This window comes from Paenibacillus sp. NPDC058177 (genome assembly GCF_042883835.1).
Taxonomy (GTDB): domain Bacteria; phylum Bacillota; class Bacilli; order Paenibacillales; family Paenibacillaceae; genus Paenibacillus_AQ; species Paenibacillus_AQ agri.
Map to the genome: position 1 here is coordinate 156,646 of NZ_JBHVVB010000004.1, position 115,343 is coordinate 271,988.

102 protein-coding genes and 2 riboswitches (1 of these 104 running past the window's edge) are annotated in these 115,343 nt (G+C 49.2%); of the genes, 62 read left to right on the forward strand and 40 right to left on the reverse strand.

Annotated features, from left to right (window positions below; translation table 11 throughout):
• Positions 1-45: 45 nt before the first annotated feature.
• Positions 46-1,518, reverse strand: a complete 1,473-nt coding sequence (locus ACFVU8_RS17910) for a Na+/H+ antiporter NhaC family protein (RefSeq protein ID WP_387428996.1) — start codon at positions 1,516-1,518, stop codon at positions 46-48.
• On the reverse strand, positions 1,511-2,743 hold the full coding sequence (locus tag ACFVU8_RS17915) for a pyridoxal phosphate-dependent aminotransferase (protein WP_379466618.1): 1,233 nt from the start codon (positions 2,741-2,743) through the stop codon (positions 1,511-1,513). Before ACFVU8_RS17915 ends, ACFVU8_RS17910 begins: the two co-directional genes overlap by 8 nt.
• 178 nt (positions 2,744-2,921) lie before the next feature.
• Between ACFVU8_RS17915 and ACFVU8_RS17920 the strand changes: the two genes are divergently transcribed.
• Genes ACFVU8_RS17920 through ACFVU8_RS17935 form a run of 4 tightly spaced genes read left to right on the forward strand, consistent with a single transcriptional unit; the run spans position 2,922 to position 5,381 of the window.
• Positions 2,922-3,305, forward strand: a complete 384-nt coding sequence (locus tag ACFVU8_RS17920) for a YybH family protein (RefSeq protein ID WP_379466617.1) — start codon at positions 2,922-2,924, stop codon at positions 3,303-3,305.
• A 46-nt stretch (positions 3,306-3,351) separates the two neighbouring features.
• On the forward strand, positions 3,352-3,999 hold the full coding sequence (locus ACFVU8_RS17925) for a helix-turn-helix transcriptional regulator (protein WP_066378122.1): 648 nt from the start codon (positions 3,352-3,354) through the stop codon (positions 3,997-3,999).
• 31 nt (positions 4,000-4,030) lie between these two features.
• Positions 4,031-4,447 (forward strand): RidA family protein, encoded by a 417-nt coding sequence (locus tag ACFVU8_RS17930; protein ID WP_387428999.1) that lies wholly within the window; start codon positions 4,031-4,033, stop codon positions 4,445-4,447.
• A gap of 1 nt (position 4,448) precedes the next feature.
• Positions 4,449-5,381, forward strand: coding sequence for a DsbA family protein (locus tag ACFVU8_RS17935; protein ID WP_379466615.1), 933 nt, complete (start codon positions 4,449-4,451; stop codon positions 5,379-5,381).
• A gap of 123 nt (positions 5,382-5,504) precedes the next feature.
• Here the strand turns inward: ACFVU8_RS17935 and ACFVU8_RS17940 are convergent, their stop codons facing one another.
• Positions 5,505-6,086 (reverse strand): TetR/AcrR family transcriptional regulator, encoded by a 582-nt coding sequence (locus tag ACFVU8_RS17940; protein ID WP_387429002.1) that lies wholly within the window; start codon positions 6,084-6,086, stop codon positions 5,505-5,507.
• A 336-nt stretch (positions 6,087-6,422) separates the two neighbouring features.
• Between ACFVU8_RS17940 and ACFVU8_RS17945 the strand changes: the two genes are divergently transcribed.
• Complete coding sequence (locus ACFVU8_RS17945) at positions 6,423-7,484, forward strand: LLM class flavin-dependent oxidoreductase (RefSeq protein ID WP_175373427.1); 1,062 nt, start codon at positions 6,423-6,425, stop codon at positions 7,482-7,484.
• A 22-nt stretch (positions 7,485-7,506) separates the two neighbouring features.
• The gene (locus tag ACFVU8_RS17950) at positions 7,507-8,445 is read left to right on the forward strand and encodes an alpha/beta hydrolase (protein ID WP_387429005.1); all 939 of its coding nucleotides are present in this window, start codon (positions 7,507-7,509) and stop codon (positions 8,443-8,445) included.
• Between the two features lie 191 nt (positions 8,446-8,636).
• Here the strand turns inward: ACFVU8_RS17950 and infC are convergent, their stop codons facing one another.
• Complete coding sequence (infC, locus tag ACFVU8_RS17955; protein ID WP_387429007.1) at positions 8,637-9,155, reverse strand: translation initiation factor IF-3; 519 nt, start codon at positions 9,153-9,155, stop codon at positions 8,637-8,639.
• 55 nt (positions 9,156-9,210) lie between these two features.
• Positions 9,211-12,330, reverse strand: coding sequence for a hybrid sensor histidine kinase/response regulator (locus ACFVU8_RS17960; protein ID WP_387429009.1), 3,120 nt, complete (start codon positions 12,328-12,330; stop codon positions 9,211-9,213).
• A 175-nt stretch (positions 12,331-12,505) separates the two neighbouring features.
• On the opposite strand from ACFVU8_RS17960, the gene ACFVU8_RS17965 reads away from it, so the two are divergent.
• Positions 12,506-13,654 (forward strand): SMI1/KNR4 family protein, encoded by a 1,149-nt coding sequence (locus ACFVU8_RS17965; protein ID WP_387429011.1) that lies wholly within the window; start codon positions 12,506-12,508, stop codon positions 13,652-13,654.
• 150 nt (positions 13,655-13,804) lie between these two features.
• Here ACFVU8_RS17965 and ACFVU8_RS17970 read toward each other — a convergent pair whose 3' ends face one another.
• Complete coding sequence (locus tag ACFVU8_RS17970) at positions 13,805-14,272, reverse strand: VOC family protein (protein ID WP_387429013.1); 468 nt, start codon at positions 14,270-14,272, stop codon at positions 13,805-13,807.
• 159 nt (positions 14,273-14,431) lie between these two features.
• On the opposite strand from ACFVU8_RS17970, the gene ACFVU8_RS17975 reads away from it, so the two are divergent.
• The 4 genes from ACFVU8_RS17975 to ACFVU8_RS17990 all read left to right on the forward strand — a co-directional run bounded on the left by ACFVU8_RS17975 (position 14,432) and on the right by ACFVU8_RS17990 (position 19,024).
• Entirely contained in the window at positions 14,432-14,866 is a 435-nt protein-coding gene (locus ACFVU8_RS17975) for an Lrp/AsnC family transcriptional regulator (RefSeq protein WP_387429015.1), read from the forward strand.
• A gap of 172 nt (positions 14,867-15,038) precedes the next feature.
• Positions 15,039-16,838 (forward strand): sensor histidine kinase, encoded by a 1,800-nt coding sequence (locus ACFVU8_RS17980; protein WP_387429018.1) that lies wholly within the window; start codon positions 15,039-15,041, stop codon positions 16,836-16,838.
• Positions 16,839-16,862: 24 nt separating this feature from the next.
• Positions 16,863-18,023, forward strand: a complete 1,161-nt coding sequence (locus ACFVU8_RS17985) for a response regulator (protein ID WP_387429020.1) — start codon at positions 16,863-16,865, stop codon at positions 18,021-18,023.
• Between the two features lie 32 nt (positions 18,024-18,055).
• Complete coding sequence (locus tag ACFVU8_RS17990) at positions 18,056-19,024, forward strand: quinone oxidoreductase family protein (RefSeq protein WP_387429023.1); 969 nt, start codon at positions 18,056-18,058, stop codon at positions 19,022-19,024.
• A 26-nt stretch (positions 19,025-19,050) separates the two neighbouring features.
• Here ACFVU8_RS17990 and ACFVU8_RS17995 read toward each other — a convergent pair whose 3' ends face one another.
• Positions 19,051-19,572 (reverse strand): DUF6886 family protein, encoded by a 522-nt coding sequence (locus ACFVU8_RS17995; RefSeq protein ID WP_387429026.1) that lies wholly within the window; start codon positions 19,570-19,572, stop codon positions 19,051-19,053.
• A gap of 18 nt (positions 19,573-19,590) precedes the next feature.
• Positions 19,591-20,505: a phosphatidate cytidylyltransferase gene (locus ACFVU8_RS18000; RefSeq protein ID WP_387429475.1), complete on the reverse strand. Its 915-nt coding sequence runs from the start codon at positions 20,503-20,505 to the stop codon at positions 19,591-19,593.
• Between the two features lie 96 nt (positions 20,506-20,601).
• Here ACFVU8_RS18000 and ACFVU8_RS18005 point away from each other — a divergent pair, with 96 nt between their 5' ends.
• Positions 20,602-21,138: a hypothetical protein gene (locus ACFVU8_RS18005; RefSeq protein WP_379466602.1), complete on the forward strand. Its 537-nt coding sequence runs from the start codon at positions 20,602-20,604 to the stop codon at positions 21,136-21,138.
• A 24-nt stretch (positions 21,139-21,162) separates the two neighbouring features.
• On the opposite strand, the gene ACFVU8_RS18010 is transcribed toward ACFVU8_RS18005, so the two are convergent.
• The 6 genes from ACFVU8_RS18010 to ACFVU8_RS18035 form a co-directional block, all read right to left on the reverse strand.
• Positions 21,163-21,936 (reverse strand): isocitrate lyase/PEP mutase family protein, encoded by a 774-nt coding sequence (locus ACFVU8_RS18010; RefSeq protein ID WP_387429029.1) that lies wholly within the window; start codon positions 21,934-21,936, stop codon positions 21,163-21,165.
• A 4-nt stretch (positions 21,937-21,940) separates the two neighbouring features.
• The gene (locus tag ACFVU8_RS18015) at positions 21,941-22,987 is read right to left on the reverse strand and encodes a bifunctional transcriptional activator/DNA repair enzyme AdaA (RefSeq protein WP_387429030.1); all 1,047 of its coding nucleotides are present in this window, start codon (positions 22,985-22,987) and stop codon (positions 21,941-21,943) included.
• A 487-nt stretch (positions 22,988-23,474) separates the two neighbouring features.
• Positions 23,475-24,338, reverse strand: coding sequence for an IS3 family transposase (locus ACFVU8_RS18020; protein ID WP_387429032.1), 864 nt, complete (start codon positions 24,336-24,338; stop codon positions 23,475-23,477).
• Positions 24,339-24,349: 11 nt separating this feature from the next.
• The gene (locus ACFVU8_RS18025) at positions 24,350-24,535 is read right to left on the reverse strand and encodes a hypothetical protein (protein ID WP_387429034.1); all 186 of its coding nucleotides are present in this window, start codon (positions 24,533-24,535) and stop codon (positions 24,350-24,352) included.
• A 550-nt stretch (positions 24,536-25,085) separates the two neighbouring features.
• Positions 25,086-25,310, reverse strand: a complete 225-nt coding sequence (gene tlp / locus ACFVU8_RS18030; protein ID WP_175373413.1) for a small acid-soluble spore protein Tlp — start codon at positions 25,308-25,310, stop codon at positions 25,086-25,088.
• Positions 25,311-25,464: 154 nt separating this feature from the next.
• Positions 25,465-26,328, reverse strand: coding sequence for an aldo/keto reductase (locus tag ACFVU8_RS18035; protein WP_387429036.1), 864 nt, complete (start codon positions 26,326-26,328; stop codon positions 25,465-25,467).
• A gap of 191 nt (positions 26,329-26,519) precedes the next feature.
• Here ACFVU8_RS18035 and ACFVU8_RS18040 point away from each other — a divergent pair, with 191 nt between their 5' ends.
• The 4 genes from ACFVU8_RS18040 (at position 26,520) to ACFVU8_RS18055 (ending at position 30,533) form a co-directional block, all read left to right on the forward strand.
• The gene (locus tag ACFVU8_RS18040; RefSeq protein WP_387429039.1) at positions 26,520-28,445 is read left to right on the forward strand and encodes an ATP-binding protein; all 1,926 of its coding nucleotides are present in this window, start codon (positions 26,520-26,522) and stop codon (positions 28,443-28,445) included.
• A gap of 265 nt (positions 28,446-28,710) precedes the next feature.
• Complete coding sequence (locus ACFVU8_RS18045) at positions 28,711-28,947, forward strand: ribbon-helix-helix domain-containing protein (RefSeq protein ID WP_387429042.1); 237 nt, start codon at positions 28,711-28,713, stop codon at positions 28,945-28,947.
• Between the two features lie 24 nt (positions 28,948-28,971).
• Positions 28,972-30,099 (forward strand): DNA polymerase III subunit beta, encoded by a 1,128-nt coding sequence (gene dnaN / locus ACFVU8_RS18050; RefSeq protein ID WP_387429045.1) that lies wholly within the window; start codon positions 28,972-28,974, stop codon positions 30,097-30,099.
• Positions 30,100-30,188: 89 nt separating this feature from the next.
• Positions 30,189-30,533: a zinc ribbon domain-containing protein YjdM gene (locus ACFVU8_RS18055; RefSeq protein WP_066378195.1), complete on the forward strand. Its 345-nt coding sequence runs from the start codon at positions 30,189-30,191 to the stop codon at positions 30,531-30,533.
• A gap of 185 nt (positions 30,534-30,718) precedes the next feature.
• On the opposite strand, the gene ACFVU8_RS18060 is transcribed toward ACFVU8_RS18055, so the two are convergent.
• A complete protein-coding gene (locus ACFVU8_RS18060) occupies positions 30,719-31,822 on the reverse strand; it encodes a GIY-YIG nuclease family protein (RefSeq protein ID WP_387429046.1) in 1,104 nt (367 codons plus the stop codon).
• A gap of 174 nt (positions 31,823-31,996) precedes the next feature.
• On the opposite strand from ACFVU8_RS18060, the gene ACFVU8_RS18065 reads away from it, so the two are divergent.
• The 5 genes from ACFVU8_RS18065 to ACFVU8_RS18085 all read left to right on the forward strand — a co-directional run bounded on the left by ACFVU8_RS18065 (position 31,997) and on the right by ACFVU8_RS18085 (position 36,293).
• A complete protein-coding gene (locus ACFVU8_RS18065) occupies positions 31,997-32,266 on the forward strand; it encodes a hypothetical protein (protein ID WP_387429048.1) in 270 nt (89 codons plus the stop codon).
• Between the two features lie 235 nt (positions 32,267-32,501).
• A complete protein-coding gene (locus tag ACFVU8_RS18070; RefSeq protein WP_217622481.1) occupies positions 32,502-33,071 on the forward strand; it encodes an ECF-type riboflavin transporter substrate-binding protein in 570 nt (189 codons plus the stop codon).
• A gap of 115 nt (positions 33,072-33,186) precedes the next feature.
• Entirely contained in the window at positions 33,187-34,893 is a 1,707-nt protein-coding gene (locus ACFVU8_RS18075) for an ABC transporter ATP-binding protein (protein WP_387429478.1), read from the forward strand.
• Positions 34,890-35,723 carry an energy-coupling factor transporter transmembrane component T family protein gene (locus ACFVU8_RS18080; protein ID WP_387429050.1) on the forward strand — a complete coding sequence of 278 codons (834 nt, stop codon included), beginning with the start codon at positions 34,890-34,892 and terminating at the stop codon, positions 35,721-35,723. The genes ACFVU8_RS18075 and ACFVU8_RS18080 overlap by 4 nt, the downstream gene beginning before the upstream one ends.
• An 87-nt stretch (positions 35,724-35,810) precedes the next feature.
• Positions 35,811-36,293 (forward strand): GyrI-like domain-containing protein, encoded by a 483-nt coding sequence (locus ACFVU8_RS18085; protein WP_387429052.1) that lies wholly within the window; start codon positions 35,811-35,813, stop codon positions 36,291-36,293.
• Between the two features lie 109 nt (positions 36,294-36,402).
• Here the strand turns inward: ACFVU8_RS18085 and udk are convergent, their stop codons facing one another.
• Positions 36,403-37,038 carry a uridine kinase gene (udk, locus tag ACFVU8_RS18090; protein WP_175373403.1) on the reverse strand — a complete coding sequence of 212 codons (636 nt, stop codon included), beginning with the start codon at positions 37,036-37,038 and terminating at the stop codon, positions 36,403-36,405.
• A 372-nt stretch (positions 37,039-37,410) separates the two neighbouring features.
• On the opposite strand from udk, the gene ACFVU8_RS18095 reads away from it, so the two are divergent.
• The 4 genes from ACFVU8_RS18095 to ACFVU8_RS18110 all read left to right on the forward strand — a co-directional run bounded on the left by ACFVU8_RS18095 (position 37,411) and on the right by ACFVU8_RS18110 (position 40,940).
• Positions 37,411-38,619, forward strand: coding sequence for a nitric oxide synthase oxygenase (locus ACFVU8_RS18095; protein WP_387429054.1), 1,209 nt, complete (start codon positions 37,411-37,413; stop codon positions 38,617-38,619).
• Positions 38,620-38,842: 223 nt separating this feature from the next.
• Positions 38,843-39,400 carry a TetR/AcrR family transcriptional regulator gene (locus ACFVU8_RS18100; RefSeq protein ID WP_379466589.1) on the forward strand — a complete coding sequence of 186 codons (558 nt, stop codon included), beginning with the start codon at positions 38,843-38,845 and terminating at the stop codon, positions 39,398-39,400.
• Positions 39,401-39,502: 102 nt separating this feature from the next.
• Positions 39,503-40,489, forward strand: coding sequence for an NAD-dependent epimerase/dehydratase family protein (locus ACFVU8_RS18105; RefSeq protein ID WP_387429056.1), 987 nt, complete (start codon positions 39,503-39,505; stop codon positions 40,487-40,489).
• Between the two features lie 94 nt (positions 40,490-40,583).
• Positions 40,584-40,940: a nucleotide excision repair endonuclease gene (locus ACFVU8_RS18110; RefSeq protein ID WP_175373400.1), complete on the forward strand. Its 357-nt coding sequence runs from the start codon at positions 40,584-40,586 to the stop codon at positions 40,938-40,940.
• A gap of 117 nt (positions 40,941-41,057) precedes the next feature.
• Here ACFVU8_RS18110 and ACFVU8_RS18115 read toward each other — a convergent pair whose 3' ends face one another.
• Entirely contained in the window at positions 41,058-42,044 is a 987-nt protein-coding gene (locus tag ACFVU8_RS18115; protein ID WP_379466588.1) for a BadF/BadG/BcrA/BcrD ATPase family protein, read from the reverse strand.
• Positions 42,045-42,193: 149 nt separating this feature from the next.
• Between ACFVU8_RS18115 and ACFVU8_RS18120 the strand changes: the two genes are divergently transcribed.
• The 3 genes from ACFVU8_RS18120 (at position 42,194) to ACFVU8_RS18130 (ending at position 45,093) form a co-directional block, all read left to right on the forward strand.
• Positions 42,194-42,856 carry a glycosyltransferase gene (locus ACFVU8_RS18120; protein ID WP_379466587.1) on the forward strand — a complete coding sequence of 221 codons (663 nt, stop codon included), beginning with the start codon at positions 42,194-42,196 and terminating at the stop codon, positions 42,854-42,856.
• A 273-nt stretch (positions 42,857-43,129) separates the two neighbouring features.
• Positions 43,130-43,789, forward strand: coding sequence for a hypothetical protein (locus ACFVU8_RS18125; RefSeq protein ID WP_379466586.1), 660 nt, complete (start codon positions 43,130-43,132; stop codon positions 43,787-43,789).
• A gap of 5 nt (positions 43,790-43,794) precedes the next feature.
• Entirely contained in the window at positions 43,795-45,093 is a 1,299-nt protein-coding gene (locus ACFVU8_RS18130; protein WP_379466585.1) for a polysaccharide deacetylase family protein, read from the forward strand.
• 83 nt (positions 45,094-45,176) lie between these two features.
• On the opposite strand, the gene ACFVU8_RS18135 is transcribed toward ACFVU8_RS18130, so the two are convergent.
• Positions 45,177-47,957 carry an O-antigen ligase family protein gene (locus tag ACFVU8_RS18135; RefSeq protein WP_387429059.1) on the reverse strand — a complete coding sequence of 927 codons (2,781 nt, stop codon included), beginning with the start codon at positions 47,955-47,957 and terminating at the stop codon, positions 45,177-45,179.
• A 223-nt stretch (positions 47,958-48,180) separates the two neighbouring features.
• On the opposite strand from ACFVU8_RS18135, the gene rlmN reads away from it, so the two are divergent.
• Together rlmN and ACFVU8_RS18145 are read left to right on the forward strand one after the other, a co-directional pair.
• Positions 48,181-49,278, forward strand: coding sequence for a dual-specificity RNA methyltransferase RlmN (gene rlmN / locus ACFVU8_RS18140; protein ID WP_175373394.1), 1,098 nt, complete (start codon positions 48,181-48,183; stop codon positions 49,276-49,278).
• A gap of 175 nt (positions 49,279-49,453) precedes the next feature.
• On the forward strand, positions 49,454-49,744 hold the full coding sequence (locus tag ACFVU8_RS18145; RefSeq protein WP_387429061.1) for a DUF6509 family protein: 291 nt from the start codon (positions 49,454-49,456) through the stop codon (positions 49,742-49,744).
• A gap of 69 nt (positions 49,745-49,813) precedes the next feature.
• Here ACFVU8_RS18145 and ACFVU8_RS18150 read toward each other — a convergent pair whose 3' ends face one another.
• The 3 genes from ACFVU8_RS18150 to ACFVU8_RS18160 all read right to left on the reverse strand — a co-directional run bounded on the left by ACFVU8_RS18150 (position 49,814) and on the right by ACFVU8_RS18160 (position 53,309).
• Positions 49,814-50,563 carry an esterase family protein gene (locus ACFVU8_RS18150; RefSeq protein ID WP_387429064.1) on the reverse strand — a complete coding sequence of 250 codons (750 nt, stop codon included), beginning with the start codon at positions 50,561-50,563 and terminating at the stop codon, positions 49,814-49,816.
• 2 nt (positions 50,564-50,565) lie between these two features.
• Positions 50,566-51,741, reverse strand: a complete 1,176-nt coding sequence (locus tag ACFVU8_RS18155; RefSeq protein ID WP_387429066.1) for an ATP-grasp domain-containing protein — start codon at positions 51,739-51,741, stop codon at positions 50,566-50,568.
• 119 nt (positions 51,742-51,860) lie between these two features.
• Positions 51,861-53,309 (reverse strand): FAD-dependent oxidoreductase, encoded by a 1,449-nt coding sequence (locus ACFVU8_RS18160; protein WP_387429069.1) that lies wholly within the window; start codon positions 53,307-53,309, stop codon positions 51,861-51,863.
• 223 nt (positions 53,310-53,532) lie between these two features.
• Here ACFVU8_RS18160 and greA point away from each other — a divergent pair, with 223 nt between their 5' ends.
• From greA to ACFVU8_RS18225, 13 genes are all read left to right on the forward strand, one after another.
• Positions 53,533-54,012: a transcription elongation factor GreA gene (greA, locus tag ACFVU8_RS18165; protein ID WP_175373389.1), complete on the forward strand. Its 480-nt coding sequence runs from the start codon at positions 53,533-53,535 to the stop codon at positions 54,010-54,012.
• A gap of 173 nt (positions 54,013-54,185) precedes the next feature.
• Positions 54,186-54,289: riboswitch (purine riboswitch) on the forward strand.
• Positions 54,290-54,465: 176 nt separating this feature from the next.
• Complete coding sequence (locus ACFVU8_RS18170) at positions 54,466-55,086, forward strand: xanthine phosphoribosyltransferase (RefSeq protein ID WP_379466578.1); 621 nt, start codon at positions 54,466-54,468, stop codon at positions 55,084-55,086.
• Entirely contained in the window at positions 55,080-56,378 is a 1,299-nt protein-coding gene (locus tag ACFVU8_RS18175; protein WP_387429072.1) for a nucleobase:cation symporter-2 family protein, read from the forward strand. The genes ACFVU8_RS18170 and ACFVU8_RS18175 overlap by 7 nt, the downstream gene beginning before the upstream one ends.
• 104 nt (positions 56,379-56,482) lie before the next feature.
• Positions 56,483-57,817, forward strand: coding sequence for an MFS transporter (locus ACFVU8_RS18180; protein WP_379466576.1), 1,335 nt, complete (start codon positions 56,483-56,485; stop codon positions 57,815-57,817).
• A 4-nt stretch (positions 57,818-57,821) separates the two neighbouring features.
• Positions 57,822-58,976, forward strand: a complete 1,155-nt coding sequence (locus tag ACFVU8_RS18185) for a hypothetical protein (RefSeq protein ID WP_379466575.1) — start codon at positions 57,822-57,824, stop codon at positions 58,974-58,976.
• Between the two features lie 28 nt (positions 58,977-59,004).
• On the forward strand, positions 59,005-60,537 hold the full coding sequence (gene wsfD / locus ACFVU8_RS18190) for a glycan biosynthesis hexose transferase WsfD (RefSeq protein WP_379466574.1): 1,533 nt from the start codon (positions 59,005-59,007) through the stop codon (positions 60,535-60,537).
• Entirely contained in the window at positions 60,534-62,078 is a 1,545-nt protein-coding gene (locus ACFVU8_RS18195; protein ID WP_387429075.1) for a hypothetical protein, read from the forward strand. Before wsfD ends, ACFVU8_RS18195 begins: the two co-directional genes overlap by 4 nt.
• A 28-nt stretch (positions 62,079-62,106) precedes the next feature.
• Positions 62,107-63,357, forward strand: a complete 1,251-nt coding sequence (locus ACFVU8_RS18200) for a glycosyltransferase family 2 protein (RefSeq protein WP_387429078.1) — start codon at positions 62,107-62,109, stop codon at positions 63,355-63,357.
• Between the two features lie 72 nt (positions 63,358-63,429).
• Positions 63,430-65,523 carry a cellulose biosynthesis cyclic di-GMP-binding regulatory protein BcsB gene (locus ACFVU8_RS18205; protein WP_387429080.1) on the forward strand — a complete coding sequence of 698 codons (2,094 nt, stop codon included), beginning with the start codon at positions 63,430-63,432 and terminating at the stop codon, positions 65,521-65,523.
• Positions 65,513-66,367, forward strand: coding sequence for a diguanylate cyclase domain-containing protein (locus ACFVU8_RS18210; protein ID WP_379466570.1), 855 nt, complete (start codon positions 65,513-65,515; stop codon positions 66,365-66,367). Before ACFVU8_RS18205 ends, ACFVU8_RS18210 begins: the two co-directional genes overlap by 11 nt.
• Before the next feature lie 276 nt (positions 66,368-66,643).
• Positions 66,644-66,892 (forward strand): type B 50S ribosomal protein L31, encoded by a 249-nt coding sequence (locus ACFVU8_RS18215; RefSeq protein WP_175373381.1) that lies wholly within the window; start codon positions 66,644-66,646, stop codon positions 66,890-66,892.
• 154 nt (positions 66,893-67,046) lie between these two features.
• Positions 67,047-67,568: a YcxB family protein gene (locus ACFVU8_RS18220; protein WP_379466569.1), complete on the forward strand. Its 522-nt coding sequence runs from the start codon at positions 67,047-67,049 to the stop codon at positions 67,566-67,568.
• Positions 67,569-67,698: 130 nt separating this feature from the next.
• A complete protein-coding gene (locus ACFVU8_RS18225) occupies positions 67,699-69,273 on the forward strand; it encodes a histidine kinase N-terminal 7TM domain-containing diguanylate cyclase (RefSeq protein ID WP_387429083.1) in 1,575 nt (524 codons plus the stop codon).
• 98 nt (positions 69,274-69,371) lie between these two features.
• On the opposite strand, the gene ACFVU8_RS18230 is transcribed toward ACFVU8_RS18225, so the two are convergent.
• Complete coding sequence (locus ACFVU8_RS18230) at positions 69,372-70,424, reverse strand: copper amine oxidase N-terminal domain-containing protein (protein WP_387429086.1); 1,053 nt, start codon at positions 70,422-70,424, stop codon at positions 69,372-69,374.
• Positions 70,425-70,627: 203 nt separating this feature from the next.
• Here ACFVU8_RS18230 and ACFVU8_RS18235 point away from each other — a divergent pair, with 203 nt between their 5' ends.
• Both ACFVU8_RS18235 and ACFVU8_RS18240 read left to right on the forward strand, forming a co-directional pair.
• Positions 70,628-73,195 carry a DUF2339 domain-containing protein gene (locus tag ACFVU8_RS18235; protein WP_387429089.1) on the forward strand — a complete coding sequence of 856 codons (2,568 nt, stop codon included), beginning with the start codon at positions 70,628-70,630 and terminating at the stop codon, positions 73,193-73,195.
• The gene (locus ACFVU8_RS18240) at positions 73,164-74,492 is read left to right on the forward strand and encodes a DUF3999 family protein (RefSeq protein WP_387429092.1); all 1,329 of its coding nucleotides are present in this window, start codon (positions 73,164-73,166) and stop codon (positions 74,490-74,492) included. Before ACFVU8_RS18235 ends, ACFVU8_RS18240 begins: the two co-directional genes overlap by 32 nt.
• Before the next feature lie 83 nt (positions 74,493-74,575).
• Here ACFVU8_RS18240 and gdhA read toward each other — a convergent pair whose 3' ends face one another.
• Positions 74,576-75,961, reverse strand: coding sequence for an NADP-specific glutamate dehydrogenase (gdhA, locus tag ACFVU8_RS18245; protein ID WP_379466564.1), 1,386 nt, complete (start codon positions 75,959-75,961; stop codon positions 74,576-74,578).
• A gap of 356 nt (positions 75,962-76,317) precedes the next feature.
• On the opposite strand from gdhA, the gene ACFVU8_RS18250 reads away from it, so the two are divergent.
• Complete coding sequence (locus ACFVU8_RS18250) at positions 76,318-76,596, forward strand: hypothetical protein (RefSeq protein WP_175373374.1); 279 nt, start codon at positions 76,318-76,320, stop codon at positions 76,594-76,596.
• 188 nt (positions 76,597-76,784) lie between these two features.
• On the opposite strand, the gene ACFVU8_RS18255 is transcribed toward ACFVU8_RS18250, so the two are convergent.
• The 6 genes from ACFVU8_RS18255 to ACFVU8_RS18280 form a co-directional block, all read right to left on the reverse strand.
• Complete coding sequence (locus ACFVU8_RS18255; RefSeq protein WP_387429094.1) at positions 76,785-78,716, reverse strand: glycoside hydrolase family 30 beta sandwich domain-containing protein; 1,932 nt, start codon at positions 78,714-78,716, stop codon at positions 76,785-76,787.
• Positions 78,717-78,891: 175 nt separating this feature from the next.
• Positions 78,892-80,280: an MATE family efflux transporter gene (locus ACFVU8_RS18260; protein ID WP_175373373.1), complete on the reverse strand. Its 1,389-nt coding sequence runs from the start codon at positions 80,278-80,280 to the stop codon at positions 78,892-78,894.
• 312 nt (positions 80,281-80,592) lie between these two features.
• A complete protein-coding gene (pepT, locus tag ACFVU8_RS18265) occupies positions 80,593-81,825 on the reverse strand; it encodes a peptidase T (RefSeq protein WP_387429097.1) in 1,233 nt (410 codons plus the stop codon).
• Between the two features lie 97 nt (positions 81,826-81,922).
• Positions 81,923-82,570, reverse strand: a complete 648-nt coding sequence (locus ACFVU8_RS18270) for a sortase (RefSeq protein ID WP_387429100.1) — start codon at positions 82,568-82,570, stop codon at positions 81,923-81,925.
• A gap of 31 nt (positions 82,571-82,601) precedes the next feature.
• Positions 82,602-83,897, reverse strand: coding sequence for a hypothetical protein (locus ACFVU8_RS18275; protein WP_387429103.1), 1,296 nt, complete (start codon positions 83,895-83,897; stop codon positions 82,602-82,604).
• A gap of 409 nt (positions 83,898-84,306) precedes the next feature.
• A complete protein-coding gene (locus ACFVU8_RS18280; protein WP_387429106.1) occupies positions 84,307-85,320 on the reverse strand; it encodes an LLM class flavin-dependent oxidoreductase in 1,014 nt (337 codons plus the stop codon).
• A 461-nt stretch (positions 85,321-85,781) separates the two neighbouring features.
• Between ACFVU8_RS18280 and ACFVU8_RS18285 the strand changes: the two genes are divergently transcribed.
• From ACFVU8_RS18285 to ACFVU8_RS18300, 4 genes are all read left to right on the forward strand, one after another.
• Positions 85,782-86,786: a LacI family DNA-binding transcriptional regulator gene (locus ACFVU8_RS18285; RefSeq protein WP_175370816.1), complete on the forward strand. Its 1,005-nt coding sequence runs from the start codon at positions 85,782-85,784 to the stop codon at positions 86,784-86,786.
• A 341-nt stretch (positions 86,787-87,127) separates the two neighbouring features.
• On the forward strand, positions 87,128-88,543 hold the full coding sequence (locus tag ACFVU8_RS18290) for an ABC transporter substrate-binding protein (RefSeq protein WP_387429109.1): 1,416 nt from the start codon (positions 87,128-87,130) through the stop codon (positions 88,541-88,543).
• A gap of 129 nt (positions 88,544-88,672) precedes the next feature.
• On the forward strand, positions 88,673-89,755 hold the full coding sequence (locus ACFVU8_RS18295) for a carbohydrate ABC transporter permease (protein ID WP_175370814.1): 1,083 nt from the start codon (positions 88,673-88,675) through the stop codon (positions 89,753-89,755).
• Entirely contained in the window at positions 89,755-90,846 is a 1,092-nt protein-coding gene (locus tag ACFVU8_RS18300; RefSeq protein ID WP_379466556.1) for a carbohydrate ABC transporter permease, read from the forward strand. The genes ACFVU8_RS18295 and ACFVU8_RS18300 overlap by 1 nt, the downstream gene beginning before the upstream one ends.
• Positions 90,847-91,164: 318 nt before the next feature.
• Here ACFVU8_RS18300 and ACFVU8_RS18305 read toward each other — a convergent pair whose 3' ends face one another.
• From ACFVU8_RS18305 to ACFVU8_RS18315, 3 genes are all read right to left on the reverse strand, one after another.
• Positions 91,165-91,626: a DinB family protein gene (locus ACFVU8_RS18305; protein ID WP_387429112.1), complete on the reverse strand. Its 462-nt coding sequence runs from the start codon at positions 91,624-91,626 to the stop codon at positions 91,165-91,167.
• A 51-nt stretch (positions 91,627-91,677) separates the two neighbouring features.
• Entirely contained in the window at positions 91,678-92,655 is a 978-nt protein-coding gene (locus tag ACFVU8_RS18310; RefSeq protein WP_387429115.1) for a LacI family DNA-binding transcriptional regulator, read from the reverse strand.
• A 137-nt stretch (positions 92,656-92,792) separates the two neighbouring features.
• On the reverse strand, positions 92,793-93,716 hold the full coding sequence (locus ACFVU8_RS18315) for a LysR substrate-binding domain-containing protein (RefSeq protein ID WP_387429118.1): 924 nt from the start codon (positions 93,714-93,716) through the stop codon (positions 92,793-92,795).
• Between the two features lie 129 nt (positions 93,717-93,845).
• On the opposite strand from ACFVU8_RS18315, the gene ACFVU8_RS18320 reads away from it, so the two are divergent.
• A complete protein-coding gene (locus ACFVU8_RS18320; protein ID WP_387429121.1) occupies positions 93,846-95,027 on the forward strand; it encodes an MFS transporter in 1,182 nt (393 codons plus the stop codon).
• 59 nt (positions 95,028-95,086) lie between these two features.
• On the opposite strand, the gene ACFVU8_RS18325 is transcribed toward ACFVU8_RS18320, so the two are convergent.
• Together ACFVU8_RS18325 and ACFVU8_RS18330 are read right to left on the reverse strand one after the other, a co-directional pair.
• Entirely contained in the window at positions 95,087-96,061 is a 975-nt protein-coding gene (locus tag ACFVU8_RS18325) for an aldo/keto reductase (protein WP_387429124.1), read from the reverse strand.
• 5 nt (positions 96,062-96,066) lie between these two features.
• A complete protein-coding gene (locus tag ACFVU8_RS18330; RefSeq protein ID WP_379466551.1) occupies positions 96,067-96,948 on the reverse strand; it encodes a LysR family transcriptional regulator in 882 nt (293 codons plus the stop codon).
• A gap of 105 nt (positions 96,949-97,053) precedes the next feature.
• Here ACFVU8_RS18330 and ACFVU8_RS18335 point away from each other — a divergent pair, with 105 nt between their 5' ends.
• Positions 97,054-97,938: a DMT family transporter gene (locus tag ACFVU8_RS18335; protein WP_387429127.1), complete on the forward strand. Its 885-nt coding sequence runs from the start codon at positions 97,054-97,056 to the stop codon at positions 97,936-97,938.
• A gap of 76 nt (positions 97,939-98,014) precedes the next feature.
• On the opposite strand, the gene ACFVU8_RS18340 is transcribed toward ACFVU8_RS18335, so the two are convergent.
• Both ACFVU8_RS18340 and ACFVU8_RS18345 read right to left on the reverse strand, forming a co-directional pair.
• The gene (locus tag ACFVU8_RS18340; protein ID WP_387429130.1) at positions 98,015-99,871 is read right to left on the reverse strand and encodes a flagellar assembly protein A; all 1,857 of its coding nucleotides are present in this window, start codon (positions 99,869-99,871) and stop codon (positions 98,015-98,017) included.
• 103 nt (positions 99,872-99,974) lie between these two features.
• Positions 99,975-100,066, reverse strand: a riboswitch (cyclic di-GMP riboswitch).
• Positions 100,067-100,377: 311 nt separating this feature from the next.
• The gene (locus tag ACFVU8_RS18345; RefSeq protein ID WP_175370804.1) at positions 100,378-101,478 is read right to left on the reverse strand and encodes an FUSC family protein; all 1,101 of its coding nucleotides are present in this window, start codon (positions 101,476-101,478) and stop codon (positions 100,378-100,380) included.
• Positions 101,479-101,771: 293 nt separating this feature from the next.
• On the opposite strand from ACFVU8_RS18345, the gene ACFVU8_RS18350 reads away from it, so the two are divergent.
• The 4 genes from ACFVU8_RS18350 to ACFVU8_RS18365 are packed head-to-tail and all read left to right on the forward strand — an operon-like array spanning position 101,772 to position 105,586.
• Positions 101,772-102,896 (forward strand): ABC transporter ATP-binding protein, encoded by a 1,125-nt coding sequence (locus tag ACFVU8_RS18350; RefSeq protein ID WP_175370803.1) that lies wholly within the window; start codon positions 101,772-101,774, stop codon positions 102,894-102,896.
• Positions 102,886-103,692, forward strand: a complete 807-nt coding sequence (locus ACFVU8_RS18355) for an ABC transporter permease (protein ID WP_066378370.1) — start codon at positions 102,886-102,888, stop codon at positions 103,690-103,692. The genes ACFVU8_RS18350 and ACFVU8_RS18355 overlap by 11 nt, the downstream gene beginning before the upstream one ends.
• Entirely contained in the window at positions 103,689-104,516 is an 828-nt protein-coding gene (locus tag ACFVU8_RS18360; protein ID WP_387429133.1) for an ABC transporter permease, read from the forward strand. The genes ACFVU8_RS18355 and ACFVU8_RS18360 overlap by 4 nt, the downstream gene beginning before the upstream one ends.
• Entirely contained in the window at positions 104,513-105,586 is a 1,074-nt protein-coding gene (locus ACFVU8_RS18365; RefSeq protein ID WP_387429136.1) for an ABC transporter substrate-binding protein, read from the forward strand. The genes ACFVU8_RS18360 and ACFVU8_RS18365 overlap by 4 nt, the downstream gene beginning before the upstream one ends.
• A gap of 734 nt (positions 105,587-106,320) precedes the next feature.
• On the opposite strand, the gene ACFVU8_RS18370 is transcribed toward ACFVU8_RS18365, so the two are convergent.
• The 4 genes from ACFVU8_RS18370 to ACFVU8_RS18385 all read right to left on the reverse strand — a co-directional run bounded on the left by ACFVU8_RS18370 (position 106,321) and on the right by ACFVU8_RS18385 (position 110,151).
• On the reverse strand, positions 106,321-106,962 hold the full coding sequence (locus ACFVU8_RS18370; RefSeq protein WP_387429139.1) for a DUF559 domain-containing protein: 642 nt from the start codon (positions 106,960-106,962) through the stop codon (positions 106,321-106,323).
• A 397-nt stretch (positions 106,963-107,359) separates the two neighbouring features.
• Positions 107,360-108,181, reverse strand: coding sequence for a class I SAM-dependent methyltransferase (locus ACFVU8_RS18375; protein ID WP_175370799.1), 822 nt, complete (start codon positions 108,179-108,181; stop codon positions 107,360-107,362).
• 438 nt (positions 108,182-108,619) lie between these two features.
• On the reverse strand, positions 108,620-109,471 hold the full coding sequence (locus ACFVU8_RS18380; protein ID WP_387429142.1) for a 1,4-dihydroxy-6-naphtoate synthase: 852 nt from the start codon (positions 109,469-109,471) through the stop codon (positions 108,620-108,622).
• Positions 109,471-110,151 (reverse strand): futalosine hydrolase, encoded by a 681-nt coding sequence (locus ACFVU8_RS18385; RefSeq protein ID WP_387429145.1) that lies wholly within the window; start codon positions 110,149-110,151, stop codon positions 109,471-109,473. Before ACFVU8_RS18385 ends, ACFVU8_RS18380 begins: the two co-directional genes overlap by 1 nt.
• 370 nt (positions 110,152-110,521) lie before the next feature.
• Here ACFVU8_RS18385 and ACFVU8_RS18390 point away from each other — a divergent pair, with 370 nt between their 5' ends.
• The 6 genes from ACFVU8_RS18390 to glpK all read left to right on the forward strand — a co-directional run.
• The gene (locus ACFVU8_RS18390; RefSeq protein ID WP_083205492.1) at positions 110,522-110,995 is read left to right on the forward strand and encodes a MarR family winged helix-turn-helix transcriptional regulator; all 474 of its coding nucleotides are present in this window, start codon (positions 110,522-110,524) and stop codon (positions 110,993-110,995) included.
• 155 nt (positions 110,996-111,150) lie between these two features.
• A complete protein-coding gene (locus tag ACFVU8_RS18395) occupies positions 111,151-111,552 on the forward strand; it encodes a DoxX family protein (protein WP_175370795.1) in 402 nt (133 codons plus the stop codon).
• Positions 111,553-111,569: 17 nt separating this feature from the next.
• Complete coding sequence (locus tag ACFVU8_RS18400) at positions 111,570-112,520, forward strand: ring-cleaving dioxygenase (RefSeq protein ID WP_387429148.1); 951 nt, start codon at positions 111,570-111,572, stop codon at positions 112,518-112,520.
• Entirely contained in the window at positions 112,517-113,125 is a 609-nt protein-coding gene (locus ACFVU8_RS18405; protein ID WP_387429151.1) for an alpha/beta hydrolase, read from the forward strand. The genes ACFVU8_RS18400 and ACFVU8_RS18405 overlap by 4 nt, the downstream gene beginning before the upstream one ends.
• A 155-nt stretch (positions 113,126-113,280) precedes the next feature.
• On the forward strand, positions 113,281-113,844 hold the full coding sequence (locus ACFVU8_RS18410) for a glycerol-3-phosphate responsive antiterminator (protein WP_387429154.1): 564 nt from the start codon (positions 113,281-113,283) through the stop codon (positions 113,842-113,844).
• A 15-nt stretch (positions 113,845-113,859) separates the two neighbouring features.
• Positions 113,860-115,343, forward strand: the 5' portion of a protein-coding gene (gene glpK / locus ACFVU8_RS18415) for a glycerol kinase GlpK (RefSeq protein WP_387429157.1). It continues 10 nt past the right edge of the window; 1,484 of the gene's 1,494 nt are visible here — the first part of the coding sequence; it begins with the start codon at positions 113,860-113,862; its stop codon lies beyond the right edge, outside the window.

Genomic DNA, 115,343 nt, shown 5'->3' on the forward strand with positions numbered 1-115,343 from the left:
GATATAGCTGCTGTCGCTTTTACTCCTACGAGAGTCAGGAGTCATTTATACTTTAACTGTGTTGATAGCCATGTCTTCTGTGTACTCAGTGACTGGATTACCACCAGGGCCTTCGAATTTGCGGCCCCAGCCGGTCAGAACAGAAAAGATGAGAACAACGAACAGACATAATGGATAAAAGGAGGTCAAGAATAAGGAGACCGGATTGATTTCCGGTATAAAGCTGTATTCGGTTCTTAAGGAGCCAATAATTGAAGTTACAATAAAGATAAAGGCGCTTAGGAAGGGGATAACTGCTGCAATGGTCATGGAGAAGCAATCCACAAGAACAGCACGCCGGAATGGATGGAGATTTTTACGTTTTCCAATCTCATCTGCAACTGGACCAAAGGTAAGGATCGAAGCACTCGTCACCCCGCCTACCAGAGCTGTAGCAATGATTGTGCCTCCCGCTATGGCCAACTCTGCACCCTGTACGCTTTTAGCCATACGGCTTTTGCAAATATAGCTAGCGATCCTGTCCATGGTTGAGCTCGCTATGAGTATACCCATTATTCCGAAGAGCGAGAGAACGAACAGTACCGTGCTGACCATATTGTTAAAACCTTCAAACAGGAACCCTTTCACAGCACCGTCCTTTAAGGAGAAGACATCTGTCCACGTAAATACTCCGGAAATCAAACCAACGACTATACCTACTGCGATCCCAACCGGAATAGCTTTGAATATATCTCTTGTCTTCACTGCCACAATAAGCAAAGCAACTACCGGAATCAACATAATAAGGCCTTTAGGAGTCGCATTCCCCAGTGTAGCTACACCGGTCGCGATTACCTTGTGGCTGGAGCCGAATACATAGAAGAAGATGCAAGCAAGAATACTTCCGGCTAAAGCAAATTTGAACCGGGTGGTCACCACGCCGGCGATTTCCGCCGTTCCTTCCTTACGGGTATAGGCTTGTGTAGAAGCTGAGGCTACAGTGGTATCTGAGATTGGCGCAATGTTATCCCCGAATATAGCACCGGATAAAATAGCGCTGGCCAATACTACTGGATCAGCTCCCAGCAATATTCCGGAGGCGAAGAATACAGGAAAAGCTGTGAACAGTGTTCCGATCGATGTTCCTGTCGAAGCAGAAATGATACATACCGAGATAAAAGTGAATAAGGTGAACGCACCACCGTGCAAACCTAACATATTAGCAAGCCATGCAAACCCTTCAGCCACACCACTCTTAGCCATCAGCTTGGAGAACATCCCGATCACAAGCAGAACGGTCGCAATCGTAATGGCCATTGGGCTACCGATGCCTTTTAGGATAACAGCGTTCCAGTACTTTTTATAATCTTTGGAAGATGCTCCGCCGATGATGATGGAAAGAAACGCGCACATGGCTAGTCCCGTCATATCGAAAACCTTAAATACGGTAAAGAACAGGATACAGAATACCAGGAAAAGCGCTATTGGAATGAATGCCATTGACTTTCCGCCTCTGAATTCTAAAGTAGTGTTATCCATGAGCCGCTACCCCCTTGTCGATGTCCAATTGAATTAATGCTTGTTTTATACGTTCCAGTGCCGCGTAGAGGACATTATCGTCTTTATAGCAGCCATGAACGATACGAATGTATCCTTCGCCCCCTACACCGTATGGTGTACCTTCATTAACTACAACGTTGGCATGATCAATTAGATATTTGCTAATTTCGGCGGAAGTCCCTAATTTTGAAATATTCACCCAAGAGAGAAATCCGCTCTCCGGCATGGCCATAGACACGCCTGGAATGGAATTCATGATTTCATAGACAGCTTTCCGTCTACGGTCAAAGATAGCATTGTATTCTTTCACAAAGCTGCGGTCCTTCATTGCCGCTATGGCTCCTATTTGTGCAGAAGTATTCGTCGCTCCGATTACATTCACAGTACAGCCGTACAATACGTCGATAATTTTGTCATCTGCAACCAGATAGCCTACTCTGAAGCCGCTTAGTCCCATCCCTTTAGAAATTGAAAATACGCTGATCGTTCGCTCCCACATTCCAGGCAATGTTGCTATTGAGACAAACTCAATGTCATCATAGATTGCATCCTCGAATGCCTGGTCTACAACCAGCACCAAATCATGCTCAATGACAAACTTGGCAATTTTCTCAAGGCTGTCGCGTCTTAATACAGTACTTGTAGGATTGTTCGGGTTCGTCAGAAGAACCATTTTTGTTTGCGGAGAAACTCTTTTCTCGAATTCCTCAATCTCAATTTGGTAGTTATTCTCTTCTTTTAGGGGGACGGGAACTGCAATGCCTCCCAGCAGCTTTGGATTAAGGAAATTACTTGGATAGCTGGGAGCAGGAATAAGTACTTCGTCACCCTCTCCGATGAAGGGCATCATCGCAAACATTAAACCGGAGTCTGAACCCGGTGTAATTAGAATATTCCGGTCTGGATCGACACTCATATGGTTATCTTCCTGTAATTTGACGGCTATCGCCTGTTTAAGGTCGCTATTACCGATGGGCATTGTGTAATGGGTAGCCATTCCTTTATCAATGGAATCTATGACAGATTGTTTTACATTCTGCGGAATCACAAGGTCAGGGAAAAAGGGGTCCGCCCAACACATTAGATCAACGCCTCTTTTCATCAGATCCGATACGGCATTTCCTACATCTGCCTTGTGCACACTGGCAAATAGTCCCCCTTGTAAGTCTTTGAAACCCTCACGCATGTTATTTTTGATATCCATCTTACGCTCCCACCCATCGATTTGTAATTTCATGTAACATTACATGACTCAATCTGTTTTATGTGTCATGTTTCGTTTCATGTGTTGTTAGTCAAAATCATAACCACTTGATAAAAAAATGTCAACATGATAAATTATTATTATCATAAAATTTAAGCTATTTTTAGGAGGTGCCATTTTGGCAGCAAATACACCGATTGAGGTACTAGAAGGAATTAATAGATTATTTCCGACAGGTGACCTGGACAAGCTACTGACGTTGTATGATCCTGAAGCTGTATTTGTGGCCCAGCCAGGTGTTGTCGTAAAGGGATGGAATGCTGTCCGTGAAGGACTTAGTCAAATGATAGAACTCAATCTTGAGTTTGAGCTGACGCCTAAGAAGGTGCTGGAATTTGAAGATACGGCACTTGTCATTTCGAAGTGGACTATGAAGGACCCATTAAGCGGTGAGGTCCGGGTTCAAGGTCAGTCCTCTGATGTCGTTCGCCGTCAGCCGGATGGTACGTGGGTATTAATTATTGATAATCCTCATGGTTTGGAATGGGCATTGCAGGCATAAAGCTGGCCCCTCCCATGGAGGGACATTGGATAAAGGAGAGGTTTTTTTGTCACCCGATGAAATTATTAACTCATATAAACCTATGGTGGAGTTTATCGCGAGTATTTGCGGGAAGAATTGTGAGGTTATTTTACATGATCTTCGTCAACTCGAAAGCTCTATTGTAGCCATTAGCAACAATCATATTACTGAAAGACAGGTTGGAGGAACGATAACCGATTTTGCTCTTCAGATTATTCATGACAAGGAATATGAAACCAAGGCGTTTATTGCCAACTACCCCGGAAAAGTTACAGGTAAAGATCAAATGCTGCGTTCGTCCACCTTCTTTATCAAGGATGAGGATAAGAATGTGATTGCTATGTTATGTGTAAATGTCGATACTACGGCGCTGAAGCAAGCCCAAATGCTAATCAAGGATCTATTAATGGAACCGGAAGAGCAAGAAGATCCTGCCGGGCCGGGAAAAGAATTGTTCACGAACTCCATGGAAGAATTGCTACATAATTTTATTACGGAAGCAATTCATAAATACAAACTGGAGGTCTCCCGTTTGATGATTGATGAGAAGAAAGAAATCGTAAAGGATCTTAATGATAAAGGAGTCTTTCTATTAAAGGGAGCTGTCTCCGAGGTGGCCCAACGACTCGAAACTTCAGATCAGACGATCTATCGCTATCTCAAAGAACTCTAATTGACTCTAACTACTAAAGGAGATTTTTTTCATGAAAACACAAGTGAGCACTCCGCATGCCCCTCAAGCTATTGGGCCCTACTCACAAGCTGTCTTGGCTGGAGATTTCCTATTTGTTTCCGGGCAAATCCCGCTTGATCCGCAGACGGGTCTGATGGTTAGCGGCGGAATTACAACACAGACCCATCGCGTACTGGATAATCTCAAGGCAGTGCTCGAAGCAGCTGCTTTAAGTCTGGAAGAGGTCATAAAAACCACGATTTTCCTTAGCAGTATGGATGATTTTGCAACGGTTAACGAGATTTATGGCAGTTATTTCACAGGTGAAATTCTACCGGCACGGGCGGCTGTCCAAATCGCCAAATTACCCAAAGACGCACTTGTTGAAATTGAATGTATCGCATACAAGGGAGGGACAAGTCTCCCTCTGTTAAGTGGGGGGAATTGAAATGGCGGAGAACAATAAAATGATCTCCTGTGATCTCGAAACAGGGCTGTGTTCTGAGCATGAAGACGAACAAGATTACGAGATGGTCAAGGTCGAGCTAGCACCCGTACGGAGATTCAGAGTTATCTATTATACCGATCCGATCTGTTCTGCTTGCTGGGCGCTGGAGCCGTATATCCGTAAGCTAGAGGAGGAATATGCCCCCCTGCTGACGATTGAATACCGGATGGGTGGGCTGCTGCCGGGATGGGAGCATTTCTCCGATGGAGGTAATGGCATTTCCAAGCCATCTGATGTGGCTCATCATTGGGAAGAAATTGCCGAACAGTCCGGCATGTCTATGGACGGTGACGTTTGGCTGGAGGATCCGCTTCATTCCTCTTACCCGCCTTCAATCGCATTCAAAGCGGCCCAGCTGCAAGGGAAGGAACAGGCGGACGCTTACTTGAGACGTCTTCGGGAGATGGTGTTCCTGGAGAAGGTCAACATTGCCAAGGAAGAAGCCCTTATCCAGGCGTCCATTGATGTCGGTTTAGATACGGAACGATTCAAACGCAGTTATCATGATCCTGCAACGGCAGAGCTGTTCTATCAAGAGATTGAAGAGGGTGCGGAATTAGGGGTTAGAGGTTTCCCGACGATTCTCATCGTTGATGAAGAAGGACAAGGTGCCAGAGTATCCGGCTATCGTCCTTATCAACATTATGTTGAAGCGCTGAACAAGGTGGCCAAAGACGCTTTGCAACCGAATCAAAAGGTATATACAGCTAAACAATTGCTGCAGAAATACAATTTCCTGGGCACTGAGGAAATCCGTATCATGCTTGATGCTTCGAGAGAAGAGACTTTGGCTGAATTGCAGCGTTTGGAGCAAGCAGGGCTAGTCGAGTGCGTTCCTGTGAAATTCGGATTTTTCTGGAGAAATGTAAATTAAATTTTCTTAGATTGTCAGCCTCATTGAGCGACCGGATGTTAAAAGTCCGGAACGCCAATGGGGCTTTTTCGTGTTGCATCTCCAGTTTTAGAAGAGCGGATTGGTTATTTAAGAAACTCCGAATTACTTAAGGAGTGTAAGTGTCACCTCTATCGAATTATCAATAAATGATCGTTCTGGACGAGACTTCAACATTACGGTTAGCCCAATTAACGATATGATTAGCGCCTGTGATACAGCCTTCGCATTTAACTCGCTTTCGAGCTCGCCTGATTGTATGCCTCGTTCAATGGTTTCTTGAAATATGACCGCTAGGTACATTTGATGTTCCCTTGTAAGAATTTCGAATTTCTCATCATGAGGTGCAAGTTCGACCATTGTATTGATGCAAAAGCATCCCTTTCGAGGGCTTTCTGCATACTCATCATCGACCACACTTTCAAAAAAAGTATGAAATGCTTCTTTTACCGATGGATTGCTTTGAAGTCTGGTTCGGATAAGAGAAGCACGGGACTTCGTGTATTTGCGTAGCGCGGCTTCGAACAATTCTTCTTTGCCTCCAAAAGCTGAGTATATACTGGGTCGTTGAATTCCCATTCTGGAAGTTAAATCGCTTAATGAGGTAGCTTCATATCCCTTCTCCCAAAATAGTTGCATAGCTGCATCTAATACTTTTTCTTCGTCAAATTCGCGGATTCGTCCCATAATCAATACCTCTCGTTACTCTTGTTTTTTAATTGCTCAATGATTCAAGTCATATGCAACGGCTAGTGGCCTTTATATACGTACCGAATAGTACGTTATTATTTTATAATTATCCGTTTATAATGTCAAATACAGGTTAGCTTAATAAGAAGTTTTCACAATACTCCTTGACAATTCTCGTTTTTTGCATTTATATTAACTTGAAAATAACATACCGATTAGTATGATATTTATCGATATTTAAAGTTCATGGAAATAGGGCATACATATCAATCTGCTTGAAAAGAACCGGAAAAACGTTGACAGAAGAGAGCTATGGAATAGGAGAGATTGATCATGGAGATAGGTATTACTTCGTTTGTAGAAACAAAGCCGGACACTCAGACTGGTGAAGTGATGAGCCACGCACAGCGATTGCGTGAAGTTGTGGAGGAAATTGTCCTTGCTGATCAAGTGGGACTTGATGTGTTTGGCGTAGGTGAGCATCATCGGAAGGATTATGCGGCATCTTCACCAGCACTTGTGCTGTCTGCGGCTGCATCTCAGACGAAGCGGATTCGGCTGACCAGTGCAGTGACGGTGCTCTCTTCAGTTGATCCGGTGCGCGTTTTTCAGGATTTTGCTACGCTGGATGGCATTTCAAATGGACGTGCGGAGATTATAGCGGGCCGGGGTTCCTTTATTGAATCTTTTCCGCTGTTTGGTTATGACTTGAATGACTATGATGAGCTGTTTGAAGAACATTTGGAATTGCTTCTTAAAATACGGGAGTCCGAAAAAGTAACCTGGAAGGGCGGGCATCGGCCGGCGATTAACCATTTGGGCGTGTATCCACGACCCGTTCAGAATTCTTTGCCGATATGGATTGGCAGTGGGGGCAGACAGGAGTCTGCTATCCGTGCAGGTCTGTTAGGGCTGCCGCTGATGCTGGCGATCATTGGTGGAAAACCGACGGATTTTGCACCGCTCGTGCAGCTTTATAAGATGGCAGCAGCGCACGCTGGTCATGACGAATCACGGCTTAAGGTTGGGGCGCACTCGATAGGATTTGTTGGAGAGAATACTGAACGAGCTGCAGATACTTTTTTTCCTTCTACCATGGCAGGTATGAACAGATTAGGCAAGGAGCGGGGCTGGGGGCATTATGATCGTTCCAGCTACGATGCCGCGCGCAGCTTTGAAGGTGCACTGTATGTCGGCGATCCCGAGACAGTTGCCCAGAAGATCATTCACCTTCGCAAAAATGTAGGCGTTACACGCTTTATGCTATATGTTCCTTTAAGCACGATGCCGCATGCAGAAGTGATGAGAGCCATTGAGCTGTTGGGAACAGAAGTAGCACCCCGAGTCCGGGAGGAAATAACCAAATGGGAAGTTGAGACGGAGAAAAGATCATAATTCAATTATAGGAGTGGTTCGAATGGATTTTGAAAGTCGGGTATTGCCAGAATTAAGGTCGGTATTAGCAGAATTTCCTGGTTTTCAACTGGAGGAAAATTTAGAACTAAGCAGAAGCTATTTGAGTGGTCCTCCAATTGAGAAATCGGAGCACGTACACACGACAAGCCGGATGATTCCGAGTGTAGCGGGTGAGATGTTAGTCAAAATCTACGAACCTGCCCAGCGAACTGGCGCCATGCTTCCAGCCTTGCTATGGATTCACGGGGGAGGCTACGTAATGGGGCATCCTGATATGGACGACGCTTTGTGCGAACGTTTCGTGCAGGTGGCTAAATGCGTTGTCGTATCGGTCGATTATCGACTTGCTCCCGAGCACCCCTACCCCGCTGCTATCGATGACTGTTATACCGGCTTGACATGGATGACGGACGAAGCTGAACTGCTGGGCATCGACTTGGATCGAGTCGCAATTGCTGGTGCAAGCGGGGGCGGCGGTCTGACCGCAGCGCTTGCTTTAATGGCCCGCGACAAAGGCGGTCCGGCCCTCATCTTCCAAATGCCGCTGTACCCGATGATTGACGACCGGAATATTACGGCGTCAAGTCATGAAATTACGGCCGATAACGCAACGTGGAACCGAACAAACAATTTGACGGCCTGGAACATGTACCAGGGCAATCGTACTGAAGACAGCGGGTTGTCCCCATATGCGGTGCCGTCGAGAGCGGAAAGCTTGGCGGGGCTGCCACCGACCTATACGTGCGTAGGACAACTCGATCTGTTCCGGGATGAGACGATCGAATATGTGACGCGCCTTGCCCAAGCGGGTGTAGACGTCGAATTTCACCTTTATCCCGGTACCTTCCATAGCTTTGAAGTGATGGTTCCGCAAGCGGAAGTAAGCCAGCGCGTCAGCAATAGTTATGTAGAAGCGCTGGCAAGAGCGCTTCATCCTTAAATAAAAAATTATAGAGAGAATAAACACGATACAACAAAGTTGGAATTACTACACGGGCTGTCCATAGGAATCACTCCAACTGAAGGAATCTCTAAACGAACGAAAAGCATCCTGTTTCACTCTAAAAAGTGTAACGGATGCTTTTCGTTCGTGGTCCGGTTATGCGGCTGATTAGTATTTTTGTTTGAGGATCAGCGGGGATTTAGCTTCACCTGCGAGCCTTTGCCGCCGGTCTGGATGCCGGTATCCTTTACTCCGGCCTCTTTCAGATCGGCCACTAGTCGTTCTATCACAGTCTTGGCAGCGGCAGCTTCTTTCGCGCCGGAGGCCTTTACGACCAATTGTACCGGCTTGCCGGACCGCAGATGCTTATCGGCCTGGCGTAGCTTGGTGTCGTAATCATGCTCTTCGATATGAGCGGTGAAGCGCAGCTCTTTGACCTTCTCCTTGCTGCCCTTCCCGGCAGCTCGTCCGGCATCACCCTTGCGTGCCGCTGACGATTCCTTCTGCGCGGCCGCTTTGGCTTTTCCTTTTGCCATCAGGCTGCAAGGGGGAGGACTACTCATTAGCGAGGTACACACCAGGTCTGCCCCGGCTGAGCGGGCCATAGCCAGCGCCTCTTTTGTGGAGACAATACCAAGTTTCTCGCCTCGGATTCCAGTGAGATCGACCTCTGATGCCCTTATTTGTTCATTAATGAATACTGCCATGTGAATGAAACCTCCTATAGATAACAATGTAAATCGATCAAATCGTACATTTAAGTTAATCCTTTAGCTTATCCCCACGATCCGGTATGACAAAGGACACCGTGGTTCCTTCTTCAGGTCTGCTGTGAATATACAACCCTTGCCCATATAATTGCGTCAGACGCCGGTTCGTATTGGACAGTCCGATGCCACCTTTACCTTTCAGAGTTGGACTTAACAGCGCATCAGCCTTGTCTTGCTCCATCCCTTTGCCATTATCACTCACTGCCACAAGTGTGGAGCGATCCAGATGGGCAATCCGGATATGAAGTGTCCCTCCTACATTCCGGCTAAGCAGACCATGCTTGACTGCATTCTCCACCAGTGGCTGTATGGAGAGCGGAGGCACCTGTAGACCGCTGATATCAGGCTCAACTTCCCATTCAATAGTCAGTCTGTCTGAAAAACGTTCTTGCTCAATATGCAGATAGGCTTTAACCAAATCCAGTTCGTGGGAAAGTTCGACCAGTTCGCCTGTATTAAGAAAATCAAAGCTAATCCGCAAAAAGGATGTAAAAGCACCAACAAGATGCTGCATTTTCTCCGTATCGAGATCGCCCAGTGCCATAATCGAATTCAGCGTATTGAATAGAAAATGCGGATGAATCTGGGCTTGCAGATAAGCGGCTTCTATGCGCAAACGTTCATTGATAGATTGCTTTAGCTCCGTGAGTGCTCTAATCCGGTACCTCAGCTCAACCGCGTCTACTGGCTTGGTAACATAATCGTTAGCACCGGACAAGAATCCAGTGTAGATATCGGCCGGCTGACTACGTGCGGTCAACAGTAGCACCGGAAGCTCCGATAAGGAGTAATGCTCCCGTACCTTTTGTGTCAACTCGTAGCCGGACATGTGCGGCATCATCACATCGGCAATCAGCAGATCCCATTGCTCCTTGTCCAACAGTTCCAGCACCTCGCGTGCTGAATTTGCCGTGGTAATGGTATAGGGCTCTGTTGAAAGAATTCCCATGAGTACATTCAGATTCACGGGATCGTCATCCACTGCCAGAATGTTAACTTTCTTCTTTGTCAGCAGCGGTGGAATCTGCATAGGAACCTCTAACCCGCTCCATTCATTTTCCGGAAAAATCCACTCTGCTAATTGCTTCTTAGCCGCATCCGTAATCGGATAAAGAGCCGCGGCAGGTGTTACCGCCTGCTGATTGAATGAATCCGCAAGAGGCAGATCAAAGCTGAACACGGAGCCTTTGCTAATTTTGGAGCGAACACTTAATGTGCCTCCGTGCAATTCTACCAGCTGCTTGCATATGCTCAGGCCAAGCCCGATCCCTCTTCCATCGCTAATCCCATGAGCGCCTTGCTCATACGGAAGGAATATCCGTGCCTGGGTCTCCTTGTTCATGCCCACACCCGTATCCGAGATATGGATTAGCGCCCGCCCATTCTGCACTTCTGTTGAAATGGAGATCATGCCTTCCTCAGTGTATTTGAGGGCATTGTGAAGCAGATTATATAGCACTTGCACCAATCTTTTCTCATCGGCGAGAACGGGAGGTGTGGTGTCTGGAAGATTCATGGTCAACTGCACCGGCTTGCCTTCAATCATAAATTTAAGCATACCAATTACGCCAGGAACCACGGATTGGATCTGTAAAGGCTCCTGGTGCAGGGTAATGCGATGCTCTTGAAGACGAGCGATATCCAGCAGATCGCCAAGCATATGAGACATACGGCGGCTGATGGTGATCAGCAGTTCCATATCTTTGCGGCTACTTTCGTACAGCTTCTCATTTTCTTTGGTCACCACGTTCTGTGCGATGTTCATAATGCCGTGTAGTGGTGTTCGCAGCTCGTGTGAAGTATTAGCGAGAAATTGATCCTTTAACTTGTCCGCTTTCTTGAGCTGTTCGTTGAGCTGGGCATTCTCCTTGGCATTCTGAAAGTATTTCTTGAACCAATAGGCAGAGAAGCCCACGATCGCGGCCACGATATCTATCGGATAGTAGACGAGTACGGAGCCCCATACGTTCCAGAGCAGATTAGAAATAATACCGGCTGCTGATAGCAGCATGAAGACAACATCCTTGTCCTTCTGCTTCCTGAAAAGCATAATCCCCATGATATAGATGAGCCAGATAAATGGTGAGAAAAGAAAGAAGTTATGCACGCCTAAGTGGGTGGACTCACTCACCCATGGAGCTGGTGATACCAGCAAGAATGCTGTGTATAACGAAATTGCAGCGGTGAACACGTATACCAATTTGTTGTTCGTAGGTGCAGCAATGAATTTCCTGAACACAAGCATGATAAAAAAGAGCTGCCACATGGAAGCGATCAATCGGATCTTTAAGGCCCATGTGTAATTGAAAGGCGTTAATAGGTATAGCACGCTGTCATTACGGAACAGAATGATCACTGCTACGGATAGCGTCATTAACCCAACAAGAAGCAAGACCCGCTCTTCAGGACTAAATAAGTAGAGAATAAAGACATACAAGACATGCAGCAGCAAGATGATCACTGTAAGAGCTTGAAACCCGATAGAAATAAAGCGCAAGCTGTCCACTTTGTCCTGACTGCCAAAGAAAACCGGGCCTTCTATGCCGCCCTTGTAAGGATGATCAAAGTTCGCTGCACGAATAAGCACTTCAATTTCTGTCGTGCCTTCTGCAAAATAGGGGGCTGTGTAAGAGTTTGTTCTGGGCTTGTACGCCTTATCCGATATAGAAAGGTCACCGGCACCGGCCGAATTCACCCCGTTGATTTCCACGGCGGATGAGGTTTGAATTTGTTTGATCCACAAAGAGACAGGCTGACGCAGCGGATCAACCAGAATACGTAGTTGATAGGTTCCGTAACCATAAGAAGAACCCTGGCTATTCGCCAGCGCCTCGCTCCAGTCTCCCGGGACCTTAAGCGTATGTGATTGATTTTGTAGTACTGCAATATCCTTGTGGTAGATGAACTTGGAAGGGTAGAACTTCCATTCACCGTTCAGCTTGAAAAGGTCCGCCTTCTCGAGGTCTTGGCCGCGCAGATCCAGTACGCCATTAACCACAGGGGGAGAATCGGATGTCGTAAAAATGCTGAGCCATGCTATCCGAAAACCAAACAAAACGGTGATAAACAATAGAATCGTAGCTATATTTTTCAGAACGGTATTATTTCTCATGTACATCATTATAACAAGAATTCGATATAGCGGACCTATTTCCCCAAACGATTATGCGAACTACTGGTGAAAAAAGTCTGGGCGTGACTCCCGCCCCACTCTGATAGAATAGTGTAAATACCAACATTGAAAAATTTGCTGCATTATTACAATCTATAATCTGGAGGCGGAGACCATGCAACATGATCTTTTGACGCAACTAGCCCTTTGGCATGAAGAGAATGAGCATCAGCGAATTGTGGACACTATTATGGAGATTCCTGCGTTGGAGCGGGATCCTCAGCTGATCAGTCAGCTGGCTAGAGCTTTGAACAACCTTGAACGTTACGCGGAGGCGCTTGAGTGGAGCCGTGGTGAGCTGTCCCCGGAATCGTTGATTCTCTCGGATTTCTGGGATGATAGCGACTATGCTCTGAAGGAATATGTGTCCGAGCCGCCGACCGATGAGTTGATTGCGTCTGTGGAAGAAGAGTTGGGCTATAAGCTGCCTGCTGCTTATATTGAGATGATGAAGCAGCATAATGGAGGCATCCCCCGCAACGCATGTTTTCCGACAGAGGTGACGGAATCTTGGGGAGCAGAATACATCTCAATCTCAGGGATTTTAGGCATTGGGCGGGAGAAAAGCTACTCGCTGGGTGGTGAATTTGGCAGCCGATTCATGATTGAGGACTGGGGCTACCCTGATATTGGTGTGGTTTTTTGTGACTGCCCTTCGGCAGGCCATGATGTTGTCATGCTGGATTACCGAAAATGCGGCAAAGATGGTGAACCGGAAGTGATCCACGTGGATCAGGAGGGCGATTATGCTATTACTTATCTGGCACCGAGCTTCGAGGCTTTTATCCGTGGCCTGGTGAATGATGATGTTTACGATACTTCTGAAGCGGACAAAGAGGAAGCATTACGAAGAGTATCGCACGGCAAATTCTCGGCCCTTCTGACAGAACTATGCGGCAACGTGAATGAGACAGAGGACATTGAGGGTCAAATCCGTGTGGTCTGCACCAGGGTTGTCGAGGACAAAGGTCATTTTTCATTCCATGCCGATGAATTATCTATATTGATGTACGATGTGCAGTTCTGGCTGTACACCAAGACTTATCCGAATACGAGCCAAGAGGAATATCTGCAAGTCTATGATAAAATGATTGCCTTTGGCGGCGAGTTCGGCCAGAACGGCTATGCTCCCGGATGGATTACGGACTGGCTGGATCAGAGAATCCAGCAAGGCATGATCACCGAGCGCAGCGGAGCCCTATCCTTCACAGAGCAAGCTATTGAGGACGTGTTGAGCAGGCTCAGGTCAGCAGCAGTTCATTAGGAAGCGGCAACCTTCGCAGAGGAGAACATGCCTGAGTTAGTGGACACGCTACGCTTCGACCCGGAGGGCTCTGCATGTACTCCAGCAATAGAGCTGCTGTGCAGAGCTTCGCGGCCGGGTTCAAGGCAGCCTGTGAGGGCGAAGAACGGATTAATGATTTATTATCCCGTTCCGAGATGGACTGAAATCAACGTCCTCCAAAAATTCGATGATCTCCCCGTTGGGACTATGAATGACCGCGTTTTTCACGATAAGGGGTGGTTCACCAAGTGAGAGAATTCCCGGTTCTACATAAGCCTTTGCGCCGTGAGCAAGGGCTTTTTGATAGATAGCCTCCACATCTTCCACATAGAATGCAAAATGCAGTAATGCGCCATAAGCGATCTCTTCTTCGGAGGTTGCTTTTTTGCCTTGGGCGGGAATGACGGCTTCGTTGTCAAAAACCTCGATGCATGTTCGTTGATCCGGAGAGATCAGCATGGTTGCTTGTTTGAGTTGAAAGGCAGGCAGACTCCAATGATGCCCCACTTGGAACCCCAGCACCTCTGTGTAAAAAGCAATAGTTGCTGTATAATCCTTGGCTTGAATAGCTACATGGGCAAGTCCTTTAATGCTCATTCATCATCACTCCAATTCATAAGATGTGTTAGATTATAGTAAATTGGAGATGTAGAATACATATGGAAAATAAGCATTTTATCGTATAAAGATTGCTGTTTATAAGGTATTGTAGCTGAAAAGGTTTATTTTCAAAAATCCGACCTGGAGGTCCTCCTATTGGAACACATCATTGACGAAGTTGATAGAAAAATCATGCAGCTGCTACAGCACAATGCGAGAATGCCCATTTCGCAAATCAGCAAAGAGGTATCGATGTCCCAACCGTCTGTGAAAGAAAGAATTGTGAAGCTGGAAGAGAGAAATATTATCTCCGGGTATACGGCGTCTTTTGAATTGCGTGAGCTGAACCGCGGTACGACTACATTTATTCTTTTGAAGACAGAGCATTGCCAGGAGCTTGTGGATTATTGCACCGAAGCCAGGGAAGTGACCGATCTGTTTCGTATCAGCGGAGAATATAACTACTTGTTGAAGGTTCAGACTGCATCGGTGGAAGAGCTGGCTGAGTTTCAAGATGCACTGCTCAGGCTTGGACCCTCGAAGTCGCATATCAGTCTGAAAAATATTTTAGAGAACCGAATCATGCTTTAACTGGATCTGACAGGGCCTGATTCTCCGCTCGTTAAAGATGGATGAGAGTATTTCTAAACTTCTCCAATAAAAATAGTGAGTTTATCTTCCCAAACTGCAGCCATTGGCTGATGTTTTTTGATATTATGAAGCTAAGGTACAAGGACATTTAGCACAGGAGTCGCACACAAATATGAAGTTCAATCTCTATCTTTCTGAAATTTTAATAACTGCAACGGTGTGTTCTTTGGTTCTGGTCTATCTTTCCTGGAGAAGAAGGCAGCTTCCGATAGCAAAAAGTTATGGACTTGGTGTGCTTGCGGGTGCCTTTTATACCTTTGGATATGCTTTTGAACTTATCAGTGACGATCTGAAGGATATCCTCTTCTGGCTCAAATTCGAGTATATCGGGATCCCTTTTGCTCCGACACTATGGATGATAATGGTACTGCAGTATACGGGACGACAAGCATACATACGTAAATGGACTGTTGCTATACTCATGGTTGTTCCTGTCTGCACTCTCGCTGCCGTTCATACGAACGATTGGCACCACTTATTCTATAGGAGTGTGTCGTTAGATTTTTCTGAGGGCGTTCCCCTAATCCATTTGAATCACGGCCCCCTGTTCTATCTCCATGTTGTGTACTCCTTCTTTTTTTTCTTCCTAGGCATGGGTTTACTACTTCATATGTGCTTCATAGCTCCGTCCCGAATGAAGAAGCAAATTATTTTTATGATGATTGGATCTTGTGGGCCATTTGGGTTCTCACTGATGTATGTTACCGGGATTCTAAAAACCTCCATAGATGTATCCCCATTCGGCTTCTTAATCTCTGGAGTATTCTATTTGCTCGGTATTTATCAATTCAATATGCTCAGGCTCTCTCCCCTTGCACATCAGAAGGTATTTGACTCTATACAGGATGCGGTTATTGTCTTTGATCTGGATCATAATATTTCTGAATACAATCGTTCAGCGAGTCGGATGATCGAGGGCCTTCACAACAGAAACGCTATTGGCCAGCCTGCGGCGACATTCTTCTCCTCTTATCCGGTACTCCTTAATACCATTTTGCAAGAGCCTCTCTCGGAGAACAGGGTATTATCCGGTGACCATGGCAATGAACGGGTGTATCAGGCGCAAATGCTATATATTTACGACAATCGCTCCAGACCAACGGGTAAAATGCTTTTGCTCCGTGATACGACTGATGCTGTACGTTCCGAAGAGAGACTGATCAACAACGCCAAGCAATTGCAGGAGCTTAATACATTTAAGGATGAACTCTTCAGTGTAGTAGCCCACGACATTCGTGATCCGCTGGCGATCCTCCTGAATTTAATGGAGATCCTGGAAGAGGAACTGCCAGCCGGTGGTGAGGGCCACGAGGAGATTGTTCTTGAAATGGGTCAGCAATTGCGCAAAACACTCACCTTAGCAGAGAATCTGCTGGGCTGGTTCCGGAAACACCAAGGTGGCATGATCCGGAGTCCAGACACCCACGATTTGTTCGATGCTATACAGATGAGTCTACATCTTCTGCAGATTCGCAGTGAGGGCAAAGGAATTGTTATGGTGTCTGAGGTTCCCCCGGATACTTGGGTCTACGCGGACAAGGAAATGCTGAATTTAATCGTTCGCAATTTGCTCTCCAACGCTGTTAAATTTACGGATACCGGAGGTAGCATTAAGGTGCGGGCTGAACATTCGGACGGGAAAATGATTGTAGCAATAAGCGACACGGGCGTTGGGGTACGGGAGGATCTGGCCCAAACCTTATTACAATCAGATTATTCAGCTTCTACGGCAGGTACAGCCGGAGAACAAGGCATCGGTTTAGGGCTTGCGATCTGCAGAGAATTTGTTCGATTAAACGGAGGGGAAATCTGGTTTGATAGTAATCCCGCCCAAGGAAGCACATTCTATTTCACCATTCCGCTTCCTCCGGGAGTTTCGAATATAGGTTCAAATATCAAATATAGCTGTTGATTTGTATGAAAGGAGGATTGCTGAATGAAGATCGTACTCATCGATGATGAAAAAGCGATGCACTTAATTATGAAGCGAATGTTGAACAAAATCGGTGAGATGGAAGTTGTGGGAGCCTTCCTGAATACAGCTGAGGCTGAAGTGTATTTAAACGACCATGATGTGGACATCGTCTTTATGGACATCCATATGCCGCAAGAGAGTGGCCTCATGTTCGCTCAGCGGTTAAGAGATAGGGGCAGTAAGATCAAGCTCGTGTTTGTGACATCGCATACCGAATATGCCTTGTCTGCTTTTGACGTCTTTGCCTACGATTATATCGTGAAGCCTGTTGCACTGGAGCGGATACAGCGAACGGTTCAAAGAGCCTTGGCTGAGGCCAAGCGGGAGCAGGGGCCAGCAGAATTGCCGGCAAATCCTTCGGTTCATGTAAAGATCAATTGTCTGGGCCGAATGGAGATCAAGGGTGCACAGAACACTATGCTTAAATGGAAGACTAGTAAAAGTGCAGAATTGTGCGGATACTTACTATTGCATCATGGCAGTCTGGTCTCCCGCTCTAAGCTGATCGAGGATATCTTCAAGGAGATGCCGCTCAAGAACGCAGAGACCTATTTGAACACCACCGCTTATCAACTACGCAAGCTACTTGGCGAGAATGGACTAAGGGACTGTCTGTATTCAGATGGCAATCATTATGCTTTGAATCTGTCTTCAGCTGATGTCGATCTGTTCCGGTTTGAAGAAGGTTGTAAGCAGATGATGGTTATAGACGAGTCGAATCTAGAGCAGGCGTTTGCGCTGGAGCGGCTCTATGTGGGTGACTTGTTCGGAAGTTATGGCTACCCTTGGGCTTTAAGTGAGATTGAGCGCTATTCACTGATGTATGTTCAGTTTACTCAACGCTTATGCAGAGCATTGTTGTCTCGGGGGGATTTCTTGACGGCTATTCCCATTCTCAATAGGCTGGCTACCCACAATGAATTGGATGAAGAGACCGTTAAGCTTCATTTGCAGGCCCTGGCTTTGCAGAAAAATAAAGAGGGCTTGACCCGCCGGTTCTCTGACTTCACGGAGCTACTATTGCGGGAGGTGGGGGCTACTCCCTCGCCAGAAATGGTACTGCTATATGAGCAGTTGCTGTCGCCATTGGAATCATTGCATTCGTTTTATAGTGAAATATAGGTTTATGTGATTACAGAACTGGAGGGTTATTTATGAAAGCATTGATTTTTGAGCATTTTGGCGGGCCAGAGGTACTGCGTTATGCAGATCTTCCTGATCCGGAGCTGGAGCCAGGGACGGTATGGGTTAGAATGAAGGCGATTGGATTAAACTTCGCTGACATTTATCGCAGACGGGGCGATTACCACTTGGCTGGTCAGGCACCCTACATTTTAGGGTACGAAGGTGCAGGCATTGTGGAGCGGGTTGCGGAGGATGTGAAGACGGTGGAGGTTGGGGACAGGGTTGCTTTTGCCGATGTCCCTTATGCGAATGCTGAACTGGTCAAGGTGGGAATCGATCATATCATTCCATTGCCGGACGACATCACTTTCGAGCAATCAGCCGCATTGCTGCTGCAAGGCCTGACGGCGCATTATCTGGTGAATGACAGCTATTCGGTTCAGCCAGGCGACGAGATTGTGATTCATGCGGCAGCAGGCGGAGTGGGGCAGCTTCTGACGCAGCTGGCTAAGGCCAAGGGCGCCAGAGTTCTCGGCTTGACCTCTTCTCCTGCGAAGCGTGAAGCTGCGCTCTCTGCGGGTGCAGACGAAGTGCTGCTGTACGACAGTGATTGGGCGAACGCGGCGGTCCGTTGGTCTTACGACGGCCAAGGTGTGAACGCAGTCTATGATTCAGTAGGTTCCACCTTAATGGATAGCTTCAAGGCGACGAAGATCAAAGGTTCAGTTGTATTCTACGGAATGGCCGGCGGCAATCCGCCCCACATCGACCCCCGTATGCTTATGGACACTTCCAAAACCTTGACCGGAGGCGACCTGTGGAACCATATCGTTACACATAGCAACCGGGTCGAGCGTTCAGAAAAGCTTTTTGAAGCGATCAGACAGGGACATCTAAAGATGGAGGAACCGAAGTCGTTCCCGCTCCGGGAGGGTGCTGAGGCACATCGGTTGTTAGAGAGCAGAAGCAGCACGGGAAAGATTTTGTTAATTCCTTAAACAGAATAAGCGAGTATCATTCCTCTTCATTCAACTTTGGCCCTCGCATTAGCGAACCGATGAATCCCGAAGTTCGGGTAACCGGAGGTGAGAATGCTGTCTCGCAAGGGATAAAGGTTGTCCGTGAAGCGCAGCTCGGCTCCCGTGGCTAGAATTCGGTCTACTAGATGATCCATAGCTTCTACTCGAAGAGGTTCTAGGGTGCGCGGCGAAGTATAATATCCTGCGGTTCGGTCAAACAGCTCAAAGCCTTGCCGTGGGAAAACGTATCTGTACAGCGAGGTGTTCTTTATGGCCGTATACCAGCGGCTTTCAACTGTGATAATGGTTGTGGCCGTAGTGCCTGCGAAAAGGTTGCGAGCCTGGGCATCAGTTGTAGCCGCTGTTTTTCGCAGGACAATTCTGGGGCAGTCTCTGGGAAAATAGTAACTCACCTCATGCTCTTGATCAATCGCCCAGACGAGTGGCGGCATTCCCTGGATGTTTTGTTTCTCTTTAGGGACAAACCTCTTAATGTCAGACTCTTCGCTAAAATGATAAAGATACATTCGGCACCTCTTCCTCTCCTACATAAAGTCAAAAAAGTAACGGATCACATGAAACAGTACCGGCGAGGTGTAGGTCAGGCTGTCGACCCGGCTTAAGTAGCTTTTTTTCAGAGCCTCGAATTTGCCATCATCGCCGATCAGCAGATCGCGCTTCAGCACGGACACGGTCAAGCTGCCGATGAAGCCGCTAAGGCTGATCAACATCCCGGAGAAGATCCCGAAGACCGGGGTAAGCGGCGTCAAATAAGGATAGATCAGATACGATACCGCCGTGGTAACCACGAACGCGCAAGCGAAGCCTTCCCAGGTCAGATAGGGATTGGCTGTGGGGACCACTTTTCTTTTGCCAAAATAGATCGAGGCCAGGTGATGCACCACATCATTGAGCTGCGTCAGTACAACCAGAAACAGTACAAGTCCCGCCCCATACTCGGGGGTAGCGAACTGGAAATACGCCAGATGGCTAAGCCCAAACACCATCAGCATAAGACCCCACTGGGTCGAACTGACACTGCGCAGAAATCCGACCGTCCCTTTATTGATCATCCGGGGAAGCGGTAGCAGCAAGAACACATAGACAGGGATAAAGACGATGAACATCCCGTACCATTCGATATAGATCCAGTAGAATTGCAGCGGAATCGACAAGTATGCCCACAGGAACAGCCTGCGGTCCGCTTTTCTGGACTTGATCATGGAGAAGTATTCCTTCAACGCGAAGAAGGTCAGCACCATCAGTGAGATTAGGGACACCACGGAATTGAAAAGGGTAGCGAGGCAGAAGATGAACACCATGCCCCACCAGGTTTTGATGCGGTTTCCGATGGGTGCATAATCCTTGTTCGGCTGTACTTTGCTTATTACATAATAGATGAGTTGAATGGCGCATAGAGCTGCCAAAATAAGAACTAACGTTAACAAGCTTCTATCCAGGGCAATCACCAACTTGTCGTGAGGTAGGATTCCATTAAAGGGTTCCTATGTTATTATGAAGGAATAGTCCAATCTTGATAAGGGGAAATTTCGTCAATGGTTGCAGATCAGTCGGTTTTTATCTTGCTTACGAATACCGGAACGCTTTTTACAAAAATGATTCAGACCTACACCAAAGCGCCGTATAACCATGCTTCGATTTCATTCGACCGCGAGCTTTCGGAGATGTACAGCTTCGGGCGAAAGAATCCGAACAATCCGCTGAACGGGGGATTCGTGAGGGAGGATATCCAGACAGGTACATACAGCAAGTATCCCAGTACGACGTGCGTGATCTATGAATTGCAGGTAACTGAACGTGAAGTGGAGAAAATGAAGCGGGTTCTGCATATCTTTATCCGCAGCCGCCAAAAGTACCTTTATAATATTCTAGGCGTGATTGGCATCGCCCTTAAAGAGCCTGTTGAGTTCAGCAACTCCTACTTCTGCTCGCAATTTGTTGCGGAGATCCTTGAGCGTTCCGGCATTAAGCTATGGAATAAGCTGCCTGCACTCGTGACACCGGATGATTTTCGGCAGAGTGACAGGCTGCAGTTGATTTATGAGGGAAGGTTGAGCGAGTACTTGAAATAGGCCGTATACGATTAGGGCTGGAGCTTAATTGTGTAGAGATAATGCAGCAAGACCAACTTCTTTTAATGCATTCATCGCCTCTAGATAAGGTAGAGGACCATAGCTGATACGCGCCACGCCCAGTTCGGCAAGCTGCCCGAGGGACGGGGTATGCGGGGTTACCATAATGTTCACCGGAAGCGGTGAGTGACTACATAGGGTTTCGATCAGTCTGGCATCGCTTAACCCCGGAACAAAAATACCGTCGGCCCCGGCTTCTGCATAAGCGTGCGCACGGCTGAGGGTCTGTTCAATACAGGATGCATGCTGCCCGACAGCCGTTTGAAAGAAAATATCCGTTCTGGCGTTAATAAAAAGAGGTAGTCCAGCCTGTTCGCCTGCTGCATGGGCAGCGGCAATGCGCAGACATTGCTCCGAGGTCGTATAGAGACCTGCATCGCCAATCCGCTGATCCTCCAAGTTAATCCCCACAGCTCCTTTTTCAATAACCAATCCTACATTCACTTTAACATCGTCCGGACTTAGCCCATATCCCCCTTCAATATCAATGGTTACGGGAAGATCTACCTTGTCCTTGATTCGTTTCAAATTCTCCAGTACGAGTGGAAAAGGAAGCGCCTCGCCGTCCTCATATCCGTGCGAAGCGGCGACGGACCAACTGCCGGTCGCTATGGCCTTGGCTCCAATGGCCTGAACCGCCTGCGCGCTCCCCGCATCCCAGATATTGATAAGCACTAAGGGGTCTCCTTTGGTATGCAATTGATGAAACTGAAGCGCTTGTTCATGTTGGATATTCATATCATTATTCTCCTCCCTGCTCATGATGGAGCAGCCAATTTTTACGTGTCAGACCCCCGCCATATCCACCCAGTTCGCCGTTTGCATTAATGACACGATGACAGGGAATCACAATGGCCAGCTGATTGGCCCCATTGGCTTGAGCAACCGCGCGGAAGGCCGTCGGTTTGCCGAGGGCTACAGATATGTCCAGATAGGAGCGTGTTTCCCCTAGCGGGATTTTCATTAATTCTCCCCATACGCTTTGTTGAAAAGGGGAGCCGAGTAGAGCAAGCGGAGTATCGAAGGTCGTCCGTTCTCCGTCAAAGTATTCTGACAGCTCTCGTTCAATCGAGAGAATAGGCTCGGTAACGCCCGGAATAATCGCCGATTTCGTTCGTTTCCGAAGGCGTTCTACCTCGCGTTCCAGACCTCGGCGGTCGATAAATTCCAATAGATAGAGGGCTTCATCGTTCCCGATGGCCATCATAGGGCCAAGACGGGTGTCAATCCAGGCGGCTTTCAGGACCTTACCGTCCTCCAGCAGGGTAGGGGCAGCCCCCATAATTCGAGAAAAAGCATCCCTGAAGCCGCTGCTAGATTCATAGCCGGTGGACAGCTGGCTGTCGATGACGGTCTTGCCCGACCTGATATTCTTCAGGGCAAGACCCATACGGCGTGCACGGGCGTATTCCACAAAGGTCATGCCAAACCGCTTTTTGAATTGACGCCGAGCCGTAGATTCATCGACCGAGAGATTCTTGAAGTCCTGTGTCGTCCAGCGTTTCTCCGGATTGCTCTCCACAGCTTCAACGAGTACACGGACAATCTCCGGGACGTGATTGGGATGAGAGAGCGGACGACAGCGCTGGCAGGGCCGATAAGAGGCCAGCAACGCTTGCTGAGGATTCGCAAAGAACTCACAATTCTCCAGCTTCGGCTTTCTGGCGGGGCATGTCGGACGGCAAAATACACCTGTGGTTTTGACGCCAACGTAGAACAATCCCTCGTACTCCGTATTTTTCTCCAGCAGCGCCTTGTAATACTCTTCATATCGCTCAGCAGGTAACAATAGCAGCACGTCCTAACCTTTCAATGTTGTTCTCATTATAATATCTTCCTGCGGAGGGCATCGCCGAAATTCAGGCATCAATTTTGGAAGCTTGGTAAAAATTGGTGGTTTACGCTGCATGAGGCCGTTACAGGTTCGACGGTTCTTACGATCGCTGTTAGAGATTACTGGATTGTAAAAGGACTTCAGAATTCCGTAGGGCCCTCCGCTTTTCTGCCTGCATTTAAACCAACCTCTAATTTTAAGATATATAGAACGCATTAAAAACAAACGTAATCAAGAAAAGTGAGCTTATATAGGTAGTATAGAAGTGCAATTTCCGGCATCGACAGCAATTAACGGCATTTTCGTACCTTAATTCCTCTGCAGCAAGGGGTTAGTGAAGATTAAGTGCAATATTGTACCTTAATTCTTCCAGAAGCCCCGGTTCAACATGATTTTTCGAAAAATAAGATACAATATGGACCTCTGTCAAGAAAGTGGACAGTCACGCAACGGATTTTTTAGTAAATTGCTGTGCAAAGCGAGCGGGAGAAAGATATCCCAGTGCACCGTGCATTCGTTTGCGGTTGTAGTAAAATTCAATGTACTGATAAATGGCATTGTAAGCCTCTTCCCTGTTTTTGAAACGGGGGTTACAGTAAATGAGTTCTTTCTTTAAAATACTGTGCCAGGACTCGATGCAGGCGTTATCGTAACAGTTTCCTTTGCGACTCATACTAGATTCCATCTCATAGCTCTTCAATTGGTCGACATAATCCTTAGATGTATATTGAGATCCTCGGTCGGAGTGGTGCAGAAGTTCCTTGCCAGGTCGCTTGGCTGCGTAAGCAGCCTGCAAGGCGTCCAGAACCAGACTGGTCTCCATGTGGTCGTACAAACGCCAGCCTACGATTTCACGCGTACATAAATCCATGACGCTGGCCAGATACAACCGGCCTCCCCGGCAAGGGATGTATGTGATGTCCGTGACCCATACGGTATTGGGTTTGAGCACTTTAAATGCTTGATTCAGCGTGTTGGGGGCGATAGGGTTATTATGTTTAGAGTCCGTCGTCTGTACGCGGTAAGGTTTAGACACGACGGAACGGAGCTCCATTTGCCGCATGTACACACTCACGGTGCGTTCAGTCAAGGTGTAGCCCTCTTGATGCAGCAGACGGGTGATTTTCGGACTTCCATACCGCATCTTATGATCGGTAAAATGATACTGGATTCGCTCCATGACCGCGGCTTTGCGGCGTTTTTGTGCGCTGATTTCTCCCGTCCGCCACTTGTAGTAGCCGCTCCTTGACACGCATAAGGTGTCGCACATCTTCTCCAAGCGAAACTCGGAGCGATGATTCTCCATGAACTGGAATCTTAGTTCCTTGGTTTGCTGAAGATGTGCACCGCTTTTTTTACGATCGCCAGTTCTTCTTGGGCGTCGGTGAGTTGGTGATCTTTCTCCTGAAGTTGACGACGCATCTCTTTGAGCTCTGCTTCGAGTTCTCGTACTCGATCCACACTCGCTGCCGGTTCATTTTTCAGCTCTCGATATTGACTCATCCACTGATGCAGCGTACTTTTTGGAATGTTAAGCTCTTCTGCTAAGTCGCCTAGCTCTTCGTCTGTTCTTGAATGAACTTTACGGTTTGCTTTTTAAATTCTTCGTTATATCGTTGTCTTTGTTCTCCCAAGTGAACACACCTCCACTACTGTCATTATCGGTCTGTCCGTTAACGAGTGTCCACTATTTATTCTAATTGCAATAATGCCCTTATGTCCCTCATTTACCTATATTGAGGAAAAATAAGGTACAAAAATGCTCTTAGTTGAGGAGGTCCCTCTTTTTTCATTGTTAAGACGATTGGTGAAGGGGAATATACCGCTTCTAGTGATATCGATGGATTTGAACAGCCATGGATCATAGGTTTTGCTATCGACGGTCTATGTTACGGTACTAGCTTTCCTATGGAAAGCTTTCAGGCGAGCGCTTTGCGCTTACACAGCCTCAAACGTCCCGTTCGCTTATCTTAGCTAGTTGTTAATTTCTTTTGTTCGACTTATATAGATCCCTTTTTCATTAAAAAAAGACGCCCTCAGCGGGCGTCCTTCTCTATTCCTCGGCATGAGCAGCTTCGTCTTTGACTTCTTCCTTGAAGCTGCGAATGCTCTGTTTGCGGCGTGCATTTTTGTCCTCAATCTGAGCTCGTTCCTTGCTGTCCAGCTCTGAAGAGAATTCGTTCAGGTAGCCTTCAGCTTCCTGCAGGTTCTCTTGCGTATTCTGGATACTTTGCTGCAAATGTTCTACATTATCTGCCCGATTATCTGGCTTTGCCATTGCTTAGATCGCCTCCTGATCATTGAAGCACCCGACTGACTTGGGAGCTAACAAGTAGGTTGATCGTTGCCGGCTCATTTTATGCATAGACTCCTATACAGATGATGGCTGAATATTAAAAAAACTCCCGCCTCAAAGGCGGAAGGTTAAGTAGTTACACGGCATGAGTTAGCGTGTCAAAGTCCTCATCGCTCAACTTGATGCCGGCTGCTGCAATATTTTGCTCCAGATGATTTACGGATGAAGTTCCAGGGATGGGGAGAATATTGGCGGCGCGCTTCAGGAGCCAAGCCAGGGCCAATTGAGCAGGTTGTGACCCAAGGCGCTGTGCCAGGTCATCCAGCGGGCCACCAGCTTTGCCCAGTTCACCTGTCGCAAGCGGGAACCATGGAATGAAAGCGATCTGATTGGCGATTGTATAATCGAGTACGGCTTCTGCATCCCGGTTAGCCAGATTATAGAGGTTCTGGACGGATACGATGCTTGCGGTTTTACCGGCTTCCTCCAGCTGCTCAACGCTCACTTCGCTAAGTCCAATGTGCCGAATTTTTCCTTCTTGCTGAAGACGTACCAGCTCTCCCAGTTGCTCGGTCAGCGGAACTTGGGGATCAATCCGGTGGAGCTGCAAGAGATCAATCCGCTCCACGCCCAGATGGCGCAGGTTCAGTTCAACCTGCTGACGAAGATACGCCGGTCGGCCTACTGGCACCCAATCTTGGGGACTCGGCCGGGCAACCCCTACTTTGGCAGCGATGATAAGGTCATCCGCATAAGGGTGCAGAGCCTCCTTAATTAATACATCCGTGACCAGTGGGCCATATGCGTCAGCGGTATCAATGAAGTTCACGCCAAGCTCCACGGCGCGTCGCAAGACGCGTACAGCTTCTTTCGGGTCAGCCGGATGTCCCCAGGCACCCGGACCGCTTAGTTGCAACGTGCCGAACCCAAGACGATTAACTTGCAAATCTCCTAGGGTATATGTGCCGGATGCCTCTGCGGTAACTTGATTTTGAGTCATATTTTTCCTCCCTATTTAGTGTGAATTTGATGATTGCTTATCCATGCTCTAACATGATTAAATTGTATCAGGAGTTATTATTTTGCAGAATACACATGTGTTCGTGCGCTCTGTTCATGTTGGTTCGTGTTTGACATGCATGTTACAAGTTATTTCTGTCCTTTGAAGCCACCTAGGGAGGTGCATTGCCTATGTCGCACAACACTCAAGATCTGATGCAGCCGGAAGAGCTTATGAAGATGCTTAGAATCAGACCCTCTGCGTCCCGGAAGAAGAGCTTACGCCAGCGTGATCTGGCTTTGCGGGTTGGCGTGGATACAAGAGCTATTCAACAGTGGGAAGGCGGAGACAGATTGCCCAGTGCACATAACTTGCAAAGGCTGGTGCAGGCATATGTGGAGGAAGCGGCGTTTTTGCCCGGGACTGAACGGCAGGAAGCGGGGCTGCTATGGCAATCCGTTAAGCAGGTATATGATAGCAGACCCGGTACGTACCGTTATTACCCGGAGTTCGACGAGAACTGGTTTGCACAGATTTTAGCTGATAGAGAGGCAGCACCTAACCATTCTGTTATTCAGCAAAAGGGAGCGACAACACAGATACCTATTGACCTGGCAAGTTCGGCAGTCAGGGTGACTGAACGCTCCGAACTCAAGCGGCGCCCCGCAGGTAAACTGCCGGTTCAGCTATCCAGCTTCGTCGGACGCATACCGCAGCTTGCCGAGCTCCATGATCTGCTGCGCCAATCCTCCTTGGTCACCTTAACAGGTCCCGGTGGAAGCGGGAAAACTTCTTTCGCCCTTCATCTTGCCTCCTCCTTGGCGGATAGCTTTCCGGATGGCATTTGGTTGTTTGAATTTGCAGCAGTGTCTGATCCACAGCTGGTCGTTGCTTACATGCTGTCTACTCTTGGGCTAGAGGACCGGCAGGGGCGGACTTCAATGGAGACGGTTCTGGATGCTATTCAGAATAAAAGCATGCTCTTTATCTTCGATAATTGTGAGCACCTGATCGACGCTTGCGCGGTGGTTGCAGAGTCTTTGTTGGCGTTCGCCCCTGCCCTCGTTATTCTGGCCACAAGTCAGGAACCGCTGAACCTGCCGGGAGAGAACCGTTACCCGGTCCGAGCTTTAAGTATGCCTCCTGAGCAAGAGTTATCCTATGGGCGATTGATGGAGTATGAATCGGTCCAACTGTTCGTCGAGCGGGCCACCTTGCTCCTCCCCCATTTCAAGGTCCAAGAGGCGCAAGCTGTACTTATCGGTGACATCTGCCGGAAGCTGGAGGGCAATCCGCTGGCATTGGAGCTAGCTGCGGCCCGGATGAACGTGCTGTCCCTGGAGCAGATCAATGAACGGCTTACTGATCTGCTGGGTTTTCTCACCACAGGCAAAAGAACAGCCACTCCGCGTCAACAGACCCTGAAGGCGACCATGGACTGGAGTTATTCCTTACTGTCCGAGAAGGAGCAGCTGCTATTCCGGCTATTAAGTGTTTTCATGGGTGAATTTACGCTGGAGACCGTGGAAGAGGTCTGTGTGTATCGTCCAAGACATCAGGAGCCTTGCTCGCTTAAGAAGGAAGAGACTTTAGATCTTTTCGCCAATCTGGTCAATAAATCCTTAGTTTCCATGCACAGCTCCAAGTCCTCGGACCGGATGACCTATGCCCTGCTGGCCCCGGTGAAGCAATACGCACAGGAAAAGCTGGAATCCTGCCAGCTGGAATGCCACAGGGTGCACGGTGCAGATAAAGAACATATTTACCGGCTTCATGCGGAGTATTTTGCCCGTTTCATTGAAGAGATAGAGCAGGAAGTCAAAGAGGGCAATACCTCCATTGCGCTTGCGAAGATCAGGGCCGAGTACGATAATTTGCGTGCCGCTCTGCAATGGGCGTATTCACAAGACGATCCCGAGGGAACGGGACTGCGGATTGCCGGCTCCCTGTGCGAGTTCTGGTCTCTGGAAGGCAATTGGAGCGAGGGATTGCTGTGGCTTTCCAGGTTGCTGCCGGCTGCCCATGATCATGAGAACCTGAAGGCATTGAACAAGGCCCTGAAAGGTAAAGAGTTGTTGATGTCAGCCCAAGGCAATGGAGATATTTACACGGCTTAACCTATTCTTTTATAGGAATTCACTCCGGTCACGTGATCCAAGAGCAAATTTTGTAGATTCTAACACACTTTTTTACAGCCAATAATGAATAACATAACTGACTGTGTGCGAGCTTTGGCTTGCCGGGTCAGTTTTTTTGTTAGGAGCTAGCCTTCTGAAATATAGTTATGTTCAAAATATTGTCAGCAGATATCTCCATATGGTAGAATTAGTTAATGTAATATTGATATAGGTAACCTAATTCAAAAAGTGAAATGGTGATCATATGGACAACAAGAAGATTAAAGTGGATGTCGCTAATAAGGAGGGGCAGCTTGGTTTTGTATTCACCCGAGGGGGACTTCGTGAAGGAGCGGGTAGAAAGGGAATCGGGGTGACCAAGAAGGTCTCCTTAACCTTAACGGAGGAACTATGGAACAATCTTGAGAAGCAATGTGCTGATGATGAAGTGTCCCGTTCGGAGCTCATCCGCAAGATGATTGAAGCTTATTATTCGAATTAGTGTAATCGGGAGGCAGGGTCATCTATGCGGGTCAATGTAACTAAGGATTCTCTTCTGCATGCGCTCCAGCATGTGCTAAAGGCCGTTTCAGTAAATCATCTCATCCCTATCCTGTCAGGGGTTAGCATTCGTAAGGATCAGGATGTCCTGATTTTTACGTCAAGCAATACGAATATGACCATAGAATACAGAATTTCTCTGACCACTAGCTCCACGTCGGAACAAGAGGACGGTGCCATTGTTGTACCTGCACGGTATTTATATGAGATCGTTCGCAAGCTCGAACCGGGATCTATCAGATTGGAGACGACAGAGCAGAGGATACTGCTCCTTTCTTCAGGAGATGCTCATATCCGGTTGTGCGGAATGGATTCGGCAACGTTCCCTACGATTCAAAAGACAGATCGTCACACGGTAGCAAGGTGGAGCATTAATAATGCCGTGCTAAAATCAGCTGTTAGGCAGGTTGCTTGTGCAGTCTCAACTTCCGAGACTAGGCCGGTACTGACGGGAGTGTTTTTCGAGTGTAACAATGAAGTGCTTAGTTTAATCGCTACCGATGGCGTTCGTCTCGCTTCCCGCACCCTAACTGTGGAACATGCTGGGGCTATTCATATCCAGGGCGTTATCCCGGGAGTCAATCTCTATGAAGTATCCAAGATGCTGAAGGACGAGCAGGGGACGACCGTTATTGAAGTGGGGACTAACCAGATCCAATTTACGTCAAAAGAACTGCATGTTCAGTCCGCTCTCCTTGAGGGGTCCTATCCATCTGTAGAGAAGCTGATTCCACAGTCTTTTTCATCCGAACTCACGGTGAAGACAGTATCTCTATTGCAGGCGGTGGAGCGCGTGTCTGTGTTGGCTTCGGGGAGTATTATTAGGCTGGTTGTTTCGGGGGGCAGTCTGGAGCTATTGTCGCAAACGGCGGAGATAGGAGATGTTCTGGATCAGGTTGCTCTATTAGAAAAGAACGGCGAGGATTTCAGGATTTCCTTGAATGCCACCTTCCTCCTCGATATTCTTCGTTGTATAGATTGTGAGTATGTCAGATTCAGATTTACGGGAATCATGGGGCCGCTTGTTTTTTTGCCGCAAGACCTCTCTGCATCTATGCTATTTCTGATTACACCTGTAAGGACCGCCAACTGATAATAGCCATATATAGTGGAACCCTCTCCCAACTTCCCCTATACTTGTATGGTACGACTATCAATTTATCGAATGGAGTTTAAGAATTCATGTCTACTTTACCAAACTGCCCGGAATGCCAATCGGAATACGCTTATGAAGATCGAGGAATGCTGGTCTGCCCGGAGTGCGGCCATGAATGGTCCCCGGGAGCAGAAGCCGAGCATGACAGCGAAGAAGCGAAGGTCATCAAGGATGCCAATGGAAATGTGCTCAGCGATGGCGATACCGTAACTGTGATTAAGGATCTCAAGGTGAAAGGAAGCTCCCTCGTTGTCAAAATAGGCACAAGAGTCAAGAACATTCGCCTGGTTGAAGGCGATCATGATATTGATTGCAAAATCGACGGTTTTGGTGCGATGAAGCTGAAATCAGAATTTGTCAAAAAAGTATAGCTTATGCCTGGCAGCAAGCATTCTGTTTCTCTTGGAGAACAGGGTGCTTTTTTTAGAAACTCATCACAAACCAGCAACCTGTCCAGGGAGTCCCAGTTTGTCTCACAGACACGGGTTGCCCCAACGCGAAAGGGAAGGGTATGCTGGTTTTTGTTGTGGAACTGGGGAGCTACCTCAGCGGCTATTCAAATGGCATAACAGTTTAGCAGCATCTCACGCACAGCATCGTTTATGGCCGCGTCGTTCTCAGGGGTAAGCCACTCTTCGCGAATAATCATGTGGCTACACGAGTTGCCCTTAAGATAACTATATATAATCTGGGCCTCATCAATCTCATGCCTGCTGATGTCAGCCGATCGCTGAAGTGGACTGCTCCGAAAGTTATCTCTGATGATTGTCGTAATCTCTGTCTGCAGACTGGCGTTACTGAAATCCTCTGATTCAAGCTTGGTTTGAAAAAGAATACGGTTGCCCTGCAGCAACAATAGCTTGAGTGTCCGGTCGTTAATAGGTTCAACCATCGCAATCCGCTGATTTGCTCCCGCAAACTCAATGACCTTCTCTTTCTGCAGCAGGGAGCGTACTGCCCCAATATAATCGCGGTATTTGGCTGCGGCTTCGTAATTATAATTCTCCGCAGCATCCGCCATTCGCTGTTCCATACCTTCCAGTATACTCATATCTGTCCCGTCCAAGAGGGAAACAAAGCGGTCCATAATGCCGTTGTATGTGTCCAGGGCTTCCCCGCCAGCGCACATCCCGATACACAAGCCCAGGGAGTGGTTGAGGCAAAGCGAAGCTGTTTTAGAGTGGGGATTGCTACATAGAATGCTGTAGCTTTCGAGCACTCCCTGTACCGCCCGCTCCGCAGTGCTTCGGCTTGTGTAAGGACCAAACAATAATCGCTCATCGCCTTGTTCGGCACCGTCCCCGGGGTCATAGGATACTTCAATCCTCCGCCGGTCACTTTCGGTCCGGATCACGATATAGGTGTAGGCGAGGGGATTCTTCATTTTTTTATTATAGGGCGGCTTAAGCTCCTTGATTAATGTGCACTCCAGCATAAAGGCTTCGAATTCGGTATCCGTCAGTGTATAATCCAGGTCTTTAATGTTTTTAACGAGACGTTTGACCTTGGGCGAATGGGATTTGGAGTCTTGAAAATAGGACTGGACCCGTCTCTTCAAGGCCTTGGCCTTGCCGACATAAATGATATTTCCCAGACTGTCTTTCATTAAATATACGCCGGGGGTTAAAGGGAGGTTTTTTACCTTTTCCGTCAGATTCATATGTATCCCTCCGTGGGTTCAGATTCATCTATAGCTCAAGTATAGACGATGGGCCAAGGCGTATAAAGAATAGGAAAGTGGCGAGATGTGGTGATCCAGAATGTATAAGATGTTGCTTCCTTATCCATCCTAATCAGGAGCAGCAGGAATGCCAGAAGGGGGACAATCTCATCCATGAATAATAGCAATGATACCAGTTGGAAAGAAGACAATGTGGTGACCCAGGCACAGCGGTCAGTAAAGAAGCTGCACGATGCGGTATCCCAGGCGTTGAGCCATCCGAACGAACAGACGGTCGAACAAGTCGAGAACCGACTGGAGCATACGGAACAAGCGGTCCATGAGGCGCGGCGGGTGTTTAACGGTAAGGGCGCGGAGTTGGCTGAGGAGTTACTTGCCGATGAGAAGGATCGCCTGTCTTCGCTGGATAATAGTAACCGCTGATAGCGGTTGCGCATAAAGTTGATGCAGCCCTCAAATGCTGATTGCAGCAATGAGGGCTGTTTTTGCGAAAATAACTTCTAATTTAACTGATTTTTATTTAAAATAGTACAGAATGCGCTATAGAAATACCCACTAATCCGATGTATAATTAATGGATAATTACATACATAAGATGCTTACTTCATGGCTTCATAGTGTGGTTGCAAGCGTAAGATAATTTATGAACACAGGGGAGATGAAGAAGATGGCAAAGGGAAAGATATTATCCATTAAGACGATTGTAGCGATCGGCATCGGTTCGGCGCTGTTCGTTATTCTGGGAAGGTTCGGTTCCATCCCTACGGGTATCCCGAATACCAACATTGAGACTACATATGCACTGCTTGCACTATTCGCACTGCTCTACGGGCCAACGGCTGGAGTATTGATTGGCTTAATCGGGCATACCCTTAAAGATGCGATTTTTTATGGGTCGCCGTGGTTTAGTTGGGTTATTGCTTCCGGGATAGTAGGGCTCGTTATTGGCTTGATTGCCAGCAGAATCGCTATTCATGATGGAGAGTTTGGCAAAAAGGAGATTATTCGTTTCAACATTGCTCAGATTGCAGCGAACGCAGTAGCTTGGTTCGTTGTAGCTCCTATTCTCGATATTGCTATCTATGCAGAGCCAGCAAATAAAGTATTTACACAAGGCCTGATCGCGGGCGCATCGAATATTGTAACGGTAGCTGTGATTGGTACACTGCTAGCGATTGCTTACAGTAAGACAAGAACCAAAAAGGGAAGCTTGACCAAGCAGGCATAATCCCCTACAATCCAAACCAAAGGCCGGTGAGTATCACCGGCTTTTCCATTGCCATAAAACATAAATCCCTTGCCTGTTAAGCCAAACCAACTCTGAGGAAGGTCATGTATGAATGATGAATAGAGCGGTAATCGAATTTACGAATTTTAGTTTTCAATACCGGGCTCAGACTGAGCACACGCTTCATGACATTAACCTGACGATCTACGAAGGGGAGAAGGTGTTAATTGTAGGCCCCTCCGGATCGGGTAAAAGCACTCTGGCCCACGCCATCAATGGGTTAATTCCTGCCACTTATCCGGGAGAAATCAGCGGTAACCTGCGTGTTATGGGTCAAGATCAGCAGGAGCTGGGAATTGCCGGGTTGTCGGAGCGGGTAGGCACGGTCCTGCAAGACCCTGACGGACAGTTCGTCGGGCTCACCGTTGGCGAGGATATCGCCTTCAAGCTGGAGAACGATGCCGTTCCCCAGAGCGAGATGACTGGTAAAGTAACCGAGGCCGCCCACGCTGTGGATATTTACGATTTTCTGGGAGCTTCACCTCAGGAGTTATCAGGCGGGCAAAAGCAAAAAACAACCCTCGCCGGTGTACTGGTGGGCGAGGTCGATATTCTGCTGTTCGATGAACCGCTAGCCAGTCTCGATCCCTATACAGGGACCAAGACGATTGAGCTAATCGATCGGGTACAGCAGCAGACTGGCAAAACAGTCATCATCATCGAACACCGGCTGGAGGATGTGCTGCATCGTGCGGTAGACCGCATCATTGTTATCAATGAAGGACGTATTGCGGCAGATCTCCCGGCTGCGGAGCTGCTTAGCTCGGGATTGCTTCAGGAAGCCGGTATTCGCGAGCCGCTGTATCTCACCGTGCTGAAATATGCAGGCTGTTCCGTTACGCCTGATATCAAGCCGGAGCATATAGAAACTATCATGCTGGAAGACGCTGCTGGCAAGCTTAGAGGCTGGTACCTTGCCAATGATGAACAGCCCGAATATCCGGACTGCCCACCAGTACTGGAACTGCGGGATCTCTCGTTCGGCTATGAGAAGAAGCATCCCGTACTGCACGGGGTGTCTTTAAAGCTTGGCAAAGGAGAAATGGTCTCTATTGCTGGAAAGAACGGGGCTGGAAAATCGACGGTATCGAAGCTGATTTGTGGATTTTACCGTCCTTCATCGGGCTCGATCTTAATGAACGGGCGTGATATCGGCTCCGATTCGATCAAGGAACGGGCCAGCCGAATCGGCTTTGTCATGCAGAACCCCAATCACATGATCTCGAAGACGATGATCTTTGATGAAGTGGCCCTGGGGCTTAAGGTTCGCGGTATGGCGGAGAGCGACATTGAGAAGCGGGTGCACGAAGTGCTTCAGGTCTGTGGATTATATCCGTTCCGCAACTGGCCGGTCTCTGCGCTCAGTTATGGCCAGAAGAAGCGGGTGACGATTGCCTCCATTCTGGTGCTGCAGCCGGAGATTATTATCCTGGATGAGCCTACAGCCGGCCAGGATTACCGTCATTACAATGAAATGATGGAATTCCTACTGGGTCTAAGCAAGCAGGGGATAACGGTCATTATGATCACTCATGACATGCACCTTATGCTGGAATATGCACAGCGGACCATTGTACTGGCGGATGGCCGAAAGATCGCCGACGATCGTCCGGAACGTGTTCTATCCGATAAGGCCATTATACACAGCGCTAATTTGAAGGAAACCTCGCTGTACAGGCTGGCAGAACGTGCGGAGATTGAGCAGCCCTCCGAGTTTGTCAGACGTTTTATTGCTTTTGACAGGGAGGCTCGCCAAGGATGAAGGTTAAGATGCTATCCTATACCGACTTGGACACACCGATCCACCGTCTGACTGGCGCGACCAAGCTGCTGTTTTTCGTGCTTTGGTCGGTTTCTGCAATGATCACCTATGATACGAGAGTGCTGGTGGTCATGCTGTTGTTCAGTCTATTTGTCTTTAAAATCTCTCGGGTACCGTTTCAGCAGTACGCATTTGTTCTATACTTTATTCTGATCTTTTTCGTCCTGAACCATCTGGCTATCTTCCTCTTTTCACCGCTGGAGGGCGTATCCATATACGGCACGCGACATGATGTTTTCCATATTGCCGGACGGTATACCGTCACTTGGGAGCAGCTGTTCTACCAATTAAACATTGCGCTTAAATATGCCGTGGTCATCCCGATGGCGTTATTATTCCTGCTGACTACGGACCCCAGTGAATTTGCCGCTTCGCTGAACCGGATTGGCGTGAATTACCGGATTGCTTATTCCGTCTCGCTGGCTCTGCGCTATATTCCCGACATCCAGCGTGATTATGAGAATATTTCATTCTCTGCCCAGGCAAGAGGTATTGATACCTCCCGTAAGGAAAAGCTGCCAACCCGGCTGAAAAATATCGCTGCTATCCTGTTCCCGCTCATTCTGACCAGTGTGGAGAGGATTGACAAGATCAGCACGGCCATGGAGCTGCGCGGGTTTGGCCGGGGCAGCAAACGCACCTGGTACAGCTTGCGACCGTTCACCAAGAGCGACTATATCGCCTTGGCCTTGATTATCCTCATTGCAGCAGCGTCCGCCGTGATTACTTTTTATGACGGCTCACGGTTTTATAATATCTTTGTAGAATAATTACCTGATTTTATGAACTGGACAGAGGGGTGTCTACTTTGCTTCTGTATAATAAGCCACAAATACGGAGAAAAGAGGACAGAGTATATGCATACCCAGATTGTTCGCAAGCCAGAAATGATCCTGACAGGAATAAGTGCACGGACGACAAATGCGGAGGAAGCCGGTCCGAACGGAGTTATTCCTGGGTTGTGGGCACAATTTTCCCAAGCTAATCTGGCGGAGGTGACAGGTGCCTCTAACCGTCATCTGACTTATGGGCTATATACGGACTATGAAAGTGACTTCACAGGTGCTTATACGATCTTGCTTGGTCATGAGCACGGAAGCGCCGAGATCCATAAGGAGAGCGGGTTTGCCCATGCTGTCGTACCGGAGAGCAATTATATGGTGTTCACAACTGCAAAAGGGCCAATGGAAGTAGTGGTTCCGCAGACTTGGGCGGAGATCTGGAAGTATTTCAAGGATTCGCCGGAGAAGCGTACTTATACTGGTGATTTTGAGCTGTACGATGCCCGTAAGTCTGATGCGGCGGGTGTAGAGGTGCAGATTTATATTGCTGTAGAATAGAAAAAAGCTGCCGGGAATACCGGCAGCCCGAGGCAGACCTGAGGGTCTGCCTTTTCTTATATAATTCAGCGGTAATATTATTCTTTCCCGCTGTTGTGAGCCCGGTAGCTTACGCTCCGGACCATTGTTGGTCGCCCGTCAAATATTTCTCGGTCAGGACGGACAGCAGGTGTATACCGACCTCATTCTCTCCACCTTCAGGGATAATGAGATCCGCGTATTTCTTGGAAGGCTCAATAAAAGCTTCGTGCATCGGCTTCACCGTAGTCAGATATTGTTGGTGAATCGACTGGATGGTCCGGCCACGCTCTTCGATATCGCGGAGTACGCGGCGAAGAATACGTACATCAGGATCGGTATCGACGAAGACTTTGATATCGAGCATGTCCCGCAAATGCTCATCCGACAAGACATGAAGTCCTTCGATGATAACGATGTTGTTCGGCAACAGTTCTTCTGTCTCTGTGGTGGAACGTGCATGAACCGTAAAATCGTATACTGGAGCCTGGGCAGCGAGCCCTTGCTTCAGCTCTTTAAGATGCGCAATCAGCAGCTCATTGTCAAAGGCGAACGGATGATCATAGTTGATCAGGGACCGCTCTTCCATGTTGAGATGCGAATGGTCTTTATAGTAGTTATCCTGAGATATGAATGTTACTTTGCCCGTCCCAAGCCGGTCTATGACGGAACGAGCCACCGTGGTTTTACCCGATCCGGTGCCGCCGGCGATACCAATAATAAGCATGGCGATTTAATATCCTCCCTAACCATTGCCGTTGCAATTCCAATATTGTAGCACAGCGACAACATTTTTTCATCACGATACGACAAATGAAAACTGGCATTTTTTAAAATACGGCAATATTGAGAATTCAGCCATACGGAAGGCTGTTACACGCGTGATTTTTGCATGAAACAGAGGGCTTTTATTGAAAATAGGTTAATGGATGATTTCATCTGGGGTTGCAGAAGCAGGGTTGTCGGGCGACTATACATGGATGCACAGGGAGATATGCCAGCCGGGGTCCTGTGCAAGAGATGTGGACGGCATGCGATAGATGGTATACTTTGTTCAAAGAAATGGGGCGGATTAGCCATAGATCGGGGAGTGGGCAGCATGGAAAACAGTAATGTGGAGGAACTGAAGGCGCAAGCGGAGGTCTTCCTCAGAGGTTGTCATCAGGAATTGGGATCATCTGAAGCGCAGCTGGAGAAGCGTATTTTGGAGGTACAGAGGGAGATTGCAAGCACGGGAACCTACCGCCATACCGGAGAAGAGCTGACGCATGGGGCACGCATGGCTTGGCGGAATAACAGCCGCTGTATTGGCCGTTTATTCTGGCACACGATGGAGGTCATTGACGCTCGTCAGGCAGAGACCGAGGACCAGATTGCGGAAGTGCTGCTTCAGCACATCGAAAGAGCTGGCAACGGTGGCCGCATTCGGTCCGTAATCACTATATTCCGCAGTGGGGAAGACCCGGCAAGTCGAATTCGCATCTGGAATCATCAACTAATCCGCTATGCCGGTTATCCGGCAGAGACGCCGGGGAGTGAGCGTTCCGGCGACCCTGCTTCCGATGCTTTCACCGCAGTATGTCAGCAACTGGGCTGGCAGGGAACAGGCGGTGACTTCGATGTGCTACCGCTGGTGGTCTCGATTGGCGACGAGAAGCCTCGCTGGTATCCAATTCCTGGGTCCCTCATCAGGGAAGTGCCGCTTACCCATCCTGAAATCGAGCGGTTCCCGGAGCTTGGGCTGCGCTGGTATTCGGTGCCGATCATCTCGGATATGCAGCTTGAAATCGGCGGTATCCAGTACACAGCGGCTCCTTTTAACGGATGGTATATGGAGACCGAAATCGGCTCCCGCAATCTTGGGGATACTGGAAGATACAATCGCCTGCCGGCAGTCGCCGACCTGATGGGGCTGGACCGTTCCACGAACACTTCGCTCTGGAAGGACCGGGCTATGCTGGAATTGAACCGGGCGGTACTGCATTCGTTCAAGCAGGCCGGTGTCAGCATCGTGGACCATCATACGGCGGCAGACCAGTTCGTCAGGTTCCAGCAGCAGGAACAGGAAGTGGGCCGCGAGGTCTCGGGCCGCTGGAACTGGCTAATCCCGCCAATGTCGCCTTCGGCCACCCCCATCTGGCATGACAGCACCTTGAAGGAGTTGGATCTGCGTCCGCGTTTCCGGTATCAAAAAGCCGCTTATACAGGTTGGCTGGATGGAACTGGACTGAATCAGGAGAAGTCTGACGATACAGGGGCCGAAGACAGTGGGGCGGAACTGGTATGTCCTTTTCACCATAAGTCCTGAGCGTCTGCAGGCGTTTCAACCATGTATTGCAACGGCTGTCTGACCAAATTCATTTTTATATAAGACGCACAAAGGGTTCATCCTTTTAGGTAAGCACTAAGCAACCCCCTGATGGCTGACAGCTGCAATTAGGGGTTGCTTTTTGGATAGGAGAGGATTATACTCATCCCAAGAGAGTGATTGATCAATAACCAATCGAATGAAATGCTGCAAGGAGGTTAAGATGAGCAAAGAATCGACTACGACCCGTGGCAAGGCTGATGAATCGCCCTCTATCAACCGCCGGGAGCAGATTTTGGAGGCCGCGGTTGTTGTCTTTGCGGAGCATGGCTATTATCGGGCTACGACAGCTCAGGTTGCCGAGAAGGTAGGCATTTCCCAGCCTTATGTATTCAAGGTCTTCAAGAACAAGGAAGAGTTGTTCATAGCGGCTTTGGAACGGTCATTTGAACGTATTGTTCAAGCTTTTCAAGGCGTTAAGGCATCGGCTGACACTCTGCTTCAAGAGGCGATCCGCACTTACGAGCTGCTGATGGAGACGCATCCCAATGAGATTATTCTTCAGGTTCAGGCTCTAGGTATCCGCGATGAGTTGATCCGGCAGACAATGCAGGGTGGAATGAGCAGAGTGACGAGCCTTGTGGAAGGGAAATTCATTGCTGCTGGAATGCCGAATCCTGAGGTGCTAGTCAGCAGCTTTATGGCGAACGGTATGTTGTGCAATATTGCAATGGCCTTAGAGATGCCTCAGCTGAAGCCGAAGCATCCGAAGAAGCCATAGCGAACCAAGCATAATGCAGACATTCTAAGGGCAAATGCCCTTAGAGATTTTTTTCATCATTAGTTATTGATTAATCACTAACAATATAACTAAGGAGGAATTATGATGTTGAAAAAAGCTTTAGTGCTGGGTGCAACGGGCGGAACGGGAACTGTAATTATTGCGGAGCTGTTAAAAAGAGGGGTGCACACAGTAGCCTTCGGCCGATCCATGCCCAAGCTGGAGCAGCTGGCGGCAGACTTGGGCCATCCGGCCGGTCTGACTCTGACGACAGGGGATGTGTTCAACAGCGAGGATGTGTACTCGGCTGCGCAGGGCGTTGATGTTATTTTTCACAGTGCTTCGGTCCCTTACAACGAAATGATTACGCGTCTGCTCCCTATGGGGGAATCGGTGATGGAAGCTGCGAACAGATTAGGCACCAAAGTAGTGGCTGTAGATGGAATTTATCCCTATGGCAGACGACATAATGAGAAGCCTATCGATGAGGGTTATCCCAAGAATCCGCATACCAAGAAGGGAAAGAAGAAACTGGAGTTCGAGCGCATGTTCTTCAGCCCGCGCTGGAACCATACGAAGAGAATGATTGTGCGTCTGCCTGATTATTATGGCCCTACAGCTAACGATGCCTCCTATTTAGGGACGACACTTGCATCAATTGCTGCTGGTAAGCCGGGGGCGTTCGTCGGAACGATGACCGTGCCGCGGGAATATGTGTATCTTCCAGATGCGGCCGTGATGATTGTTGAATTGGCAAGCCGAGAAGAAGCCTATGGACAGAACTGGAATATTCCAGGCGCAGATGTTATCTCTGGGCGGGACATTGTTGACATCGCCCGAAAGGCCAGTGGAGCATCTAAAATGGTGATACCGCTCGGCAAAACTAGTCTCTTCCTGCTGGGTCTGTTTATCCCGGTGATGAAGGAGATTGTGGAGATGCTGTATCTGACGGAAGAACCGCTGCGTTTAAGTGGGAAAAAGTACGAGCGTCTGGTCGGGCCGATCCCCGCAACCCCTTATGAGAAGGGCATTACAGAGACAATTCAAGCCATTAAGCGCCGTCAGGTTCTGGTGAAGGCCAAGTCCTGAACTCACGGCTGATTTGCTGAAGTTAGAAATGGTGTTGCGTGATGAACTGTGATAAGATTTAGTTCTATATAGACAGAGGAAGTGACTCTTACAAATGATCAATATCACCATTCCGACACCGGAAGTTACCATTACCAAACAAGAGAATCCAGTGCTTAGCAACATCTACGGATTTACCGATTTCCACCTGATTACCCGTGAGCTGGGCGGAATCTTCATGTTCTACAATGACAAGGACGAGCTGTTGTTTGTAGGCAAAGCCAGAAAGCTCAGACCAAGAATCAAGAAGCATTTTGAAGACAGCGTTTCGCCGATCAAACAGCACCGCGACGAAGTCACCAAGATTGAAGTGTACCTCGTGGAAGATGCGATGGACAGAGAGATTTACGAAACGTACATCATCAATACCGGAAAAGCCAAATACAATGTGGATAAAGTGTTCTACAAATAAGTGTTTTGAGCAAAAACAAGCGTCTGCCTCTCTCGGCAGACGCTTGTTTCGTAATATAAGGTCCGCGAAGGCACTGCTGGTGCTCCGCACGCAATAAAGACCCCTTTCAGGTGTCCGTCAAGGCCGGGTGTGGACACTTTTTTCCAAATTACAAAGCAGGCGCTCCTGTATGCCGTCGCCGGATACCCGGCTGATCGCGTATAGCACGGACCCCGTGACAGGGGTGAAGCGCGGCTCTACGATGGAAAAGACTTTATTGTGGCCATTGCCCAGTAGTACCGACAACTTGTCTTTGAAATAGCTACTGTTAATCACGCTCCCAATGAACGCGACCGGAACGGTATCGCTTGTCAGATATGGAGCCACCAGTTCTATGCCCACCTTCAACTGATAGATCGCCCGGTCTGATACCCGTCCCGCCAGGCAACTCCCCTTGGAGGCTGCTTCAGTGATACAGGGTGTGAACCGCTCGAATTTGCGATCCCGGTCTCTACTGTCTGTGGTAAATCCCCTTTGGCCGAGCTGCCACAGCTCCTGAATCGTGCTTACGTCCCAGTGACAGAGCATATCCCCGATCAGTTCCTGATCTGTCTCATCCGAATGCCCCGCCAGCACTTCATATACGGCATCGTAAGCCAGAAAGCGTGCGCCACTTCTCGTGTAATGATGGAAATCATAATTTCTGATAAGCTGTCCGTCTTCCTTCAATGCGACTATGATTGACCCTGTACCGGAGAGGGCAACGATGCCAGGCTTCGTGAGAAGTGCTCCGTAATGTGCAGCGACCGCATCATTGTAATGCCACTTCGGGCAGTTCAGTCCTTCCACATCAGTTAGCGCTTTCACCCATTCCAGATCCTCTTCTGAATCATAGCCAGCAATGCCGGCAGCAAGCCCGCTCACATCGCCCAGTGTCTTGCCTGCTACTTGTAAAGCCTCGTGTATTCCCTGTTTCACATTGTGTGTGGCCTGCATATCTTTATGTACCCATGCTGCCCCGCTCTCGATATAAGAGAGAATACGCCCATCCAGGCTACTGACCATTACCCGAGTATGGGTACCTCCCCCATCTATTCCGATAACCACTTCCTGATTCTCAAGCATAGGAGCCCTCCTTGGCTATATTCACAACCATTATAGGGGGAAGCCGCGGCCGATGAAAGGACCTGAATCTGAAACGATGAATGAAATAAGCGGGTTAGTCTACACTATTACACGATATTCAATTTGCAGCTTAAAGGAGAAGATATTACATGAGTAGATGGTTAAAGCTAATATTGCTGTGCGCATTCGTTACAATCAGCGTGACCCCGGCATCAGTTCAAGCAGCTCAAGCTTCAGAAAGCGTGTCTGCTCGCGTGGGCAAGCAGTGTGTGAGTCCTGCGCAGGTTAAACTTAAAGAAGACCTCAGAAAGCTGTGGAGCGATCACGTCCTCTGGACAAGAAGCTATATTGTCAGTGCTTTGGCAGGCCTTGAAGATAAGGATAAGACATTGGATAGACTGCTGAAGAACCAGCAGGATATCGGAGATGCCATCAAGCCTTTCTATGGAGAGGCAGCAGGCAATAAGCTGGCTAAGTTGCTGAAGGAACATATCCTGCTGGCCGGCAAAGTTCTTGAGGCTGCAAAGGCTGGCAATGGGGCCGATCTGGAAAAATACAACAAAGAGTGGCACCGAAATGCCGACGATATTGCCAAATTCCTCAGCAGTCTCAATCCGAATTGGTCGGAGAAAGAGCTGAAGGAGATGCTGTATACCCATCTTCAATATGTTACGGAAGAAGTGGTAGCAAGGCTCGGCAAGAACTGGGACACGGATATTGCTGTTTTCGACAAGAATCTGCAGCATATGCTTATGCTGGCTGACATTTTAAGCGGGGGCATTATTAAGCAGTTCCCAGAACAATTTAAATAATGATTCACTCCAAGGCACCCGAAAGGGTGCTTCTTTTTTTATAGGGAGGAGGGCCTAGAGAAGGACAGTGAAATCCTTAACTCAATAAAATAGGTCTTAAGTAACAAATGACAAAGTTAGATATAAAGGCTCACTAATCACCTGAACAATTAAACTATAATAGACTCGTAAAGGGTCGACATATTTTGACATTTATAATTGAGGTGATTGGAATAGATGATTTCTCCCTTTTTTAAAAAGAAAGAAACAGCCGATAAGCAGCAGAGGCCAAATATGGTTCAAAAGATGCAAATTTCTGAGGAGCCTGAAATCGAAACAGAGATCGTGGATGTCTTAGAGCAGCCTGTGGGCATGATTTCGACAGGTAAAGCGCAGCTCGATAAGAAATCGCTTGATTTGATTTTTGCCGTGGAGCAGATGATTCAGGCCAGACAGCATGCTGAGACGAACATACATGAGCTTCAGGACCGCCTTACGCATACGAACGGGCACGTGGAACGGCTCAACCGTGATATTAAGAATCTCAGCAAGGTCATCGACGAGAGAGAAAAGAATGTTATGGAGCTGGAAAAGAAGCTGATCGAAAAGAATCTGAAGGTTGATCAGGTACTGGAAGATTACCGGGAGCTTCAGGCGTCCTTGTCTACCGAAATTGACGAACTCAAGAATAGCATCGATCTGGAGCAACAGAAATATGTGAATCTAGTGCAGAAGCACAATGAAGCACATGCGGAAAAGCTCAAGAAAATGAATGAGCTGGAAGAAAAGATCGGGCGTCTGGAAACAGAGAATGCTCATCTGAAGCAGAAATACGACACCGTGCGGCAAGAAAAAACCTACCTCTCAAGTATGATCAGCGACTTTACCAACCGTATGTCCGTACCTTTCGGCAACACGGGTAATGAGCGCAAAGAAGGAAACGGGGACGTATAGGCTCCATGTCCGCGAGTGAAACCGACAGCACGGTAATGATAGAACTCTTGTCACTTGGTAAGGGACAAGATGGTTATGAGATTGAGGTAGGCTTGACGGACGGCAATGGGTATAACATACGTATTCTTGAACTGGATGAATATACATATAGCCAATTGAATGCACTGGGCCCTTTTGACTCGGACAGAGTTAGGTTGTCGCTTTACCCCAAATGGGACCCGTTTCGGAATATATATTACAGCACGCTCATCAGAATGAAGTCCACATTCAATGAAACGCTGTATTTTGCCTGCTCACAGTATTATGTATCTCAATTGAATGAGTTAAAAGCTATAGAACGTATTGTCCAAGCGGAGGAGACGGTGCCCGAACTTCACCAGCCGTTATTCCGAAGTGAACAGGTGAGCAGTGTGGCCGACTCTACAAAAGAGCGAGCTAAATCCGTCGTAAAGCGGCGAGTAGGCCCCGTTGTACTGCTTGCCCTAGTATGTATTCTATTGTTGTTGTCCCCCTTAAGCGTAGACCGTGCACTCTCGGTCAAGAATGAAGAGGCACTCGAACACTCTGAAATTGCAGAGCAGCCGACGGCCAGCTTTCCTGCGCCTGTTCTTCCTCAGCTAAACAATGTCTCCGACACTGTTCCGCTAACTCCCTCTGCAGAACCTGTAGTTCCTCCACAAGCCTCCCATAAGCCCCAGCAACAGGCTCTGCCAATTGAAGAAGTTGTCATAGACAAGAGTAAATATACATCTAAACTGCCCAAAGGGTATGTCGCGCTGTCCTTTGATGACGGGCCATCCAAGTATACTCAAGAGATCGTGGATATTCTGGTGGAGCATGGCGTGAAAGCGACCTTCCTGTTCATAGGGAAAAACGCGGTGCATCATCCGGATGAGGCAAGATATGCCTTGGCCAAGGGGATGTCAATCGGCAATCATTCCTGGGATCATAGCAAGCTGACGGCGAACAGTGAAGCTGTGAACAAGGCGAATCTGGCCAAAGCTAGTCAAGCGCTGCAAAAGATTACAGGTGCACCGATTTCTCTCTTCCGACCGCCTTATGGAGCCATAGATGCCAAGGTATCGCGTAAGGCGGCGGAGCAGCAGATGAAGGTACTTATGTGGAACCGGGACACGGAGGATTGGCGGAAGAAAGCACCGGAAGAACTGATTCAGTATTTCCATAGCGTTGATCCCTCTGGAGCGATCTTTCTCATGCATGAGAAGAAAATAACGGTGGAAGCTCTGCCAGAAATTATTGAGTATCTGAAAGCGAAGGATCTGAAATTTGTTATATTCAAATAGCAAGACTTAAGAAGCGTATCCGTGAATTAGCGGATACGCTTCTATTTGTTAAGACTATTGATTTATTAGGGACATGCCGAAGGCTAAAATTGTAAGGCAGCAGCAGTATCCACCTGCTCCAATGCCGCAGGATCGGCTGCCAGCAGCTGGTCATATACGGTTTGGTCGAGATCTACGTTCGATCTTTTCAGAGCAGCAAGATACCAGCGGGCCATTTCACGATTTGTAGTGTCACTGTAATCTTCGGTCAGACCCGATTTCAAAGTAGCGGCTGCATCCTGCAACTTCCCGTTAATCATTTTCATTTTGCCGATATTCAGCGTAATAGTGGGAGGAATAGCTAGCGGTTTCCCCTGTAGCTCCTCAGGAGGAAGTGTCTTTTGGTAATCTAGATCAGCAACAATTTGGTTGTAGGCTTGAAGACCGAAGTTTAGATTAGTCTCCATACTGTCTTCATCATCCCTCTTGTATGCAGCTAATCCCTGATCATAGGCGCGGCTAATAAGTGTACCGTACCAATCCATTTCCCAGAGATTGCTGCTGTTTAAGAGATCTCCGTAATTCTCATTCAACCCAAGTCCTAGTGTGGTTTCTGCTTTTTCCGGTTCACCGGTCAACAGCTGTATTTTACCTACATTCAATGCAATGGTCGGTGTGACAGAGTATGGACGTCCTTGCAACTGCTCCGGAGGTAATGTCTTTAAATACTCCACGCCAGCGAGCACTTTGGCATAGGCTTCAAGGCCGGTATTGAAATATGCCTGTTTTCCAGCGTCGTCCCTCAATGTATTGGCTTCAGCTCCCATGGCCAAAGAGCGGCTGATTAATGTATCGATCCATTTAACATCCCAGACGAAATCAACAGCATGATCCCGATACACGCCGAGGGCTAGCTCACCTTGACCTTTGAGGTCGTAGTAATCGGCCAATTGAGTCAGTAGCTGCTTGTTGTAAGGCTCTTTCTTGAGTGCTCGTGTGACTATTTGATAGGACTCATCAAGGAATTGCTCGTTCAGCGTCTGATTAAATACCTGCTGGTTGAGAGAAGAAAGATATATTGCCGCTTCTGGGTGACCAGGGCGTTGATTCAGCACCTTAACGAACGGCTCCTTGATTTCTTCGTACATCTGGCTGACCCGAAGCAGCTGTTTGCCTTTGGCAATCGCATTAGATGAACCGATATAACCGACCAGGATGAACAGCAGGATTAATGAGCCTGTCCCAAGCACGGAGAAATACCCCCAGCGCAGCCATTGCTTATTCCAGTTCCGCTTTAGTGGCTTGCTGTCCATCGCCACGGTCATTCCAGCCAGGCCGATGAAGACCAGTATGCCCATAAAGGCATAGCTTAAATTGAAGTCGAGCAGACTGTGCAGCAAGATAGACAGTGCAATAATGAGATAGAAGAAGCCGTTGGCGAACTCGTCTTTTTCTCTTTTCACATAGCCGAGCAAATATTTATAGAAAATATAAAGAATAAAGCCCATAAACACTATAAATCCTAGAACTCCAACCTCTATCAGATACTGCAGGAAAAAGTTATGCACCTGGAGACTGACATAGGGGTTGTTCTGATAATGTTCATAAAGTGAGGCCCAGCCTCCTCCTCCGGTACCGAGGATCGGATAGTCCTTCACCACCTTCATAGCATCTTTATAAAAGGTGATGCGTTCAAGCACACTATGCTGATTAAAGTTAATGTTCTCTAGCCGCGTCTCCATGTTGGCCGGCAGAATGTTCTTCATGCTGGTGCCGATAAAAAGGAAGGCGATGATTCCTACTAACAGTACGGAGCCCAGTGGAATCCATAGTCCGGATCGTTTGCGCGTATCCAGTCTGTGCAGCTTTCTCCCTAACCAGGGTGCAGCATAACGTTGAATTAGCCAGCTTAGCACAGCAGCGGTCAGTGAGCCTCCTAGCAGATACCCCCATCCCTTTAGAGCAGCGGCAGAGGTGTATAGCTCATTCAGCTCAATACCTACGTTTGTGACAGGTGAAGCAATGATTAGTGAGATAACACCGGCGATCCCAAGATGTACAATCCACAGGATCTGCTGTAACGGCTTCAGAAACAGAAGCAGGAGAATGAAGACAACCGGCAGCATGACCAGTCCGCCCCGCGATAGGGTCAGCAATATGGACACGATAACGGGGACCAGCATCAATCCATGAGCCAGCCCGGCATATCTCTTTCGGGAACGAACGAGGGCGAATACGGCGACGAAGAGGAAGGCCATCAGAAAGGCTGCGTATGTATTGGCATATTGGAAAATGGAAGTCAGCCGCAAGCCGTTAGAGTCGATCATCACTGCATCGTTATATCTTCCGCCTTGTACAGTTCCAGAGAACCAGCCAACCAGCGAGCCGGCGAGTTTCCAGCTTCCCAGCCAGTTCAGTAGTCCGAAGGCTACAATAAAATAAGCGATCGTAAGAAGGCTATTCTGGATAATAACGTTAATTCGTGCTTGCTTCAGCAGGTAGACTGAAATTATGAATATCGCTGCAAACATGCTCTGGATGAACATCATATTCATAGCTCTATAATTGGATACGGCAACCAATAGGGATAGGTTGTACGTAATCGGCAGCAGCACAGCCGCCAAGGGGATGAGATCACGTTGCTCGGTTATTTTGGATTTGGCAGCATCCAGAGCGACCCAGCCCAGCAGCATCAAGAGGCTTATTAAGGCAGCTATATACAGAGGTTTCTCGAAGTCAGTCCTATTCCCATTAAACAAACCGATTTGAAATGGGGTCCAGACTAAAAATAAAATAAACGCAACAACTAGTGTCCAGATCGGGCTTGCAATCTTTGCAGAGCTTTTAAGCTTCACTGCATGTTTACCGTACACGGGATTTGACACGAAAATAATCTCCTTTTCTTGTAGATATTACAATACTTTATCATACTTATATTTACATAGTCTTCTAATAAATGTTTTTTGTGTCATTTTAATAAGTTCTGAGGCTTTTATTTACTGCCCTTGTTTTAATAAAAAAAATTTGAGACAATAAATAGGCATTGTTAGCCTGGCTGGAACACGCTAGAATAGACTGGACTTTAATGTGTTGAAAAGAGGATAACCAATGAATAAAGAATCCATTTATGGATTGACTTTTGAACAACTGACGTCATGGCTGCTGGAACATGGACATAAGAAATTCCGGGCCACTCAAGTGTGGGAATGGCTGTACCGGAAACGGGTCACGGACTTTGCCCAAATGACGGATGTAAATACAGACTGTATCGCACTGCTGGCTGACCACTTCGTGATCCGTACGATGGAGGAGCATGTGAAGCAGGAATCGACAGATGGAACGATCAAGTTCTTGTTCCGCCTGAAGGATGGCAACCTGATCGAGACTGTGCTCATGCGGCAGAAATATGGCTTGTCCGTCTGTGTAACTACACAGGTGGGCTGCAATATCGGCTGTAGCTTCTGCGCGAGCGGACTACTGGCGAAGAGCCGGGATCTTTCCGCTGGAGAGATTGTGGAGCAGATTATGAAGGTGCAACTGGATCTCGATAGCAAAGGAAAAGGCGAGCGGGTAAGCCATGTGGTTGTGATGGGCATCGGTGAGCCGTTCGACAACTTCAAGAACATGGTCGACTTCCTTGGGGTCATCAAGGACCATAAGGGGCTGGCCATTGCCGGAAAAGGCATCACGGTATCGACAAGCGGTCTGGCCGATAAGATCAGGGAGTTCGCTGACGCTAATCTTCAGGTGAACCTCGCCGTATCTCTGCATGCGCCTAACAATGAGCTGCGGACACGGATTATGAAGATTAACCGCGCTATTCCGCTGGAGAAATTGATGCCTGCCATCGATTATTATCTGGAGAAGACCAACCGGAGACTTACGCTGGAGTATATTCTGCTGAAGGATGTTAATGACCAGCGGGAGCAGGCGTTAGAGTTGACTGAACTAATCGGGGATCGGAAGCCGCTCGTTAACGTGAACCTGATTCCGTACAATCCTGTGGATGAGCACGGCCAGTATCAGAGACCCGAGCGGGAAACGGTGCGCGCGTTTTTTGATACACTCAAGAAGCAGGGCGTTAGTGTCAGTACCCGTCTGGAGCACGGAACTGATATTGATGCTGCATGCGGTCAGCTGCGCAGCAAGCAAATCAAGAAGACCAAAGAAGGCAAGTCTGCACAGGATACAGTTGCGGCCGGCTAAAATTTGAATTGCGGACGTCCCTGCGGGGACGTTTTTTTCATGTTTAAAGTCAGGCACTGTCTGTTCTCAGGAAGAAATAGGTACTGATTTATGCAGAACCTCGTTTGCCGCCCAGCCGATGTTAGGTTATGATACAGGTACGCGGCAGTTGCGAGGAAAAGAGGTTGATGGATCAGTGTTGACAGTAAAGAGCTACATAGTGGGTCAAATCAAAGACCCGTTCGGAATTATTTCCGGCAAACGATATGAGTTTATGGTTCATTTGGATATCGCGGAGGATGACGAGTTGTTTGTGGACGGCGGCGTTTCCGCACGGACCATTGTGAAGGTTGAAGATGAAGTGACCAGCATCGTAAGCTATGATCTGCTGGGTACGGCAACTCACCAGCTTCTGGAGTTCGATCTGGAAGAAGATGAGGAAGTAGAGCTGCTGCAGTTCTGCAAAGAGAATCTGCCGAAAGAATAAGGCATAGCGACAGACAATTAAAAGAGCGCCCCGGGCACGATGCCCGGGGCGCTTTAACGTTAGCAGGACTTAGAGACAGCCGCTGACATAATGATGAATTTGCCGGTTCCACCAGGGCCAGTCATGGTCCACATCCGAGCCCCAATAGTCGATACGGGCCGGGATTTGCTTGCGCTCCAGCAGATCCTGCAGTAAGTGTGTCTCCTGCAGCATCTCGTCTTCATAAGCACCCTGGCCGCAGCAAATGATGATGTTGCTGTGCCTGTACTGGTTCAGGTAATAGTCATCGACCAGTTGCGGCAGATAATCCAGTGGTGAGTTGAAATAGACAGCCTCACTGACATAATCGCCAAAGAAGTATCTTGTGGAGTAGACCCCGCTAAGAGCGATCAAGGTATCGAAATATTGCGGATAACGGAAAAAGAAGTTACCGCTGTAATAAGCGCCCATGGAGCAGCCGGAGATCAGGATGCGCTGCTCATCGCCGCCATTGTTCCACTTGCTCTGATGAAGGATGCCGGGCACCAGTTCTTGAGTAATGTATTTATCGTATTGCTCATGTCTGGCGACTCTATCCTCGATATTCCAGTGCGTAGAGAAGAAAGTCTCCTCATCGATGCTGTCGCAGGCCCAAATCTGCAATTTACCATCATCGATAAATTCCCGGAGCGTGCTCACCATGCCGGAGTCCTCATATTGATAGAATCTGCCGAGCGAGGTGGGGAATACGAGCATAGGTTTGCCGGCATGGCCATAGATTTTATACTCCATATCGCGGTTCAGAAATTGACTGTACTCTTTATGATAGCTTATCCTCATCCTCACACACCCTGTTCTTCTTGTTGGATATAGCGGACAATCTGTCTGATCTTATCCAGATTCTCTGCGCGGAACTGATAGGCGCTGTTCCCGGAGGCCCTGCTGAATACTTCCTCAATCCCATTGAAATGGACGATGTTTGCGCCAAAGGCGGCCAGAATATCTTCATGGCTATAAGTATAAGTTTTGTGATTTTTGCGGCTGGCATAACCGGTGTAGTATTTGCCGTCATAGGGACCGCCGACCTCGTTATTAACAATCATGGAGGCCCATTCCTTGTATATGTCGATGTCATGAGTGTAGTTGATGGCATCCGTCATCCAGGCTCCGGGCGGCCGCATGTTGACCTCCAGCGCAATGATTCGTCCATCCTTATTCGATTTGAACAACTCGATATGGAAGAAGCGTTCACGAATATCGAAGGCCTTCAGAATACTCTTACCCGCCTGTTCCACCTCCGGACTGACGTACTTGAGGCAGAAGTAGAAGAGATGATCATCATTGTTGACGACGTCCATGACGCTTTGCTCAAAACGGTGGCTGGTCGCGAAACGCACATTCCCATCAATATCAACCAATCCATCATAAGTGAGGATAATGCCGTCGATGAATTCCTCGATAATAAAAGCCACGTCCGCGGGCTTGGTTGCAAAGAAGCGGTTCAGTTCTTCTTCATTGTTGATCTTGTAAGTCATGCTTGCACCTGAGCCAAGGTCAGGTTTGACGACCAGAGGGAAATCGACGGTCTGAAGAAAGGGGTCAATGTCGGTACGGGTAGTTCCTGTGGAGAATTGCACGGTGCTTACACCGCTTTTATGAAAAAACTCTTTCATCTTGGACTTTTGCTTTAGGTTATACACAAAATCCGTTTTGGTGCCATAAATGTTGAAATCAGTCCGAATGCTGGCGTCCTGCTCCAGCCAGTATTCGTTCAGGGATTCGAAGCGGTCGATTTTGCCGTATTTGTGAGTGAAGTACCCCACGGCTCGCAGAATCTCATCATAATTCGCCAGATCACCCACCTTGTAATACTCTGTAAGCGAGGTTGTCAGCTTGTCCTCCAAGTGGGCATACTCGACATCGCCAATCCCTAACACGGTTGCTCCCTGTTCGTGCAGATGGTAACAAAACTCTGTGCTGTTCTGTGGGAAGTGAGGGGAGAAAAATACAAAATTCATGATAACAACCCCTTTAGCTTAAAAGTATTAATTCCGAGTTGAATTGTATGATTTAGATTCAATCTACCAGCTTCATCCTGATCCGTCAATCCTCGGATTCACCTTGAATCCTTGCTCTGCTAGGAGAGCACGATTTTATAATCCTTAGCCAGGTATTGATGAATTCGCTTGAAATCCGCCGCTGTCAGGTCAACCAGCCGCTTATTCTTTTCCCGGCCTATAATAATTCCAATCGTTTGTGCCGCCAGCGCTGTGGTTGGCATGATTCTGGCGCTGCCATAAGCCTTGATGGTAGCACCGACATTTTTGCCCGTCACCAGCACGTTATCATAGGACTTCAGCTCGAACGAACGCAGCGGCAGACCGTAATGGTCCGGCTTGCCAAATCCGATGCCGGTTGGAATGGTCCGAGTGCCCTGCAGATCAATCGAATAGCCTCCAATGCTGACATTATCCCAGAACATTTTGCTGCTCATGAGATCAGGGTAGTCCAGCACATATTGCGTCTCGAACCGGTTATAGTCGCGGATGTACAGATAGTCGGGGAAGCCGTTCAGCTCCGCCTTAGCGAAACCGGGAATATTGGCACGCAGGAAGCTCAGGATATGTGGTGCTTCAACACGGCCTTTGGCTACTGCACTCTGTACGGAGATGGGATCGGCAGGATCCACATCATAAATGAGCAGACCGTTGATGATGGCTTCGCCGTCCTTCTGATAGGTTACGTTCAGCCCACGCAGCTTCAACAGGCTATTCTGGGCCTTGTACTGGTTGGTGATGTTGCTGAAGCCGGTGGCAAACTGCCAGTCTACATAGGTGTTAGGACCGTATTTTTTGGCCACGTTGGTTAATGGATAATCCTTCAGTACAGCCTGGTGCAGCTTGCCCCAGTCCACATTCTTAAAGTTCAGCATATAGGTGGCGGCCATGTAATCTGGTTTCTTACCGTTATAGATGGTCTCCATTCCCGGAATGCGCTTGCCGTTCAGCTTACCGGACAGGGCATTGAAATCTGTATTTTCCACCCAGTATCTGGAGGTGACGGTTGTTTTGGAGCCGTTCTTTAGACGATAGGTGAGGGATTGCAGGGACTTATCCTTGGCCCCGCTCACGGTGGACACCGAATCAATGGTGACTCCGCTCTGCATCGGGATACCTTGGACCAGCTTCTCATAATAGAGCTCGAAATCGGCTGCCTTGCGGATCTTGCCTTTCTTGTAATCGTTGAACAGGTTCTTGATCTCGCCTTGAACCAGATTCCTCTTGCTGTTGTCGTTCACATCATCCAGGAAAAACATCTGGCCTTGGAGTAACTCGCCGCCCGGGCGGCTGCGCGGGTCTAGAATCATTACTTTCAATCCCTGGTTACGTGCCTCTCTGGCGAGCAGGACGCCTTGAATTTCGCTTCCAATCACAACGACATCATACTGGGGAGCTTCTGAACCAGATGCTGTAATAGCTTGAGCCTTTGAGGAGAAAGGAATAGGGGTGAGCAGCGACAGAATAAGTGCAATAAGCAGCCATCCTTGAAATTTCTTGAGCTTGCTTTCAGCCGGTTTGAGTTTCACTTGCCATACTCCTTACTGTAGTCATTTTTTGAGGCATATACCCTGGAAACGGGGAACACTCATATAACTATGGTACAGTAATTTCATTCTTTCCGGCAGACGGAAATTTCTCGTCAGGATTGGAAATATTAGATTATCATCCCGGTATAGCGTTTTCTTTTCGCAAGTTCGCTCAATATAGGTTACACTACAATAAAGGCAAGCCAAATAGGAGTTGTAGAATATGTCCAATGAAGAAGTATTGTTAACTAAAGAAGGGTTGGCCAAGCTGGAAGATGAGCTCAGAGACCTGAAGACCGTCAAGCGGAAGGAACTGGCCGCACGTCTGAAGCTGGCAATCAGCTACGGGGACTTGAAAGAGAACAGTGAATACCACTCTGCGAAGGAAGACCAGTCGTTCATGGAGACCCGGATCATGATTCTGGAGAAGATGCTGACCAAGGCCCGGATCGTGGATGAGAGCAGTGTGGATCTCTCCGTGGTTAGTGTAGGGGCGACGGTTACATTGAACGATATTGAATATGCGGAGAAAATCGACTATAAGATCGTAGGCCCAGCCGAAGCAGATGTGCTGGATAACAAGCTGTCCTATGAGAGTCCCCTGGGCAAGGAATTGCTGGGGAAGAAAATTGGTGATGTTATCCACGTCAATGCACCTGCTGGTGTCATCAAGTACGAATTGCTCGAAATTAAAATGGTATAGCCTACTCCCGGTGACTCTGGATCAGAGCTCCGGGAGTTTTGTTTTAAGGGCACGGGGATGGCGGCGTTTCGCGAAATGGATGAAATGGTTTATTTCATGAAGACAGGGAGAAACACCCTTAAAATTTTGCTTGTAACACCTGAGCTGACCGTGTAAGATATACAAAGTATTCAATCGGAATATTCATAAAAACTCATATAATCATGGGGATATGGCCCATAAGTTTCTACCGGATGACCAATGTAATTGTCCGACTATGAGTGAAGTAGCGCATCTAGGGTTCCGCTTCTGCTGCTATGGCAGAGAAGGGCTGGTCCAAGCGATGCGGACACTATAATGTGTTACACCACCCAGGGACAAAAACCCAGAAGGACAGATTCACTTGAGAGGAACCGCTCAAGGAGTCTGTCCTTTTTTATTTTTCAACAAGAGAAGGGGCGACGAATTTTCATTATGAAGGTACTAGAGGAACGCATTAGACAAGAGGGCTTGATTCTATCGGACAAGGTGCTGAAGGTAGATTCATTTCTGAACCATCAGGTCGATACGGAGCTGGCACTGGCGATCGGGCAAGAGTTTAAGAGGATTTTCGGTCACCTGCCAATTACAAAAATACTCACGGTGGAAGCTAGCGGCATTCAGTTTGCCATGGCTGCGGGGATTGCACTGGGCGTTCCATTCATCTATGCCAAGAAAAGAAAGGCAGTCACTCTTTCCGAAGCGGTATATTCCGCGCCTGTACATTCCTTCACCCGTCAGGAAGATTATCAGATTAGCATTTCGCAAAAATATCTGGGGTCCGCCGATAAGGTACTCGTTGTCGATGACTTTCTGGCTACTGGCGCAGCGCTGGTGGGGCTGGCTGATATTATCGAGGAAGCGGGCGCAGAACTGCTCGGCGTAGGCTGTGTGATTGAGAAGAGCTTCCAGGAAGGACGCGGGCTGCTGGAGCAGCGGGGCATCAACGTTCATTCCTTGGCCCGGATCTCTTCCATGGCACCAGGGGAGATTCATTTTATAGACAATGATTCGAAGGTAGAATCACAATTAATGAAGGAGAGTGCAGGATGTTAAGCAAACAAAAGGTATTCACACTCGGGCTGCAGCATGTACTGGCGATGTACGCCGGCGCGGTCATTGTCCCGCTGATTGTGGGAGGCGCGCTGGGGCTTAACAATACACAGATGGCGTATCTGATCGCCGCCGATCTGTTCACCTGCGGGCTGGCAACACTGCTGCAGGTCATGGGCACTAAGTATTTCGGCAGCCGTCTGCCAGTCATTCTTGGTTGTACCTTTACGGCAGTAGGTCCGATCATTGCGATCTCGCTCTCTAGTAATCTGGCGACGGCCTACGGAGCAATTATTATCTCGGGCATATTCGTTGTGCTGGCAGCTCCCTTATATGGCAAGCTGCTGAAGTTCTTCCCAACCATCGTTACCGGCTCTGTAGTGACGATCATCGGTCTTTCGTTAATTCCGGTAGCTATGAACAACGTAGCTGGCGGCCAAGGCAGTCCTGACTTTGGACAGCCACGCAATTTGCTGCTGGCTCTGATTACCCTGCTTGTAATTCTGATCGTCAATCGTCTGGCGACCGGCTTTCTCCGCTCCGTATCCGTGCTAGTTGGCCTGGTTGTTGGTACGGCCATTGGTTACGGTATGGGGATCGTGCATTTCTCCTCCGTAAGCGAAGCCTCTTGGGTGAGCATTGCCCAGCCGTTCTACTTCGGCTGGCCGGAGTTCAATCTGACGGCGATCGTGACTATGATTATCGTGAACATCGTTAGTATGGTAGAGTCTACAGGCGTCTACTTTGCTGTAGGCCGTGCGACGGAGCAGAAAGTAGAGCAGAAGCAAATTGTAAACGGACTGCGTTCCGAAGGCTTGGCGATTATGCTGGGCGGGATCTTCAACGCCTTCCCGTACACCGCCTTCTCCCAGAATGTCGGATTGATCTCGCTGACTCGCGTGAAGACACGCAATGTTATCTTTGCCGCAGGTGGAATTATGGTCGTACTTGGTCTGCTGCCTAAGCTTGCTGCACTGACTACCGTCATTCCTAGTGCAGTGCTTGGCGGAGCCATGATCGTGATGTTTGGCTCTGTAGCTGCCTCCGGGATGTCGATTCTGTCGGAAGTTGATCTGCGCAAGGACGGTAACCTGCTGATTGCTGCGTGCAGTATTGCAGTGGGTCTCGGTTCGGCTACGCTGCCGGCTATGTTCGATCAACTGCCTGAGTTTGCGAAAATGCTGTTGCAGAACGGCATCGTGTCCGGTTCGTTGACCGCTATTATTCTGAATATTTTCCTGTCCAAGACCAAAGATAATACAGTACCTACAGCGGTTTCGCAGGAAGCCCAATAAGATACGTCCATTAAGGACAGCAGAAGAGCAAGCCTACTCCAAGGCTTGCTCTTCTTTGCATGAAGTATATACTGGATTCATAACAAGAGATAGGATGGAACCTAATGAATGATAAAGTCGTGATGCCGCTATGGACCTTTTGCCTCTTTATTGTGGTGATGAACACAACGATGTTTAACGTATCCATTCCCACGATTATTCAGGATCTGCAGATCACCGCCGATTTGGGCTCATGGGTGATCTCCAGCTATTCGATCGGATATGCGTTGTCTACAGTGATATATAGCCGACTGTCGGATCTGGTGCCGATCCGCAGGCTGCTCACCGTAGGCCTGATTACGCTTGGTCTAGCTTCGGTCTTCGGGCTATTTGCACATCATTTCACGGCGCTTTTAATCACAAGAATTCTGCAGTCGGCAGGATCAGGCTCCATGGCAGGCCTCGGTCTTGTTCTGGCCAGCCGGTATGTGCCTGCCGAGCGCCGGGGCGCAGCGATAGCGATGATCTCAGCGGGGAGCGCCATGGCGTTCGGCCTCGGCCCGATTGTAGGGGGCCTTATCAGCCAGTATTGGGGCTGGAACGGACTGTTCGGAGTCACCTGCCTGGTGCTATTAGTGTTACCGGTACTTCTTCGCCTGCTGCCCAAGGAAATGCCGCGGCAGGCGAGCTTTGATGTGCCGGGGGCTGCTCTTACGATCATTAATGCGGCCAGCTTGCTGATTGCTGTAACAAGCCAGTCGCTGATCTGGCTCGGGATCAGCATGGTTTCGTTCGTGATTCATGCACTGCATCTCAAACGGGCAAAGAGCCCGTTCATCAATCCTCAGCTACTGGGCATGCCCGGGTATGGAAAGCTGGTAACCATCGGATTCTGTATCCTGGTGTTGAATCTTGGCAACCTATTCCTGATGCCGCTCGCCCTCGCCAATCTATTCCATCAGTCGGCGCTATCAATCGGCCTGTTCATTGCCCCTGGTGCAGTCTTTTCCGCCTTCTGTACCCGCTTTGTCGGCCGCTGGATCGACCGTTATGGCAATATGCGCTTCCTGCTGATTGGGCATGCGATCATGGCCTTCACGCTGGGAGTCTTCGCGCTGGATCTTTCGGCCTCTCCAGCGATTATTCTGCTCGGCTACCTCTGTTTCTCCCCGGCCTTCTCGGCAACGATGGCATCGTTGAACAACGAGACCTCACTAATTCTTCCGCCCCAATGGATCGGGTCCGGGATGGGACTACTGCAATTGATCCAATTCTTTGGCGGCTCGGTGTCTGTAGCCGTCTGCGGTTTACTGCTGCATGCCCAGAAGGATCTTGCTCCAGCCTTAGCGTACAAGCAAGTATATGGGGTACTGCTGGCGGTCTGCTTATGTTCTCTGGGTGTTCTGATGTGGTACAGAGGGTCACGCTCGAGGAGCCAAGTCATCGCAGAAGGGAAGTGACATATTGAAGCCAACTATGAAACGAAAGCTGAGCTCTATTGCAGTAATAGCCATAAGCATGAGCGTGTTATCTGCTTGCGAAACGACGGTAAAGCCTGCTGCCCAAGAGCCTATTAGTCATACGGAAGCTCCGCAGGAGACAGACAGGGTGGTGCATAAGCCAGGAGAGATGGCGGAGGCACAGATGCTCTATTCATTCATCTCCTCCAGACTTACTGGAACGTATGGCGTATACACAAATCTGCTGGAGACCGACCAAAAGGGCGAGGCCGCCACTGGACACGAGATCTTAAGCGAATCGGCGTCTCTGATGATGAGATATGCAGTTCTTACCGGCAACCAAGCCTTATTCGGTGCTGAGTGGGAGAAGGCAAAGAAGACATTTGATATGGAGGGCGGCTTCAGCTATCGCTTTAGTCCTAAGCTACAGAAGCAGTACCCTGTGAATGCGGCAGTGGATGATCTGCGCTTGATAGGGGCGCTGGAGGAGGCCGGAACGGCCTTTAAGGATGAGAGCTACTCGCAGGAAGCGGCGAAGTACGGGCAAAGATTTTATCATTACAATGTGAAAGACGGATATATGTACGATTTTTACGATAAAAAATACAATGTGACTAACAAGTTTGTAACTTTATGTTATATTGATATGAGTGTGTTGCAGAAATTGTCGATTCCTGTTGAGGAACGCGCCGTGCTCATGCACAACATGCAGGAAATTCAGGAGCAGGGCTATCTCTCGGATTCATTTCCGTTCTATGAGACCCGCTTTGATTACGAAACCGGAAGGTATAGCTCTGAGAACATTAATACAGTAGAATCGCTGCTAACTATACTGGCCCTGTCGGAGGTCCATTTGCAGAAGCCTGCCAGCATCCGGTTTATCCGCGAGCAGGTGGAGGCGGGAACGCTCTATGGTCAATATACGCGGGAAGGCACTCCGGTGAATGATATTCGTTCCACAGCGATTTATGCCATAACGGCTATGATCGGGGCGCAGCTCGCAGATGATCAACTCTACCGTACAAGTATCGAACGGATGAACGAGTTCCGTGTGCTAGATACGGGAAGTGTACTGTATGGAGGGTTCGGTGACACGGCGAGCGGACAAGCCTACTCTTTTGACAATCTGATGGCGTTGTTGGCTTACACTTACGAATAGCAAACTGTACAGAAGGAAAGGAAACTCTATGCTTGAATACAATCTCAGACCTTCATTTCGACAAAAGCTGATGTTTTCCAACACCTTGACTTCCCCGGCATTTATAGCAGCATCTGGGGTATTGATTATTACCGTTATCGCCTTATTTACAGCCCCCTATATTGGTATGGCCGATAATGGCGATTTCTTTCGCATCACTTACAGCAACGGGCTTTATTTCAACCAGCCGGACTATGACAGTCAGTACTTTGGCTACTTTATCAAGCAGTTCGGAATCTTTCAGTATTACAATGAGAACCAAGCGATTCTGAGCTCTTCCCAGTCGTTGTTTATCAAGCTGGCGATCGGCCTGAACAAGTTGTTGTATAGCGATAAGGTGTTTGATGTTCGTTTTCAAGCTGCGATGTATACCATACTGTATGTGTGCGCTATTTATATTCTGATAGAATCGATTACGTGGAAAATGTCCCGCAAGCAAGGGCTGCTAATTGCAGCGATTGCTATTTTTATCTTTGGCGATACGGCCTATACGGCTTTTTTTAACTCCTTTTTTGGTGAAAGTGTGGTCACGATCATGATGATTTTCGTGTTCGGTTCCTGGCTGGCCTTATACCGCAAACGATACAATGACTACGCGATGCTGGCCTTATTGGTCACTAGCACGGTTATCCTGACCACCTCCAAGCAGCAAAATGCCCCAGTGGGCATGATTATCTCCGTGCTAGCCATCACACTTATCTGGATTCGCAAGGATGCTTTATTTCGCTGGCTGACTATGGGCTCTGTAATCTTGATGATGTTCACTGGCGTTGCAACCTACTTGAATATTTCCAAAGAATTTGTGGATATCAACCAATACCATGCCATGACCCGCGGGGTGCTAAATCAGTCCTCGAACCCGGAAGATACACTGAAGTCCTTTGGCATCGATGAACAGTACGCCATTTTGAAAGGGACGATTTACTATGAGCAATACAGTACGATTGATGTGAACTCACCTATTCTCCAGAGAGAGTTCTACAGTCAATACGGGTTCGTTCCTATTCTGAAATACTATGCCAGCAATCCGGGGCAGTTGACTTCTATTCTGAATGTAGCTGCCAAAAGCGCGTTTACAATAAGGCCGCCGGCGATGGGGAATTACGAGAAATCTGTGGGAAAAGAATATGGTGCACACACCCTTTTTTTCTCTGGCTACAGTTTACTTAAACAAAAGCTTGCTCCTCATACATTCGGTTTTGTTGTTATCTGGGTGCTGCTAATTTTGGGGTTGTACATGCCGTCCTGTATAGCAGCTGTCAAGGAAGGGAACCTGCGGGGAATTCAGCGCATGGCGCTCGTGCTGGCAACGATGGGTGTAGGGGTATCGGGTATCTTGGTTTCGATTATCGGAGCGGGTGATGCCGATTTATCCAAACACGAATTTCTGTTCACGTTATCGTTCGATCTCGTAACCTTCCTGGCTGTGTCCAATGTCATTGGCCGTTCCATATTCAAGGATGTAGAGCGGAATACAACCGGCGGTTACAATCCGGAAGTGCAAAAGGGTGTGGGCGCGTGAGGACTCGAGTTGCAATGGTTGTACTGCCGTTATTCCTCTGTCTGCTGCTCCTTACGCCTGCCCCTGCGCAATCCGCCGCCGCGCCGCTGCGTGTCCTGCTGCTGTTCGATAGTCTGGCGAAAGGGACCGTACACGAGGGCAATGTTGATGAGCTTCAAAAGCAGCTGGCGGCCTACAGTGCGCAGGTTACACTGGTGCACCTGGATCAATATGTTAAAGGCGCCATGAATGATTATTCCAATGTGATAACCGTAATAAATGCCGCTGATATTACTACTGACAACCATGTTTTTCTGGAGGATTTAGCGGATTATAAGGGGCAATATTTGCATATTGGGTATAACCCTACGGCCGATATGAAAGACGCCCTGCATCTATCGGTGGCTGTACAGCCTGGCGGTAGCGCAAGTCTAAGGGTTGGCGGGCTGCCGGAGGCAAGCCTACAGGTGCAAGATATGCCTTACATTGCTGCAAGCGAAGCAGACCGTTCATATGGGAATCTGTTGTTTCTTGGAAGCAGTGTACAGGCTCCTTATGCTGTGAGCAGCGGCAAATATACGTATGCTCCATATTTAAATCAGGGAGATGGAAGTTCGCTGGCGATGGCCTGTGTCCTGAGAGAGTGGCTCCGTATTACGGATATCCCTCATTCGTATCTCGTATTAAAAGAGATTTATCCGTTCACTGATCTAAGCCTGCTGCAACAGATGGCGGAACGGTTATACCAGAAGGGCATTCCTTTCATTGCGAGTATCCGCCCTGTCTTTACCAATACTGACTTCCCGGCAATGATGCGGTATCTGGAGGCGCTGAAGGCTGTTCAAGCCCGTAACGGCAGTATTGTGGTTAATGTCCCGGTGATTGGCCCCGTCATTAGCCGGAGCGACGATACGCTGCGGGAGAAGATGAGCAGCTTCATCAATCTGCTGGCAGATCAGGGCATTGCTCCACTTGGCGTCGGCGCAGAGAGCTACTGGACCTATGACAAGGAATATGCACAGGACGGTCTCCTTTTCTTTGACTCGGCAGTGCTTTTTCCCAATGAGGAACTCCATTATATGGAGCAGACCAATACATCGAAGGCATTTATCTCCTCACTATACAGTGTGCCACTGGATGATCTAGTGACACACTACAAAACAGGGAGCAGTGGACTGACAGATCTACCAATGGACACCGCTATAGTCGCCGATTTTCCGGAGGATGAGGCTGGAATGGAGAATCTATTGCAGAAGCTGGAGCAGTCCTGGATTCCTTTTGCAGATTATAAACAGGAAGCGCATAAGGTGGCTACAGACACCTATACAATCACCTCCTCGCAGGGTGTGATCTCTATAAATGGTCAAGAGCTGAATATAGATTACAGCCCCAAGGCTGTGAGCGCAGACTTCGAGTATGAACAGAAGCAGGTCAAGAGCTTCACAAGGCTGTTCAGTGTACAGAACCAGTTCTTTATTGTGGCGATTATCGTGTCCTTGGTGTTCTTCGGCGGGCTGCTGGTTATCGGCTACCGGATGTATCGCCGTAAATATATGAAATAAGAAAATAATTTGTTCTTAGGAGACAACCATGACAATCTCGGATGTGTTGATGGTAATCGCGGTGGTCTGCATCTGGTCGCTGCTGCTGGTGAATGTGGTTCTTATTATTGCCGGATACTTGTATTACATTAAATCTGAAGATGAAGAAGTACCTGCGATCAAGGGTGAGATCCCCTTCGTCTCCATCATGGTACCGGCCCATAATGAGGGCGTTGTCATCAGTCGGACGGTGGAGTCGCTGCTGGAGCTGGATTACCCGCATGACCGCTATGAGATCATTGTCATCAATGACAATTCGTCGGATAATAGCGCGGAACTGCTCGGGAATATCAAGGATCGCCATCCCGGGCGGAACCTGATCGTGATCAATACGGATGCTATAACAGGCGGCAAAGGCAAGTCCAATGCCCTCAATATTGGTTTCACCCACAGCAAGGGGGAACTGATCGCCATCTATGATGCCGACAATACACCTGAGAAAACGGCGCTGAGGTATCTCGTAGGGGAGATTATGAATGATGCTACCTTAGGCGCGGTCATCGGTAAATTCCGAACCCGCAACCGTGATGCGAGCTTAATGACCCGGTTTATTAATATTGAGACCCTCTCTTTTCAATGGATGGCGCAGGCGGGCCGCTGGAAACTGTTCAAGCTGTGCACCATCCCGGGCACCAACTTCATTATGCGTAGATCGATTGTGGAGAGTATCGGTGGCTGGGATGTCAAGGCAATCGCAGAGGACACGGAGATCAGCTTCCGAATCTATATGATGGGCTACCGGATCAAATTCCAGCCGAAGGCTGTGACCTGGGAGCAGGAACCACAGACGGTGAAGGTCTGGTTCAAGCAGCGGACGCGCTGGGCTAAGGGCAACATTTATGTCATCGTTAAAAATATCCCGTTACTCTTTGATCGGTCTGCGAAGCGAGTCCGCTTCGATATCCTGTATTTCCTGTCCATCTATTTCCTACTTCTGACCTCGCTCGTGACTTCTGATATCCTGCTGATTCTGCATGCGTTGGGTTATGTACATACGACCATTGCCGGATTAAGCAACTTTCTTTGGCTGCTGGCGGTCATCCTGTTCATAGTAGGTACGTTTATTACACTGACGACGGAGAAAGGCGAGATGAGCGTCTCCAACCTATGGATCATCCTGCTGATGTATGTCTCTTATTGTCAGATGTGGATGGTGGTTGCGGCCTATGGATTGTATAACTATATGAAGGACCAGATCTTTAAACGGGAAGCCAAATGGTACAAGACCGAGCGTTATTAACACCGGACGGCGGGCAGAGCTTGAACCCGCTGTCGATGGAAGAGAAATACAAGACAACAGGAGAGTTCAACGATGATAAAAAAACAACTGGCAATATGGGCGGTCTGCCTCACCCTTTTCCTGGTCCCCTTGCATGTCGTGGCTGCCGAAGTTCTTCCTGGAACCCAAGGGAAGAGCTATGAGACTTTCTTTACCGGAACCGACTCCTCATTGACGGGGACAAGCTCCCGGCAGCAGTTCTTTGAGATCATGGATTACTGGAATGTACAAGACCTCAAGATCAACCTGCGTTTTCAAATTTCGCAAATTACGGAAGATCAGTTGTCGAGTGTGACCCTGTCGCTCAACGGCAGTCCCTTCTACACCTTCCGGCCCTCGCTTGGGAACAACGGGGAGCAGCAACTGATCATCCCGGCACCGAAGGGATTCCTGAAGCAAGGGACGAACACGCTTAGCATTCAGGGATATTTGCGGACCAAGATAACTGACGATCAGCTCTGTACTATTGATAATACGCCGGATAACTGGCTGCATTTATTCAATACCTCAAGTGTAAGTGTAGTCTACACGCCGAAAGCCCTGACTGGAGGCATTAGCGACTTCAGTAAGCGTTTCTCAGGCATTGATATGGTCAAAGGGGGCAAAAGCTTGCTCACCGTGCCAGAGAATTCCAAGGGTGTAGAACTGGAAGCAGCGTCTTACGCTCTCTCCGGGTACGCCAAGGCCAATACAGTGAATGACCGCACCATTGCACTGCTTCCTTACCGGAGCGATACCGTTCAGGATAAAGAAGCGGTAGTGCTGGTAGCTATGTATGACCGGCTCCCCGCCAACCTCAAGGCCGCAATTACTGCATCGGAGGATATGGGGACTCATGCAATCATCCAACTGGTCAACAAAGACACACGGCCTACGCTGGTTGTCACCTCCAGGGACGAGAACCTGCTGATTAAGGCCGGTCGGCTGCTCAGCAATGGACAGCTTACCCGTCAGATCAGCAGTGATCTGAAAGTTGTCGGTGATACGACAGAGGTAGCTACGCCTCCGTTCGCCCTTAGCTCCAATATTACTTTTACTGAGAGCGGGGACAAGCTAACCGGACCGTATCATCAGGAGCAAACTTACTTTGTCTCGTTGCCTTCCAACCGTTCGATTGCCGATGCCGGTAAGATCAGTCTGGATCTCCGCTATGCGCAAAATCTGGACTTCGACCGTGCGATGGTGACGGTTAGCATCAACGATACCCCGATCGGAAGCAAGAAGCTGAATCGGGAGCTGGCGAACGGGGATACCCTGAATCTGGCCATTCCGCAGAATCTGAACATCTCGGGCAACTTCTCGGTCAAGGTGGCCTTTGATCTGGAAGTAACGAACGCGATCTGTACGCCGAATACAGAGCAAATGCCATGGGCGTATATCGGCAAGGACTCTATGATGCATCTGAACACAAAGGACCGCACCGATCTCTTGTTCAACAATTATCCATATCCGTTCCTGCGCGATGGGGTCTATAATCATGTCGCCATAGTGCTTCCGCAGATGTTGGATGATTATACGTTTCGCAGCGTATCTAATGTGATCAATTTGCTAGGCCAGTATGCGGATGGCAATACGGGTGATATCCAGTTCTATCAGGATAATGTCAACGCAGACCGTCTGAAGAACAACAATATCATCGCCATCGGCAGCTACAAAGACAATAAGGTCATCCGTGATACGAATGACAAGCTGTATTTTAAATACAATACCGACGGCACTAGAATTACCTCGAATGAAAAAATGAGCATTGAAGACAGCTATGGTGGTGAGATCGGTACCCTGCAGTTGATCGAATCGCCTTTTGCAGCGGGCCGGGGGATGCTGGCTATTACGGGCGTTAGCTCCGATGATTATTATGTGGCTTCCAGGCTGCTCGCCACCGAGAAAGATAAATGGAAGGTGTTCGGCGATGGTGTAGTAGCCGACAAAGATGGCAACGTCAGTGCCTATCGCTTTAAGACCGTCTCCGGTGCCGAGAAGGACTCGGCAGTGCAGCAAGTCCTGGAACGAGGCGACGTGCTCGGCTTTGTAGTCGCAACCGTGCTGGTCATTGCGTTGGTGCTGGTATCCTTGATTCTGCTGCTTCGCAAACATATGAAGAAACGTGGTGATAAGCGTGAGACGTAATCGCAGCATCCTGGTATCTGATGCCGCCTTTCTGTTATTCCTTGTTCTGGCCTACATCTGTATTGTGTTCATTGCCGGGTCACCGAACCATTACATCCAGAACATTATCATCCTGAATGTGGCTTTTATCCTGGCGGTAGTTACCTATTTCACTACAGTGACGGCCGGACTGGTGCTGAACCTTGCGTTTATTTTCGGATACGGATTCTTTATTATGTTCCAGACGATATCACAGGGAGAGACCATTGGTCTGAACACCTATTTCTGGCTTATTATGACCCCGCTTCTAACCGTTGTGGTTTGGATCTTCACGCTAGGCAACCGTCAGCTTCAGACTGAGAATGAGGGTCTCAAGAAACGGGCAGCTCAATTGGCAACGGTAGACGAAAATACCGATCTGCGCAATAGCGTGGCGTTCCAGAAGGATGCCAGCCTGTTTACCGGCATTTCTACACGGTACAAGATTCCTTTAACCCTGCTTGTGGTAAAGGTTAAGTACTGGGATGAAATCCGGCGTTTGATTCCGGAAGAGCAGCTTACAGAGGCGATCTATGATCTTTCGCAAATCAGCCAGTCCAGTATCCGCACCAATGATGCGATTTACCTGCTGGATAAGGATGATGCCACATGGGGACTGCTGCTGTTCACAGACCGCGACGGGGCGAAAATCGTTATTGAACGGATCAAGTACAAGCTGCTGGAGCTGAACGATAACGGGTTCATGAGTAAATACAAGGTTAAATTGGGACTGAAGATTGGGGCTGTGCAATACCAGCCGGACACCATCGAGAACCCGCTTGATTTCATTGTCCAGGCCAAGAAACAGCTGGAGTACGATGTATGATTAGGTAAGACCATACGATTTGTTGGGCTACATAAGCTGAACTTAAGAATTAGGCAAGCTGATTTGAGAATGCCCTATAAAGATAAGGGTATTATCAATCAGCAATGTGCTATTCTTAAGTTCACTTTATATACAAGTGGATTATAAGTAACTGATTTTGGGAATGCTGTTTCATTAAGATTGCTTTCATGTCGGAGTTAGCGTATGATGTAGACATGACTTAATTCGTAATATTTACGATTTGAATCCATTTACTCAGAAAGAAGGTCATCGGCCATGAGAGAAGGCATACATCCCAGAATTAACCAGGTCATATTCCTGGATGCCAGCGTAGGTTTCAAGTTCCTCAGTACCTCCACCAAGTCGTCTAATGAGACCATGGAGTGGGAAGATGGCAACACCTATCCGGTGATCCGTGTGGATGCCAGTTCTGCCTCCCACCCGTTCTATACTGGTAAGCAGAGAGAAACAGAAACCGGCGGACGCGTGGACAAGTTCAAGCAGCGCCTGGCGCAGAAGAAATAGACACTATTCCTGACCAGACAACCCTTTTAAGTGGAGGGTTGTCTTTTTTGTCTACTCAGAGTCTGTTTCGGTCCATTCAGGAGGTCACAGCCTGCATAATTAGTGTTAGAATTAAAGGATCGTACAATCTATTACGCGCTGAAGGAGAGTCAGGATGTCACAAGAGATCAAGGTGGATACCGAGCTAAGCAGCGGAGATGTTCAGGAGTTTAACCTGTGGTTCAGCCTGAATAGCAGAATCATCGTCACTTCGTTCAGTGTGGTTGCCTATTTCGCAATCATGCTGGCAATAACTAAGAATTACAGCACTTCCAGTCTGTCTATCCTCGCAGTAACGGCGGTTGGACTGGCTATCATTCTTTGGTTTATTACGCGGTCAAGTTTGATCAAAAAGTCGAAGAAGGCTTTTGAAAGCGACAATCAATCAAAGCTACCCCAAAGCTATGTGATCTCGGATGAGGGTATTCGGCATCAGTCCGATTCAGGCTCCGGGCACGTCAAATGGGAAGAAATATATAAGATTGGGGAGACGGCCAGTTTGTTTGCTTTTTTTGTCTCAGCCAATCAGGCGCTGATCCTTCCCAAACGATTTTTCCAGTCGGAGGACGACAAACAATTCTTCAAGGAATTGGCCAGAAAGCATATGTTCTCAAACCGGGTCAAATTTAAAGGATAACCTTGAAATACAGCGGCTACGTAAATATATCTACTAATCATTTCCTTAAGGATTATGGAAGAATGATTCAATTGTTAGTGAGAGTGAGCTATAATGAGGCAAAGCTATCTAATAATAGGAGAAATTTTACATGCCGTGGATACAGGGTTATCCGTATTATTTAATCATGGGCAGTATTCTCAGTCTTTATATGGGTGTCAAAGCTTATCAGTTCCGTAAAACACCAGGAAGACGCTATTTATGGATTTTGATGCTGCTGGTTAGCTGGATATTTGCAGCGACAGCCGGAGAGATTATGGCTAGTTCCTTTGGAGCAAAGCTATGGTGGAAGAACCTGCAGCAGCCACCGCTGTTTATGAGCACGATTTTTACATATGCCGTTATCAAGGACTACGTGTCCCGCTCAACGGCAGAGCTTCCGCGTCGGCTATTCCTGTACTCTATTCCTGTTTTTGCTTATGTGCTGCTTATCTTTACGGATTCCTATCATCATCTGATGCGCAGCGAGGTGGGTGTGGCAATAGAGGCAGGCATCAGCGGAGTCATGGTTCAACCTACATTACTCAGTATGTGTCTGATCGCCTATGATCAGCTTTTTGGTGTCTATGCCCTTTATTTGCTGACCGTCTCGATGTGGGGTGCTCCCAAATATTATCTGAGACGCAATTTGCTGCTGCTTGGCGGACTTCTGGTGCCTGTGGCTTCCATCTTTCTGCTGCCCATTCTGAAGATTACTGTTACAGGCTTCACTGCCTTTACTTATTTGCCGGCAACGATAGCGGCTTACTTCACCGTATTCAGAGATCCTTATCTTGCCTTGTATCCGCTGGATAAGAATAAGATTTTTGAGAATATGAAGGATGGCATTGTTGTGATTGATCCCCACGACATCATTATGGATATCAATGAAAATGGTGCCATGATGCTATCTGATTTATCTGGAGAGTGGCCTTCGACTTGGCTTGGCAAGAATATTACTCCGTTGCTGGTACAGCATACGGAGCTTGCTCAGGCCTACAGGCAGAGACGAGCAGGCGAATATGAGATCGAAGTAGCTGGCCCGGCAGGCTCTTACTACGGGGTCTCACTGATTGTAACGGAGCCTAATGAACTTGAGACAACAGGGATGCTGCTAGTCTTCAGCGACCAGAGTGAGAAGAAGCGGTACGAGCGGGAGCTGTTGCATCAGGCTACGGTGGATGACCTGACCGGGCTCTATAACCGCAGGCACTTTATGGGGCTGGTACAGAAGCATGGATTGCGGGAGGGAAAGGGCACAGCACTTCTGCTGTTCGATATTGATGATTTCAAATTAATCAATGATACATATGGTCACTTGGCGGGTGACCAGGCGCTGGTCGACCTGTCCAGTAAAATTCTGAGTGTATACAAAGACATCGGCATCTCGGGAAGAGTGGGTGGCGAAGAATTCGCCGTCTGTTTCTTTGCCAGCAGTGAGGCGGCGGCGCTGGAGGAAGCGGAGTTTTTCCGGACTATGATCAGGGAGCATGTCGTGAATTTGGATGGCCGGAATTTCATATCCCTGACCGTGAGCATCGGGATCGTCTTTACTCAGCGGGGTGATGTGACTTTCGAGACATTGTACCGGGAGGCGGATGAGGCGTTGTACTTGTCCAAGACCACAGGCAAGGACAAAGTCACCTTGGGTGGTCAGCCGCCAGTCGGCGAGGTTCTGAAGAGTTAACACGCAAGCTATAAATACAAAGAAGGCCTGACTCCATACTGGAGTCAGGCCTTCTTTATGACAGGTGCTGCCGTTCGAACGGGACTGTTTTAACCGTTTTAAGGTTGTGCAGGCTGCACGACGATTTTGACGGCTGTGCCGATCGGTGGCAGACTCTTGGTCATCATCGGGGTGTAGAAGCCGATCACCTTGGCCCCTTTTACAAGGCTGCTGCTTTCTATGGCCTCGCCTTTTCCATTAACCACCTCGGTGTCCGCAGCCAGGCGAAGTACGATTTCACTTTGCGAAAGGCCGGTGAGGGGGTCGCCCTTCAGACGGAAGCTGATACCCCCATCTGCATCCTTCAGCACTTCCTCCACGGTGCCTGCGGTTCCAAGCAGGTCAGCTTGTTTCTTTTGATCCAAAACGGTTATGGAATACGTAGGGGTTTGCGGCGGTAAGCTGAAGGTGCTGATCATGGAATGTGTTGCCTGTACAGTCATCCCGATATGAAGATCGGTGAACGCAAGCGTCCCTCCGTCAGCTGACTTAAAGACAGTATCCGGGCCGACAGTGAGGATGATCCCGTCCGTACCTGCGCCTTGAATCTGCACAGATTTATATTTGCCGCTCTCGTCTTGGTAAACCGATGTGATAACACCAGTGTCGATCACAGCTTCTTGATCTTGAATGTCTGTATGAATAAGAATCGAGGCCCCTTTCACTGAAACAGATTGATGCAGCACTTCGCTGGCGAAGGAAGCCGGAACATACAGCTTGTCTCCCTTTAACACAGGGGCGGTGCCAAGCGGAGTGTACATTCTATTGATGACATAGCGGTCCTCGCCAGCCTTTACGGTTGTGAAGATATTGCCTTGGCTCAGCTCAACTGATTTGGTCTTGCTGTTCCATTCCAGCTTGAAGCCCAAAGCCTCTGCCATAGCCCGCAAGGGAATCAGCGGTTCCTTACCTCCAGGAAGTTGATAGCCGGTATCTGTAAGGGCAGTTCCGTTAATCTCAATCGTGAAAACTTGTTGTCCTGCACTCGCTACAGAGTGTTGCGCACTGTTATTTTGGGTAGTTGATGCTGGCTTGGCAAGAGCCGAGCCTGTGGTCAATGCCATAGATAGCGCTAAGAGGACTGCGCTGGTTTTAAGTACGTTGTTGTTCATGTTGTAATTCTCCTTTAATCACGAGTATTTTAGGCCATTGTTACTTATCTGACGCCGGTTTCTTCCAGAATGTTGCACCTGATGAAACGAAACCTGCAAATTGGTGGGCGAAAAATCTCTGTAGTTTCAGGCAAATGCATCGAATCAGCGTTTATTTGTAGTAAAATGAAAATATTAACAAATTAAGTCATGGGGGAGGCGCTATGGAGCAGTTCAGAGAACGGATGAAGTCTGTACAAGAGCGGCAGAATGAGCTTCTACAAGACTACGGAAAGCTGATCGCTGAATATGAAAGTCATGACTTGGTGAATGAGCATGAGGCACTGAAGAAGAGATATGACGACCATCTTATGATTCTGGATGAACTCAGACTTAAGGCATCCCGGCTGGAGGTGGAGAACTCCGAGCTGCGCATTGCTCTGTCAGAACAAATGTTGGATGAGAAGCGTAATATTCTCCGGGTTTCACAGCAGAAGCTGCATACTTATTTTGCATCCCGAAGCCGTGGCTATGCAGATCGCCTGACGGCTCTCGAGCAGGAGGCTAAACACCGTTTGGAGCGGATGTACAGCACGGCTAACTGTCAGTTGGGTGAGGATAAGGAAGTAATCACCGCCCGGCTCGGGGGCCTTGCTGCTGAATTGAACCAGAGAATTCAGTTACGGCGCGAGCGTCAGAGGGAAGCTGAGCAGGTTCTTCAGGCCGGGTTTGGGGATAAATACCGCGAGCTTGAAGCCGAAGGGGTCAGTGAGGAGGTTCTGCAGCGTAGAAGGAAGCAGAATCAGATCGAGATGAAGATCGGCTTGAACTGGATCAACCGGCTGGGTATTCTGCTCCTGATCCTCGCTGTCGGTGCAGGGTTCAAATACAGCTATTCTACATGGTTCAATGACTACATGAAGGGCAGCGCCTTTTTCCTGTTGGGGGCCTTGTTGCTTGGCTCCGGGGAATGGCTGTTCCGCAAAGGGAGGAATGCGTTCGCCCTGGGTCTGCTCGGCGGAGGAATCTCCATTCTCTACGGCTCCATCTTTTACAGCTACTTTCTACTGGAGATTATAAGTATCTATGTTGGGTTGTCCCTCTCTGTACTCGTGACGTTAACGGCAGTGCTGCTGTCACTGAGGTATGAGTCCCGGACGATCTGCTCGCTTGGCCTTGTCGGCGGATACCTGCCTCTTTTTTCCTACATACTGGCGTTTGGACTGGAAGGGAGCGCAGTTTATGCCGCGATGGGTTATCTATTTCTGCTGAACCTTTCGGTGCTGCTGATCTCGCTGCGCAAGCGCTGGGTGGTCGTTAATTACATCAGCTTTCTGTTCAATACGCCATCCATGCTTATGCTGATCGTGCTGTCTGGCAGTAATGGCGTAAATATGCTGTATGCAGTGCTGACTTTTGCCATGTATCTGGGTATTACGCTGTGGTATCCGTTCAAGTATCGATCCAAGCTATCCTGGTGGGACTTCGCCTTGCTGGGCTGCAATACGCTGGTTAGCTGCATCACCTTATACGTGCTATTAATAGATGCGGGATTGGGTGATTATAAGGGTGCGCTGGCATTGCTCTTCTGCCTTATGTATTTAGGACTCGGTCGAATGCTCGAGAAGCTGATGGTACAGGAGAAGCAGAGTATGCTGCTATTCTATGCCACCTCATTAACCTTCGCGGTGTTGATGATTCCCTTTCAGTTGGGTGCAGCTTGGTGGTCCATCGGCTGGCTGGTCGAGGCAGTTGTGCTAACCGTATACGGCAGCCAGCATCGGTTCAAGGGGCTGGAACGGGCAGGAGGGGGAATTCTGGTCCTTTGCCTGGGAGCCTTCTTCGGGCTGTCGGTGCCAATTCAGGTGATTATGGAAAATGCGGCACTGCCTAAAGGTGATCCCTATTTTGCCTTGAAATACGCTTTTATTACTACCGGTATGCTGATTATTGCTGTGTGGTATGCCGTCCGGCACCAAAACAAAGAGACGTCGGCAGTGAGTGGGTTAATGGAAACTCGGTTGGCCGTCTGGTTTAAATATGCTGCTTTACTGAATGTTTGGGCCTTTCTACTCTATGCGTCAGGCCTGCTCTACCAACGGGTGGTTCCCGATGACTTCACACATACGGTCTTCTATCGCTGGGTACTGGCCGCTGTGATCTCGATAATTCTGGCCTATGTACTGCCGAAAGTGAGGATTCTGTTTGATACTGTAGTCAGGTATTTCGTCTTACTGTTATATGGCGTGGGCTATGTTATTTGTATCGGAATTACGGCAGGGCTACCGAGCCTGGAAGGCGAACTGGCGCAAAATACGTCAGCCGATTATATCGCGCTGGGCCTGCTTGTAGTCTTCAACATTTTCGTCTGGTTCAGCAGCCGCGATGTGCTGGTCGCCATCCTAAAGCGGGAATATCGGAGCATGGAGCTGTACCCTGTCATTATGGGCATTTATCTGCTCGGCATTATTACTGCATTCCTCGGTGTGCAGCTTCAATTACATGATGCCGGTCTGATCTTCAGTCTGGTCTATCTTCTGCTGGCGGTGCTGTTCATTCTGTATGGCTTCAGCCGACGGTATGTGTATATCCGCCGCTTCGGCCTTGGGCTCACACTCTTGGCAACAGGCAAGCTGCTGCTATATGACTTGAGCCTACTGGGCGCTGGTCATAAGATCATCGCGTATTTCAGCTTCGGTGTCTGTCTGCTCGGAATCTCCTACCTGTATCAAAAAGTATCCAACAGAATGGAGGAGGCTTATGCGGAGGCAAAGACGGATACGCAAGGTTAGTATCAATCTGCTCCTCTTAAGCTGTCTCGGACTGAGCGGGTTAGGAGCAGTTATTCTCCCGCCCTACCAGACCCTTGGAATAAGCGTTGCAGAAGCGGCTTCATCTAAGGGGGATGGGGCAGAGAAGAGTGGCCAATGGCGATTCACCAAGGACATCGAGCCAGGCGGTGATGCGGCATATCAGGAGTTTTTTCTCGACGAAGAGGTATATCAGCATGCCAACGCCGGCTTGAGAGACTTGCGAATTGAGGACAGAAGGGGACAGTTCGTCCCTTACTACCGGGAATCAGGAGAGGCGGAGCAGAAAGAGCAGAACATTAGCTACCAGACCGACTTAATCCATAAATTCAATAAGAACCTGGAGACGACCTTTGATTACAGGGTGATCCCGAATGAAGAGAACCGTGATATTCAGGGCAGCAGGCTGGAGTTCGATCTGCCCGGTGAAGCATTTCTGAAGCATGTCCAAATATATGGCGGGTATGACGGGAATACGTGGGAACCTCTGAGCAAGGGCGATCTGTATAGGGCTGGAGAGTTTGCACAGAGTGGTATTGATTTGGGATCGGCTTACAAGTTCACCTACTACCGTCTGGTGGTCCCGAATAACGCGGAGAAGCTGGAATTTGGTCTAATGAGGCTGATGCACAAGACAGCTACGGTGACGATTCAAGACTTTACACGGCAGCGAGAACCTGTCTATGAGATGAAACAGGATGGTTCGAAGACGCAGCTTGTTATCCATAATGATAACCGGCTGAAGGTATCGGTGATCCGGCTGGAGACTACCGGGAATTTTACACGTGCTTATATGCTGTATGATGACAGTGGAAAGGAACTTGGTACTGTAGGGGGGAGCAAGCTATATCGGCTTGATTTCAAGGATTCCCGCATTGCCGGGACAGATATTGTTCTCCAGGAGCCCACGATTGCGCCTTACCTCACAGTCGCCATTGAGAACCAGGATGATTCTCCGATTCCGCTCCAGGGAGTCCAAATGGATTACTTATTGGATAAGCTGGTGTTTCCCGTTGATGGGGAAGGGCCTTTCCGGTTAGTGTACGGGAACAGTGGTGCTGTAGCGCCCCAGTATGACATTGTAAGCTTCAGGAGTCATATTGAAGGGGAGAAGATAGGCACAGCCAGACTGGGACCTGAGAGCGCCTTACCAGAGGTGTCAGCTATATCTTCTACCGGGTGGCACTGGCTGACTGGTGCTATGGGGTTTAATGCTGTGATTATTATTGTATCGCTGTTGTTGATTATCTTTCTGATCCGTAAGCTGAATCGGAACTAAGTTTGTGGATATAGAAGAGGGACCCTTGAATTGCAGGGTCCCTACGTCAGTGGCCGGCTATTGAATAGCCGGCCTTATTATTTTTAGATTACACCTTCAGCGAGCATAGCATCTGCTACTTTCTTGAAGCCGGCGATGTTAGCGCCAACGAGAAGGTTGCCCGGATGTCCATATTGTTCAGCGGCTTCTACGGACTGCTTGTAGATGTCGACCATGATATCATGCAGCTTGGCATCCACTTCTTCGAAGCTCCAGGACAAGCGCATGCTGTTTTGAGCCATCTCCAGTGCAGATACGGCTACACCGCCTGCATTAGCAGCTTTGGCCGGTCCGAACAGAACGCCAGCTTTATGGAACTGGTCAATGGCTTCCAGAGTGGATGGCATGTTCGCACCTTCACCAACCGCTTTAACTCCGTTCGCGATCAGCTTCAGCGCCAGGGCCTCGTCGATCTCGTTCTGAGTTGCACTTGGAAGCGCGATGTCACAAGGAATCGTCCAGATCTGGGAGGAATCCTCGGTGTACACAGCGTTTGGATGCTCCTTCACGTATTCGCTGATCCGTTTTCTCTCTACTTCCTTCAGACGACGGACAGTGTCGAGGTTGATGCCGTCTTCGTCATATAGGTAACCGGAAGAGTCACTACATGCTACGACTTTTGCGCCCAGTTGTACAGCCTTCTGGATCGCGTAGATAGCAACGTTACCAGAGCCCGAGACAACCACACGGCTGCCTTCGAAGGACAGGCCTTTGGATTTCAACATCTCATTGACGAAGTACACGGTTCCGTAACCTGTTGCTTCAGGGCGGGCATGGCTTCCGCCGTAGGTTACGCTCTTACCTGTCAATACACCGGCAGGGTAGCCGCCGCGGATGCGTTTGTATTGTCCGAACATGTAGCCGATCTCGCGCGCGCCGACACCGATGTCGCCAGCCGGAACGTCTACTTGCGGGCCAATGTAGTTGTGCAGTTCTGTCATGAAGCTTTGGGCAAAGCGCATGATTTCGCCTTCCGATTTGCCTTTAGGATCGAAGTCGGAGCCGCCTTTACCGCCGCCGATATGCTGGCCAGTTAGGGCGTTCTTAAAGATTTGCTCGAAGCCGAGGAATTTGATGATACTGGAGTTCACGGACGGGTGGAAGCGGAGTCCGCCTTTGTAAGGTCCGATGGCACTGTTGAACTGTACCCGGTAGCCGCGGTTCACGCGAACCTTGCCTTGGTCGTCTACCCAAGGTACCCGGAAGAGAACAAGACGTTCCGGTTCAACAATTCTTTCGAGAATGGCATTCTCTTGGTACTTAGGCTCAGCTGCCAGGATAGGAAGAAGGGATTCCAGAATTTCCTTAACGGCCTGGTGGAACTCAGGCTCATGCGGGTTCCGTTTCACAACGTTGTTGTAGACCTTCTCAACATAGAGTTGAGCATCGTTGCGGGAGATGTCTGTATCGATCGAAGGTACTAAGCTCATGAATTCAACCGCCTTTACGTATAATTATTTTTCTTCGGGTTTAATGCTTCTTCGCGTTACTGCTTTCACGCTGGGATATATTTTTTATTATTTTGGCATAAGAACGCGCCGCTAACAACTGTTTTTTGAAAAAAGTTTACTCTCGATGACACGTTTTTTTGCAGAAAGGGGTGAATAATTATACGTATATGGGAGTAAATACAAGGCAAAACAAGGGTTCTTGGCTATATTTATGCGGGTAATTCCCGAATTTGAACGCTTTCGCACAGTTTGTGCGGAAGTTAAATCTCCCAGCTCAGGGCAGACTGTGTTACAATGGCTTTGCAGCAACTTGTCTTGTAAGGAGATGACTATCAATGAGCGAACAGGTAAATGAGCAGGAACTGGTGGCGGTGTTGTCCGCCAAGACTAAAGTGGATCCCGGATTGATCCGGTTGGTGCTGAAGCATGAGCAGACCTTTATTAATAAAGCCCAAGCTAATGCTAAGGGTGAGGTAGACATTGATAATGATGATCTAGTGGATTATATCACAGCTCAGCGTGATGTGAAGCTGGACGAGCTAACCGTGGAGACCCTTCTCGATGCCGAGATGGATTATCTTATGGACAAGGGACTGGCAGGATACATCGATTAAACTTCAGTTTTATTGATGTACAGCGGCTACCCTGAATATTGTCCTCTGTTTCTATGAATTAAGCAAGCATAAGTCGTGCACTTATGCTTGCTTAATTTTAGAAGTGTGACGGGTATTGTCCAAGAACAGCCTGCCCCTGATGGAGGGGCGGGCTGTTACCTGTTTTTACGGGTACGCAAGTTGCAGGGTTATTGGATACTGAATTTGAATTTCTCCCAGCCGTCAATACTAGTACGATTGGCAATAAGTGGACTATTACCGAAGTTATCAGCCGTCACGTACCGGTTGTTGGCATTCGATAGTAGCGAGATGGTGCCGTCGCCATTGTCAATCCATTGGAACTGCTCCCAGCCCTGAACGGTGTCTCTGCTCGCAATGAGGCTATCCGCGCCGCCGTTCTCCGCTGTCACATATTTGTTGTTCGCCAGTGCTCTCAGGGAGATCCAGCCGCCCCCTGCATCGGCCACCTGGAATCTCTCCCATGTGCCGACCGTCGCCCGGTTGGCAATCAGTGGACTTGCGCCTGCATTATCCGCTGATACATACAGATTGTTCGCCATGGATTGGAGTGCGATGGTGGAACCGATCGGTACACTGCCGGTGCCGCCACCTTCGCCACGGGTCCAGATGTACGTACCTACAGTTTTGGCGGGGAGGGTGCCCAGGAGCTGCTGTCCTTCGGAGAGGATTTTGAAGCTCTTGGCGGAACTGGTCTGGTTAATAACGACCGTCACGATGCTGTTGTCGGGATTGAGGAAAGCCACATTGGTGACCGTAGCTGCAGAGCCATAGTTGCTGTCTATTCGCTTGGCTCCTGGTTTCACGAATTTGGCGTACTGACCGATAAAATTGACTTCTGGGGCTACCCAATACGTATTGCGGTTCGACGTGCTCTGGATGAGCATGGTCGGCCCTGGTGTTCCTGTCCATTTCTCAGGCTGGATATTCTGGTCCAGCATTGTGACCCAGTTAGTGTAAGAGCCGGACCAGTTGCGGAAATACTGCGCCATCCTGTCGGCTCCTCCCGTGCCCCACACGGCGCGTTCGGTCATTTGCACGGATTTACTCGGATAGGTGTTGCGCACCGCTGTCATGGCCGTAGGATCGCCGGAGTAGTCATGGAAAGCCACCCCTTCAATAGCCGCATTCGCTGCCGCGTTGTCCAAGACACCAGGAAGATGTGTCCAGACTTCGCCGAAGTTATGATCGTACGCCCATAGCTTGGTGGAGATGCTGTAGGTGTCGAGCTGGGATTTCAAGGCGATCGCCAGCTCCCGTTCGTTGGCAGAGGTCAGCAGCATGCTGGGATAATCAGGCGCAGCATACAGCGGTTCATTCTGCAGGGTCATCGCATAGATGGGGATGCCCCGGCTTTGGTATTCCTGAATGGCGCGACGGTAGTAGACCGCCAGATCATTCGTATTTTCCCGTTTCAAATAGCCGCCAATCAGGCTGTTGTTGGTCTTCATCCAGGCCGGAGCTGTCCAGGAGCTGGCGAAAATTTTGACCGGATTGCCGGTCTCGTTGCCGATGGCGATGGCGCGCTGCACCGTAGAGACTATGTTATAGTCGATGTCCTTCTGGATAGAGAAGCTGCCTCTGGTATCCTCATAAGTGTAGAAATTCCGGCTGGTAAAATCAGAGGTTCCGAAGGTGATCCGGAAAAGGTTCATACCCGCTCCGTTCACGGGATCAATCAATCTGCGGAGTACCTCATCCCGCTTGGCTGCGGACATCAGAGACAGGTTATAAATAGTAGACTCTTCCAGCGATGTGCCGAATCCCAGCATATTCTGGTATTGGACCTCTGGATTTACGGTAATGGCTGTGGCAGTGGAGTTTGTGGGATTGGTGAGGGGGATATCGGCTTGCTTGCTTGTAGCGTACTGGATACCGGCAGAGGCGGCGGCGGGGTTATTGTACCAGATACTGCTCCCCGGTGAACCTGTGGTTGACTCGGAGCTGAAATAGACCTGCGCAGCTCCTGGTGCGGCTTGAGCGGAAGGGGGATGGAACGGTATGGCAAAAGAGGTGAACAGTACGGTTGCAGCTAACATCAGCTTGGATAGCGGCCTGGGCCGGGCTTGCTTCTGTCTACGCTTGCGAGAGTGCTGAATCATTAAAATTCCTCCTTTTTAAATATAGTTGATAACGCTTACATTATAATAGGAAGCTTGTCTGAAAAAGTATGTGTTAAAATTTAGAAAATAGTCCTCATTTTTTAAGAAATTAAATAAAAAGGGAAATTCTTGACGTCTGAATGACGCGAAGAATTGCCCTTTTTTCGAATATAGATTAATGTACAGCTGCCATCGGTGAAGCAGAGGAGGATTCCGGACGATCCGGTTCAAGCAGCGCGTGTTTTTCCCAAGCCCGGCTCTTCCAGCGGAAGTACATGATTACCGCTCTTAACCACTCGTCTGCTGCTGTGGCAATCCACACGCCGGCAAGACCAAGGTGAAGTTTGAATACGAGCACATAACCCAGCGGTAAGCTCATGCAGACCATGGAGATCAGACCCATGTAGACAGGGAACTTCGCATCACCGGAAGCACGCAGGGAGTTGATGATCACCAGGTTGGTTGTGCGTCCTGTCTCCAGGAAGATGCTGAGCAGGATAACCTGGGCACCCATAATAATGATACTCTCATTATCGGTGAATAGTCCAAACAGCGGTACCCGGAATAAAATGACGATAACGTCAATAATAACGGTGACCAGCATGGCCCATTTTACACTGGAGAATACACGTTTATACGCTTCTTCTTTACGTCCTGCACCCACCAGATGGCCCACAATAATGGAGGTCCCCATGGATACAGCTACACTGAATAGATAGATGTAGTTAGAGATGTTGAGCGCATACTGGCGGGTAGCCATGGCTTCCGAACCCAAGTACGTAATATAGAGTGTAAATACAAGCTGACAAGCTTGATAGATTATCGATTCAAAAGCAGACGGGATGCCGATCTTGAGAATTTGCATCACATAATTTTTGGACAGGTGCGTGTAATATCTCCATTTCACCCGAACTTCCATAATTCTGTAGAGCAGCCAGAAGAACAGGGCCAGACAGATCAGACGGCTCGCAACCGTCGAGATGGCGGCACCTTCCACGCCGAGTGCAGGAAGACCGAAATGTCCGTAAATCAGCAGATAGTTGCCGATTACGTGAAAAATGTTCATCAGCAGGGAAATCACCATCGTCTGCTTGGTGAATCCATGCGTACGGATGGTGGCAGCCAGTCCGTTGATCAGCGCCTGGAAGAAGATCAGTCCGCCAACAATATTCATGTAGGAGAGCGCGTAGTCGAAAATATCACCCTGAACATTAAGCGCATGCAGCAAAGGTCTGCCCAATCCGAACAGTAGTGCGCTCAAGATTAGTCCCACCGCCAGATTAAGGGTAATGGCATTACCGGTCACTTCTGCGGCTTCCCGCGGTTTTTTGGAACCGAGGTACTGGGAGACGACGATAGATGCGCCGTTGCCGATCACGCTAAGGACCAGAATGGCAATGGCGATAATCTGATTGGCTGCGCCTACCCCGGATACAGCATCGTCTGAGACGGTACTGATCATAAAGGTATCGACACTACCCATGAGCATGAACAGGAAGAGCTCCAGAAAGATCGGCCAGGTCAGCTTCATTAGATTAAATTGTTGATGATTTTTGTTTTCCATGATGCACCTTCTTAATTTATATATTTATACACGTATATCGTGTAAGTTCGTTCTACATAGTTTTTTTATCCTTCAAACAAAGTGTAATATTAGCACAGGTTTTCTGAAAATGCAGCATCTTTTCTCCGAAAATTCATGAAAATTGCTTGGATAAACTGGGTATAATACCCGCTGGTGAATTTGTCCGCTATAAATATAGGTATTTATGTGGAAAGAACGGCAGCGGGCGAGTGGCGTTTGCGTGGTTTTAAATGAGCGGGCATTAAAAAAGCCGGGCAGAGGATAATTCCCTCTGCCCGGCTTTTAGCCATGCTATGCTTTTTGCTCGAATAGCTTGGCTATTTCTACGATAACCTGAACCGCCTTCACCATGTTGTCGGCGGAGACGTACTCGAACTTCCCGTGGAAGTTCTCTCCCCCGGCAAAGATATTGGGGGTCGGCAGCCCCATGTAGGAGAGCTGCGAGCCATCGGTTCCGCCGCGGATTGGACGGATGATCGGCTTAATATCGAGGTTCACCATCGCTTCATGCGCGATATCAACGATCTGACGTACGGGCTCGATTTTCTCACGCATATTGTAATATTGGTCCTTGATCTCCAGAATCACATTCTCATCCCCGTAGGTGCTCTTGAACTCATCCACAATGGACGTCAGATGCGCCTTGCGGGCCTCGAACTGGTGACGGTCAAAGTCGCGGATAATATAGTGCAGCTTGCTCTGCTCAGCCGATCCCTGAATGGAGATCAGGTGGTAGAAGCCTTCATAACCTTCTGTGAACTCAGGGGCTTCACCCGCAGGCAGTCTGAGATGGAGCGCCATGGCGATTTTGGAGGAGTGGATCATTTTCCCCTTGGCCGTTCCGGGGTGCACGTTCACGCCGTTCACGGTGATTTTGGCTGCAGCTGCATTGAAGCTCTCGTACTCCAGCTCCCCAAGCGGCCCGCCGTCCATGGTGTATGCATAAGAAGCGTTAAAAGCGGCCACATCGAATTTATGCGGTCCGCGACCGATTTCCTCATCCGGTGTAAAAGCCACTCTGATCTTTCCATGCTTAATCTCTGGATGCTGCAGCAGATAATTCATGGCCGTCATAATCTCAGCGATTCCCGCCTTGTCGTCCGCACCAAGCAGAGTCGTTCCGTCTGTAGTGATCAGCGTATGTCCCTTGTATTCAGCCAGTTCGGGGAAACTCTTTGTGGACAAGACCACATTAAGATCTTTGTTCAGAACAATATCGCTGCCGTCATAATTCTCTACCACTTGTGGTTTTACATTGGCTCCCGTGAGATCCGTTGCCGTATCCAAGTGGGCCAAAAAACCGATGGTCGGCACTTCCTTGTCTGTATTCGACGGCAGCGTAGCCATCACATAGCCATGCTCGTCCACCGTCACCTCCTGCATGCCAATCTCTTTCAGCTCTTCAACCAGCTTGTGAGCCAGCTCCATCTGACCCGGCGTGGAAGGACAGGTATCATTGTCTTCATTAGATTGTGTATCTATTTCTGCATATGAAATAAAGCGTGTCATCACTTCTTGTTTCAACTTGGCTCAGCTCCTCAATACAACATTTTCAAATCCTCTTTCTTTATAGTATCACGTTCCAACGCTGGTCTCATCCTCAGGCCGTCTTATAAAAAGATCAAAGGGGTTCCTTCTCCACCAGTCTGGCAGTGAGCAGATACCGGTCAGGCGCCGAACCAACGAAAGAGAATGGATAACATGTAATCAGCGTGAGGATAGGCTGTTCACTGGATTTGATCGCCCCGCGTTCGTCCTTGTCCACAATCACACTTCCAGTAATCTCGTACGTGAATTTTCCACTTGCGGTCTCCACCTCGATGGGATCATGGATTTCCAGCTCTCCGAGATTGCGGAATACATTGTCACGATGTCCAGCCAGCACGCTGTTGCCGTCGGCGCCAATAGCCGCGCTGCCAGCGTAGTGGCCAGCTCCTTTTTTCAGCTGAGAACTGTCTGTCCCTTCCAGGATGGCTACTTTTTTATTCAAGGTTGGGAAAAAAATCTCCCCGATCACCTCGCCCTCTATATAAGACGGCTTGGAGTCGGGTGCTGTCGAAGGGACGTTTATCATCCCTGCGGGGAGGGGTTGCTCTTCAATATGGGAGGGATTTACAGCTTCCTCCCTCTTTTTCTCCCAGGCTTGCAGGGCTTGCCTGGCCTCTATAGGGGCTTTAACCACCTGCACGACAGCATACAGCAGCACAGACAAAGAGAGTATGAGGATCAGCTTCACGGCAATGACGGTACCGGAATGCTTCTTCTTCATACTCTCTCCTCCAGACTTAGGGAAATTCAGTTTACCCCTTCGATCTCAACCTGCGTAGAACGATGACACTGATTACAGCTACAGCCAAGCTGATGAGAATCAGGTTATACCAAGGCTCCGCGGTATCCGGGAGCTTATCTCCGGTATCGGGAGCAGCCAGTGGCAGCTCATCATCGGCCAAGGTGATATCATTACCCGGCGAAGATGTCGGTGTTGGTGCTGGCTTCGCTGTGCTGCCAGTAGTAATGCCTGCACCGGGCGAAGCTTCTGGCGCAGTTCCGCCACTGTGATCACCGCCACCCAATGGGACCGCATCGTCGGTGATGATAATGTCGCGTGGCCCCGGCGTTGCCGTTGGCGTTGGGGCAACCGATGGTCCAGGCGTTACAATGACGCCTGGGATACCCGGCGAAGCTGTAGCCGTAGGCAGAGTTGGCGGTCCGGATGTAGGCTGATTAGTAGCTGAAGCCGTCGGTTCAGCGCTCGGTCCTGCCGAAGGTTCAGGCGAGGCCGTAGCAGATGGAGTCGGACTCGGTCCGGTAGACGGCTCAGGTGAAGCTGTTGGTGTCGGCCCAGTGCTAGGCTCTACCGAAGGTTCAGGCGAGGCCGTAGCAGATGGAGTCGGACTTGGTCCGGTAGACGGCTCAGGCGAAGCTGTTGGTGTCGGCCCAGTACTAGGCTCTACCGAAGGTTCAGGTGAGGCCGTAGCAGACGGAGTCGGACTCGGCCCAGTAGACGGCTCAGGCGAAGCCGTTGGTGTCGGCCCAGTGCTAGGCTCTACCGAAGGTTCAGGTGAGGCCGTAGCAGATGGAGTCGGACTCGGCCCAGTAGACGGCTCCGGCGAAGCCGTTGGCTCCGGTGTCCCCGAAGCGGTGAATTCAAAAGCTACCGTAGTCTGCTTCCCTTGGTATTCGTTGCCGGCCTCCCATGGGAAGGTGACATCCATGATGATGGCTTCCTGACCGCCTCCGGCCAGCGATCCTACCGCTACTCTTCCGGGTGCTTCGCTCATTACCCCGGAATAAAGGATTACTCCCCCTTTTTCAAGGGTCATCTGCAGGATTTTGTACAATTCAACGTCCCCGGACTTGAATTTAAAGTCTACATAATAATCAAAGTCCTCGTTACCTTCATTAATAATCGTGTAGTCAGAGCGCATCTGATCGCCAGGCTTCATATTGCTCATGGTTGCTGTGCTCGTCGTATGCGAATTCACTTTAAGTTTAATGGTGTCCTGCGCGCTTGCCCCACCCGCATGCCAGATGACACCTGCCAGAATAATCAGGGCATACGCAGCTATAAAGGCCGAGCGATATTTCTTGATCACAGTCTTCGCTCCTCTCACTTGGGGCCCTTTGCCATGTGCATAGACAAACTATGTCGGTACCCGCCAAAATACGCTGTTACTTAACGCATATATCCTCATACTTTGTCGAAAAGTAGTTCTTTGTAGAACTACTAATAATGAACGGAATTAACCGTTCTCGCTACCTGTGATCCTTTGATGCACAGAGTAGAAGATATAATGAACGCACAATTGTTCGTTATAGCGAATAACTAAAGTATAATCAAAATGCGATATAAAGAAAAATGACCAATTTCAAGTGTTATACCTGAAATCGGTCATTTTTAAATCATTACATACTATTATTGAGTGATTCCTCTTGTTATCTCTTTATTTTTAGCAATTACACCAACTAAGGTGTATTTTATTAAGAACGGATCTGTTGGTGGTATTAGCTCTCTTTGATGGCCTCGGCCACCAGCTCATAGGAATGCAGCCGTGCGGCATGGTCATAGACCTGCGAAGCGATGATCCATTCATCCGCATCCGTTTCTTCGAGAATCTGCTGCAGTCTTTCCTTGATGGCAGACTTGTCTCCGGCAATGGAATATTTCCCTTTGTCTAGAAGGATAGCTTTCTCGTGTGGGGTCCAGAGCTCATCCATGCTGTCAACCGGAGGTTGAAGCTTCCCGGTACGGCCGCGGATCAGATTCAGGAATTGCTGCTGCTGCGAGGTAGCAAGCCGCCGGGCTTCCTGCACGGTATCTGCTGCTGTAATTCCGAGACCGACCATAACATGCGGTTTCTCCAGTACTTCAGACGGCCGGAAGCTGCTGCGATACAGATGAAGTGCAGGCAACAGATATTCTGGTGCAAAATGGCTGGCGAAGGCGAATGGCAGGCCCAATTGACCAGCCAATCTGGCACTGAAGCCGCTGGAGCCTAGCAGCCAGATCGGAACGTTCTGGCCTTCGCCAGGAACGGCGCGCACACCTGCCGGGCGGAACTCCGCGCCGTTCGGATCGAAGTAGGCCCGCAGCTCGCTAAGCTGCTCGGGAAAATCGCTCCCGTCGCTGCCAAGTCCCCGGCGCAGTGCGCGTGAAGCGGGCTGATCCGAGCCTGGTGCCCGGCCGAGGCCTAGATCAATACGGCCTGGATATAAGGATTCCAGCGTGCCGAATTGCTCGGCAATGGTGAGAGGGGCATGGTTGGGCAGCATGATGCCGCCTGAACCGACACGGATCGTCTTCGTGCCCGCTGCCACATGGCTGATCACAAGCGATGTCGCGGAGCTGGCAATACCGGGCATATTATGATGCTCAGCTAGCCAATAGCGGTGATAACCCCAATCTTCGGCATGGCGAGCCAGGTCGAGTGAATTATGAAAAGAATCGCGTGCTGTGCCGCCTTCAACAATCGGGGCCAGATCCAGCACAGAGATACGAACGTCCTGAAGTTTTTTCAAGTATAATCCCTCCCATACTATTGATAACAGTATTTGCAATGCTGTGCGGAGATACACAGGACATTATACCATGATTAATTATAATTTACACACTTCAAGTAAGTTAATTGCTTTTTGAAATTCGGGGTCTTCACGACGAGACGCCAGATATATAAGATGAACAAAAGAATATGACAAAAAGCGAGAAGGAGCGGAGGGGGAAGTTTGGAACTGTAGGAGCGAAGCGCTCGTCTTTGTCTCCGGATTTTATCCGCGAATAGCGGTATAATCCAAAAAAATCTGGAGACAACAACGGCCGGAAGTCCAAACATTCCACCGTAGTGACGACCGAGCTTTACGTTCGGATCTTAAGTTCGTCTTAAATAACATATTTTGAAAGCGATTAACAAATGCACTTGTCAATTTCAAACAGCCTTGCTATAATCCCCTTGAAAAGGTTTTCTAAAAAGGAAGTATCCATAATGAAGCCAACAATCAGAGATGTGGCCAAGATGGCCGAAGTATCCATCAGCACCGTATCCAGGGTGATGAATTACCCCGATTCTGTGGTGGAGAGCAAGCGTAAACGGGTCATGGATGCAGTACAGAAGCTGCAGTACCAACCCAACGCCTTTGCGCGTGGTCTGATTTTCAAGAAATCCTTCACGTTAGGACTGTTAATACCGGATATCGAGAACCTCTATTTTGCAGGAATTATCCGGGGCATGCAGGATGCATGTATTAAGCTAGGCTACAGTCTGATGATCTGCAACACAGACCGTGACAAGGAACGCTTGTTGTCCTACATCGATAACTTCCATGAGAAGCAGGTGGACGGCATCGTGTTCGCCAGTGACGTTCTTTACCCCGAGTATTACGACAAGCTTGTTGGTTGCCGTATTCCTTTTGTACTCTTATCCTCCCACACCTACGACTATGAAATTCCTTCTATTGAGGTTGATGACGAAGCGGCTGCCTATGATGCGGTAAAATTCCTGATTGAGCTTGGCCACAAGGAAATCGGTATGATCGGCTTTAACCATGACAATTCCATCGCTGGTCCACCACGTTATGAAGGGTTCATCAGGGCCTTGACGGAATGTGGTCTTGAACAGAATATCGGCAAAATCAGATACGCCAATCATCGTTTTGAGCATGCTTATGAGGCTGCACATGAGTTGTTCACGGCATATCCGGAGCTAACCGCCGTCTTCTGCGTAGCTGATGAATTTGCGATGGGTACGATCTCCTATCTTAAAGACCGGAATATTCATGTCCCAGGCCAGGTATCCGTTGTCGGCTTTGATAACCTTAGAATGTCTAGTATGTTCATTCCGAAATTGACCACCATCGCACAGCCAATCTATGAACTTGGATATCGTGCCGCTGAGAAACTGCATGAACTGCTGGTGACTGGTTCGGTTGCTATTCTGCGAGAAAGAATGGACCACAGACTGATCGTGAGGGAATCCTCTAGGGAAAAATGAGTGGCAGCATTCTTTTTCCGTTCATTTTGAAAAGCTTTTCACAAAATAACTATAATTATACGAATTGCATTCTCTTCTCCTACCCCACCATGAATTACACCCTACTATATTTCGCAATTTTAAATAAATAAAACTATGTAAGCGAATTCATAATGACGCGATCTCCGTTTGTAAGCGCTATTATAATAGCGAATGCATAATCTGACTGTTCGAGTACGGTGCTAACCCTATTTTGAAAACCTTTGCAAGGAGGTGATTCAGGAAAGCTGGTGGCGTTCGGCTACCGGGCATGATTGACAGCAGAAAGTTCTCTAAACCACTAAAAGGGGATGTATGCAAAGATGAAAAAGTCTTCAACACGCAAGGTAACTCTGCCTCTGGTAGTCTGTTTGTCCTTCGCTTTGATGTTAAGTGCATGTGGCGGCGGCAACAGTAATAACGGAGCAGCATCAACAGATCCTCCGGCAAAAACCAATAATCAGGCGGCTAATTCAACAAATTCAGGTACAGACACCGCGGCGGGATCACCGCTGGATTTAGCGATGGAAGGTGAATATAAAGGGACCAAAGTCACCGTGTTTGGACCATTCGTCGATGCCGATCAGGTGAAATTCGAGAATAGTATCAAAGAGTTTGAAGAGAAGACCGGTATCGATATCCAATATGAGGGCTCCAAAGAATTTGAAGCGACGATCAACATTCGGGTAGACGGTGGTAACGCGCCTGATATCGCTGATTTCCCGCAGCCGGGACTACTTGCCGCCATCGCCAAAACTGGGAAGGTCATTGATCTGACCGATGTCCTGGACCAGGAAAAGATGAAAACCAACTACAACAAGAGCTGGCTGGATATGTCTACAATGGACGGCAAAGACGGCCAGATTATGGCTGGTATCTGGAACCGCAGCAACGTGAAGAGCCTGGTGTGGTATCCGAAGAAGCAATTTGACGAAGCCGGCTACAAGGTGCCTGAGACATGGGATGAGATGATGGCCCTCACTGAGCAGATCGCCAAGGATGGTGACCCTGCCTGGACCATCGGTATCGAGAGCGGTGCGGCTACCGGTTGGGCGGCTACAGACTGGGTGGAGGATATCATGCTCCGCACCACTTCCCCAGAGAACTATGACAAATGGGTCAAAGGAGAGCTGCCGTTTACTTCTCCTGAGGTGAAGCATGCCGTGGAAGTGATGTCGCAGATCTGGATGAACAAGGACTACGTCTATGGCGGCACGAAGTCGATTGTAACTACAGCGTTTGGCGATGCGCCAAAACCAATGTTCGATAATCCGCCCAAAGCCTGGTTCCACCGTCAAGGCAATTTCATCACCAGCTTCTTCCCTGAAACGGCCAAGGTGGATGTCGATTACGACTGGTTCTACCTGCCGTCGATTGATCCTCAATACGGCAAGCCAGTTCTCGTAGCCGGAGACATATACGCGATGTTCAACGATCGTCCGGAAGTCCGGGCCGTAATGGAATTTTTCACAACAGGTGAGTCGGTCAAGAGCTGGGTTCAATCAGGCGGTATGATCGCCCCGATGAATGATGCTTCCCTGGACTGGTACAGCTCCGAGTCCGACAGACGCATGGCGAAGCTCGTTCAGGACGCGTCAACCCTGCGCTTCGATGGCTCTGACCTTATGCCGGGCAAAGTGGGTGCAGGCACCTTCTGGAAAGGAATGACCGATTATGTGAGCGGCACGGCTACACTGGATCAGGCACTGGAGCAAATCCAGTCGGGATGGAATAACTAATCGGAACACATCGTCACAGGACTGTATGACAACAAGAAGAGAGGCAGGACACATCACCGTAAGCTGCCTCTCTTTTATTTGCTTGCGAAGAGAGTTTTGCTCAGCAAAACTTATAGGAGGAAGCTAAACATGGGTGCACAAGCAAAGCAACGAATCAGTGTATCGGCGGTGTTGTTATCCCTCGGTGTATTGCTGGCCAATATCGTTGTGAATGGACTTATCTTTCTATTTTTCCGGGATTCAACGTTGAATCCACTAGTGACCGCCGTTCTTGCCGTGCTTTGGGGCGTGTTGGGCGTCTATCTGATTTACTATACATTGACCTGGGCGGTTGAGAGATACCCCGCTCATATTCGCAGGAGGGTGCTCCCCTATGTTTTTGTAGGACCTGCGGTGCTGATTCTGGGCTGGCTGCTGGTGCTGCCTGCACTGCGGACGCTTTACCTAAGCTTCTTCAATGCTTCTTCGGAGAAATTCGTTGGTCTTAGCAACTATGCTGCAATTTTTAATGACCGTCTACTGGCGACGGCACTGCGAAACAATCTGCTCTGGGTGTTCGTGGGAACACTGGCCTGTGTAGCGTTGGGATTGCTGATAGCCATTCTCGCCGACCGCAGCAGCTACGAGAAAATCGCCAAAGCGATTATTTTTATGCCCATGGCGATATCTTTTGTGGCTGCAGGTGTCATTTGGAAGTTCGTTTACTATTATCAGCCGGGTGATGAACAAATCGGGTTGTTGAATGCGATCGTGACTTATTTTGGCGGTGAGCCGCAGGCATGGACGAGTATGATTCAGCCGTGGAACAATTTCTTCCTCATCATCATCCTCATCTGGATGCAGACGGGGTTTGCTATGGTCATATTTTCAGCAGCGATCAAAGGGGTTCCCGAAGATATTCTGGAGGCGGCGAGAGTAGATGGTGCGGGTGAGATCAAAATTTTCTTCAGTATCATTGTTCCTTTCATCTCAACCACGATCCTGACGGTTACGACAACCATTATTGTCTTTACTTTGAAAATATTTGACGTCGTCATGGTGATGACGGGAGGTCAATACGATACAGAAGTGGTAGCCACGCAGTTCTACAGACAGTTCTTCATGTACCGGAATTTTGGCTACGGCTCGACGCTGGCAATTGTTTTGCTGATAGCAGTCCTGCCGGTGATCTTCATTAATCTGCGTCAGTTCCGCAAGCAGGGGGGATTCTAATGGTTGGTAACAAGAAGAGAAAAGGTAGCAAAACGGCTGTTAACATCGTTCTGGGCATCATCTGCTTCATCTGGTTGCTGCCGACGCTGGGCCTCTTCATCTCTTCCTTCCGACCGGCGGCGGATATTTTGCAGACCGGCTGGTGGAAGGTGTTCCCTCATCAGGAATGGAGGGCAGGGGAAAGCATCCAACTCTCCAAGGATGTGGACCTGCGCCAGCCGATCGAGGTCAAGGGTAAGACGTATACAGATGACCAGTTAAAAGCAGGAGTAACGGTAGATGGTAACCGCCTAATGTGGGAGAACCGCCGGGCACGCACTCTAAACATCCAGGAGCAAGGGTGGAAGACTACGCCAGATCTGACGCTTGAGAACTACAAGAATGTACTATCCGGCAAAGAATACAAGCTGAAAGAAGCCGATGGTAGTGAAAAGGTGCAAAAAGGCTCTGGTCTGTCGCAGGCGTTCTGGAATACGCTCACGATTGCCGTGCCTGCCACGGTGATTCCGGTGCTAATCGCCTCATTTGCCGCCTACGCTTTCGCTTGGCTCAGGTTCCCGGGACGCAAGACGCTGTTCGTCACCATTATTGCCATGCTGGTGATCCCAATTCAGGTGGCACTTATTCCGGTGCTGAAGGATTATACCGCGCTTGGGTTGAATGGGAGCTATCTGGGAATCTGGCTGGCGCATACTGCATTCGGATTGCCGCTGGTGACTTACTTTATGTACAATTTTATTAGCCAGCTGCCTAAGGACCTGTTTGAGTCAGCCTTTATGGACGGGGCTAGTCATTTTACGATTTTCAGCAGATTGATTCTGCCATTGTCTGTTCCGGCTCTGGCTTCAATCGGCATCTTCCAGTTCCTGTGGGTGTGGAATGATTATCTGGTGTCGTTGATCTTTATTGGCAGCCAGCCATCTGTGCAGGTCATGTCCATGAAGATCGCCGACCTTGTCGGCTCGCGCGGCAACGATTGGCATCTGCTTACTTCGGCCGCATTCATCTCTATGCTGATGCCACTGGCGATTTTTTTCCTGCTGCAAAAATATTTTGTCAGAGGTCTCATGGGTGGATCGATAAAAGGATAAGCGCAGTGATAAGATAACACTATATAGATTGAACTAAAAAATTTAAACTAAGGGGGGACGGAATGGAGGGAAAGTTTGGAACTGAAGGAGCGTAAGCGACCGCCTTTGTCTCCGGATTTTATCCGCGAAAAGCGGTACAATCAAAAGAAATCTGGAGACAACAGCGGCCGAAAGTCCAAACGTTTTCCGCAATGACGATCTAACCCCGTGTAAGAATTCTAAGTTCAATCTATATATGATGATAAGTTAGCGCTATAAGAGATCAAAAGGCCCCTGTCCTGCTTCCCTAGTGGAAGTGTGACGGGGGCCTTTTGATTGTTACAGGAAATCAATATCCGGGAATATTTGTTTCAAATGGTGCACCATATGACTCAGATAATCCTCGATCAACCATTGGAAGGTGACGTTGTCCCCGTTAGGCAGCTTACAGGACAAGGATAACTGAGCAGGCTTCAGATCCGAGATTACCCGTAATATGGACTGATTCAGGCTAAGCCAGAGACTCAGTACCTCTTCCACGGAGGTCTGGCTGTAACGCTGCGCGGCTACCCAATGATTTTGCTCATAAGTGAAGAGTAGCAGGGGCTGTGGTTCGTACGAAATCTGGATGAACCTCGATACATTATTGATAGCTGAATCACACAGATGGCCCAGAATCTGCAGGCGAGACCATTTGCCAGGTGCAAGTGGCTCTAGCGCCTCGGCATGAGTGAGGCTTCGAAAGGCCTGCGGCACTTCTTGCAGCAGCACCTGTATACATGGAACAGCGTTCAAAGTCATCGTTGTTACCTCCTTATTCATACAGCGGCCTCACCGGAGCGGACCCGCTGTCTATGTAGTGGCGCCTTCCTCCAGCTCCACCGGCAGGATATGCTCGGAGGCGACAGCCTTGCCTTGCATCTGTTCAATAATCAGTTCGACCGCGCGTTTACTAATCTCTTCAATCGGCTGCCGGATAGTCGAAATCAGCGTGTTTTGCAGCTTGCGCTGGGCTATGCCGTCATAGCCGATGATGCGGACATCCTCCGGAACCCGTCTGCCACTGTCCTGGCAAGCCTTGAGGGCATACGCCGCCAGAATATCGCTGCTGGCAAAAATTCCGTCGATATCCGGGTGTTCCAGGAATAATTGCTCCAGTAGAGCTTCGTATTCCTCCAGTTTAAAGCCATTGACATCTGTGTGCAGCGAGGTATGCCATATTCCGCGCTGCTCCGCAACGTCCCGGAAGGCGACATATCTCTGATGGGACAACAGATTAAGGTGCGGATGAACGCCGATGTGGGCCAGCTTCCGGCAGCCTTTGTCGGCCAGAAGGCCTGTTGCCAATGCTCCCCCCCGATAATTGTCAGAACAGACGTAGGGGATCTCCGGTGAGATCTGCCGGTCAAAGGTGACTAGCGGCAGGTGAATCTGGCGGTACGCCTCTACTTCCAGGGTATGGCTCCCCATAATAATGCCATCCACGCGGCTGGAGCGCAGCATGTCGATATATTCGAACTCCTTGAGTTTGTCCAATTGGGAGTTGCAGAGCAGTAGCTTATACCCGTTCCGGTAGGCATGCTCTTCAATGTGGCTTGTCAATTCACCGAAAAACGGGTGTGAGACAAAGGGGATAATAAGGCCAATAATGTTGGATTTGGAGCGGCTTAATGAACGGGCCAGTTCATTTGGACGATAGTTCAGCTCCTCCATGGTATCGTAGACCTTTTTCTTCAGTTCTTCACTGAGATAACCTCTGTTGTTCAGCACTCGGGATACGGTTGTCACTGAAACCCCGGCCTTCAGTGCCACATCTTTAATTGTCGGCATTTCATTGATCTCCTGATTCCATTATATATATGTTAATACTAACTTGGAGGGGCCTTTGTGTCTATAATCGTAAGGCCTTCCTGACTATTCATAACAACCAAGCTACTCTGCTGTTTGAAAGGGGTTCACTGTATATTTCAGTTCTTATTTCTCAGACCCGGTTCTGTTTTCACTCCGGTAAGGTCACTTATCAGGAAGTCTCTGAGCCGATCGATGAAAATGCCTGTAGCATGACTGATGAATCGATCCGTCCGGTAAATAAGCCTTAATTCACGCTGTGGCGGATGATTAATAATCGGTATAGAGCAGAAGCTGCGATCCTCCAGATGATTGAGCAGACTGGCAGGCTGGATCGTGCCCCCAATCCCCGCTTTGACCAACTGAAGTACAGAGGTGGCCGATCCGGTCTCCATAAGGGGCGTGATTTTCAGTCCTGCTTCCCGGAAGCAGTCCTCCACAAGTTCCCGCCCAAGCAAGCCTCTGGGATACATCACCAAAGGGAGATTAGGCAGCTCGGATAATTCAATATGTTCGCGGTCAGCATAAGGATGATCTTTGCGAATGACCAGCTGGTACAGCTCAATGCCTAAATCCTCTTCGACCAGCATGGGGTCTCGAGGTCCTTTGAGGCTAATTCCGATATCCAGCTTGTTATCCAGCACCTCTTGCCGAATTAGAGTGGTAGCGTACACCTGTAGTCGTATATTGGGAAATTCCTGGTGAAATTGTACGAGAAGTGGCGTAAGGCGATAGTCGAGGTCAGAGGGAAGCAGACCCAGCCTGATTGTTCCGCGACTGTCGGAGCGAAGCTCATTGATGGCATTTTTGGCGTTCTGCTCATCCTGGATCATCCGGGAGGCATAGGCTTTGAGCAAGACTCCGGCTTCCGTAAGCGCGATTTTTTTACCAATACGGTCGAAAAGAGGCATATTCAATTCACCCTCCAGCACCCGTATCTGTTGGCTTAAGGTGGGTTGGCTGATGCCTAGCTGTTCTGCGGCCTTGGTGAAATGCAATTCTTCGCAAAGTGCGAGAAAATAATGCAGATGTCGTGTCTCCATGAACTGCTCCTTATCAATCATAGTTATTTTCTATGATAATAATATAAATAATAGTATTGAACAATTCTCATGCTGGGTCGTATACTCAGGAAGCAGAAATGATACTACTATTAACAGGAGATGATCCACATGCCAATTGTTCTTTTACTGGCCGCGTTGTTTCTGGCCTCTTTAAATATGCGCCCGGTCATCACCTCTGTGGCGCCGCTGCTAAGCAACATCCAGGGTGATCTAGGAATGAGCGGATTATCCGCTAGCCTGCTCACCACGTTGCCTGTATTATGTATGGGTGTGTTTGCACCCTTGGCTGTTAAAATCAGCCGAAAAATCGGCATGGAGCGGGCTATTCTGTACTCTATGGTGCTAATTGGTGCAGCTACAGCGGCCCGGGTAGTAACGAACTCCTCCGGCGTTCTGATTCTCACAGCTTTCTTGTCCGGTATCGGGATCGGAATTGCCGGACCGCTCTTGTCAGGCTTTATCAAGGCTCATTTTCCCAGCGGTTCCGCACTGGTCAGTGTGTATTCGGCCTCGCTGGTATTCGGGGCTTCACTGGCCGCAGGATTATCTGTCCCTCTGTATACCTTGCTCGGAAATTCATGGCAAAAATCATTGGCCATATGGGCAATTCTGGCGATTGCCGCCATTCTTGTCTGGTGGAAGGTTGCTTCGAAGCCTGTCCCGGTCAACAATAGCGCCGATTTTACGCTGCCGCTGACCAATAAACGAGCCTGGCTGTTAACAGTATTCTTCGGGATGATGGCCAGCATCTTCTATTCGCTGACGGCCTGGTTGGCCCCGATTGTATCTTCGATGGGGTATACCAGACATGAAGCAGGGAATCTGCTGACCTTGTTCACCTTAATTCAGATCCCGGTCAGTATTATCATTCCGATTCTGGTAGCTAAATATAAACGGCGCACTTTCTGGCTGGTGCTATGCAGCTTGTTCGAACTGGTTGGGATAATTACACTAATCAGCGCAGTATCACCATTCTTGAGTGCAATCCTGCTGGGGATCGGGGCAGGAGGTTTGTTCCCGCTAGCGTTGATGCTGCCGATTATTGAAGCTAAGCGGGCAGAGGAAGTCAGTTCCTGGTCGGCCATGAATCAGGGCGGCGGTTATATTCTAGGTGCTGCTGGTCCACTTCTGATTGGCCGGATTTACGACTGGACGGGTGAGTTCCGGCTGGCTCTAATCGGGCTCATGATCGTAATTGTTCTGATGATCGGTGTCCAATTGTGGATCGGCAGAGGATCAAGATCCCCGGTTGTGGCAGTGAAGGGTGATCCGGAGCCGACGCGTCCTTGAATAAATTGAAAACAGCAAGTCCCGAAATAGGGACTTGCTGTTTTTTAGCTATATGACGCTTACGGCAAGCGGTAGTAGGCGAATGGCTCACCATAACGGAAAGCGCTACTGGCTTCTTCCAGTTTGCGGAGCGTCTCCTCATCAAGAGCCAGGATGGTGCTTTTAAGATTCTCTTGCAGTTGATCTACGCGGGTAGCGCCTACGATAACGCTGGAGACGGCAGGCTGATTCATCAGCCAGGCGAGAGACAAGGCGGTAGGCGTAGTGTCCAGCTCTGTCGCCAACTGGCTTACCTTCTCGCCGAGCGCGATCCGGTCTTCGCTGAGAAAGCGGGAGAAGGTTGGATCGGTATGGACCCGCGAGCCCTGTGGGACATCGCTGACAGTCTTATATTTACCGGTCAGGATTCCCCCAGCTAGCGGGAAGTATGGAATAATGCCAATGCCTTGATCGAGGCAGAGTGGCAGCAGCTCATTCTCTGGGGTCCGGTCAGCCAGCGAATAGCTACACTGAATGGAGACGTATCTGGTGAAGCGGTGTGCTTCGCTGATACCAAGGGCCTTCATCAACTCCCAGGCTGCATAGTTGGATGCACCGATATAGCGGACTTTGCCCGAGGAGACCATGTCGTCCAGCGTACGCAAGGTCTCTTCCAGCGGAGTATGGGGATCAAAGGTATGGATCTGATACAGATCAACATAATCCGTCTTCAAGCGGCGCAAGCTGCCTTCGAGCTCTTGCATCAGATGATGACGGGAAGAGCCGCTTCCATTCGGGCCTTCGCTGCGAATTAGCCCTGCCTTGGTAGCCAGTACGGCACGGTGACGTCTGTCTTTCAAGGCCAAGCCAATAATCCGCTCCGACTCTGTACCAGCGTAGATGTTGGCAGTATCAATGAAGTTGATCCCTCCATCCAGCGCTGCATGAATAATTCCGATGGAAGTATCCTCGTCTGCCCGTTTGCCGAAGGCATTCGTACCCAATCCCAGTGCAGATACCTGCAGTCCACTGTTTCCAAGCCGATGATAGTTCATAGCCATCACTCCGTTTCTTTATTGGTGAATAACTGTAGCGCCGTCTCAATGAAAAGCTTCACCGCAATTGATGAATTCTCAAGCGATTGGACAGCGATATGGATGTCGCGGTAGGCATCCGGAGACAGCTCGCGCACGACCACGCCCGGAGGCAGGGACATTAGCGACAGATCGGACATAATGCCGACGGCCAGCCCCTCGTGTATCATGTTCAATGCGGTGGAGAAATTGTTCACCACATACTTGGGGTTCAGTGTGCTGCCGCTGCGGCGGAACAGGTCCTCTATCGGCGGCTCATAGCCAGCTCTGCAGATCAGCAGCGGTTCTTGCTGGAGATCACTTACCGAGATGATTTTGTGCTTGCCAAGAGGGTTGTCCGCCTGCACCACGCCGTACAATTGCTCGCGGAAGAGGGGGAAAGTCTCAAATTCTCCAATGGGAGGCAGGATTAATCCGACATCAATAAAGCGGGAATCCAGCCAGTCCTTAACCTCAGTGACAGAGCCTTCAAACATTTCAATCTCCACACCGGGATATTGAGAGGCGATTGAACGGATAATTTTTGGGAAAAAATAAGCGGCAGCCACAGGAAAAGCGCCAATGCGGATACGGCCTTTCTCCAAGCCCTTCTCCAGAGCGATCTCCTGATTGACCTTGTCAAAGCCGGCCAGAATTTCACGAAAGAGGACAAGGACGCGCTTTCCCACATCGGTAAGCGCCAGACCATTGCGCCGGTCACGGAGCAGGAGCTTTACATCCAGTTCGTCTTCCAGTGTTGAAATAGCCCGGCTGACAGCGGGCTGGGTCATGTTTAGCTCCAGTCCGGCTTTGGTGAAGCTGCCGCTTTCGGCGATTTTGACGAATAAGGTGATTTGATTGTTGTTCATATCTTTTTTGATATGCCCCTTATGATTAATATTTATTTCTATTATGAGTATGATTATTGTATCATTTTGACATGAAGCCGATTCAAGGAGATGAAACCGACATCGATGCAGAAGAAAAATATACTGCTGCTTTTATTTCTTGTTATTGTTTGGGGCGTTAACTGGCCCCTGTCTAAGATCGCACTAGCTTACGCGCCACCCTTGCTGTTCGCAGGGATTCGAACGCTGATCGGCGGCGTGCTGCTCATTCTGCTCGCTCTGCCAAGATGGAAGAGTCTGCGCTTTAAGCAGTTATGGCCGGTTTATCTGATTTCTGCCATTCTCAGCATTGTCTTCTACTATGGCTTTCAGACCATTGGGCTGCAATATGTGCCAGCCGGCCTGTTCTCTTCGATTGTCTTCTTGCAGCCAGTTCTGCTAGGGATTTTCTCTTGGATATGGCTGGGGGAGAGCATGTATGGGCTCAAAATCGCCGGACTGCTACTGGGTTTTGTTGGAGTAGCTTCTCTGAGTGTCGGCGGATTTACAGGCAGCATTTCCCCTTGGGGCATCTTCCTCGCCCTTGCCAGCGCGCTAAGCTGGGCATTTGGTACAATCTATATGAAGCTGAGATCTGACCGTGTGGATACGTTATGGTTGACCGCTATGCAGATTACGATTGGCGGACTGATTCTGACGTTTTCGGGTTCTGTGACCGAGCAGTGGGGAGATATCGTGTGGAACGGTGCTTTTATCGCTGATACCTTGTTTATTTCAATTTTTGTGATCGCGATGGGCTGGGTCGTATACTTTAAACTTATTAATGAAGGGGAGGCAGGCAAGGTGGGTTCGTTTACCTTCCTGATTCCGTTAATCTCAATTGGCAGTAGTGTCATCTTCCTTAAAGAACAAATCACACTTAACCTGGTGATCGGACTGCTGTTGATTGTGTGCAGTATAGTCCTAGTGAATGTGAAATTCGGGCATTCAGCCAAACTTTCGTCTAACTGAGCAGGATCAGACGCCGTACATTCAATAGTAAAAGGAGGCCCTTGCTGGTAATACCGCGAGGGACCTCCTTTTTAATTTATTGTCGGCGCTGCAGCGTCTGTGGAGTGATCACGGCGTTCTCCAGCGACCCGGTAACCTCTTCGGAGTAGCCGCCAACACTGATCGTGCCACCGCTCATTTTGTGTAGAACAAGTCTCTTTCCGGCCTTCAAGGTGGACTTGTCTTCACTTGTTCCTCCAACCGTCTGCGCGGTGATGGCACCTTTCGCTTCCAGATTGGAGTCTTCGCAGACTGCATCTCTGCTTGTGTAGGCAATATCTCCAGCGGACAGCAGCTCACTTTTCCGGGTACCTTCTCCGTAAAGGGTGATGTTGCCGCCAGATTGAATGATGCTGCTATTGCTATAGGGAAGATCAATCCGGACTTTAGTCTCCTGCATAACAACAATGCCCCTGTACATATCCTTAAGCAGCTTCAGGAAGGATTCCACAAGCGCATCATTCAACAACCCGATAAACTGATCTGGCTGTAAAAAGACCTCCAGCAAGCGTTTCAACTGTTTCGTATCCTGTGGGTAGGTATGCTTGATATCGGAGAGAACGTTCAGAAGCTCGGGGATCAGAATCGCAAATCGTTTATATTTGGTATCGAGCAGAAGCTGAATGACCTGGCCGTAATTGACAGGCTGCTGGCGGTTGGCTAGCTTTTGGGACAATACCTTAGCCGCTTTCCGTAGCAGAATGCCTTCCTCCATGATCTGTTTGGAAAGATGATAGAGCCGGTTGTTGAATACGCCATGATATCCCGAATACAGCTTGCTCTCCGTCACATCGCCCCGAATCCAAATACTTCCGGTTGCCACGATGGTCGCATTCTTCACACTTCCGTAAATATAGACATTTCCAATCGCTTCAATAATCATCTGCTCTTCCACATCGCCGTGAACAGCAACGTCCCCCGCGAATACGATATGCCCGGTCTCAGCATTGACATTCCCCAGGACCCTGTGCGCTGCAGCAATATCAAAGGTAGAGCCCTTCACTCCTGTCAGGCGGGGTCTTCCGGTACGAAGCGCCATGACCTTCACTCCAGACACAAGCTGTGTATGTTCCTTGGCGGTAAGTCGGATATCTTCAGGTGGCGTAGCAGGAAGCAGATGTCCGTACACATCATATCCGGGTACCCCTTCGATGGATGGATGCTTGATGGCTATGATGTCACCCTCCTGAACTTCGGGGATGTCCGGGTAATTCTGCCCTTCCTGTCCGCTCACGTTTCGATGAAAGATTTCGGCTGTTAGGGCTTCCTCGGAGAAAGGAATTTCGATTCGTGCATTGGTCGCGGGTTTGGGCGCAGTGCCTTCCGCTACACGGACTGGCCGTCCGGTGGGGCGGTTCAATTCCTCGTAGATTGCGGGAATATTGAGGTTCTGTGAGATGGATCTTTTATCAAAATCAGCCAGGACCTGCTCGATGCGAAGTGTAGACAGCAGGGCTTTCTTGTCCTGCTCCGCACTGACAGCGATGTTGTTCGTGGCTGCACAGTTCTTCAGGCGCCAAGCGTACTGTTCTACCCGCCGCACGGTAAGGAAGGCAGACAGCTTGTCTTCGGAGACTGTAATCTCGTACGGGGCTGATTCTTCAATCTCCCATTCCAGGCGGTCGGATGACAATACTTCTGTAGGGGTAGTAATGATCTGCCGGTTCTTCCTAAGGACTACGGGAGACACGGGAGAGACGACAGCAGGTTTGCCGCCAGATAAGGGTGAGGTGATGAAAAATTGATTGTTTTGAATAATGATGATGCCATTCTTATTGTTGGTGTCGTCCGATGGTAGAGATTGCGTAGCATCATTCAAGATGGATTCAGAGGGATCTATCGGCAAAGGCCGGGTAAGTTCTTTTACGTCATTTCGATCAGGGCGGTGCGTCATTCTGTTACCTCGCTTCTTTGTATAATCAAAGGCATCTGTACATAGAGAGTACCGTCATTCCGGTACGATAATCCGCTAGGAATATCCGCCATGCAGGCGTCTAATTGGCAGCCTGGCAACCATAAATGCAGCTTGTGCATTCTTAGGCCCATTGCTTTGCGTCCTACCCTTTCGAATAGTTTGCCTTTAAAAATGGATCAATGATGTATACTCAGCATCAGGCACTTTAATCGACTAAAATCGACAAAAAAAGAAGGCGCCGGTACGTCGTATATTTAAAATGTCGGCATTAAATCCTTTTAATTTTAGTGCTAAAGTAACGAATTGACAATAGGGAATAAATAATTTCACCCAGACCATTCACATGTAAAAGAGAGGCGTCTAAGCCGGATGGCCCGGGACGTCTCTCACAGGATCACATAATCCGTAGAAAGTGGCTATATATTCCACATTTCCTTAATTATAACGTGTAAGATGGTTTTAGTAAAATAAAAGGACTCTCCGCTTTATAACTTGTGGGAGAGTCCTTTTTTCATGTAATGAATTCCTTGGGCGATGTCTCGCTTAGCCTCGTGCGGTACCGCCGAACAGGTGGCATATTCCGCCCGTTCCACCTCATCCAGCACCCGGTTCAGGTGCGAGAAGACTGCACCAAGATCGCGCATAGCTGTCAGAGGGCAATGGCTCTGAAGCTGGGAGAAGCAAGAGAGCTGCAATTCCCGCGCATGATGCAGGGCATCCGGGAGAGAACGGGGGCGTTCGGTATCCGACAGGGTTTCTGTTCCGTACAATGCGATGCAATCGGCAGTGGCTTCCAGAGAACCGGCCATCCCTTCTGCGGCTGCATAATGCGGTGGCAGCAGGGCGATCTCATCTATAATTTCCTTCACGTAGGCATGAACAGTTTTAAGATGAGAAGTAACTGTACTAAGCCTGTTCAATTCATTTCGGCATTGGTAATGCGATAGCGTGTAATGAATTTCTTTCTGCTTCTTGCCGCTTCGCTTCAGCAGTTCACCGGCTTGTTTCGATACCGCATTGCTCTTCTCCGTACTTTGTTCACCAGCGGCAAGACCTCTCAGTGCTTCTGCCAGCAGTTGGCTTCCTTCAAGTGCCAAGGCTTTTACCTTGACGAAGCCCTTCGGCGGAACGATAATCATATTGATAAGAATGGCGATCAGCACTCCGATGAAGGTCTCGGTTATTCTGGAGACTACATAATCGTTTTGATAGAAGGAAAGGGCCATAACAGAGGTGACGCCTACTTGGGTCACGGCCTGAATATTCACGCGGCAGGCGGTGGCGATGCCAATGCCGATGAGCAGCATAAGCAGGATGGAGAGTCCGCTTATGTTAAAGAACTTGCCGACGATCAGAGCGACGATCCCGCCAAGAATGATGCCCAAGAGGCGGTAGATTCCTTTTTCTACAGAGCCCTTAACCGTACCTTGGGTAATCAGAATGGCAGCTAGCGGAGCAAAGTACAAATAGTGATTACTATAAAGACTGTGCACCACCACCCAGGAGAGCGAAGCGGCCAGCGTAATTCGTATCATATATAGGGAAAAACCAAATTTCTCAAGGCGGTCAAATAACCCCTCGTTCATGTGCTTCATCTTCTTTCGCAAAAATAAGAAAACATTAATTTATCTTTCATCCGTTTTCATTATATCACCTCATTTTTGATGAAAATCCTTATAAGTTTTACGAAGTTGTTAAGTTTCTGGGGGATGTTAACAATCTAAGTTATCGCATAAGATGAAGCAATCTATTATGCTATACCTATATGAGGTGTCGAACGAAAGGAGGAATTGTCGCTTATCCGCACTGGGCATGCCGATATCGATTGTTCCCCGCAGGAAGCGGGTAAAATAGGATTGTATTACTAAAGGCAGGGAGGTTGTTAGCTATAGCTACCCAGGAAGGTACTATTATTTCTTTTGACAAGGTAACGAAGCAATACGACGATGAAGAGGCTGTACTTAAAGAGGTCAGCTTTGAGATTGAACGGGGTAAATTCTATACATTACTGGGCCCGTCCGGTTGCGGTAAAACGACGATTCTCCGGCTGATTGCCGGATTCGCTGAACCGACAGGCGGCTCGATTATTTTGAACGGAAAAGTGATTAACCACATTCCCGCCAACGAGCGGCAGGTCAATACGGTTTTTCAGGACTACGCTTTGTTTCCACACCTGAACGTATTTGAGAATGTGGCTTTCGGCTTGCGTATCAAGAAGCTTAAGAAGGATGTCATCACGCAAAAGGTGCAGGAGGCGCTGCGCTTCGTGAACCTCGCCGGTTACGATCAGCGGGCCATTACAGAAATGTCCGGCGGACAGCGTCAGCGTGTAGCCATCGCCCGGGCCATCGTCAACGAGCCGCAGGTCCTGCTGCTGGACGAGCCTTTGTCGGCGTTGGATTTGAAGCTGCGGACAGAGATGCAGTACATTTTGCGGGAGATGCAACAGCGGCTGGGAATCACTTTTATCTTCGTCACGCATGATCAGGAAGAAGCACTGGCGATGTCTGACTGGATCTTTGTGATGAATAAGGGCAAAATCGAGCAGAGCGGCACGCCTCACGATATTTATGATGAGCCGATCAACCGTTTTGTGGCTGACTTTATTGGAGAATCGAACATTGTGCCGGGTGTCATGATCGAAGATAATCTGGTGGAGTTCAACGGACGTCGCTTCGAATGCGTCGATGCCGGGCTGCGCCCGAATGAAGGTGTGGAGATTGTGATTCGTCCGGAGGATCTGGAAATCACTGCATTAGAACAAGGGAAGCTGCGTGTGCGCGTCGATTCCCAGCTGTTCCGGGGTGTGCATTATGAGATCAGCTGTTATGACGAGTCCGGACATGAATGGTTAGTCCATTCTACACGTCAAGCTACTGTCGGCAGTGAAATCGGGCTTTATTTCGATCCTGAAGCGATTCATGTTATGCGGTTCGGGGAAACGGAGGAAGAGTTCGACAGACGTCTGGAAGCTTACGGCGAGGTGGAGAGCCATGAACAATAAGGGCCGGTCGTTCTATCTCATCCCTTATTATTTGTGGATTGCCTTGTTCGTTATCGCTCCGGTGTTTCTGGTCATCTACTATTCCCTGTTTGATCTGGACGGCCATTTGACGCTGGACAATTACGTGAACTTCTTTACGCCTGTCTATTTGAAAATGACGCTGACCTCCTTCTGGTACGCGTTTCTGATCACAATATTCTCGCTCCTGGTCGCCTATCCGGCGGCTTATCTGCTGACGAGAACGAAGCATAAGCAGCTTTGGCTGCTGCTGATTATTTTGCCGACCTGGATTAATCTGCTGCTGAAAACTTATGCATTCATCGGAATCTTCGGCACCTTTGGACCGATCAATAACCTGTTCGATGTGCTTGGGATTGGTGAGCAGCAGATTTTGTTCACGGGCTTCAGCTTTGTGTTCGTGTCGGTCTACATCTTTATTCCGTTCATGATTCTGCCGATCTTCAGTGCGCTGGAGGAACTCAATCTGTCCCTGCTCGATGCCGCGCGTGATCTGGGGGCATCGGGTTGGACAACCTTCCGTAGGGTGGTTTTTCCACTGACGATTTCAGGTGTGCGTTCCGGCTGTATGGCAGTATTCATTCCGGCACTATCTCTGTTTATGATCACAAGGCTTATTGCAGGTAGCCGGGTCATTACGCTCGGGACGGCGATTGAACAGCACTTTTTGGTTACACAGGATTGGGGCATGGGCTCCACAGTAGCCGTATTTCTGATTGCGATTATGGCGCTGTTCATGATTCTGTGGGGCGGCGCACGGAAAGGGGTGCAGAGATGAGGAAAAGAAACGGATTCTCCAATCTGTATCTCGTTTTAGTGTTTGCTGTGCTGTACGCACCGATTGTGTATCTGATGTACTACTCGTTCAACAGCGGGGGTACGATGCACAAGTTTGAAGGCTTTACCCTGGAATATTACCGCGAAGTGATTCAGGATAGCCGGCTGATCATTATCGTAATCAATACGCTGGTCATTGCGCTGCTGTCTTCGGCGATTGCTACGGTGATCGCGACCATTGGTGCGCTGGCGATCCATCGGGTCCGCAGCCGCCGGGCTAAGAACTCCTTATTGTCGCTGAACAATGTGCTCATCGTCAGTCCAGACGTTATCATCGGGGCCTCGTTCCTGATTCTGTTCACGATTGTGGGGATCAAGCTGGGCTTCATGTCTGTACTGCTCTCGCATGTGGCCTTCAGTATCCCGATCGCGGTGCTGATGATTCTGCCGCATCTGCAAGAAATGAGTCCTACACTGACCGATGCGGCCCGCGATTTGGGTGCCAGCCGCCGGGATGTGCTGACGAAGGTCATTCTGCCAATTATCAAGCCGGGTATTTTCAGCGGATTCTTCATGGCGCTAACATACTCGCTCGATGACTTTGCGGTCACCTTCTTCGTGACCGGTAACGGATACTCCACCTTGTCGGTCGAGATTTATTCCAGAGCGAGACAGGGTGTATCACTGTCCATAAATGCGCTCTCGACCCTGATTTTCCTCTTCACCATTGTGCTGGTGGTCGGTTATTACTTCCTGACAACTCGCAAGAACCGCACAGCTACTCCGGTTGCAGAATCGGTAGCAGAAGCGGGGGTGCCTAGATGAAACAACTGGTTAATGCTTTTCTGGCGATAGTCATCGTCGCTTTTGGCCTGATGTATCTGGGGTCATGGATGAACACCAACCAGGGCTATACGGGAAAAAACACGCTGACCATCTACAACTGGGGCGATTATGTTGATCCCGCCATGCTGAAGGAGTTCGAGAAAGAGACCGGAATTACGGTCATTTACCAGACCTTTGATTCTAACGAAGCGATGCTGACCAAGGTAGAGCAGGGCGGAACGACCTTTGATGTCGTGATTCCTTCGGATTATGCTATCTCGAAAATGAAGGAAGAGAACCTGCTGATTCCATTGGATCACAGTAAAATTCCGAATCTCGCCAACATCGATCCACGGTTCATGAACCTGCCGTTTGATCCTGATAATCTTTATTCGGTTCCCTATTTCTGGGGTACGGTCGGGATCATCTTCAACCCGGAGATGACGAAGGGTATTGATTTCAGCAGTTGGGATTCCCTGTGGGACAGCCGACTGAAGAATAATATTTTCCTCGTGGATGGGGCGCGTGAGGTCATGGGCATGGCGCTGAACAGCCTGCATTACTCTGTCAACGATACCAACGAAGAACATTTGCAGCAGGCTCTGAGTAAGCTTAATAAGCTGTCGCCCAACGTAAAGGCAATTGTGGGTGACGAGATCAAGATGCTGCTGGCAAATGAGGAAGCTGCGGTAGGCATCGTCTGGTCTGGCGACGCTTCGGAGATTATGGGTGATAACGACAAGCTCGACTATGTCGTGCCGAAAGAAGGGTCGAACAAATGGTTCGACAACATGGTCATTCCGCGTACGGCGAAGAACGTGGAAGGTGCGCATAAGTTCATCAACTTCATGCTGCGTCCCGATGTAGCAGCGAAAAATACTGAATACGTGGGTTACTCCACACCGAACGCTCAGGCTCTAAAGCTTCTGCCGCCGGATATTTCGGAGGACACCCGCTTCTACCCGTCGTCCGATATTACAGACCACCTGGAGGTCTACGACAACCTGGGCAAAAAAATGCTCGCCCACTACAACGAGCTGTTCCTGATGTTCAAGATGAACAAGAAATAATTAGCCCCCTATACGGGGATGGTGGATAAGAAATAATCGGCTGTCCCTCTACGGGGATGGTGGACAAGAAATAAATGGCCATCCTCTTACAAGAGGCTGATGGACAAAGAGAAGCGCCCAACTGCGGAGTATCGCGGTCTGGGCGCTTTTTGGAATGGGGAGCAGGGTTGAAAAGTTTGGTTGTAGCCAGCAGGTCAGGCCATTTAAATATAGCTATCAACCCATTACTTGTAGTTCCATTAGCCTGAGGTTAAAGGGTGGCTCCGGTTGGTTAGCCTACCGTATAGGAGGAAGGTGGAGTAGAGGGGGAATGGAGCGTTAGAAGAAGCAAAGGGTGTAGTGAAGCGTAGTGGGAAGGGAGGTAGTGAGGGGAAAAGGAGGTGATAGAAGGGGAGATGGAGGAGGATGTGGGCGAAATGAGGATGGGCAATTGAATAACAGGAATTTCTCCAGTTAATATCATCGATAAGCCCGAAACCTTCGGAATAACTGGAAAAACTCCCGTTATTTCAATGGAAAATGCCCAAGACAAAGTTATTTGGCTGAATTAACAGGAGTTTTTCCAGTTGTTATCATGCGGACACGTATAAACATTAGAATAACAGGAGTTTTTCCTGTTATCAGTAAGTTAGAGAACCGCTATACCCAATCAGTAAGCTGGTGAATTCACTAAACCCACCTAGATTAGATTGAGAATCACCAGTGGCAGAGAATTACTCATTAGTTACTTAAATTTAACTCAAGTAATCGATCATTCCACGGGCTAACTCGTAACGCATTACCCGTTGTTGATCATCTCCCCGAACGGGGAGCAAATAACCTTTATTACACAAAGTGCGTAGGTGTCTGACAGCTGTTTTGTGATCTACTTCCAAATGAATCTCAATATCCTTTGGGCGCAGTCCCCGGGGCATTCCTAGAGCCAGTCGAACGATTTCTTTTTCTGCAAGCGTTATGCGGGAGATGGGTGCCGGAGATGACTGATACCTGCTCAGTACCATACGTAGCAGCGTGACGCATAGGTCGGGCCGTTGCTCCACATCGTCATAAGCAAATGAAATCACCTGGTAACCCATAGCGCAAAGAAAGGTTTCCCGATTCAGTTCGTTACAGTACTTCTGGCGATCCATGTCGCGGACATGGGAAGCAAAACCTTTGATTTCAATTAATAGTTTGAGATAGCCCGGCAGCCATACAAAATCAGCAAAATAAGATCTGCCCCGCCAATCAGCGACTTCATACTCCGGATGCAAGTCGTTTAAGTCACCACGTACCGGCCACCAGACATTGTGCAGGAACAGGGATTCGGCGTGACGATGCCCCCTTTCCAGTCTGGAGAGCCGTTCTCCGGTTCTACTTGCAAGATGTTTTGCCATGAATGATGCGTGCGCTTCCTCAAATCCCACCACTCTCACCCTTTCATAAACATAAAAAAACGCCCCGAAGCCCCTTGGGTAAGGGGATCGGGACGTTCTTCGTCTCTTACTGGTCAGTATAGGGTAAATTCGGGTTTTTGACCAGTCTAGTTAGTATGCATTTTTGGCGGCTCATAACCATAATCAGCGATCGGTGGTCGATGGTTAATGGTTGATAATTGATGCTTGGTGCTTGGTGCTTGGTGCTTGGTGCTTGGTGCTAGATGTCTTATGAATAAAAGCACTGCGGGCTCAGAGATCCTACGATTGCTGGTTAAGCCTGATTTACTATTTGAAACAATGGATATACCTTGATACCTTTTATTTCCGGCTTTAAGGTCGAACACACTAACGGGTCTTATTTAACTCCGAGTCGCATCCGGTAGCTGATTAGCACATCTAGAGTCTTGCCTTGAAAATGCTGCTCTACCGCGGTCTGGAATTCGGTGATACTGCCGTCAAGATCCTTGGAGCCAAGCTTCCACACGGTTTGGATGGCTCCCTGGCTGAGGGCCAGGCCGATATATCGTGCTGCATCACAGGTCTCCGTATGGTGAAATACGATTTCACGGGCGAAGGAGAACAATCCGCTGTCCTTGATTCTGTCCAGGTGGCTGTCCTTATCCCACTTGTGCGCTCTTTCTGATGCCGGCACCAACGTGTCCAAGATCTCATTTGCCTTGTCAATTAGGTTGTTATATAGAATCTCGACATTCGCTTGCAGGGCCAGCGGCCAATCGCAGTCATACGCGGCGAAGACGCCTCCGTCCCGCAGGACACGGGAGATTTCCTGGAGTGTGCTCACAGGCTCCATCCAGTGAAAAGACTGCGAGCAGGTAACGATGTCTACACTGCCTGTTGCCAACGGTAATTGGTTGGAATAACCTTGGGCAAAAGAGATTGCTGCGGCATCTGACATTTCTGCGAGCTTCTGCTGTGCCTTGCCCAACATATCAGGATTGGGTTCGATGCCATGAACTGCATCAGCTGCATGGTTCCAGATGAAGGTGGACAATCCGGTGCCGCAACCAATATCTGCGACAAGGGCAGGTCGGTGTCCGAGGTAAGTGGTGAGCAGTTCAGACACTATCTGTGGGGCCTCTGGGCGGTAACGATCATAGTCCTCCTGAAAGCCAAGAAAACGGTCGATATTCGGTTTGCTGTTTCCGGCAGGAATCATACGGTTCTCCTCCTTGGGGTTGAATGGGTTCATCCATTCTTGATTCTATAGTTACTATACACCCTCCTGATCCAACGTGGCTCTAAGAATAGCGGTTTCATTTCGCAAGGTCACATTATCAGATGGCTTAAATATAAAGAATCCCCGGCGCCAAATGGCATGACCGGAGATGGTATGGTTTGTAGAGGCAGGTCCCGTAGTTTCCATGTGTTACCGGAGCAGTTCCGGAACTACACGGAGGGAGACCCCGTAGGTTTCGTTATTTAGAGAGCAACTCCGTGAACTAATTGGTGTACAGGGTTCGCCGTAGGTTTACGGTGTTACCGGAGTAACTCCGTAAACTACATGGTTGTAGAGGGATCACCGTAGGTTCCCAGTGTTACCAGAGTAACTTCAGGAACTATATGGTTGCAAAGGGCTCCCCCGTAGTTCTGGGTGTTACCGGAGCAATTCCGGATCTATTGCCGGAACAAGTCCTTCGTCAGCAGCACGGGTCAATAAAGAGTTGATGGCTTCATAACCGCTATCGCCAAGGTTCATGCTAAATTCGTTGACATAGAGATCGATATGCGACTTTGCCACTTCCGGGGATAGCTCCTGGGCATGACTTAGCACGTAGTCGCGGGAGTCCGTCGGATGATCCCAGGCATATTGCAGGGAACTGCGAATCCATCCCGAGATGGCTTCGGCATCCAGATCGCGGCGGGCGATAATGGCTCCAAGCGGGATCGGTAGTCCGGTATCTTCTTCCCACCAGCTGCCGAGATCCGTCAGGAGATTAAGGCCATAGGAAGAGTAAGTGAAGCGGGCTTCGTGAATCACCAGTCCGGCGTCAATTTTCCCATCGCGTACAGCGGGCATGATCTCGTCAAAAGGCATCACGACAATCTCTCCCACACCGCCTGGAACGTTTTGAGCTGCCCACAAGCGGAACAGCAGATAGGCGGTGGAGCGTTCGCTGGGAACAGCGATTCTGCGTCCGGCGAGCCCGGCTGGACGTCGTACTGCCAGCGGGCCGTTTCCGGTCAGTACCAGTGGCCCGCAGCCGCGGCCAAGCGCGCCACCACAGGGCAGCAGCCGGTAGTTCTCCAGCACCCAAGGCAGGGCGGCGTAGGAGATTTTGAGGACTTCTGGTCCAGTGCCGTCGGCAGCAAGCCCGTTCGTAATGTCGATATCGGCGTACATCACATTCAGTGCCGGGGCATCCGCCACCAGCCCATGCGCCCAGGCATGAAATACAAAGGTATCATTTGGACAAGGGGAAAATGCAATATTAAGCTCGTTATTCATTACAGCACCTCCTTTAGGATAGCGGCTGCTGCCGCAAGCGCGTCCATCGCTTCGCCGATGGCCCAAGCTGCCCGGTCGCGGGGACCGACCGGGTTCGAAATCGCGCGGAGCTCCAGCACCGGGAGCCCCAGCGCATGTGCGGCCACGGCGACCCCGTGGCCTTCCATGGCTTCGGCGGCCGCCCCGGGATGGCGCGCCGAAAGAGCGGCGGCCGTCTCTGCCGTGCCGGTCGCCGTAGACACCGTCAGCACAGGTCCTGTGCTGACGGCAAGGCCGGCCGCTGTCAGCGCGGCCGTAAGGGCCTCTACCGTGCCGGAATCACCCGGCACGGTCACGCTGCCGAAGCCAAGCTCGGCAGCACTGCGGAAGCCCTCCGGCGTCTCGGCTCCGAGGTCGGCGGCAATCATCTCGCTGGCAATCACCAGCGAGCCTACCGGGGCCACCCCCGGGAACCCGCCGCCGATCCCGGCGTTGATGACGCAGCCGTAGGAGCCGGCTGCCAGGGCCGCGGCGGTACCCGCCGCAGCGGCAGCGGTGCCCGCGCCCGCAGCCACGACGTGGAACCTGTTGCTGCCCTGCAGCCCGCGCAGGATGGCGTCGCGCTCTGCCGCGACCGCAGTCACAATCAGCACACGCCGCTCAGCCTGCCCCGCGGCATCATTTGGTGTAGCAGATGTCATGAGTAGGCCTCCTTTTAAACGAAAAGTAATATAGTGGTATTTGTTAAGAAATGAAGAGGCTTACATTTTAGATATTCGTAAGACAAAGAATACGCCGTTTTGCGGGCCAGGTCAATTCGGACAAAATTTCCACGGAAGATTGTTGACAATGGCATGGATGAGGCGTATATTTATCTTAAATTAAAGATAATTAATTTAAAGACAATATTCTCTTATTCGAATCCATTTCATAATGCGAATGTCAATCCGAATAGGTACGATATCTCTCTAGTTATACCTAAACCTAAACCATGTACAACTAGATATCGATGATAAGACGCTCATTTATGAAATTGGTTCATTCATAATAAATTACAGGGAGGTGGAGCATATGAGCATTGAACAAGAGCCTTTATCCGGGGCAAGCGGAGCGGAGCAGGAGCGGGATGAAGCGGCTTCCTTGAAATTGTTCGTCGTCTTGTCTAAAGCCTACAAGACCTTAATGGACCTGGCAGTGAAGGATATGAAGAGCCACGGCTTGTCTTCCGCTGAATTTATGATTCTGGAGGTGCTGTATCACAGAACACGTATTCCACTGCAGCAGATCGGTGAGAAGATTCTGGTGACCAGCGGCAGTATTACGTACAATATCGACAAGCTGGAGAACAAGGGCTTGCTGAAGCGTGTGCCGTGCAGCGATGACCGGCGGGTAACCTATGCTGAGATTACAACTGCAGGCCGGGAGCTATTCGACGATATTTTTCCGCTTCACGTCTCTTCCCTGCATCGTCTGATGGGCGGATTGAACACGGAAGAGAAGGAACAGGCAACGGAGCTGCTGAAGAGACTTGGCAAAGGCGTATAGGGCGGCAGTAACTGCGGCCCTTGCCGTAAGGCCAGAAAGCCGGAAAGAATAATGTCAGGAACAGGGAATCTGTTATAAAGAGGAAGCATCAAATTTTTTTACCTAATATCTTAATGTTAAGATAATTAAATCAAAGAGAATGGAGTGGGGTAAAAATGGTTAGCGTAGGCTTATTATTGCTCAGACTGGTGATCGGGATTTCTTTCATCGGGCACGGTAGTCAAAAGCTGTTTGGCTGGTTCGGAGGTTATGGTCCCAAGGGAACCGGAGGTTGGATGGAGTCCATCGGCATGAAGCCTGGTGTAACTATGGCGGTGCTGGCGGGAGTGATGGAACTGGTTGGCGGAGTGCTGTTCACCTTCGGGTTGTTGACTCCGCTCGCTTCGGCACTGATTATTGCCACCATGCTTGGAGCGATTGTGAAGGTGCACGCTCCGAACGGGTTCTGGGCAACGGCTAACGGAATTGAGTTTCCACTCACTTTGCTAGTGGTTGCCGCCGGAGTGGCTCTGACCGGGGCCGGATCGATTTCACTTGACGCACTGTGGTTTAACTAAGAAAGGGGCAGATAATTATGACATTACGAAGCGCAGGCATTCATCATATTACAGCTTTTGTGGGCGACGTGCAGCGGAATGCTGACTTTTATGCCGGTATTCTCGGACTACGCTTGGTGAAGAAAACCATCAATTTCGATGCACCTGAGGTGTATCACCTCTATTTCGGGAACGAAAGCGGGTCGCCCGGTACGATTATTACGTTCTTTCCTTGGTCAATGGGACGTAAGGGGAGAATTGGCGGTGGGCAGGTTGGTGTAACTACTTATGCCGTGCCGACAGGATCGCTGGACTTCTGGGAGCAGCGACTGGCTGCATACCAGATTTCAGTAACCAAAGTCAGCCGGATCTCTGAGTCCTATTTGTCCTTTGCTGACTACGATGGTCTGCGGATTGAGCTTGTGGAGCGTGAAGAGGGTCCTCTTAGCGGCTGGTCCTTTGGTGGTGTTCCTGCTGAGCATGCTATCAAGGGCTTTGGCGGAGCGGTTCTGTACAGCACAGAGCCAGCTAAGACAGCGGATACGCTGTCCCGTACACTGGGCATGGAGATCCTTGCCGAAGGGGACGGTTATCTCCGCTTCAGAGCGGCGGGCGAGCTGGGCAATATTATTGATCTGAAGGCAGAGCCTGTGCCGCATGGCTCGGGAGGCACCGGAACGGTTCACCATATTGCCTGGCGTGCCAGCGATGATGCCGAACAGCTTGCCTGGAGTCGTCTTGTGCAGAGCCACGGCTACCAGCCGACGCCTGTTCAGGACCGTCAGTACTTCAACGCCATTTACTTCCGTGAAGAAGGCGGGATCCTGTTTGAGATCGCAACAGACCCTCCCGGTTTTGCCCGCGATGAGGACCCGGATGCGCTAGGTGAGAAGCTGATGCTCCCTACCTGGTATGAACCACACCGTGCCGCGATTGAAGCTAATTTGCAGCCGTTTGACATTCGAGAGATTGGAGTGAAGTCAAGATGATACACGTATTTCGCAAGGGCACAGATGAGAGTAAGCCAGTAATGGTAATGTTCCACGGAACGGGTGGTGACGAGCAGGATCTGCTGCCACTGGCAGGACTGCTTTCCCCGGGATCGTCCGTGCTTGGCATCCGTGGCAATGTGCTGGAGAACGGAATGCCCCGTTTCTTCCGGCGGTTGTCCGAAGGGGTATTCGACGAAGAAGATCTGATCTTCCGCACGCAGGAGATCAAGCAGTTCCTGGACGAGGCGGCGGTCAAATACGGGTTCTCTGCGGACAAAACGGTTGCCGTTGGTTATTCTAATGGTGCTAACATCGCTGGAAGCTTGCTGTTCCACTACGGGAAGGCTTTCCAGGCTGCAGTACTGCTGCACCCGATGGTACCACTTCGGGGTCTCAAGCTGCCGGATATGAGCGGCCTTCCGGTCTTTATTGGAACTTCAATGAATGATCCGATGGTTCCAGCGCATGAAAGCCGGGAGCTGGAAGAGTTATTGCAAGGCGCAGGTGCAGTTGTGAATACGTATTGGGGCAACCAGGGGCATCGCCTGAATGTGGAAGAAGCGGAAGCGGCCAGAGACTGGCTGAAGCTGCAATTAGTCTGATTGTGTACAGCGACAGAGCAGAAACAGCATATCCATTTGCTAATCCCGGGAGGGGCGATGGATGTGCGTGATCTGCTCTTTTTGCTGTAATAAATGTTATATTGGTAGTAGCGGATAGAGCGACACACACTCATGCTAGGAAAGGGGCAGCGCCCATGTCCATTCAGGGACAGACTGTTTTACCTGCGATCCGAAAGATGAAGCATCTGGAGAAGCTGTTGCAATCCTCTTACGAATATATTGTGCTGCTCGAGAGCCATATCGGGCAACTGAAGGACATTGTTGATCTGGCAAAATCACACCGGAAGAAGCTGCTGCTGCACGTGGATCTGGTTGAAGGACTGAAGAATGATGAAGCTGCGGCAGATTTTCTATGTCAGAGTATCAAGCCTGCCGGCTTGATCTCGACCCGGGCCAATGTGATTCTCAAAGCGCGGCAAAACGGTTTACTGGCCGTTCAGCGGGTATTTCTGCTGGATTCCAGTGCTCTGGATAAAAGCTATGCTCTGTTAGAACGGACACAGCCTGATTATATTGAGGTGCTGCCGGGTGTCATCCCGGGCCTTATCACAGAAGTGAGGGAGCGTACAGGTATTCCGATTTTTGCTGGCGGGCTAATTCGTACTGTGGACGATGTGGAGAAGGCGTTGGCAGCAGGAGCAACCGCCGTGACGACTTCCCAAATGGATCTGTGCCGGCATTACGATAACATAAAATAAACCTGGAGGTGCAGTGTGGATAAAAAGTATATTCTGGCCTTGGACCAAGGCACGACTAGTTCAAGAGCCATTCTATTTGATCGTGAAGGTACGATTATTCATATTGCTCAGCAGGAATTCAAGCAGCATTTCCCACAACCGGGCTGGGTGGAGCATGATGCCAATGAGATCTGGATCTCCATTCTGGCGGTCATTTCGTCATTGTTCACCGAGACCGCTATCTCTCCGGAGGAGGTGGCTGCCATCGGGATCACCAATCAGCGGGAGACGACTGTAGTTTGGGATCGGGCTACGGGGATGCCGGTGTATCATGCAATTGTATGGCAGTCCCGACAAACAACGGAGATTTGTGAGGATCTCAAGGCCCAGGGTCATGATGAAATTTTCAGGCAAAAGACAGGTCTCCGTCTCGACGCATACTTCTCGGGCACGAAGGTGAAGTGGATTCTGGACCATGTTCCGGGGGCGCGGGAGAAGGCGGAACGCGGAGAGTTGTTGTTCGGGACGATGGATACTTGGCTGATCTGGCGGCTGACCGACGGGGGTGCTCATGTTACCGATTACTCCAATGCCTCACGGACCCTGATGTACAACATTCACGAGTTGCAATGGGATGAGGAGCTGCTGGCGCTGCTGAACATTCCGCGCTCCATGCTACCAGAGGTTCGATCATCCTCTGAAGTCTATGGCTATACCAATCGGCAGCATTTCTTCAATGCTGCTGTCCCGATCTCGGGTGCTGCGGGTGACCAGCAGGCCGCATTGTTCGGGCAGACCTGCTTTGAGCAAGGGACCGCGAACAATACTTACGGCACCGGGGCATTTATGCTGATGCATACCGGTGAGCAGGCCATTGCCTCAGGAAATGGCCTGCTCACCACGATTGCCTGGGGATTGAACGGGAAGGTCGAATATGCGCTGGAGGGCAGCATCTTTGTGGCTGGCTCGGCCATTCAGTGGCTTCGTGACGGACTGCGGATGATCAAGAATGCCGGGGTTAGTGAAGAATACGCTTCGCGGGTGAATTCAACAGAAGGTGTCTACGTGGTGCCGGCCTTTGTTGGCCTAGGTACGCCGTATTGGGACAGTGAAGTCAGGGGTGCGGTGTTTGGCCTGACACGGGGCACATCGAAGGAGCATCTGATTCGTGCGACTTTGGAATCGCTGGCTTATCAGACCCGTGATGTACTTGCGGCCATGGAGGAGGACTCCGGGATTTCTCTCAAAAGGCTGCGGGTGGGTGGTGGCGCGGCCCGTAATAACTTCCTGATGCAGTTCCAGAGCGACATGCTGGGTGTAACGGTAGAGCGGCCAGTGATTAGCGAGACTACGGCGCTCGGAGCGGCGTATCTGGCGGGTCTAGCTGTAGGATTCTGGCAGGATCAGAATGAGATCTCTGCATTATGGCAGATTCAGCGTGCCTTCGACAGAACGATGGATGAAGGGGCAGCAGATGCTTTGTACGGCGGATGGAAAAAAGCGGTGCGTGCCGCACAGGC

Excerpts from the sequence above, each read along its gene's own strand:
- ACFVU8_RS18395 (WP_175370795.1), top strand. The coding sequence starts at position 111,151 with ATGGTTAGCGTAGGCTTATTATTGCTCAGACTGGTGATCGGGATTTCT.
- ACFVU8_RS18180 (WP_379466576.1), top strand. The coding sequence starts at position 56,483 with ATGAATGATAAAGTCGTGATGCCGCTATGGACCTTTTGCCTCTTTATT.
- ACFVU8_RS18255 (WP_387429094.1), bottom strand. The coding sequence starts at position 78,716 with ATGATTCAGCACTCTCGCAAGCGTAGACAGAAGCAAGCCCGGCCCAGG.
- ACFVU8_RS18105 (WP_387429056.1), top strand. The coding sequence starts at position 39,503 with ATGATGTTGAAAAAAGCTTTAGTGCTGGGTGCAACGGGCGGAACGGGA.
- ACFVU8_RS18285 (WP_175370816.1), top strand. The coding sequence starts at position 85,782 with ATGAAGCCAACAATCAGAGATGTGGCCAAGATGGCCGAAGTATCCATC.
- ACFVU8_RS18315 (WP_387429118.1), bottom strand. The coding sequence starts at position 93,716 with ATGGAGACACGACATCTGCATTATTTTCTCGCACTTTGCGAAGAATTG.
- ACFVU8_RS18045 (WP_387429042.1), top strand. The coding sequence starts at position 28,711 with ATGGACAACAAGAAGATTAAAGTGGATGTCGCTAATAAGGAGGGGCAG.
- ACFVU8_RS18295 (WP_175370814.1), top strand. The coding sequence starts at position 88,673 with ATGGGTGCACAAGCAAAGCAACGAATCAGTGTATCGGCGGTGTTGTTA.
- ACFVU8_RS18035 (WP_387429036.1), bottom strand. The coding sequence starts at position 26,328 with ATGACTCAAAATCAAGTTACCGCAGAGGCATCCGGCACATATACCCTA.
- ACFVU8_RS17980 (WP_387429018.1), top strand. The coding sequence starts at position 15,039 with ATGAAGTTCAATCTCTATCTTTCTGAAATTTTAATAACTGCAACGGTG.
- ACFVU8_RS18115 (WP_379466588.1), bottom strand. The coding sequence starts at position 42,044 with ATGCTTGAGAATCAGGAAGTGGTTATCGGAATAGATGGGGGAGGTACC.
- ACFVU8_RS18215 (WP_175373381.1), top strand. The coding sequence starts at position 66,644 with ATGAGAGAAGGCATACATCCCAGAATTAACCAGGTCATATTCCTGGAT.
- ACFVU8_RS18240 (WP_387429092.1), top strand. The coding sequence starts at position 73,164 with ATGCGGAGGCAAAGACGGATACGCAAGGTTAGTATCAATCTGCTCCTC.
- ACFVU8_RS18025 (WP_387429034.1), bottom strand. The coding sequence starts at position 24,535 with ATGAGTCAATATCGAGAGCTGAAAAATGAACCGGCAGCGAGTGTGGAT.
- ACFVU8_RS17935 (WP_379466615.1), top strand. The coding sequence starts at position 4,449 with ATGGCGGAGAACAATAAAATGATCTCCTGTGATCTCGAAACAGGGCTG.
- ACFVU8_RS18320 (WP_387429121.1), top strand. The coding sequence starts at position 93,846 with ATGCCAATTGTTCTTTTACTGGCCGCGTTGTTTCTGGCCTCTTTAAAT.
- gdhA (WP_379466564.1), bottom strand. The coding sequence starts at position 75,961 with ATGAGCTTAGTACCTTCGATCGATACAGACATCTCCCGCAACGATGCT.
- ACFVU8_RS17940 (WP_387429002.1), bottom strand. The coding sequence starts at position 6,086 with ATGGGACGAATCCGCGAATTTGACGAAGAAAAAGTATTAGATGCAGCT.
- ACFVU8_RS17910 (WP_387428996.1), bottom strand. The coding sequence starts at position 1,518 with ATGGATAACACTACTTTAGAATTCAGAGGCGGAAAGTCAATGGCATTC.
- ACFVU8_RS18150 (WP_387429064.1), bottom strand. The coding sequence starts at position 50,563 with ATGAGGATAAGCTATCATAAAGAGTACAGTCAATTTCTGAACCGCGAT.
- infC (WP_387429007.1), bottom strand. The coding sequence starts at position 9,155 with ATGGCAGTATTCATTAATGAACAAATAAGGGCATCAGAGGTCGATCTC.
- ACFVU8_RS18170 (WP_379466578.1), top strand. The coding sequence starts at position 54,466 with ATGAAGGTACTAGAGGAACGCATTAGACAAGAGGGCTTGATTCTATCG.
- ACFVU8_RS18375 (WP_175370799.1), bottom strand. The coding sequence starts at position 108,181 with ATGATTCCTGCCGGAAACAGCAAACCGAATATCGACCGTTTTCTTGGC.
- ACFVU8_RS17970 (WP_387429013.1), bottom strand. The coding sequence starts at position 14,272 with ATGAGCATTAAAGGACTTGCCCATGTAGCTATTCAAGCCAAGGATTAT.
- ACFVU8_RS18235 (WP_387429089.1), top strand. The coding sequence starts at position 70,628 with ATGGAGCAGTTCAGAGAACGGATGAAGTCTGTACAAGAGCGGCAGAAT.
- ACFVU8_RS18155 (WP_387429066.1), bottom strand. The coding sequence starts at position 51,741 with ATGAATTTTGTATTTTTCTCCCCTCACTTCCCACAGAACAGCACAGAG.
- ACFVU8_RS18370 (WP_387429139.1), bottom strand. The coding sequence starts at position 106,962 with ATGGCAAAACATCTTGCAAGTAGAACCGGAGAACGGCTCTCCAGACTG.
- wsfD (WP_379466574.1), top strand. The coding sequence starts at position 59,005 with ATGCTTGAATACAATCTCAGACCTTCATTTCGACAAAAGCTGATGTTT.
- ACFVU8_RS18100 (WP_379466589.1), top strand. The coding sequence starts at position 38,843 with ATGAGCAAAGAATCGACTACGACCCGTGGCAAGGCTGATGAATCGCCC.
- ACFVU8_RS18040 (WP_387429039.1), top strand. The coding sequence starts at position 26,520 with ATGTCGCACAACACTCAAGATCTGATGCAGCCGGAAGAGCTTATGAAG.
- ACFVU8_RS17995 (WP_387429026.1), bottom strand. The coding sequence starts at position 19,572 with ATGTATCTTTATCATTTTAGCGAAGAGTCTGACATTAAGAGGTTTGTC.
- ACFVU8_RS17960 (WP_387429009.1), bottom strand. The coding sequence starts at position 12,330 with ATGAGAAATAATACCGTTCTGAAAAATATAGCTACGATTCTATTGTTT.
- ACFVU8_RS18365 (WP_387429136.1), top strand. The coding sequence starts at position 104,513 with ATGAAACAACTGGTTAATGCTTTTCTGGCGATAGTCATCGTCGCTTTT.
- ACFVU8_RS18390 (WP_083205492.1), top strand. The coding sequence starts at position 110,522 with ATGAGCATTGAACAAGAGCCTTTATCCGGGGCAAGCGGAGCGGAGCAG.
- ACFVU8_RS18085 (WP_387429052.1), top strand. The coding sequence starts at position 35,811 with ATGCATACCCAGATTGTTCGCAAGCCAGAAATGATCCTGACAGGAATA.
- ACFVU8_RS18335 (WP_387429127.1), top strand. The coding sequence starts at position 97,054 with ATGCAGAAGAAAAATATACTGCTGCTTTTATTTCTTGTTATTGTTTGG.
- ACFVU8_RS18075 (WP_387429478.1), top strand. The coding sequence starts at position 33,187 with ATGAATAGAGCGGTAATCGAATTTACGAATTTTAGTTTTCAATACCGG.
- ACFVU8_RS18125 (WP_379466586.1), top strand. The coding sequence starts at position 43,130 with ATGGTTCAAAAGATGCAAATTTCTGAGGAGCCTGAAATCGAAACAGAG.
- greA (WP_175373389.1), top strand. The coding sequence starts at position 53,533 with ATGTCCAATGAAGAAGTATTGTTAACTAAAGAAGGGTTGGCCAAGCTG.
- ACFVU8_RS18065 (WP_387429048.1), top strand. The coding sequence starts at position 31,997 with ATGAATAATAGCAATGATACCAGTTGGAAAGAAGACAATGTGGTGACC.
- ACFVU8_RS18405 (WP_387429151.1), top strand. The coding sequence starts at position 112,517 with ATGATACACGTATTTCGCAAGGGCACAGATGAGAGTAAGCCAGTAATG.
- ACFVU8_RS17950 (WP_387429005.1), top strand. The coding sequence starts at position 7,507 with ATGGATTTTGAAAGTCGGGTATTGCCAGAATTAAGGTCGGTATTAGCA.
- ACFVU8_RS18200 (WP_387429078.1), top strand. The coding sequence starts at position 62,107 with ATGACAATCTCGGATGTGTTGATGGTAATCGCGGTGGTCTGCATCTGG.
- ACFVU8_RS18410 (WP_387429154.1), top strand. The coding sequence starts at position 113,281 with ATGTCCATTCAGGGACAGACTGTTTTACCTGCGATCCGAAAGATGAAG.
- ACFVU8_RS17985 (WP_387429020.1), top strand. The coding sequence starts at position 16,863 with ATGAAGATCGTACTCATCGATGATGAAAAAGCGATGCACTTAATTATG.
- ACFVU8_RS18325 (WP_387429124.1), bottom strand. The coding sequence starts at position 96,061 with ATGAACTATCATCGGCTTGGAAACAGTGGACTGCAGGTATCTGCACTG.
- ACFVU8_RS18020 (WP_387429032.1), bottom strand. The coding sequence starts at position 24,338 with ATGGAGAATCATCGCTCCGAGTTTCGCTTGGAGAAGATGTGCGACACC.
- ACFVU8_RS18355 (WP_066378370.1), top strand. The coding sequence starts at position 102,886 with ATGAACAATAAGGGCCGGTCGTTCTATCTCATCCCTTATTATTTGTGG.
- ACFVU8_RS18305 (WP_387429112.1), bottom strand. The coding sequence starts at position 91,626 with ATGACTTTGAACGCTGTTCCATGTATACAGGTGCTGCTGCAAGAAGTG.
- ACFVU8_RS18130 (WP_379466585.1), top strand. The coding sequence starts at position 43,795 with ATGTCCGCGAGTGAAACCGACAGCACGGTAATGATAGAACTCTTGTCA.
- ACFVU8_RS18220 (WP_379466569.1), top strand. The coding sequence starts at position 67,047 with ATGTCACAAGAGATCAAGGTGGATACCGAGCTAAGCAGCGGAGATGTT.
- ACFVU8_RS18055 (WP_066378195.1), top strand. The coding sequence starts at position 30,189 with ATGTCTACTTTACCAAACTGCCCGGAATGCCAATCGGAATACGCTTAT.
- ACFVU8_RS18360 (WP_387429133.1), top strand. The coding sequence starts at position 103,689 with ATGAGGAAAAGAAACGGATTCTCCAATCTGTATCTCGTTTTAGTGTTT.
- ACFVU8_RS18260 (WP_175373373.1), bottom strand. The coding sequence starts at position 80,280 with ATGGAAAACAAAAATCATCAACAATTTAATCTAATGAAGCTGACCTGG.
- rlmN (WP_175373394.1), top strand. The coding sequence starts at position 48,181 with ATGAATAAAGAATCCATTTATGGATTGACTTTTGAACAACTGACGTCA.
- ACFVU8_RS18060 (WP_387429046.1), bottom strand. The coding sequence starts at position 31,822 with ATGAATCTGACGGAAAAGGTAAAAAACCTCCCTTTAACCCCCGGCGTA.
- ACFVU8_RS18110 (WP_175373400.1), top strand. The coding sequence starts at position 40,584 with ATGATCAATATCACCATTCCGACACCGGAAGTTACCATTACCAAACAA.
- ACFVU8_RS18310 (WP_387429115.1), bottom strand. The coding sequence starts at position 92,655 with ATGCCGACAATTAAAGATGTGGCACTGAAGGCCGGGGTTTCAGTGACA.
- ACFVU8_RS17965 (WP_387429011.1), top strand. The coding sequence starts at position 12,506 with ATGCAACATGATCTTTTGACGCAACTAGCCCTTTGGCATGAAGAGAAT.
- ACFVU8_RS18095 (WP_387429054.1), top strand. The coding sequence starts at position 37,411 with ATGGAAAACAGTAATGTGGAGGAACTGAAGGCGCAAGCGGAGGTCTTC.
- ACFVU8_RS18225 (WP_387429083.1), top strand. The coding sequence starts at position 67,699 with ATGCCGTGGATACAGGGTTATCCGTATTATTTAATCATGGGCAGTATT.
- ACFVU8_RS18345 (WP_175370804.1), bottom strand. The coding sequence starts at position 101,478 with ATGAACGAGGGGTTATTTGACCGCCTTGAGAAATTTGGTTTTTCCCTA.
- ACFVU8_RS17990 (WP_387429023.1), top strand. The coding sequence starts at position 18,056 with ATGAAAGCATTGATTTTTGAGCATTTTGGCGGGCCAGAGGTACTGCGT.
- udk (WP_175373403.1), bottom strand. The coding sequence starts at position 37,038 with ATGCTTATTATTGGTATCGCCGGCGGCACCGGATCGGGTAAAACCACG.
- ACFVU8_RS18175 (WP_387429072.1), top strand. The coding sequence starts at position 55,080 with ATGTTAAGCAAACAAAAGGTATTCACACTCGGGCTGCAGCATGTACTG.
- ACFVU8_RS18385 (WP_387429145.1), bottom strand. The coding sequence starts at position 110,151 with ATGACATCTGCTACACCAAATGATGCCGCGGGGCAGGCTGAGCGGCGT.
- ACFVU8_RS18080 (WP_387429050.1), top strand. The coding sequence starts at position 34,890 with ATGAAGGTTAAGATGCTATCCTATACCGACTTGGACACACCGATCCAC.
- ACFVU8_RS18250 (WP_175373374.1), top strand. The coding sequence starts at position 76,318 with ATGAGCGAACAGGTAAATGAGCAGGAACTGGTGGCGGTGTTGTCCGCC.
- ACFVU8_RS18010 (WP_387429029.1), bottom strand. The coding sequence starts at position 21,936 with ATGAATATCCAACATGAACAAGCGCTTCAGTTTCATCAATTGCATACC.
- ACFVU8_RS18230 (WP_387429086.1), bottom strand. The coding sequence starts at position 70,424 with ATGAACAACAACGTACTTAAAACCAGCGCAGTCCTCTTAGCGCTATCT.
- ACFVU8_RS17930 (WP_387428999.1), top strand. The coding sequence starts at position 4,031 with ATGAAAACACAAGTGAGCACTCCGCATGCCCCTCAAGCTATTGGGCCC.
- ACFVU8_RS18120 (WP_379466587.1), top strand. The coding sequence starts at position 42,194 with ATGAGTAGATGGTTAAAGCTAATATTGCTGTGCGCATTCGTTACAATC.
- ACFVU8_RS18070 (WP_217622481.1), top strand. The coding sequence starts at position 32,502 with ATGAAGAAGATGGCAAAGGGAAAGATATTATCCATTAAGACGATTGTA.
- ACFVU8_RS18300 (WP_379466556.1), top strand. The coding sequence starts at position 89,755 with ATGGTTGGTAACAAGAAGAGAAAAGGTAGCAAAACGGCTGTTAACATC.
- ACFVU8_RS18205 (WP_387429080.1), top strand. The coding sequence starts at position 63,430 with ATGATAAAAAAACAACTGGCAATATGGGCGGTCTGCCTCACCCTTTTC.
- ACFVU8_RS18270 (WP_387429100.1), bottom strand. The coding sequence starts at position 82,570 with ATGAAGAAGAAGCATTCCGGTACCGTCATTGCCGTGAAGCTGATCCTC.
- ACFVU8_RS17915 (WP_379466618.1), bottom strand. The coding sequence starts at position 2,743 with ATGGATATCAAAAATAACATGCGTGAGGGTTTCAAAGACTTACAAGGG.
- ACFVU8_RS18340 (WP_387429130.1), bottom strand. The coding sequence starts at position 99,871 with ATGACGCACCGCCCTGATCGAAATGACGTAAAAGAACTTACCCGGCCT.
- ACFVU8_RS18380 (WP_387429142.1), bottom strand. The coding sequence starts at position 109,471 with ATGAATAACGAGCTTAATATTGCATTTTCCCCTTGTCCAAATGATACC.
- ACFVU8_RS18005 (WP_379466602.1), top strand. The coding sequence starts at position 20,602 with ATGGTTGCAGATCAGTCGGTTTTTATCTTGCTTACGAATACCGGAACG.
- ACFVU8_RS18330 (WP_379466551.1), bottom strand. The coding sequence starts at position 96,948 with ATGAACAACAATCAAATCACCTTATTCGTCAAAATCGCCGAAAGCGGC.
- ACFVU8_RS18400 (WP_387429148.1), top strand. The coding sequence starts at position 111,570 with ATGACATTACGAAGCGCAGGCATTCATCATATTACAGCTTTTGTGGGC.
- ACFVU8_RS18290 (WP_387429109.1), top strand. The coding sequence starts at position 87,128 with ATGAAAAAGTCTTCAACACGCAAGGTAACTCTGCCTCTGGTAGTCTGT.
- tlp (WP_175373413.1), bottom strand. The coding sequence starts at position 25,310 with ATGGCAAAGCCAGATAATCGGGCAGATAATGTAGAACATTTGCAGCAA.
- dnaN (WP_387429045.1), top strand. The coding sequence starts at position 28,972 with ATGCGGGTCAATGTAACTAAGGATTCTCTTCTGCATGCGCTCCAGCAT.
- ACFVU8_RS17945 (WP_175373427.1), top strand. The coding sequence starts at position 6,423 with ATGGAGATAGGTATTACTTCGTTTGTAGAAACAAAGCCGGACACTCAG.